Below are 84,553 nucleotides of genomic sequence, written 5' to 3' on the forward strand. Positions count from 1 at the left end.
CGACAGGACAGGCACGGGAACGCCGGTGTCGATCGCCGCCTTCAACGTCCAGCGCCCTTCGCCGGAATCGGAGACGCGGCCGCCATAGGCGGAGAGCTGCGGGTCCTGTTTCAAGGCGTCCGCTGTCAGGTCGAGCAGCCAGGAACTGATGACGCTGCCGTGCCGCCAGACTTCCGAGGCCGCCGCGAGGTCGATGTCGAACTTGTAATATTGCGGGTTCGGCAGGGGGCTGGTTTCCGCGTCCACATCGCGCGGCCTGTTGCCCGCATTCGCGGCCTTGAGAATGCTCATGCCTTCGGCATAGGCCGCCATCATGCCGTATTCGATGCCGTTGTGAACCATCTTGACGAAGTGGCCAGAACCGCTCGGCCCGCAATGGAGATATCCCTGATGCGCCGTGCGCATGCTTTCGCTGAAGGCCGGAGCGGCGGCCGCATTGCCGGGGGCGAGGGTTGCAAAAACCGGGTCGAGATGGCGCACGGCCGTCTCCGGCCCGCCGATCATCAGGCAATAGCCGCGTTCCAGGCCCCGACGCCGCCGCTTGTGCCGACATCGACATAATCGATCCCCTTGGCGCGCAGCTGCTCGGCCTTGTCCACGGCGTCGTGATAGTGGGAATTGCCGCCGTCGATGATGATGTCGCCGGGGGCCATTACGGCGGCGAGCCTGTCGACATTCGCTCCGGTGATCGCGGCCGGGAGCATCAGCCAGGCGCAGGCCGGCTTTTCGAGCCTGGCGACGAATTCCTCCATCGAGGCGGTACCCGTGGCCCCCTCGGCGACCAGGGCCGCGACGCTGGCGGGGTTGATATCGTAGACGACGCATTCATGGCCCCCACGCAACAGGCGCCGCACCATATTCGCGCCCATCCTGCCCAGTCCCATCATTCCGATCTGCATAGCGTGTCCTTTCGAGAAAGCCGGCCTTCTTCAAGGCATGTCCGACGCGCCGACCGCGACGGAGACATCCATATTCGCCCAATGGCCGCTCTCCGGCCAGAAGAAGGTGAAGACTGTACTCTGTCCGGGCTTCAGGTCCGCGGCCGGTAGGTCGAGCCGCAGCAGCTTCCCGTGAGGTCAGCAGAACGAGCGTTGGGACGATGCGTCTTGTAGAGTTGGTTCTTCGGTAGGCGGGATGCGAGGCAGGTGTGCAGCTCGCGCGTCAGGCAGGATGCGAAGCGAAAACGACGGCTGAACGGGTGGCAGGAGGGTAAGGAACACCGCCCGGTGAAAGCCAGGCGGTGTCGTATCGCGGTCTTTGCCTGTTATCCCACCGAGAAGGGCACGGTGACGAATGTCTGTTCGTCCTGGCGCTGGACGAGCAGCAGCACGGCCTTGCGTCCGGCCTTGCCGGCCTCGGCTAAGGCACTCTTCGCCTCGCGCGCCGAGTTTACCGGCTTCTGGTTCACCGAGAGGATGACATCGCCGGGTTGCAGGCCGGCATCGGCGGCCGGCCTGTCCGGATTGACACCTTCGACGACGGCGCCGTTTTCACCCTTCGGCAGGCCGAGCGACTGGCGCATGTCCGCTGTCAGGTCGCCGAGCTGGACGCCGATGGTCGGTATGCGCTGGCCGGCTTCGCCCGACTTGCCGCCGGCATCGGCTAGAACCTGCCCGCTACCATCGTCGTTCGTGCCGATGGTGATCGTCAGGTCCTTGTCGGCGCCGTCGCGCCAGACCGTCAGCGCTTGCTTCTCGCCGGGCGAGAGATCGGCGACCATGCGCGAGAGATCGCGCGGCGAGGTTACCGCTTTGCCGCCGAGCGCCGTGACGACGTCGCCGGAGCGGATGCCGGCCTTGGCGGCGGGCGTGCCGTCATCGACCCGCGCCACCAGCGCGCCTGCGGGCTTGGTCAGGCCGATCGCATCGGCAACATCAGCGGTCACCGGCTGGATCTGCACGCCGATGAAGCCGTGTTCGATCGAGCCGTCCTTCATCAGCTTGGCGACGACGGTCTGCGCCTGATCGGACGGGATGGCGAAGCCGACGCCGACGCTGCCGCCGTTCGGCGAATAGATCGCCGTGTTGATGCCGACCACCTTTCCATCGATCCCGACGAGCGGGCCGCCGGAATTGCCATGGTTGATCGGCGCGTCGATCTGGATGAAATCGTCATACGGGCCGCTGTGCAGGTCGCGACCGCGCGCTGAGACGATGCCGGCGGTCACCGTCGTGCCGATGCCGAACGGATTGCCGATGGCCAGGATCGGATCGCCGGCGCGCAGCTTGTCCGACTGTCCCCAGTCGATGGTGGCAAGCGGCTTGTCCGTCTCGATCTTCACCACGGCGAGATCGGACTTCGGATCGGCCCCGACGAGCTTGGCCGGCAGTTCCGTGCCGTCGTCGAGCGTCACCTTGATGGCGCTCGCCTTGTCGATGACGTGGTTGTTGGTGACGATATAGCCGTCGCGCGTCAAGACGAAGCCGGAGCCGAGCGCCTCGGCCTTGCCGCTCTGGCGCTGGTCGGGCACCGGCATCTGCCGCTCGCCGAAGAAGTCGCGGAACTGCTGGTCGAAGGGGCTGTCGCCGCCGAAGGGCGAGGTGCCGTCGGCGGAGGCGTTCTCGGCCTTCAGCGTGGTCGTGATGGTGACCACGGCAGGCTTGTCGGCCGAGACGATGGCCGCAAACGAGCCGTCCGCAAGGGCCGAACCGAAACTTTGCGGCGCGGCCGCCTGCGCGACCTGCGTGCCGAGAAGGCTGGAGGCGGCCACGGGCACCACCAGCAGGGCAACGCCGAGAAGCGCTGCGACACGATACCTTTGAAGAACTCGGGGCTTTTCAAGAATTCTGGTCATGGTCGTCTTCCTTTGTTCGGCGCCTCGGTGCCTTCCGCCGGCGCCGGAGCGCACGAAACCGGACCGCAGGTGCAGGGCGGCCGATCTCGTTTGTGGTTGATGGAAATCGCGGCGGCCTCCAGGGCGAGGCCCAGCCTTGACGCCGGCCCTAGAGCGGAGGCGGCGGAATTCGTCCGGCGGGCGCGGGGTCGCCCGCCGGTTGGAGGCGTCAGCTCATCCGGGGAACATCCCGATTGAGTTCGCGGATGTCGCCCTTGAGGCGCAGGAAGGTGGCCTTCGGGATTGCGCCCCTGTGCATATCGGCAACCGCCATGGCGTGATTGCGGATGCTGCTGGCCTCCCCTTCGAACCTGCGTGCAGCGCTTGCCGAAAGCTTGTGCATGGCCTCGTCCCGTTCGATCTTCCTGTCGGTCGCGCGGATTTCGGCGAGGATCTGGCTGAGACGCGGCTTGTGGACCTGCGTCGGCGTAACCATGGCGGGCGTCGGCTGGACGAGCGGTTCGGAATCGTGTCCGCCCGTGTTGATGGCGGAGCCCTGGTGCCCGCTGGCGGCAAAGGCGCCGCCGGTGGCAAGCGAGAGCGCGATGGTGGCGAAAGCGATGGTTTTGAATGTCGAGCGCATAATGCGTATCCTCGATGAAATGGGGAATTTTCGTCCCCGGCAGGCTGTCCGGTGTCGTCGCGTCGCGGTTGCTTCCCGCCGGCGGCATCCAGCCTGTCACCATCTATAAGCCCGCCGACTGGCCCCGGTCATGTTACAATTAAATAAAGTTTCGGCCGGCATTTCTGCCAAAGTATTGCCCGGATTGAGGAATTCTCCTGAACTGAAGTCCGAAAAACGGCTTTCCATTCATAGGCTTGCCGAAAAATGCGCCGCGCGTAAACGATCCCCGGCATGACGGATTTGTAATCTTTCGCCCACCGCGCCTTGGCCCATCGACGGTGCGTCGAGCTCTTCGCCGTTCAGGGCCACAACAAAGCGCGAATTCTTGCGGGATTGAAAAGCGCTTTCGGAGCGTCTGTCTGACGAGTAGGGCTTGATGGTCCTGATTCAGATAGCCGCGGCGGGCCGCTATGAAGTTTCTGGCCAATGACACCTGTCTTGCGATGCACTGCACGGAACCGCAGCCACAGCTTGGCGGCCGCGGGCCGATCGTGCCGAAGGGCAGGGTGCTGGGTGGCGGCAGCACGGTCAACGCCATGGTCTATATGCGCGGACAGGCGGCGGATTATGATCGCTGGAATGCCGCCGTCACCGCTCCGGGGGCAAAAAACGACGGTGCTTGGTCGTACCGGGACCTCTTGCCCTATTTCAAGGCGCAGGAGGATAACGATCATCTGACCGGCGAATTCCACGGCGTCGGTGGCGCGCTCAAGATTTCCAATCTCGGCCACACCAGCCCCATGACCTTCCCTATCCGCTTGCCAGGCACGCGCTGCTCGGCATGACCAAGGCGCTCGGCATCGAATATGCGGGGCAGGGCGTGCATGTGAACGCGCTGGCGCCCGGCTATGTACGGACACAAAAGGTTGTCGATTACTGGAACAGTTTCCCCAATTCGGCCGAGGTGGAGGCGGCGACGATGCGGTTGCATCCCGGCGGACGGATCGCGATGCCGGAGGAGATCGCCAGGGCCGCGTTGTTCATGATTTCGGAGGAGTACCCGTTCATGAATGCGACCTGCCTGACGGTTGATGGCGGGATGACGGTGCTCCATCATCCCTGAGCGGGCGGCGAGCGCGGCCAGCGATGGAGAGTTGTGTCACGACATGATCAGGCCACCGTCGACATTGATGGTCTGGCCGGTGATGTAGGCCGCGTCGGCGGAGGCGAGGAAGGCGACGAGGGCGCCGACCTCCGCCGGCGTGCCGGCGCGGCCCATCGGAATGCCCTCGACCCATTCGGCCATCAGTTCGCCGGGGCCGTATTCGCCGAGCATCTGGCCCCAGACGCGGTCGTTATAATCCCACATCTCCGTGTGGATGATGCCGGGGCATATGGCGTTGGCGGTGATGCCTTCACGGGCGAGTTCCTTGGCGAGGCTCTGGGTGAGGCCGACGACGCCGAATTTCGAGGCGGCGTAGTGCGGGGTGTAGATGAACCCCTGGCGGGCCTGTCCGGAAGCTGTGTTGATGAGGCGGCCCTTCGTGCCGCTGGCGCGGAAGCGGCGGATCGCCTCCTGGCAGCACAGGAAGACACCCTTGGTATTGACGTCGAGATTGAGGTCCCATTCGCGTTCGGTCAGGTTCTCGACCTTGGCGATGGTGATGACGCCGGCGTTCTGCACGGAAACGGAAATGGCGCCGAGTTTGGCTTCGGCCTCGCCATAGGCCTCCTGCACGGCTTTGGCGTCGGTCACGTCAAGCGCGAGGCCGAGAATGTCAGCGCCGGTCTCTTTGGCGAGCGCGGCGGCAGCGTCCGCCGTGTCTTTTTCGATCGCGGCAATCGCGACTTTCGCGCCCTCTTCGGCAAAGCGCTTGGCGACACCGCGGCCGATGCCCTTGTTGCCCCCGGTGACGAATACGGTCTGGCCTGCAAAACGTGTCATGGTCTTTTCTCCATAGTGCGCAGCAGGCCATTGTCCGATCCGGGATGGATCAGGCCGTGAGCCGTGCCGCGGTGAACTTGTCGGTGACGAGTACATCGATGACGCCCAGTTTCAGGGCGCCGGCGATGGCTTGGGTTTTCGATTCTCCGCCTGCAAGCGCCATAACGCGGGCGGTTTTGCGCAACTCCTCCAGCGAGAGGCCAATGACGCGGTCGTTCAATGGCGTTTCGACCGGCTTGCCGTCCTGGTCGTAGAAGCGATAGGAAATCTCGCCGACGGCGCCGGCCTCATGCAGCATCGCCATTTCCTGGCGGGAAAAGGTGTTGCCGGATCGGGCAAGAAGCTCCGATGGTTCCACCGCGCCGATGCCGACGATGGCGAGGCTGAGGCGGCCGAAAAGATCCATCGTCTCGCGCACCACCGGGTCCGCCAGCATGACCAGCTTGGCTTCGCGCGAGGAGGTGATGCCCTGCACGAGAAGAAGCCGTGGCTCGCCGCCGGTCAGCCGCGCAAGACGGGCGGTCAGCTGCGTCGCATGCGTCTGGACCGAGGCGTCACCCATGCCGCCCAGGATCTGGACGATGTATTTGGCCTTGGCGTTTTTCAGCGGGTGAATGTTGTCCACCATGCGCAGGATCGTCTGGCTCCAGCTCGAAACGCCGACGATTTCATCCTGCTGCAGGGTGACTTCGAGGAAGTGTGCGGCCGCTTCGCCGATGCGCGCCATGATCGCGCCGTCCCGGTCTTCCGAACAGTCGACGACGATGGCTTCGGTCAGGCTATAGCGCTCGCGCAACGCGGTTTCCAGGTCGGCAAAGGTGCCGGCCGGCGGGATGACCGTCGTGCGCACGATGTCTTCCTGCTCCGCCCGTTTCAGCATGCGTGAAACGGTGGCCTGCGACATATGCATGAGCTCTGCGATCTCAGCCTGCCGCTTGCCCTCGATGTGGTACATCTGGGCAATGCGGGCAATCAGTCGTAACTCGTTGAGCCGTCCCATGAAGCCTCCAAGTGTGAATTTTTATTCACTCATAGAGGAAGGACCCGAGACGGTCGAGCGGTAGATTGCGTCCCGCCAGACGAGCAGGCGATCCGCGGCATCGGAGACGTTTGGAGCGATGGTATTCACGGCGCGCGGCAGCGTGGCGATGGTCGCGAGGTCCGGCCAGATGCCCAGCGTCAGGCCCGCGAGATAGGCGGCGCCCAAGGCCGACGCTTCCGGCGCATCGCACTGGATGATGGGGTGATTGAGCGTATCGGCGACGCATTGCATCAGGAACGTGTTCTTGCTCGGCCCGCCATCGGCATAGAGACGGCCAAGGGGTGTCGGCGATTGCGACGACATGGCCTTGAAGACATCGTGAACCTGGAAGGCGATGCTGTCTGTCACGGCGCGCGCCATCTGGGCGCGGCTCGTATTGAAGGTGATGTCTGAAAACAGCGCCCGGGCATCGGAATGCCAATAGGGTGCGCCGAGGCCGACGAAGGCCGGGACGAAGCCGGGACCGCCGGCGGGGGCGGTTGCTGCAAGTTCGGTCAACGCCTGCACATCGGGAAGGCCGAGCATGTCGGCCATCCAGGGCAGCGACGCGGCGGAGACGAGGATATTGCCCTCGAAGGCATAGGTCGGCTGGCCGCCGATCGACCAGGCGATGGTCGTGGTGACGCCCTGTTGCGGGGCGATGAAGCGCGGCAGGGTCGTCATGATCGACGAGCCGGTGCCGAAGGTCACCTTGCCGTCGCCGGGATTGAAGGCGCCGTGGCCGAAGAGCGCGGCATGACTATCGCCGATGGCGGAGGCAATCGGGATGCCGTCGGCAAGGCCGGGCACGTTCTTCGTGACGCCGAAGCGGGATGCGCTGTCACGGACCTCCGGCAGGGTGGATTTCGTCACACCGAAGAGATCACAGAGCTCGTCGCTCCAGACCTGTTCGTTAAGATCGTAAAGCTGGCTGCGGGCGGCATTGGCGGCGTCGCAGGCGTGCACGGCGCCGTCCGTAAAGCAATGGATCAGCCAGGCGTCGATCGTGCCGAGCCGGACCTTGCTTCCGGCGGGCACGCGGTCCAGCAGCCATTTCATCTTGGGGCCGGGGAACATCGGATCGATCGGCAGGCCGGTAAGTGCCTGGACCCTTGGCGCGTGCCCCGCCGCAATCAACTCGGCGCAAGCGGGTGCGCTGCGGCGGCACTGCCAGCTGACCACGGGACCGAGAGGCTTGCCTGTATCGGCATCCCAGACGGTAACGGATTCGCGCTGGTTGGAGATCGCAATGCCGAGGATTTCGACAGACGGCGCGGCCGCAAGGCAGGCGGCGATGGCTTCCTGCACGGATTGCCAAAGCCGCAACGGGCTCTGCTCGACCCAGCCCGGCTGCGGATGCTCGATGCCAACGGGAGACGAACCGCGCGCCAGAATATTGCCGCTCATGGAAACGAGGACGGCCTTCGAATTCGTGGTGCCCTGGTCGATGGCGAGAATGGCGGTCGTCATGGCGGCTCCGGTCGGCGGAAGAAGAGGAGGGCGCGGCATCGGGAGGTCTTGCCGCGCCCGGCACGAAATCTAGACGCCCACGATCAGGTGCGGGAAGATTTGCGCGCGATCAAGTCCATGGCGGCCTCGGCGATGCCGGCGGGCGACATGCCGAATTCGTCGAGCAGGAATTCCGCCGAACCGGTGGGCGGGAAGATGCCGGGAACACCGAGGATCTTCATCGGCACCGGGCTTTCGGCCACGACGACCTCGGCAATGGCCGAGCCGAGGCCGCCATAGACCGAATGTTCCTCGGCGGTGAGAATAGCGCCGGTGTCGCGCGCGGCGGCCACCACGGCTTCTACGTCGATCGGGCGTACGGTCGCCATGTTGAGGACGCGCGCCTCGATGCCTTGTTCAGCGAGGATGGCAGCTGCCTTCACCATGCGATGCGTGACCGTGCCGTTGGCGATCAGCGTGATGGCGTCGCCGTCGCGCAGCAGGTTGGCCTTGCCCAGCTCGAATTTATGGCCTTCCGGAAGCAGGTCCGGCACGCCGACGCGCGAAAGCCGCAGGAACACCGGGCCGTCATAGGATGCCGCCCATTCGACGGCAGCGGCCGTTTCGATGGAATCGCAGGGCGCGACCACCGGCAGGTTCGGTAGCACGCGCGTCCAGGCAAAGTCTTCGATGGAATGGTGCGTCGGGCCGAGTTCGCCATAGGCCATGCCGGAGGAAATGCCGATCAGCTTCACATTGGCATTGGAATAGGCGATGTCGGCCTTGATCTGCTCCAGCGAGCGGCCGGTCAGGAAGCAGGCGGCGCCGCAGACGAAGGGCAGGAGGCCGCCATTGGCGAGGCCGGCGCCGACGCCGACCAGCGCCTGCTCGGCAATGCCGACATTGACGAGGCGTTCGGGCCACTTCGCCTTGAAGCCATTGAGCTTGGAGGAGCCGACGGAGTCGTTGCAGACGGCGACGATCTTGGGGTTTTCAGCGCCCAGGCGTTCCAGCACGGCGACGAAGGCGTCACGGCAATCGTGAAGTTTGGCGGAAGGCGTTACGGCGTTCATCACAGGGTCTCCGAAAGCTCAGCGACGGCAATCTTATATTGTTCGGCATTGGGCACTTTGTGGTGCCAGTCGACCTTGTCCTGCATGAAGGAAATGCCGTGGCCCTTGTTGGTGTGGGCGACGATGCAGTGCGGGCGGGCGCCGCGCTTCTCGAGCGCGGGGACGATCTCGTCCATGGCGTTGCCGTTGATCTCGGTGACATCCCATCCAAAGGCTTCGAGCTTGGCCGGGAAAGGCGCGAGATTGTTCGTGTCCTTCAGCGATGCACCCTGCTGGAAGCGGTTGTGGTCGATGATGAGTGTCAGGTTGTCGAGGCCGAACTGCGCGGCCGAAGCGATGGCCTCCCAATTGGAGCCTTCCTGCATCTCGCCGTCGCCCGTCAGCACATAGGTACGATAGGCGGCACCGGTCAGCTTGGCGGCTTTCGCGATGCCGACGGCAACCGGCAGGCCATGGCCGAGCGGGCCGGTATTGGTCTCCACACCCGGCACCTTGTTGCAGTTCGGGTGGCCGTTGAGGCGCGAATGCGGCTTCAGGAAGGTTGCGACCTCTTCTTCCGGAATGAAGCCGCGCTTGGCCAGCGTCACATAGAGGGCGAGCGCCACATGGCCCTTCGACAGGATGAAGCGGTCGCGGGCGGGATGCTTCGGCTGATCGGGCCAGATCCTGAGCACGCGGAAATAGAGGGCGGTCAGGATGTCGATTGCCGACATCTCGCCGCCGATATGGCCTGCGCCAGCTTCAAAAACCGCTTGCAGATCGCGAAGGCGGATCTGTCGAGCGATGCGGTCGAGATCGTTCGGCTGCATGAAATCCTCGTTGTGAATAAATATACATTGGTAGATATATTTGCATGAATTGATTTCAAGTCAAGCGCAAATAGCGGTAAAGACGGTCGAAAAATTCCACAGCGTCGCCTTGACAGGCCTCGGTGGGTTGCGTTACGAATTTACACACAGTAATGAATATTTATTCGAAGACAAACGCTGAGCCGCGGACGACCGGGAGGAATGCTCATGGTGGCGGATGTGAAAGAACGACAGGGGTTCGCCGGCGGCATGTTGCCGTCGCTGCGCGGTGCCACCGGGCCGCTGATCGGCCTTATCGTGCTGTGCCTCTTTCTCACCTTTGCGACGGACAAGTTCCTGTCGGTGCGCAATTTCCTGAATGTGCTCGACCAGGTCACGGTGCTCGGCGTCATGGCCGTCGGCATGACGATGGTCATCCTGATCGGCGGTATCGACCTGGCGGTCGGCTCGGTCATGGCGCTGGCCATGATGGTGCTCGGTTATCTCAATGTCACGGCCGGTGTGCCGATGGGCATCGCGATCCCGCTCGCCTTGCTCGTCGCGTCGCTGAACGGTTTGGTCGCCGGGCTTCTGATCACGCGTTTCAACGTGCCGGCCTTCATTGCGACGCTCGCCATGATGTCGATCACGCGCGGCCTGGCGAACATGATCACCGACGGCCAGCAGATCATCGGTTTCCCCGCCTGGTTCAACATGATGGCCATCGTGCGTTTCGGCGGCTTCCTGACGCTGACCGTCGCCGTGATGGTCGTCGTCTTCATCGTCGGCCTGCTTTATCAGCGCTACCGTCACGGCGGCCGCGTGCTCTACGCGATCGGCGGCAATGCCGAGGTTGCGCGTCTTGCCGGCATCAATGTCCAGCGTGCGACCGTGCTCGTCTATGTCGTGTGCAGCTTCCTGGCCGGTCTTTCGGGCATGGTGCTCGCCGCCCGCCTCGACTCCGTTCAGCCGTCTTCCGGCGTTTCCTATGAGCTCGACGCGATCGCCGCGGTCGTCATCGGCGGCACGTCGCTGTCGGGTGGCACGGGCGGTATCGGCGGCACCATCATCGGCGTGCTCATCATCGGCGTGCTGCGCAACGGCCTCAACCTGCTCAGCGTCTCGCCCTTCATGCAGCAGGTCATCATCGGGGCCGTCATCGTGCTTGCCGTCACGGCCGAAACCTATCGCAAGCGCAAATAACGACTTTCACCCCCGCGGCCCAAGCGGCGGGGTAGAGAAAACCGTCCGCAATCCTGCGGATCGGCAAAAGGGAAGGTGGTGTTCTGGGAGACAGGCACCGCCGGGTAACTTGGAGGAGAAACCATGACACTGTCCAAACTGCTGATGGCGGCAACCGCTGCTTCCGTGCTCGCCCTTCCGGCCTCCGCTGCCGAAGTCAAGAAGATCGGCCTCGCTGTGCCGAACCTGCAGGCCGACTTCTTCAACCAGATCAAGCTCGGCGTTGAAAAGCACGCCAAGGAAAAGGGCATCGAAGTCGTCGTCGTCGATGCGAAGAACGACACCAACACCCAGGTCAGCCAGGTGCAGGACCTGATGACGCAGGACATCAACGCCTTCATCTACATCCCGGCTGGTGCCGCTGCTGCCGCCGTCCCGACCCGTCTCGCCCGCGAAGCCGGCATTCCCGTCATCAACGTCGATCGCACGCCCGAGGGCGCGCCGGGTGACACGTTCATCGCCGGCGAAAGCGTCGAGTCCGCCTACGAAGTCTGCAAGTACATCATCGGCAAGGCCGGTGGCGCGGGCAAGATGGCGATCATCCACGGCCAGAAGGGCACGACGCCGGAAGTCGATCGCTTCACCGGCTGCAAGAAGGCCATCGACGAGAACAAGGGCGTCGAGCTGGTCGACCAGCAGTGGAGCAACATGTGGTCGGCCGACGAAGGCTTCACGATCGCGCAGAACATGCTGCAGGCGAACCCCGATATCACGATCATCTTCGGGCAGGCCGATGGTCTCGCGATGGGGGCTGCCAAGGCCGTCGACGTTGCCAACCTCTCGGACAAGGTGATCATCGGCGGCTACGACGGTGACGTCTCCGCACTCGAATACCTCGCCAAGTGCAAGGGTCCGTTCATCGCGACCGCGACGCAGAGCACGCAGAAGATGGGCGTTCTCGCCGTCGAATCCGCGCTCGCCGTCGCAGCCGGCCAGAAGGTGGAAGAGCGCCAGACGCCGAACGCCGTGCTGACGACCTGCGAAAACGCGCCGGAATTCGTCAAGAGCCATCCGTAATCCGGGCTCATAGCAGAAAGGCAGCAGCGCCATGACGAACCGCTCTCCCATCCTGTCGCTCCGTGGAATCCAGAAATCCTACGGCCCGATCAAGGTGCTCCACGGTGTCGATCTCGACATCTATCCGGGAGAGGTCGTGGCGCTGCTCGGTGAAAACGGTGCCGGTAAATCGACCTTGTCGAATATCATTTCCGGCACCGTCCAGCCCTCCGCCGGCGAGATGACCTGGCTCGGCAAGCCCTACGCCCCCGCCAAACCCCGTGCGGCGATGGATGAGGGGGTTGGCATGATCCACCAGGAACTGAAGCTTCTGCCGAAGCTCTCCATTGCGGAGAATGTCTTCGTCGGCCGCTATCCCATGAAATCGGGCCGCCTCGACCGTTACGCCATGGAAGAGCGCGCCCGCGCCGGCCTGCAGCGCCTCGGCCTCGATGTGTCACCGGACCGTCTCGTCGAAGGTCTTTCGACCGGTCGGCAGCAGCTGATCGAAATCGCCAAGGCGCTGACGCTGAATGCACGCCTGCTCATTCTCGACGAACCGACGGCGGCACTCGGCGGCGAGGAGACCCAGCTTCTCTTCCGTCAGATCGAGCGCCTTAAGGCCGAGGGCGTCGGCATCATCTATATTTCCCACCGGCTCGAGGAAATCCGCCAGATCACCGACCGCATCGTCGTGATGCGCGATGGCGCCAAGGTTCAGGAATTTGACCGTGGCGACGTGCCGATCCGCACCATCGTGGAGGCGATGGTCGGGCGCTCGCTGGAGCGCATGTTCCCGGCACTGCCCACCCCGACGAATGAGGTGACGCTCGAAGTGCGCGGCCTGTCCTCGCCATCGAGGGCCTTCCGCGACATCAATTTCTCCGTCCGCAAGGGCGAAGTCTTCGGCATTGCCGGCCTGATGGGCGCCGGCCGTACCGAACTGGTGCGCGCCATCACCGGCGCAGACCCGATCGCGAGCGGCGAAGTGCTGCTGCACGGCAAGGCGGTGACGCCGCGTTCACCGATCGATGCGATCCGAAACGGCATCGTACTCGTGCCGGAGGACCGAAAGTTGCAAGGCGTCGTGCTTGACCATTCGATTGCGGAAAACATCGGTTATGCCAATCTCGGCGAGATTTCCCGCAACGGCTGGATTTCGTCGCGCCGCATCCGTGAATTCGCCGAGGATTACATCAAGCGCTTCGGCGTGAAGGGACGCGGCGGACAGAATGCCGGCGAGCTCTCCGGCGGCAACCAGCAGAAGGTGGTGCTGGCCAAGTGGCTGGCGCGCAAGCCGCAGGTGGTGGTGCTGGACGAGCCGACGCGCGGCATCGACGTCGGCGCACGTTCGTCGATCTACGATCTGATCGTCGGCCTGGCGCGCGAAGGCGTTACCGTCATCGTGGTCAGCTCCGACCTCGAGGAGGTGCTTGGCGTCTCCAGCCGCATCATGGTCATGGCACAGGGCAAACAGGCCGGCATCCTGAACCGCGAGGACGCCAACGACGTCTCGGTCATGGAACTGGCGACACTTTGAACAGGGAATAAGCAGCATGTCGGAAATCAAGCTCAACGCACCGAAATTGTTCGATCTCTCGGGCAATGTCGCCCTCGTTACGGGTGCCGGCAGCGGTATCGGCCAGCGCATCGCGATGGGGCTCGCCCAGTGCGGTGCGGACGTCGCCTTGCTCGACCGCCGGACCGATGACGGCCTCGCCCAGACCGCGGATTTCATCGCGCGTGCCGGCCGCCGCAGCATCCAGATCGCCGCCGACGTCACCAGCGGCGCGGCGCTGACCGACGCCGTCGCACGCAGCGAAGCGGAACTCGGCTCCCTCACGCTCGCCGTCAACGCGGCCGGCATCGCCAATGCCAATCCGGCGGAGGAGATGGAGGAGAGCCAGTTCCAGACGATGATGGACATCAACCTGAAGGGCGTGTTCCTCTCCTGCCAGGCCGAGGCGCGCGCCATGCTGAAGAACGGCCGCGGCGCCATCGTCAACATAGCCTCCATGTCCGGCGTCATCGTCAATCGCGGCCTGAGCCAGTGCCATTACAATGCCTCCGAGGCCGGTGTCATCCACATGACCAAGTCTATGGCCATGGAATGGGTCGGCCGCGGTATTCGCGTCAACACGATCAGCCCGGGCTACACCGCAACGCCGATGAACACTCGGCCGGAAATGGTGCATCAGACGAAGCTGTTCGAAGAGCAGACGCCGATGCGGCGCATGGCAAATGTCGACGAAATGGTCGGCCCCGCCGTCTTCCTTCTGTCGGATGCCGCAAGCTTCGTGACGGGCGTCGACCTCTTGGTCGATGGCGGCTTCTGCTGCTGGTAGTCAGCGAACGGCTCGTCTTGCCGAACGTCACCAATTGCCGTTGATCAGCATTGAAGACCTGATCGCTGACACTCGAAACCCCCGGCTTGCTGAAGACCGAGGCGGGACGCGGAACGTTCGTTTCCGGTGGTCTCGACTAATCAGTGCGGCCAGGGCAGCGCACGACGGCGCGACGGTGGCTAGGTTGGGAGGGCAGCCAGAATGATCTTTCGATCATCGGCAACACCATTGTGGATCGTCTCTACCGAAGGAGACCATCCGTGTCGAACTCGTCCCAGCCGCGCAGTTTCGTTTCTTCTCTTTCAGTCGCTTGCTCATCTGCTTTTCGTTTCGATTTCTTCAATGAGCGTGTCAGTTTTGCCTTATAGGCCGCGCGCCGGCGGTTTTCCGCCTTTGCAGTTGCGTCTTCCTCGCGCCACTCGTCCGGAGCACCTCGATCGAGCAGATCGACAACGACCTTCGGGTCAAAGACATGGAACGTGATTTTCCGGGCTCGCCCTTGCAGTTTGACGGTTCGCGTCCCGGCGCTCGGGAGACGTCCGTCAGCCAACCAACGGTGTCGCTCGCTCGTCTTGATCGTCAGAATATCCTCGATTTCCCGTGGAATGACAGGCAGCGTTTCGATATCCTGGAGGGCGCGCGTGACGACTGCCGAGGCAATTTGAAAGTCGGTCTTCTCGCTGGCGCTCATCGCAAGGACCAGCTCTCCCGCGGCCTCCAGTTCGAGGGATTTCTTGGAAGCCTTGGGCAGCCTGGCGCGTATTTCGAGCAGAATGCCTTTCGCGCGCACGGACGAGCCAAGCGTAGCGTCGGGCGAGAGGGTCCAGGTCTTGAACAGCTCGATCTCGTTTTTCTCTTTTTTCGCCATTACCGTGAGATGGGAAGGACGCCGCGAAGCTTCAACGAGGACGGCCCGCTGAATTTGTCATTCTCGTTGATTTTCAGGGGGTAGACGAATGTTTGCGCGCATCTTTTACCCTGTCCGCGCGTTTTAACTCCGCCACATCGATAGGGAGAATGGGATGAGCAAGCGTGAACGGATCGATATCGGGGCCGACAAACGATATGCCCGTCGTAATGACGACGGCACGTTCAAGAAGAGCGCCGATGTCAGCCGGTCCTTGTCGGCCGACAATGACCCGAACGATCATTGTGCCAAAAATTGATCTCCGTTGAAGCTCGCGACCTACAATATCAACGGCATCAACGGGCGGCTCGACATTCTTCTCCATTGGCTGGAGGAGGCTGCCCCTGATGTCGTGTGTCTTCAGGAACTGAAGGCGCCCAACGAGAAGTTCCCGCGCCGCGCCATCGAGAAGGCGGGGTATGGCGCCGTCTGGCACGGTCAGAAAAGCTGGAACGGCGTCGCTATTCTAGCGCGCGGCACCGATCCGATCGAAACGCGACGCGGGCTTCCGGGGGAGCCGGGCGACGATCACAGTCGCTACATCGAGGCGGCCGTCCACGGTGTCGTCGTCGGGTGTCTCTATCTTCCGAACGGAAACCCAGTACCGGGGCCGAAATTTGACTACAAACTCCGCTGGTTCAAGCGCCTCCAGCAATACGGACAGGAGTTGCTCGATCTCGAGGTGCCTGTTGCTCTGATCGGCGACTTCAACGTCATGCCGACCGATCTCGACGTCTACAAGCCCGAACGCTGGCGCGATGACGCCTTGTTCCGGGTGGAGGTTCGTCGCGCCTATGCCGCTATGCTGAAGCAGGGATGGACCGACGCGGTTCGAACGCTCCATCCTGATGAGAGGATCTACACATTCTGGAAATACTGGCGAAACTCGTTCGAACGGGATGCGGGGCTGCGTATCGACCATTTCCTTCTCAGTCCGGCACTCGCGACCGGATTGAGGGCGGCCGGCGTCGATCGCTGGGTCCGCGCGCTTCCCCGGACAAGCGACCACGCACCCGTTTGGATCGAGGTCGATTGAGATGACCTCGAGGTCCCCGAGCGAAGGGTCCGACAAGATGGCGGAGGGGGCGTATCCCGATACGCCGGACGGACGCTACTTTGTTGTCGATGGTCGACTTTGGCGGAAAAGCGATCCCGAGCTTTCCCCATCGCGCCGCGAGGCTTTGGTGAAAGACCTTATGTCGGCGCGACGGGATGTTCGAAAATTCAAGAACGAACCGTTGCGCCTCGCCGAGGCGCGGTGTCGTGTCGATACGGCCAAAACCGCTCTCGGTGAGCGCGGACCGGTCTGGTGGACTGATGGAACCCCCGATTACAACCGGACCCTGGTCAAGAATAGCCCGTATGCGAGATGGTATCGGGATCTTGCGCGCTCATGAGGCCACCTTGATTATCTCTGAAGAAGGATCAATGGCTGAGCCGGAAGCGGCTGTTTCAAAACCAGTTCCATGCAAATGGCGATGCGAATGCGGGCAAGACCGCCTTGCCTCTTGCAACGGCATATGAAATGCCTAGTTCTCGTTGTTTCGACTGTGGCTCTAGAGCCAAAAGGTAGGGGTGTCTCTGACAGGGATGGTCGACACTGTTTCGTGCGCAACGGTTACCCAGATGATCGAGAACGGGGACTGGGACCATTCATTCCTCGGACCGCAGTCGCAATGGCCGGCCTGTCTGAAGGCGGCTATCGACATGATGCTTCCTTCTCACGCCCAGATCGTCATGTTCTGGGGCGAGCAGTATATTGCTGTCTACAACGATACTTATGCTCCGACGATCGGCCTGAGGCACCCCCGCGCCTTCGGGCGGCCCGCGCGCGAAAACTGGAGCGAACTCTGGGATGACCTCGAACCCCTGCTGGATCGGGTGCTTTATGGCGGGGAAACGGTCTCTGCCAAGGACCGGCCTTTCTATATCGAGCGTTACGGGCATCCTGAGACCGTCTACTTCGACATCTCCTATTCGCCGATCAGGGATGAAGGCGGCATAACGCGCGGCGTCCTCTGCATCGTGAATGAGACGACCGAGCGTGTGCAGTCGCAGAAGGCGCTGAAGGAAAGCGAAGAGCGCCTGCGTGCGCTGTTCTCGCAGTCCGCGGCGGGCATCGGTCAGACCGATCTCACAGGCCGATTGGTGCTGTCGAACCAGCGCTTCTCCGAGATGCTCGGATATGGAGACGGTGAGCTCGTCGGCAGGCAGTTCCAGGACATCACCTTTGCTGAAGATCGCCCGGAGGCGGAGCGGCTCTTCGAGCGGCTCGTCACGCTGGGTGAAAGCTTCGATATGGAAAAAAGATGCATTCGAAAGGACGGCGGCGTCGTCTGGACGGCGATCTCCGTCTCGCCGTTGCGCGATGACACCGGTGCGATACGCCAGATCGGATTTATCGCAATCGATGTCACTGCAGGAAAGTATGCTCAGGAGGCGGAGCGCCAATTAGCTTCGATCATCGCGTCATCGAACGACGCCATTCTTGCCATCGATCTCGACATGACCATCACCAATTGGAACGGTGCCGCCGAGAAGCTCTATGGATACGCCCGCGAGGAGGCCGTCGGCCAATCGGTCCTGATGCTCGTCCCTGAGGAGCGACACCACGAGGAGCCGGAGATCCTGCGCCAGGTCAGTGCCGGGAAGATCGTCGAACCCTATGAGACGCAGCGACGTCGGAAGGACGGCCGCCTGGTTGACGTGCAACTGAGCGTTTCGCCCATTTACGACAGCAAGGGGCGGGCAATCGGTGCATCGAAGATTTCTCAGGACATCACCGTCCGTAAGGAAGCCGAACGCCTGCAACAGGTCTTGTCGGGTGAGCTTAATCACCGCGTGAAGAACGTGTTCGCGACGGTCATTGCGATCGCGAGACAGACCCTCGATCGGGACGGACCCGGCAGGGTCGAAGTCGCGTCGTTCCAGGATCGTCTCACGTCGATGGCTCGGGCACATGACCTCCTCATCCACGGCAACTGGCAGCGCGCGGATCTTAAGGAACTGATCAGGCAGGTCCTGCAACCCTATCCGCCGGAGCGCTTCGAGCTCGCGGGCTGCCCTGTGTTGCTGCCTCAGAAGGCTGTCGTGTCGTTTTCGCTCGCCGTGCATGAGCTCGCCACCAACGCCGCGAAATATGGAGCCTTGTCGACCGCCGACGGACGGGTCGCGATCTCATGGGATTACGACGAACGAACTGCAAAACTCGATTTCCGTTGGGCGGAGCATGATGGCCCCAGGGTCGAACCGCCGGCGCGCAAGGGGTTCGGCTCGCGTCTTGTCGAAAGACTGCTCGCTGCCGAGCTGAACGGTCGCTCGACCATCCGCTTCGAGCCAGATGGCGTTGTTTGTGAAATCGAGGCTGTTCTTACCGAGCAGTCCGGATGAAAAGATGTTGGAAAATTGGCGACGACCGGCACGCCTAGCAGAACGATCTTCGCGCTCCGGTCCGTCGCATCGGCGCATGTCCATGGAACCTGAAGCTCTTCTCGGTATTAATACGAGCTTGTCCAACGACTGGGGCATTATGACGGGAAACGATCAGAAACGAACCAACGCTCAAGACGCCGGCGACCGTCTGGTTGCGCGGCATGAGCGCGAAGACCCTTTTGCTGCCGCGTTCAAGGCGACCCGCATGCCGATGATCGTCACGGACCCGAGCCAACCCGATAACCCGATCATCTTCTGTAACACAGCGTTCGAACGACTGACTGGCTATTCCAGCGAGGAAATCGTCGGCCGTAACTGCCGATTTCTCCAGGGCGCTGACACGAACCGGGAAACCGTCGCCCGTATCCGCGCTGCGGTCGAAGCCGGCTCCGACATTGCAGTCGATATCCTCAACTACAGGAAGGATGGCGAAGCTTTCTGGAACGCGCTCTTCCTGTCCCCCGTGCGTGATGACAACGACAAGATCGTCTACTTTTTCGCTTCGCAGCTCGACTTCACAAATGTCAGATCCCGCGAAGCCGATCTCGCGGCAGCACGACACCGCGCCGAGGAGGAGGTAGCCGCCCATACCGAAAAGCTGCATGCCGCGCTCAAAGCGAGATCGCTTCTGGTCCACGAGGTGGATCACCGCGTCAAGAACAACCTCCTGACGATGGCTTCGATCGTCAAGCTGCAGACCCGCATCACCAAGGACGAGGGACAGAAGCGCGCTTTGAGGTCAGTTCTCAATCGGGTGGAGGCCCTGAGTACGGTCCAGAGGAAACTGTTCACGCTGGATGACGTCTCGCGCTTCGATATTGCGGACTTCGCCAAAGAGATCGTCACCGATCTGGTCGGCGCCGTCGGCCGGGACGACATCCGCCTAACGCTCGATCTGCACCCCGTCTACGTTCCTGCCGTCAAAGCGACGCCGCTGTCTTTGATCGTCAACGAACTCGTCGGCGACGCCGTGCGACGGGGCCTGAGCGACGGCGGCGGAGATATTCATGTCGTCGTCAAGCGACTGAACGGGCATTTCCTGATCCGGGTCGAGGATACGTCGATCCCGGTTGAGGTCGATAGTGAAAGCGCCGAGATGGGCCGCCTCCTGCTCGAGACATCGGCCAGACAGGTCGATGCTCACGTTGAAAAGTCCGTGTCCGGCCACAAGACGATCGTCGAGGTGACTTTGCCCGTCGACGCCGCCCAGGAGAATTCGCATTGAAAGTCATGATCGTTGAAGACGAAATGCTGCTTGCCATGGAACTCGAACACGAGGTTGAAGCGGCCGGTCATGAAGTCACCAGCACAGCCATGAACCGACAGCAGGCGCGCGAGGCGCTGAACCGTCAACGCCCTGATTTCGCTTTCGTCGATATCCATCTCCAGGATGGCCCGACCGGAGTTGATGTCGGGCGCGATCTTGCGGCGTCAGGCATTCCCTATGTGTTCGTCAGTGGCAACCTTAAACGCATTCCCGACGACTTCGCCGGAGCGATCGGAGCAATCGAAAAGCCGTACACGTTGAACGGCATGAAAAATGCCCTCGAGTATATTTCCGGCGTCATCGCAGGAAACCGGGGCGCTGAACCTCCGGCCAGTCTTGTCCTTGCCGCAGATTGCGACATCGTTTCTCCTGGGCGACACGGATAAGAGCCGCCACGCTACTCTTGCTCGCCACGGATAATGGTGAACCCAGTTGGCCTCTTCGTGGCTGTGCGCCCGAAGTTCTGCGTTCCATCACAACGTTCGTCAAAAACGCCCCCGCACGGAGGCGCTGAACATGCGTCCTGGTCCGGGAACGAGTGGCGCGACATCGACGACCTCATCGAAGACATTCGATACTTCGAACGACAGTGAAAGGCGTCGGTCTTCCGATTCCCAGCCCGCGCCGACATCCGTGACAAATGCGTCCTCCATCCAAACGGTCTCTCCCGAGGCTCCGTGCACGTCCCGCGTGAACGAGACCCGCTTGCCGATGTAGCTTTCCGCAGCAAAGAACGTAAAACGCTCGGGACTCATATAACTGAAGCCGATACGGCCCGTATGTTCGGGCACCATCGGCAGCCAGTCATCCCAGCCGGGCGTGGGATTTCCGCTCCAGATGCGGGAATAGTTCGCGAAGAAGGTGACGCCCCCACCTATCCAGACGTTTGCATTCACTGTCAGACGATCAATCTGGGCCTCAGGGAACTGGAGAGAATACGAATAGACAGGCGCACCGACCGAAAGGTTTTCGATATCCTGATGCTGGTACTCGACGGCGGTGAAAAACCGTTCGGACCATTCCGCGTCCCAAAGCAACATTGCCGTCTTGGTCTCCCCGAAGGCCGGGGGATTGTCGGCTCTCAGCCCCACGATGGTGAGCGGTGAGAGCGTGCTTCGCTCGCTGAGCGGGGTGCGCTCCGCATAAGCCGCCCGTATATATTGCCCCTCCGTCAATTCCCACGCTACGCCGAGATGGGGATTGAAGCTCATGTCCTCCGTATCGTTTTGATGGTACCAATCCAGAAACAGGTTGGCTTCCACTTCGATCTCAGGCGTCAGCTCAGCCATACCGCCGATCCAGGCACGAACGTTCTCGCCTTGGACATGGGTGCTGCTCGTTGGAAAACGAACTTTGAAGGCAGGACTGTCGAGATAATATCCCAAATAGGAAGTCGAAGTCTCGAACTCCGATCGCCCACCTTCGATACCCCAACGCAACGTTACGTCATCAGCAACCTCAAAGAGATGAGATAGGCCGAGCTTCAATGAGAACTCGTCTTGCTCCACGTCCAAGTCATAGCCTTCCGCCGGATCGCGATCGAAATAGTAGTCCTGCAGGGCGTTTCGTCCGGATCGGTCAATGATGGAGCTGAACAGCCCGACATTCAGCACATTGTGATATGCGAACGTGTGGCTCCAGCCGAGAAACATATCGAGGCCATCGGCATTCAGCGTATCGCCACGCGTTACGTCCAGGCCATCGCTGATGGCGCCGTCGAAGGAAACGCCCCCTTCCACATGTACCCCATTCAGATATCCGACGATCCGATCGTCGGGTGTAAGCTGGGCACCGAATACCGTCAGCGAATTTATGTTCTGCGCGGTCTGATCGGCGAAGGACGGGTTCATGTAGGAATAGGTGATATCCGTCGTCAGCGCATAGGGCAGCGGATCATAGCCGAGCTTTTGGTAGCTTGCGGTACCCACCATCTGAACGTCGCTCCCCATTGTGGTCATTCCGATACCCACTTCGGTTTCCTCGAAGGGAAATCGGTAGAAGGCGGGGCGCCGGCGTGGACTGACGATTGCCAGCGGATCGAGCAAAGCCCCCTGGATGTAGCCTGAGAATGCCGCATCGTCGCCGGTATTGGGTTCCGTCACCGCGACGAGACCCGGGGCTGTGGCAAAGGGGGACACGCTTCCGGTCAGATTCTGGTCGAAGTAACTCGCGCCCTGGAACGGGTCGAAGGCGCGGTCGCCCCAATAGCGTGCCCAGGCATTGAGCGAGGCCGTTCGATAGATGCCGCCCAGCGTCGAGCCGAAATCGTCGCTGGCCTCGACCGAGCTGTAATCGCCGCCGCGCGCGCGGGCTCTGGCAACGGACTCCTGCCCCAGTTCGATTGCGCGGTCGATATCGTAGTCGTAGAGAGCCAAGAGGGCGCGGTACTGCGCCATGATGGGAGATGTCGGGTCCAGCATGTCAGCCAGCTCGAAGGACTGTGCGGCCGGCTCCATTTCCCCTCGCGCGGCATAGGTTGCCCCGAGTGCGATAAGACCCTGCCCGTAGGTCGGATGGGCGGCGGTGGCCCGAAGCATGTCCTCAAGGCCGCCATCCGGGTCTCCCGACTGGAGTTTGGCACGGCCGCGTTGATACAAGGCGAGTTCGAAAGAGGAATCGCCCGCCAGTGCCTGATCGACCAGGCGGCGCGCTTCATCATTGCGGCCAGTGCCCAGCAAAAGGCCCGCATAGCTCGCCAGGATTTCGGGCGCGTCGGGATCCAGCTCCATTGCTTTCCGATAAGCGGCCTCTGCCTCCTTCGTCGCCAGTCGCCCGATCTGCTCCTGTCCGAGGCTGAGCCAATATTCCCATCGTCCCGGGGCAAGAGCCGTCGCAGCTTCGAGATCTCGGACGGCACCACGGACGTCGCCTTCCACATGGGATCGATATTGCGCCCGGATATGGAGGAGCGCAGGATCGTTCTGATCGATCCGCTCCGCGTTGCGAATGGCACGCAAAGCTGCGTCGAAATCCGCTGCCTGCATGGCCCTTTCTGCGATAACGACCTGCAGCCGGACATCGTTGCTGAAACGCGGCTCTGCTGCCTGCAGCATTTTCAACGCATCTCGCGGAGAGTTCAGCATTGCCACGATCATCTCCTCGCCCATCAGAGATGCGAAGGATGAAGAGACACGTCTCGGCTTTGGATAAACAACGGTCGGCTCTGCGAGCGAGTGCGCGAAATAGGCGAGATATTCAGCGCTGATCCGGTCTTCGCCGGAAAGGCCTTTACGGGCTCTGTCCAGAAGTGTCGCCGCCTCGTCGTAACGCCGCGCGCCTGCGAGAAGTCTGCCTTCGATATAGTCCAGTCGCGCAAGCTGCGGGCCTGACAGCGGACCTGAACGGGCAGCGGCAATCACCCTGATCGTGTCGGCCCTGCTCTGATTTTCGAAGCTGGCCTCGACCGCTTCGACCCTGTCTTCGGCAAGCTCCGAGCTCTTCTGGGGCGCTCTCACCGCTTTGCCGCCCCTCGCACCGTCTGGGCGGGGCTTCACGATGCCGCTACTGCCGAAGGCATCGCGAAGGTTGAGATTGTAGAGCATCTGCTGCCGGATATCGCCGCCCGATACCATGATTTTCGAAGGCTTTGCTCCGAGGGTCGCAACCGCAGCTTCGCCCGTCCCAACGCTCACCAGACCGTCTGCATTGGACAAGTCGACCAAGCCTTCGATAACGCTGAGCGTTGTGCTCGTGGCGGCAACCGTCATCGCCCAGTCCGTTCCGCGGATCGCGGCGGTGGCAGCTGGCGTCTCCACGGTGACGCCAGAACCGCCACGGGCGGCACGGCCATAGAGCTGACCGCTTTGCAACTCCAGCGAAACGCCGCCGTCCGCGCGCACATCCTTCACGACAAGAACGGACTTGCGGCCCACCCGGATTTGGGTGTGGTCTGCAAAGACAAGAGCGATCTGACCGATATCGTTCGTACGCACGACATCGCCCGCCTTCACGTCCTGGCCGATTTCAAGCGGGCGAAGGGCGGCTGTCTCAACGAATTGAATGTCTTCGCCGGTCCGCGTTTGAACAATCTGTCCGCTTACCAGCGGCGTGCGCGGCTGCGGCTCCGCGAAAGCTGTCACCGGCGCAGCAACGCCCGTGAAGAAAAATACCAATCGTCTTGAAACAGGGTTCATGTGCTGTGCCGAGGGCCAAATTCTTGATGATAAAGCTGGCGCGTGAGCGTCAGAGATGATCCGATCCACATCAAGGCACCGGCACAGACGCTGGCGATCACGAAAAGCCGGACACCATAACGAGGGGGGTGTTGGCGCCGCCGCACGATCAAGGCCGCGTGGAGCGCGCCGGTATCCGTGGACGGTCGCCAGGCTTTCCCCTTCTGTCTTCGCGCGTCCCCGGCCAGGAGGCGTGCCCCAAATATATCCAGCCGCTTCAAAACAACCTCAACGCCTTTGCGGCGCGAACAATGAGTCCGCGCCTTCGTCGGCGACCTTATGAAGGGTCTTGAGAACCGTCTTGGGCGGTGCCGAACAACCTGTGCACTGGCCGAACCACGATCGCAATTTTGGCTGCATCCCGGCTCGGATCCGGTGTCGGCGTTGCAGAATTTCATGCGCGAAATCACGGTCTGCACGGAAAGCATCTACCTCTTCAATGCCGTGGCGCGGACATCAGATGGGGTCGCACTGAAGCGCTTGCGAAACGCCCGATTGAATGTCGAGAGATCGGAAAATCCCGCTTCATGGGCAACGGCCGCGATTGTCACGGCAAGCGCGCCTTCGCGCAATAGGCGGAAGGCAAGATCGAGCCGGTTGTCGCGGACAAATTGCGAGAATGTCGTCCCGTCCATTTCAAACAGGCGCTGGACGTAGCGCGCGGTAACCCGGTGACGCTGCGCCACCGCATCCACCTGCAGATGATGGTCGGTGAGCCGCTCGAGGATGTCCTTCTTGATGAGCTTCAATCGCGCCGCGGCAAGACTGGTTCCGTTGCGGTCGGCGCCGCCGCGCACGAAACCATCGAGGACCAAGGCGGCAAGGTCGTAGAGATGACGCGCAGCCATCTCGCCGGCCTTGAGCGATGCCGGCGGATGTGTCCGGACCATATCCGCATAGGCCCTCAGAAGCGGCATGGCAGCCACCGTCGGCGGCAATATGTAGAGCGCTTCCAGTTCGACCCGCGGCGCCAGTCGCGCCAGAACGCGATGGTCGAGCATCAGCACGTCGGCGACCGCGTTGCTGTTGTATTGGTATTCGGAATGAATGGCCTCGCTGGTCATGGTCATTCCACCCGCGGGAACCTTGATCGCGCCCTTGCCTTCGATGGAGACTTCGAAGTCGGCATGGTGCAAGGTCAGCATATAACGGTCGCGCCCATCGCCGAGCAGGTCGCGCGAGCGCCGGCCATGAATGGGGGGAAAGCTGGCACGCCCGACGCTCAATTTGTCGGGTAGCTCCAAAAACGCCAGGTCGACCCGCTCGTCGTCCCTGCTGAGCAGGCGAAAATGTTGTCCGCCGATATGACGGCCGACGAAATCGTGCAGGAACGCCATGCGCTCCCGGTAGGATACGTCCTCGGTGGACAGGCGTTGCATCGTAAAGGGGCCGCTCGTCATCAACTCCTCGTTTTTGGCCGAAACCATAGGAGAGCGATGATGAGGCGTCTTGGGCGCTGGCGAACAACATTTGCGCCCAGCGAACTGGAATCTATTCGAACAGATTGCTGGCCCGGATCTGTGAGGGCGTTGTGCCGAAACGGTTGCGGAACGCCCTATTGAACGAGGCTATGTCGGAAAAGCCGGCGTCGACGGCAATGGAGGCGATCGTATGAGATTTGCGTCCGGGGCTTTCCAGAAGAGCGAGGACGAGATCCAGCCGCCGTTCCCGGACAAAATCTGAAAATGTCGTTCCATCATTCTCAAACAGGCGCTGAACATAGCGCGCCGTAATGCCCTGGCGCCGGGCGACCGCGTCGATATGGAGATATGGACTGGAAAGTCGGTCGAGAATGTCCTTCTTGATCAGTTTCAGCCGTGCCGCCGCGATGCTATTTTCATTGCGCTCCGTCCCGCCTTTTACAATCCCCTCGAAGAGCAACGCAGCGAGATCATAGACATGGCGGGACGCAATCTCACCCGCTTTGAGCGAGGCTGGCGGACTTCGCCGTAGGGCTTGTATGTAAGAGACAAAGAGCGGCAGGGATGCATGCTCTTGAAATCACATAGCTGGCTTCCAGCTCGATACGCGGCACCAGGGCTGCGAGCAGTCGTCGATCGAGCGACACCACCTCGACCGAGGTCTGTTTTCCCAGCCAGAACTGCGAAGCGATCGCTTCGCTCGTCACAATGGCATCGCCTGCGGCGACCTTGATCGGGGCCTTGCCGTCGATCGAGATTTCGTGGTCCTCGGTGTGATAGGTCAGCAAATAGTGGTCACGTCCATCCTGAAGCAAATAGGGCGTGCGTGCGCCATGCATCGGAGTGTAAATACCACGACCGACGGTCAATGCGCCTGGCAGAAGCATGGCCTCAAGATCAATCATGACATGGTCGCTGTCTGCCGGACGAAATTCCATCCCGCCGACATGGCGTGCCACGAAGTCATGGACGAAAGACAACCGATCTGGACGCGGGACATCCTCCGACCGCAGCCGCATTAACGGGAAAGATATTGCTGCCATTCAGCAAACTCTCGTGACAATGTGATCTTATGGAAAGTCCGTCCTATATTTCCTCGCAGACGCAGCTAAATACAAGCACCATACCCGCTGGCATCGCTTCATGATCCCACCTGTTATAACGATTTCAACGGGTTGCCATCACCGAGCCATCCCGTATTCTCCGCTGAAGCTGAAAAGATGCTGGTGAAGCCTGTCGATCACTGCCGCCCGAGGGCTGGCGCGCCGCTCGATCAGGCCAATCTGACGATGGATCTGCGGCTCGCCGAAAGGGACTGCCACGACTTCACCGGCCGTTTCTTTCAAGGCGCTCCAAGGCGCGATGGAGGCGCCGAGACCATGCACGACACAGGCAACGACGGCCGTGATCGTGTCGATCTCCGCAATCACGTTCGTGACGATCCCGCTTCTGGCGACTTCGGTTTCTCACCTGGAGCCCGCTTCGTCTTCGTTGGGCGCCCCGGCATATCGAAGACTATCGAGCCTCTGGTGGCCGAAATCCATCGAGACATGGCGCTGCTCGGCCTATCGAGCGTTGCCGACATCGACGAAGATTGCCTCGTCTCTCGTGGCCGAGTTGATCGTTCGGGTTAGATGGAGACCCGGGCAACGCTGAGCCCCAGCTCAGCCTCTTCAGGCCTGTGTCAGCAACGACGCCGATTGCGTGTCCCTGGATGATCGCAAAGGACCTGTCGATGTATGAACTCGATGCCGCCCTGACCGGATGGATCAACGCGTTGGCCGGCAATGGTTTTGCCGATCGGGTCATGATTCTCGCCTCCGCCTGTGGCGTACCGCTGCTGGTCATCGCCGTTGCTGCCCAATGGTGGATCGGCACGGAGCGCGTGAAGACCCGCCACGCCCTGGTCGCCACCGGCCTTGCATTCCTTCTCGGCCTCGCCATCAACCAGATCATCCTTTTGGTCGTCGACCGCATCCGTCCCTATGACGCCGGCATCACTCGTCTCCTGATCGAGCGCAGCGGCGATCCTTCCTTTCCCTCCGATCATGCGACGGCGGCATTCGCGATCGCGGCCGGCTTTCTGCTGCATGGCATGGCGAAACGCGGCCTCGTCTTTCTCGCGGCCGCCCTTCTCATTTCCCTCTCGCGCGTCTACATCGGAACGCATTATGTGGGCGATGTCATGGGCGGGGCTCTGACGGGCGTGGCGGCGGCGCTTCTCGTCAAAGGTCTCTACAAGCCGGGAACGACCGTGGACCGGTTCATCACCGGCATTCTCTGAGCGAGGAGGAGGGGCTGTCGATGGCGTGGATCGAAGCGATCACGGCTTTTATCGGAGCCTATCCGCATCTTGCCTATGGCCTGGTCGCGATACTGGCGCTTTCGGAGTCCTTGCCGCTGCTCGGCGCCGTTATTCCCGGTACGGCAATCATCGTCGGGCTGTCCGTTCTCGTGCCCTCGGGCGTGCTCAGGCTTTCGCCGCTTCTCGCCGCCGTCACCGCTGGCGCGATCATCGGCGACGGCTTTTCGTTCTGGCTCGGCTATCGTTATCACCGTGGCATCGCTGCCCGCTGGCCATTCAACCGCTATCCGGCGCTGATTGAAAAGAGCGAGGTCTTCTTCCGGCGTCATGGGGGGAAAAGCGTCTTTCTCGCGCGCTTTCTGCCGGGTGTGCGCGCCTTCGTCCCGCTGGTCGCCGGCATGCTGCGTATGCCGGCCGGGCGCTTTTATGTCGTCAACATTCTGTCGGCCGCCATCTGGGCGCCCGCCCACATCCTGCCAGGGGTTTTCGCTGGCGCCTTCGCGGCATCCGCGGGCCCGGCAGGCAGACGGCTGGCCGTACTCGCCCTGCTCGCCGTGTTGTTGACGTGGGTAGCGCTGCGGCTCGTGCAATATGTGCTGCGCCGTGCCGCACCGCTGCTGGAAGTAGCGATCGGCAGGCTTCGCGACTGGGCCGGCCCCCGCGACGATCTCCTCGGCACTTTCGTCCTCATGCTGGTCAGCCCGGCAAAGAGCGAGCCGCCCGTTCTCTTTCTGCTGGTTGTCATTTTCCTTGGTGCTGCCTGGCTGTTCCTCGGCTTGACCGAGGATGTGGTGAACGGCGATCCGCTGGTCGGTTTCGATCAGGCGGTATTCCAGTTTTTTCAAAGCCTGCGCACGGCCTCCGTCGATAATGTGATAATCGGCATCACCGAACTCGGCGATACCGTCGTCGTTGTCGCAGTCTCCGCGGTCGTGCTCGGCTGGCTTCTCCTGCGCAGATCCTGGCGGACAGCGGGCTACCTGCTTGCCGCCGTCGCTGCCGGCTCGCTCTTCAACACGCTGATCAAGGTCGCCATTCACCGTACCAGGCCCAGCCCCGATCTCTATGCCGGCTGGAGCAACTTCTCCTTCCCGAGCGGGCATAGCACCGTGAATGCCGCACTCTACGGTTTCATCGCCTTCCTCGCCTGCCGGCATCTCTCCATGGTCGGCCGAATGGCGGTTGCTGTGCCGACCACTCTGTTCGTCCTGGCGATCGCCGTCTCACGGGTCTATCTCGGCGCGCACTGGTTCTCCGACGTCTCGGCCGGCCTGACCTTCGCGGCTCTCTGGCTTACGGTGTTGATGATCGCCTATCTCAATCATCGCGCTTCGGACGAACCGACCCGCGGCATCCTGATCGTGGCGGGATCGGCCCTGTTTCTTGCCGGCGCGGCCAATATCTGGTGGCATCATGCCGCCGACAGCACGCGCTATGCCTCAAGATCGCAGCTCCAGACGATCACAAAGCAGGATTGGCAAAACGATGCCTGGCGCTCGCTGCCGAAGTGGCGGGTGGATGCGACGGGAGAGCTGGAAGAGCCCTTCATCCTGCAATGGGCGGGGGACCTTGCAGGGCTTGAAACGCGGTTGAACGCCAAAGGTTGGCATCGACCCACGCCCTGGACCCTGGCGAGCGGGCTGGCCTGGATGAGCGCGCCATCCGATCTCCGGTCTCTCCCCTCTCTGCCCAGGCTGGACCGGGGAACGTTGCCCTCGCTTGTCCTGGTCAAGGAGGGGCAGGCGCCGGGACGACTCGTTTTGAGCGCGTGGCGGGCGGACGCGAATATCGTGGACCGCGGCACCCAACCGCTCTGGCTCATCTCGGCGGTCGAGGAGGCCCCTAAACAAATCGCTTTCGGCCTTGGCCATGTGGCGGCGGGTGATGCGTCCGACACGGCGCGGGATCACTTGAAAGGGGATCTCGAAGGCGTGTGGATGGTGGAAAAACAGATGGTTTCACCATTGGAGAATAGGAGTGGATTTATAATTCTGGCTCAAGACGCCAGCTAAGGTTCGGGTTGGTTGCGATATTTTTAGACCATATGGGCAAGGCACAAAACGTGCTAAGCGCCTGCCGACCAGGAACAGGAGTGTCATCGTGAGTGAGCCGACCGTAGCAGAAGCAACGAACCATATTTATCAATCGCTCGAGGCTGATAATGCGGATATTGACCACCGCATCGCGGCTCTCAAGGCGGCGTTGGCACGAGAGGGTTTGAAAGAGGCCGTGTTCGATCCGGCTAGGCTCCCGCACGGCAACCGTTCGGGCAGAAAGCTGATGCAGGCCTACTTCCGCCAGCGCGGCGTAACGGTGAAGTTCTCGGCTTCGTGAAGCGCACCGTGACCGCAAGCAGGAAGGAACAACCATTGTGCGTGTGACGAAACTGCATGCGAGAGCATGGATTGCGCTTGCCTTCCTGTGCCATCCGATAGGGTTTGGGGTTGCCAATGCCGAAGACCCGCCGGCCGAGCAGGATGCATTCCAACTGACGCCACAGATACTGGCCGCGCTTGCCGAATGCCGTGCGCCGCGCGACGTTCTCGGCGAGGCTGGAATGGCGCTCTTCATGGGAGGAGCGACACCAGGATGGCTCACCGCTGTCGAGAATGACGGTCACGACGGAATGATGGGGCTGGAAACCTTCGATCTGAAGGAGCCGATCACGGTGTTCGGCGCACCGACAACCCGGATCTCGTTCCTCCAGGAATGGGTCGTAACGGAGCGAGATTATGATGCCGCCCTCGTCACAATCCGGAACGAGGGCATGAAGCGCGCGCCGATCAAGCTGACGGAGCAATATTACCACTTCGTCGATCCCGAAGCCGGACCGATGATCGGCGCGTTTGCTCCAACCGACGATGCGCTTTCAGTGATGCTGGGCATGCCGGCCGAGACCGGCAAGCCCAAGACGATGTTTATAGGCTGCAACTACACGGTCGCTTCGCAGGACGAATTCCTCGATGCAGCCGGCAAAGCCGACGCCATGGCCGGTGCTGCGGGACAAGACATCGAAAACATGCTGGAAGGGGAGCCGTAAGCACGCCGTCAACGCGTTCCGCGAATTTTCAGCCAACGATCCAGACTTCAAGTGCTCCGTCCGGGATGCTTCCGTCATCTTTCGACAGGAGGCGACGATGGTCGTGGATTTCAATGAAGGGAACGGGAGCGAGCGTGTGAGCCGCGAAGCAACCGTTCGGCTTGCATGGTTGATGCAGAAGGCGCACGCGCGGGAGGCCGCTTTTAGATTGCTGACCACCATTCATGCGAACCTCGCTTGCCTTGACAGCATGTCAAAGGTCAGTCGGCGGAACTCGGTATCCAAAGGGGGGCGTGGCGTCGACGGTGTCGATCATTTGCACGGCTTTTCCCAGAGGTGCTTTGAAGATTATGCGCTTGGCCCAGCCGGCGCAGACGATTGCCTCGCTGTTATGCGGAAGCCGCGCCCATTCTCTCGTCACAATGATATTTCGCTGTCTATTTCGCGAGCGTGTAGTCCGTGCCGAACAGATCCGCCGTGCAGGTAAAACGGCCCGTATCCGTGCTGCCGTTGAAACGCAACCGGAATAGCCTGTCAATCTCGCCTGGCTTGGCGCCGGCGTCTGCCGCCAGCGAGCCATCGAGGAAGAAGGTCGAAAGCAGGCTCGCGTCTACCCCCTGCACCTGACCTGTCGCCGGGTCGAGGCCGGCATAGGTGCGCAATGCTCTCATGACCTGCGCGCAGGCATCGCGAGGTGTCGCGCCGCTCCGGGCGAGGATGTCGAGGAGGCGCTGGTCCAATCCCTCGACGACGCACCCTATGGCGACGATATCCTGCGGCTTCTTTTCATCTGCTGCCATCGCGATCTGCCGGTGACACAGCAGATCGCGCTTGCGCTACGCGTGGTGTCGGGGCTGAGCGTGGGCGAGATCGCCCGCGCCTTCCTCGTCGGCGATGCGGCCATGGAACAGCGCATCACCCGGGCCAAGCGCACGATCGGCCAGGCTGCCGTGCCTTTCGAGACACCATCGGCGATTGTCCGCGGCGAACGGCTGGCGACCGTCTCGGCGATGATCTACCTGACGTTCAACGAGGGCTACGCCGCCTCCGTCCGGGAGATCGGGCGTAGAGAGCCGCTATGCATCGAGGCGATCCGCCTCGGTTGCCTCCTGCTCCGTCTTTTTCCCGAGGAGCCGGAGGTACTGGGCCTGACGGCGCTGATGCTGCTCCAGCATTCCAGGGTAGCGGCGCGCTTCGACGATGCGGGAGCGATCGTTCTCTTGGAAGATCAGGACCGTCGGCTGTGGGACCGCGCGGCAATCGCCGAGGGTGTTGCTCTGACCAACCGCGCCTTTCGCCTCCATCGGCCAGGCCCCTATCAGCTCCAGGCAGCGATCGCAGCGCTTCATGCCAGCGCGGCCAGTTTCGAAGCGACCGACTGGATACAGATCGAGCAGCTGTACGGTGTCCTGTTCCGGCTCCAGCCGACCCCGGTGATCGCCTTGAACCACGCGGTCGCCATTTCGCATGTCCGCGGGCCGGAAGCGGCGTTCGCGCTTGTCGAGACGCTCGCCGATTCGCTCGCAAGCTACTTCTATTTTCATGGCGTGCGCGGCTATTTGCTCGAACGTCTGGGACGCGAGAGGGACGCGCGCGAGGCCTATGGGTTGAGCCTCAGCCTGGCGAACAGCGCCGCGGAAGCTGCCCAGATCCGAACCTATCTCGACCGGCTCAGGTAGGATGGGCGAGCCCTATCGGATTGCAAAAAAAGCACGCCCGTATCCGTTACATAAGCGTTCGTGAGCCGTCGCCGGTTCGATTCTCTTCAAGAGCGAAAACACGCAACTCGGTTTAGTCGTTTCGCTCGGCTTCAAGGTGAACTCGACCAGGACTTGTTCCCTAGACAAAGGCCAGCCCCCATAAGCCCGTTCAATGCCTCATTGATGATCTCGGGCTGGTTCCCACCGCGAAAATGGCCTTGATGGTGCAGGAACATCGATCTTCAGTGGCCAGTTCAATTCCGCCACACGCGATCTCGTCAGAAGCCGCGCTTCGCCAGCGAGGCGTTTCAGGTATTCAAACGATTTTTCTCCGGTAGGCAAAGAAGGTGAAAGAACGTCCTTTGCCGATAGTCGTGCTCTTTGGCGCGACCATTTCCCAAAGCAGCGTTTTGGGCGAAAATTACCGTTCGATACTAGAATCCAACCACCCGCTAACGTTGCAATAGCGCTCCCCATTTACTATCAGTTAACCAAAACCTGATCTCATTCGGCGAGGTTTGTTTTGCGTCCTTTTCAGCCTCTTAATACGGACAAGGACGATGCGCGAATTGCAGAAGGCAACAAGAAGCCCAAAATTAACTCCGGTTGCCCCGATTCGCGGAGTCCATTTTTATCTATCGCCGATCCGGGAGGCCGGCGCATGGGTCTTTTCCTCATCAATGCTTGCGCGACCCGCGTTCAACCCCGCCGCCGCTGCCGGACGGCATAATTTGCTGCTGCCGCGCGTCGCATTGCTTGGCTGCCTAATGGCCGGCACTGCACACCCTGCATTGGCGCAGACTGCCTGGACCGGAGCATCGGGTAACGACGACTGGTTCGATGCCGGAAACTGGGACACTTCGGCCGTGCCGGATGCGTCGACCTCTATAGAGGTGAACCCCGGCAATGCCATCATTTCCGGCAGCGCTGCCGAAGGCGACACGGTCACAATAGGGTCCGGCGGTACTTTGACCGTGACGGGGGCGGGGTCCACATTGACGACCACGGAAACCCGTGCGGATGGCGGGGCGTTCAATATCGAAAATGGCGGTTTGGTCTCCAACAGCTACGGCATTGTCAACGGTGTTGCCACCGTGTCGGGAGATGATGGTGGCGGGAACGCCTCGACCTGGATCAATAACAGCTATTTCTTGGTTGGCGAAAGCGCCACTGGCACGCTGAATATCCTCAATGGCGGCAAGGTTCTCGTAAACGCGGATGCCTATCTTGGGTCATTTTTCCACGGCAGCGCACTGGTTTCCGGGAACGGTTCATCCTGGGAAAATACAGGACGGCTGACCATCGATAATGGAAGTTTGCTGATTGAGGATGGCGGGCGTGTCTCAAATACCCTGGCTATCATCGGCGACTTGAATGTCGCGGATGCGGTTGTCACCGGCGGAGCCTCGACATGGGTCAATTCCGGGCAACTTACCGTCGGCAGTTATGCCGTAGGTACCTTGCTGGTCGAAGACGGCGCCACCGTCACGAGTTCCCAGGGCTATGTGGGAGCCGGTGCCGGCAGCGTCGGAACCGTTACAGTGACGGGAAGCAATTCGAGCTGGGAGATGGCGGACTTCAACCTCGTCCTGGGGAATTTCGGCGTTGGCTCGATGACCATCGAAGATGGGGCGCGCGTTTTTGCGAAGACGGGCGTCCACCTCGGCATTTCAGCGACAGATGCTCGTGGGACGTTAAGTGTCAACGGAACGCCGGGCGCGCGCGGGATTCTGGAAACGCTTGGATTCCGGGGCGGCCTGGGGACCGCTGATCTGACAATTGATGGCGGTGTTGTGCGTGCCATCGACGATAACGCCTCGTTCTTTTCCAACTACGGCAGTCAGCAGGTGACCCTTGGCGCCGGCGGTGGAATCATCGACACGAATGGTCACGACATCCGCATCACGCCTGTAATTGCCGGCGTGGGCGGTTTGACCAAGGACGGCTTGGGTACCCTGACCCTGACCGGTGGGAACACGTTCGGCGGCGGCACCACAATCGTCGAAGGCATCCTGCAGCTTGGCGACGGGGGAACGACAGGTTCGATCCTTGGCGACGTTACCAATAACGGTATTCTCGCGTTCAACCGTGCGGATGTCGTGACATTCGACGGCGTCATCTCGGGCAACGGCGCGGTTGAGAAAGCCGGTTCGGGTACCACGATCCTGACGGCAGACAACAGTTATACCGGCGGCACCACGATCACGGCCGGCACGCTCCAGCTGGGTGATGGCAACACGACCGGCAGCATCCACGGAGATGTCACCAACGACGGCGTGCTGGCGTTCAACCGCTCGGACAATGTGATTTTTTCCGGCCTGATCTCGGGCAACGGCGGGATTGAACAGGCCGGCACCGGCAAGACGACGCTGACCGCCGACAATATCTTTGCAGGCAACACCACGATTGCCGACGGCACGTTACAACTGGGCAATGGCGGCACCACAGGATCCGTGGCCGGGAATGTTACAAACGACGGTATGCTGATCTTTGATCGGTCCAACACCTTGGTGTTCGACGGCGCCATCTCGGGCGGCGGAACGATGGTCAAGAACGGCGCCGGGGTGCTGGAGCTGACCGCGAGCAACAGCTATCTCGGCGCCACCGCCGTGAACACCGGGACGCTGTTGGTCAACGGCGACCAGAGTGCGGCGACCGGACTGACCACGGTGAACAGCGGCGCCACGCTCGGCGGCAGCGGCACGCTGGGTGGCGACGTAACGATCGCCGATGGTGCTGTCCTGGCGCCGGGCAACAGTCCCGGCACCTTGACGATCAACGGCGACCTGTCGCTCGCCAGCGGCGCGACATTGGACTACCAGTTCGGCGAAGCAGGCGTGGTCGGCGGCGCCCTCAACGATCTGGTCAATGTCGGCGGTGACCTGATCCTGGACGGGACGCTCAATGTGTCCGTATCGTCCGGCGGCACCTTCGGCAGCGGCATTTATCGCGTGTTCAACTACGACGGCACGCTGACCGACAACGGACTTGAACTCGGGACGATGCCGTTCGGCAGCGACACCATCGTGCAGACGGCGGTGAACCACCAAGTAAACCTGATCAATACGGCAGGGCTGGACCTGAGTTTCTGGGACGGTGGTGCCGGCCTCAAGAATGACGGGACGATCGATGGTGGCGACGGCGTCTGGCATGTTGGAGGCGCCGACGACAACTGGACCGAGGCGACCGGTACGATCAATGCGCCCTATGAGAACGGCAGCTTCGCCGTCTTTGCCGGCGCGTCCGGCACGGTGACGGTGGACAATAGCGACGGCGCTGTGAAGGTTGCCGGCATGCAGTTTGCCACCGATGGCTATGCGGTCACCGGCGATGCGCTGACGCTCGTCGGGTCGCAGGCGACGGTTCGGGTCGGCGACGGTACGGCGACAGGTGCGGGGTACACCGCCACCATCGACGCGGAACTGACCGGCACCAGCCAACTCGTCAAGACGGATCTCGGCACGCTCGTGCTGCGCGGCACGAACACCTATACCGGCGGCACGGCGATTAACGGCGGCACGGTGCGGATCGCCTCCGACGCCAATCTCGGTGACGCCGCGGGTGGTTTGTCGTTCGATGGCGGTACGCTCAACACCACCGCCGACATCACCTCCGGCCGCAGCGTGGATCTGGCTGGCGCAGGCACATTCCTGACCAAAGCAGGTACGACGGCGACGCTCACCGGCAGTGTGAGCGGCGTCGGTTCCCTGATCAAGGATGGAGCGGGAAACCTCGTCCTCTCCGGCAATGCCACGCAGACCGGCGGCACCACGATCACCGCCGGAACGCTGCAGGTGGGTAACGGTGCCACCTCGGGGAGCCTCGAGGGTAATGTTACGAACAACGGCACCCTGGCGTTCAACCGCTCCGACGACATTACCTTCAATGGCACGATCATTGGTCGCGGTTCTCTCAACAAGCTTGGTTCGGGTACAACAACTCTGACCGGCGACAGCAGCTATAGCGGCGGCACCACGATTGCAGACGGCGCGTTACAACTTGGTGATGGCGGCACGACGGGCTCGATCCGGGGCGACGTCACCAACAATGGCATCCTGGCGTTCAACCGCGCGGATGTCGTGACATTCGACGGCGTCATCTCGGGGGCGGGGGGTGTCCATCAGATCGGCAGCGGGAAGACCGTTCTTACTGCCGACAACACTTATACCGGCGGCACCACGATCGCCGACGGCACCTTGGAACTCGGAGACGGTGGCACGACGGGCTCGCTTGTGGGCGACGTGACCAACAACGGCACTCTGGCCTTCAACCGCAAGGATGTGGTGACATTCGACGGTGCGATTACCGGAATCGGTGGCATCGACCAGATCGGCATGGGAACCACCATTCTCACGGGCGACAGTTCCGCCCTGACGGGCAGTTCCCAGATCCAACAGGGAATTCTCTCGGTCAACGGTGTTCTGGGCGGATCGATGTCAGTCAAAGGCGGGCGACTTCAGGGCATTGGACAGGTAGGTGAAACCACTAACTTTGCCGGAGGCACGATTGCACCCGGAGATTCGATCGGCATGCTCACCGTCGCCGGCGACTATGTCGGCCGCGGGGGCACGCTGGAAATCGAGACCGTACTTGGCGATGACAGTTCCGCCACCGACAAACTGATCGTTACCGGCAACACGTCGGGCAACACGAATGTGCACGTGATCAACCTCGCCGGTGCCGGCGCACAAACCGTCGAAGGCATCAAGATCATCGATGTCGCCGGCGTCTCGGATGGCAGCTTCACGCTTCTCGGGAACTATGTGTTCGAGGGCGACCAGGCGGTGATAGCAGGTGCTTACGCATATCGCCTCTACCAAGGCGGTGAGAGCACACCCACCGACGGCGATTGGTATCTGCGCTCGGTCCTGAATGCCGAAACGCCTCTCTACCAGCCGCTCACTCCGATCTACGAGGTCTATGCAGACGTGCTGCAGAGTTTCAACCAACTTGATACGCTGCAACAGCGCCTTGGCAACCGCTCATGGTCGAGCGGCGCGGCCGTGGCGAACTCGGCGGTCGATGCCGACAATGCGGGACGCGGCATGTGGGGGCGGATCCTCGGTCGACAGGTTAGCATCGACCCAAGGCGGTCGACTGCAGGCGCGAACTATGACGTAGACATCTGGCAATTGCAGGGCGGGGCCGATGGTGAGCTCTATTCTGGAGATTCGGGTGATCTGGTCGTTGGTTTTTCCGCGCGCTACGGCACGATCTCCGCTGATGTGTCTTCGGCTTTCGGCGACGGTTCGATCACAAGTACCGGTTTCGGCCTGGATGGGTCGATGACCTGGTACGGGAAATCCGGCCTTTATCTGGATGCCCAAGCGAGCACCACCTGGTACGACAGCGACCTTTCCTCTTCCGCGCTAGGTACTGGCCGGATTTCGGGTAATGATGGTTTCGGCTTTGCATTCGGACTGGAGGCAGGACAACAGATTGCGCTGGGCGCCAATTGGTCAGTGACCCCGCAGGCGCAGCTGACCTATTCGAGAATCGACTACAACGACTTCACCGATCCCTTCGGCGGTGCGGTTTCGCTGAAGGACGCGCATAAGCTCAGAGGGCGTCTCGGGATTTCTGCCGACTACGAGGACAGCTGGGCCGACAGAAGCGGCCAGACACGCCGTCTCCACGTCTATGGCGTTGCGAACCTCTACTACGACTTACAGTCGAACTCCGATGTCCGGGTTTCCGGTATCAAGTTCGCGACCGAGCAGGAGGCACTCTGGGGCGGGCTCGGTTTAGGGGGCACCTACAGTTGGGGCGATGATAAATATGCCATTTATGGAGAAGCCACGGTCGACACGAGCCTGAATAACTTCGGACATACCCATACCCTGACAGGGAGAATGGGTCTGAATGTCAAATTCTAGGCTGCAAATATGACTCGTCACGGAGACAAAACCTCCTAAGCGGCACATCGATGCGCAAAAGCAGCGATGTCGCCGATACCCATCTTTCTCTGAGGTTTGTCCGCCTCGGAGCGACGCCATTGCTACCTTGAGCTTGATGGCGTGGGAGGCACTGCGACGCGACGGGCTATTGCGGCCGGCGGCGACCGAATGGGGCCATCCCATATCGATCCTGTTCATCATCACCCTCTGGATTTGCTTATGCCCGGCGTCGCACTTGATGTCGTCACCTTTAAGCCTAACCAAAGCCGCGCCGCTGCTGACGGCGGGTCGCAACTGGCCTTCTGGCCGTGACGGCAATTAAAGCCCAGGGTTTGCTAGGCGATGGGACGCGCAAGGAAGGGTGGTCCTTTATGAACGCGCTTCACCTGATATTTACGGAGACAGTGTAATCACAATCTTTGTTGGTAGACGAAAGGCAAGAGTTTATCGCGGCGTAGGGTGAGGTATGAGCTACCAGAGCGTCATCGGACTGCTAAATACGAGCATGTCGGCAATATTTTGCGTGTCGCTGTTCGTTCTGTGGCGCCATCATAGCCACCTTAAATATATCGGAATATTAGTTCTTTCTTATGTGATAAGAGTTCTTTGCTTTAGCATATTCTATTTTGCCTTCGCGTTCGAGAACCCTGTATTGCGGCTGCTGGCTAATGTCTTTCTGATGTTGGCAATGATATTTTTGTCCGTCGGGTTGTCTAACCGGCGCGGGAAAAGGCCTCGATATCGTGTCCTCGTGGCTATAGCTGCAATAGCGTTGGGAGCGCTCTATTACCATCAGTTCGTAACGGTTAGCCTGCTTGCGCGCGTTATTTATCTCAATTGCGGGCTCGCTGCCGTCGGTTTCGTCATGCTGCTTGACGTTGCAAAGCTCTCACAGCGAACTCCGGTCGAACAAGTGCTATTCGGCCTTATAATCATTTCGTGTGCGGGTTTCCTGCTGAGACCCCTGTATTTACTCGCGTCCGGTGTCGAAGTTGGGCAGTTCGAAGGAAGTTATTGGCTGGTCGTCTCGATCTCGGATGCCCTTATCTGCGCAATGACAGCCGTGGGCATATTCGCGGTGATCGCGAGCGATGTCATGGAGGGGATAAAATCGGACGCTCAAGTTGACGCTTTGTCCGGCTTACTCAATCGCAGGGGTTTCGAACCTCGTGCGCGCGATGCGCTGGCGCGACAGACCGTCAGCGCACCGGTCGCAGTGATTCTGAGTGACCTTGATCACTTTAAGTCGATCAACGATCGCTTCGGGCACGTCGGCGGCGACAGGATTATCCAACGTTTTTCAGAAGTCCTCAAAGAAAAAGCCCCGCGTGACGCAATTATAACCCGCCTTGGCGGCGAGGAATTTGCGGTGGTGCTTCCACCCGGCAAGACCACTACCGCGCACCTGTTAGCCGAAGAGGTTCGGAAGGCATTCAAAGAGGTCGCACCGGCAGTCGTTTCGGGGGAGGCACATCCGACGGCCAGTTTCGGAATCGCAATCGCGCAGGAGGGTGAGGGCCTCGAAGCTCTGATGGATCGTGCCGATCGTGCACTTTACCAGGCCAAAGCTGACGGACGTGATTGCGTTCGACCCGTTGGCCAATATTCGAGCGCTGGGATGGCGTTCAGTTGAGAGACCTAACTAAGTCTGCTAGTCGCCAATAAATCCTGATTATCGACGGGGTTTACCCAAATTTCTGACATCACCGCAACCGACGCATTGCCTTGCGAGCTTGGCGGCCTCTGTCCTGGGGGCAGTGAGCCCGGCATTTGCACAGGTTCCGGGAAGCCGATTCTCTTTCGAAATGCCCGCGTATTCGATGGAAGTTGCAGCCCCTTGATATCTGGGCAGGGCGTCCTCATCAAGGATAGCCGGATCAGGGCGCTTGTTCGGCTGCGGATACCGTTTCGAACGCCCGTGTGATAGATTGCAGCGGGCGCACGCTGATGCCGGGGCGTGATCGACGCCCATTGGCATTCGATTCTGGCGGGGATTTGCAGTCGCTGCAATGACCGCCGATATTCCCTATGTGCATCTCGCTGCGGCACAGGAATGTGCGCAGCAGGAACAGATTGAGGAACTGCACGAGGCGCGACAAACGGCACGGTTTGCGCGAAGGGCGATTATGGCGTTGCCGTTATTAGCACCCGCGGCCCGGGTTGCCGCTTGCTATGAGCTATGCCTCCCTAGAGAAGGTCTTTCAACCTAAAGCCCTACTGCTCCGGGACGAAAGGCCGGCGGCAGGAACCACATCGACTGGTCTTCCGTTAAGCCGATGATTCCAAGCAACATTCGCTTCCATTCGGAGCGGCAACGGTGGTTCATATGGGGAGGCTGGCATGAGAGCGATTGCCGCGTTGGCAGCAGGCGTATTGCTGTCGTTGGCGACATTCGTCGCGGGCGTAGTTGGCACTGTGGTCTATTTGTCCGACATGCAGGCGCCGAACGCGCGGAAGAGTTCCGACGTTTCCGACCTCTGGACATCGAAGCCCGTGCTCGTCGCCACGGGCAACCCGCGCCTCATCCGCGTATCTGCACAGTCCCCCCAGAAGGACGACCAGGCAGAACAGCCTTATACCCCTTACGGCGGCGAAACACCCGATGTCGACATGGTCGAGACGGGCTCTACACCCGATATTGAACAGGTGGCGCTTACGGATCTCGCCCCCCACACTCCCCAGCATGTGGAATGGTGCGCGTCACGGTACAATTCGTACCGAGCGCAAGACGATACCTATCAGCCCTATCAGGGCAAGCGTCGGCGTTGCAACTCGCCCTACCAAACCGTGGACGATAATGGGATCACCGCTTTTGCCGCCTCTGCGCAAGATGTTGCGGATTCACACCGCCGTGACGACGGGGTGGGCGATGCACTTACAATGCAGACGGCCTATCTGGCGGATGAGGTGCATGCGCAGAGATGCAGCACGCGTTATCGCTCGTACCGGTTCGAAGACAACACCTATCAGCCGCTGAGCGGTGGCCCCCGACGTCAATGCCGTTAAACCGTAGAGGTCGACATTGCCCAACGATCCTCGTGTCGATTTTTGGATTGCCTCCTGGTCCGGCAACTTTCGTGGCATCATTATACGCCGCGATTGGCGAAACCGTTCACACAGGATCAGCATCGTGCGGCGATTGAGCGTGCCTGCATGCATGCAACCGGGTGATTGAGGCAAAGGATATTAGTCGGTAAAGTACCGCCGATCAGACAAACCCGCGTTGAGCCTAGCGAGAACATAGGTTGGAGATATCGGCCTGCCACGCGAACAGGCGTTCCCGATCAGGGATCGTGCAACGTTCGGCCTCGGTGGGAGCAAGGAGTAGAGCGGTGTCGGCGCCGAGTGACCATCGTTTCTGGAAATCGATCGGGCGTTTGCCGCCGCCGCCATAGGCGAGGTCTTCACTCGACCAAATGACCGACCACTGAGAATCGACCGGGGGTGCCAAGAGCGGGTTCGCAAGGCTCGTCACCGGAAGGTCTTTGCCGAGGTTGACCAAGAGCAGCCGTTCTTCGTGCGGCTCGTTAGCGAAAAAACGCAGCATCAACGCCGACCGGTCCAGTACACTGCCGTCCAGCGACGGACGCGGTGTCCGACCGCCGGCCTCGATCGACTCGATTTGCCGACGGAGTGCCAGCAGGTCTCGATGCAATGCCGTAATATGGGCGTTCGCGTCGCGCTGCGACCAATCGAGCTTCGAGCGCTCGAACGTCGAGCGTTCGGCTGGAACGGGCATCCAGAGCGCGAACGCCTCATCATTGAGACTTGGAAACTGCTTTAGAAAATCGATACGGCCTTTACGGACGATTTCGGTAAGTTCGCACGAATTGTCCGCGAAGTAATAGAAGGGGCTGGATGCGCCGAACTCTTGCCCCTGGAAAAGCATCGGAGTCTGTGGACCGAGCAGCAGCAACGCGGTCAGCGCGCGAACCTTCGCTGGCGAGCCAAGCATTCCCATCCGCACGCCCGTGCCAGAATTTGCGACTTGATCGTGGTTTTGCAGAAAATGAACGAAGTTGGTCGGAACGAGATCCAGACCCGGCCTGCCGCGCGGCGCGTCCTGCCAGTCATAACGTTGTCCCTGGAAGAGATAACCGTACTTTGCCGACGACACGAATTCCTGGGCGTGTCCGAGATGGTCATGGTAGTAAGCCTCGTTTCGCCCCGTCAGCGCGACCATGGCGGAGTGGTGGAAATCATCGTTCCAGAGTGCGTCGAGGTCGTAGCCGCTTTGCTTGAGATCGCGGACGAGGCGGGTGTCCTGCGGCTCGTTTTCTGCCACGAGATAGATCGATTTCGCGCCTGCTGCGGCGCGAGCCTCCCGGGCGATCGTCGCCATGATGTGTTCGTTGCTGCTGTCGTTGAGTGCTTGTGTTGCATCAAGACGCAATCCGTCGAGATGATACTCGTCGATCCAGTAGGCGGCGTTCTTCGCGAAGAATGTCCGGACGCCGGCGCTGTTGTTGCCGTCGAAATTGATGGAGCTTCCCCACTCGTTCCAGTAGGTTTCGGTGAAGTAGTCCGGCGTGAAATCCGCGAAACGGTCGCCAACACCGAAATGGTTGTAGACGACGTCGAGGATGACGCCGATTCCCAGCTGGTGTGCGGTATCGACAAACGATCGCAGATCGTCCGGTTCGCCGTAGAGCCTCGTCGGGGCATAGGGGAGGACGCCGTCGTAGCCCCATCCGAACGTGCCGCAGAACTCGTTGACCGGCATGATCTCGAGACAGGTAATGCCTATTTCCTTCAGGAATTCCAGTTTTTCGATCGCGGCCGCGTAGGTCCCCTCTGGGGTGAACGTGCCGATGTGCATCTCGTACAGAACCTGACCGGATGACGTAATGCCGGTCCAGTCCTTGTCGTGCCACTGGAAACGTGCTGGATCGACCACCATCGAAAACCCGGAAGGACCGTCCGGCTGGAAGCGGGAAGCCGGATCGGCGGCCGGTTCCGGACTGGTTCCGAGCCTAAACCGATAAAGGGCGCCGGAACGGATATCCTCCAGATCCAGCCGAAAATAGCCTGCGTCTTCGGGATTCATCCTCCACTCGCGGCCATCGTCCAGCAAAAGCGACACACAGGATTGCGCAGGCGCCCAGACGCGAAACGATACGCTGTTTGCCAGGATTTCGGCACCAACCGGATAGCGCCTCCTCTGTCTATCCGAAACGGAGGCGATAGACCCGTCGTGTGTCGTGCTCATGGGACATCCTAAGATCAGAGGGCCGCGAGCATCTGGCGCTTGTGCACGGGTCGAGCAGAAACATTTATTCGAACGAGTTGTTCCTTCGTCATTCCGCCACGGCTAAAACAGCGAATGCTTCGTGGGGCTTCAGATCGACCGTGTTATCCAGCCTCCCAATAGGACCGTAATTGCTGATCAGGCAACGTCTGGATACGTCCAGTTCACACGGCAGATCGAGGGAAATTGGCCTTGCAGAAAAGTTCGCAACAACGACGAGAGCTCAGCGAGCCGATATAGCTGAAGACGTTGGCATCCCGACCGAGATGGAATTGATACCGCCCATAGACGATGACCGGATGCGGGGTGAGCTGCAAGGTATCGTGGGCCTCCCGGTGACGCTTCGGGAGAACGCAAGTCCCCTCGCCATGTCGCCGATGTCCATTCCGCGTGGTTTTGCAGTTTGTACCGACGTAGCCTGTGGCAACTTCTGCGTGGTCACTGTCGTTAGGTGTTGAGACCCTGCGGCCGGGCTAGGACTTTTCTCGCACCACATTGGTACCAAAGTCTGATCCGGGAACGCATGGTGATCGTCAGCGTTTTCGATGCTGTGAAAATAACAGGTGGCAGGTTGACGATGCTGAGCGAGTTATGGGACCCCGCAGTTGAAATAATCATCGACAGTGGCGATCATTTCAAGAGTGTGACTAACAGCCGAGACGCGCTTGCGTGCCTCATGACCTGCTGGCCGAGCCGTGGCGGTAAGTTTTTTGCGGCGGCCCGAAAAGCGTGCATAGAAGCTATCGAAGGCCGGGTGGATGTATCGGTCGCGGCCGAGGCCTTTAAGGCGGCAGCGACCGAAGCTGACATACTGCGTCGATAGTGATCCCGCCTCGCCTTGATGCCGCCGGAACGTCATCGAGGTTTGCCGCCACCAAAAGGCGAGCAAGAATACCCGAACCGTTGCTACGTCGAGGACGTTATAGGGGACCTGATAGGAGGGCTCCTCATGAGGATCGACCATGGACATTGCTTCTGCGGCGCCATTGCCGCCACGTTTACGGGCGAACCGTTTTGGGTTTGCTATGATCACGATGACGACTGCCGCAGAGCGATTGGTGGACCTCTGACTATTTGGATCGGCTACCGCCCCGATCAGGTGCTATTTGATCGGGGGCACCCCAAGACATTCACGAAGACCCGAGGCGTGATTCGATCATTCTGCTCAAACTGCGGCACATCGATTGGCTATGTCGATGCGGGCCTTTCTGACGAGGTCTACATCTGCATCGGGTTCATGGATGCCCCAGAGCGGTTTCCGCCGGAAGCACACGGGTATTGGCGCATGCGTTTGCCGTTTATCAAGATTGACGATGGCCTGGCGCGGACAGATACCTACACCCGCAAGCGAGACCCGAAGCTTGGACTACCAAGGGAGCGAGAGTAGCGAGCCCGAGCCTTTCTTCGCGTCGGCGGCCAACCGCCGGGGGCGGGTTTGCTTGGACTTTGCCGAATGCGCGATGCATCCTCACTTTGCGAATTCCAAAGGGTAGTAGGTCATGGCTCGCAAGATTGCTTAGCTGTTCGTCATCGGCGTTGCTGCCTACGCCTGCTTCTGGATGGCGTGGCAATGCTTTTGATTGACTGCAATTGAACCGGAACTGGCTCCAGCGCGACAGCGTTCCCCCTAAAAGGAGAATAAGCATGGCAAAGTCCGACCACAGCAAAACCGTGACCCCGACGCCAGTCGTCGAAGACCCGCATCCGGGCAGTATCTCAGACGGTACGCACCCCTCCGCTATGGAGCGCAAGCAACCCAAACCCAAAAAGGGGCGCGGTGATAGCGATCGCGTTAAAAGTGTCACCGGAGGGCCCGGACTCAAAGAAGGGCAGACTGATATAAATTCAGCAGCGCCGAAGCATCCCAACAAGGGCGCCTACGGCTCCTGAAGAAGAACCCCAATGAACGACGACGGATGCGATCCGAGCGTGTCAAACCGCAACTGATCGGCCATCGGATGCTGCTGGGAAACTCAGACTGTCACGAGTTTTGTCCAGCGCAGTTTTGACAATCGAAGCCCCGCCATCACGGCGAGGCGACAGTTCGCGCCCCGGCTTCTGTTATCAGTTCGACATTGGCGGGTTGAGGCGGGCGAAGCCTTCCTGTTGGTGATAGGGATAATACGGGTAAGGTGCGGCAACCGCGCTTGCCCGGTCCAGCCTCGTGATTTGCTCTTGTGTCAGATTCCAGCCGACGGCGTCCAGGTTTTGACGAAGCTGCTCCTCATTGCGAGCGCCGACGATGACGGAGGAGACGGTCGGACGCTGCAGGAGCCAGTTCAGCGCAACTTGGGGAACGGTCTTGCCGGTTTCCTCCGCGACGGCGTCCAGCGCGTCGACCACACGATAGAGACGCTCGCTGTCGACCGGAGGGGCGAAGCTCTCGGTCCTGTGCAGACGGCTCCCTTCGGGCAACGGGGCACCGCGCCGGATTTTCCCGGTCAGCCGCCCCCAACCAAGCGGGCTCCAGACCAGCGCGCCAAGTCCCTGATCGGCGCCCAGCGGCATCAGATCCCATTCGTAGTCGCGCCCGACCAGCGAGTAATAGACCTGATTGGCCACATAACGCGGCCAGCCATGGCGCTCGGCGGCTGCCAGCGATTTCATGATCTGCCATCCGGAAAAGTTCGAAACGCCAACGTATCGGACCTTGCCGGCGCGAACGAGCATATCGAGCGTCGAAAGCACTTCCTCGACCGGGGTGCCGGCATCGAAGGCATGGAGCTGCAGGATGTCGATGTAGTCGGTCTGGAGACGGTGAAGAGCGGTTTCGACAGCGCGGATCAGCCGAAAGCGCGAGGAGCCGGAATCATTCGGCCCATTGCCGACCGGTAGACTGGTCTTGGTAGAAATCAGCACCGCATCGCGTCGTCCCCTGACGGCGGCGCCAAGCACTTCTTCTGACGCGCCGTCCGAATAGACGTCCGCGGTATCGAACAGGTTCACGCCAGCCTCCAGGCAGATGTCCACGAGCCGGCGCGCTTCCGCGGCGTCGGACGTGCCCCAGTTGCTGAACAGCGGGCCGGAGCCGCCGAAGGTTCCGGCGCCAAAGCTCAGAGCCGGCACCTTGAGACCGGATTTACCAAGCGGTCGATAGTCCATGAGATGATCCTTTTTCTATAACTGTAAAGCGGCCAGAGCGTGCAGGGAATATGTGCGGCGCCCCGGTTCCGGAGGTCGTTCGGAATGACATCTCGTAAGATAGACGCTTGCCCGCGGGTGAAATAGAACGAAAGAAAGAACATCATTTGTGAGGTGAAATCATCATGGGCAGGCTCGATGTCAACCGATCGGGGGAAATGGAGATATTCGTTCGCGTGGTCGAGCTGGGCGGTTTCTCGCCTGCCGCGCGCGCCGCGCGTATGACGCCCTCCGCCATCAGCAAACTGATCTCGCGGCTGGAAGCACGCCTCGGCGCACGGTTGCTCAATCGTTCGACACGGCAGCTTCAGCTAACGCCCGAAGGCTGCGCTTTCTACGAACGGGCGACGCGCATCCTTGCAGACATGGAGGATGCGGAGCGCATTGCAGGCGTCGGCGAGCAAGCGGTCGGTCGCGTGCGCGTCAACACTAGCGCGTCCTATTTCAACCACGTCCTCGCGCCGGCGCTGCCGGAATTTCTCGTGCTGCATCCAGGCGTTACGCTGGATATTGCGCAGACCGATGCGGTGGTGGACCTGCTGGCAGAACGCACCGATATCGCTGTTCGCGCCGGTCCGCTGAAAAGCTCCAGCCTCGTAGCGCGCAAACTCGGCGAAACGGCGCTGACGATTGTGGCCGCGCCATCCTATCTGGAGCGCTACGGCGAGCCGCACAGCATTGCCGACCTTGAGCAGCATAATCGTCTGGGCTTTGGCTATGTGCGAGAGGTAAATGGCTGGCCGCTTCGTGAGGGTGGGGAAACGAGCGTCGTACCTGTCACGAGCCGGGTGCAGATAAGCGATGGCGAGGGGTTACGATACCTTGCGCTCGCCGGTGTCGGCCTTGCCCGCATTGCGGAATTCACGGTTCGCGCCGACATTGCCGCAGGACGGCTCAAGCCTATTCTCGCCCATCTCAATGCGGGCGAGAGAGAAACCTTTCACGCCGTTTATGTCGGTCAGGGCGGTCAGTTGCCTTCGCGCATCCGGGCGCTGCTCGACTTTCTGGCCGAGCGTGGAAGGGTGTCATAACAGGCCTTCAGATAAGCGATGGCCTGGTTGTCAGCGGCGGCGCTCATCGCTTCAAAGGCGGCCTCTGGCGGCCAGCCGGCGGTGACAACGTGATCGTCGATTTCGCGGAGCGCGGCGTCGATGGCGTCTTCACACTCCAGCGCAATATCCGGGGTTTGGCTACGAGGGAAGAAAAACCGTATCATCCAACCTGCTCCACCGAAAGGGAGCCGGCCGGGAGCGGCTTGATCAGAGGCTTGGAGGACACGGAAAGATCGAGCCAATCGGCCCAGCTGTCTTGCTCGAGGATGACGATCCGGCGGTCGTGATAGGGCGCGATGTCCGGCCCGGACTCCATCGTCAGCATAGTGAACACCTCGCCGACATCCGTCTCGCGCCATATACCGGCAATCGCACAGATTGGCTCGCCCACTTTCCGAAACAGCCACATATCCTTGCGTTTCTTCTTGTGCGGTGAACTCTTAAAAGCCATCGGTGACGATGAGGCACCGGTTGAAGGTGAACGCGCGGCCTTCGGAGCGAAAGTTGTAGACCGGCTTCCTGGTCGAGTTTGGCCAGCTCCACCGCCGCTGGACAAGTTCGCCGGCGTCGCGCTCGCCTTCGATAGTCCGGACAATAGGCGCAGTATCGGTGATCTTGATATCTTCGCGCGCCTCGATATTGGGACGCCCATCGGGAAAACGGATCTTGGTCTTCAGGTGGTCGAACTTTCTGGGTGTAGGGAACAAGGGCTCGAGGAGCGATTGCGCGATAGCTTCGAGATCATCCAGCCAACTGATCGGTGTTGACGTCGTCTGCTGCGGGTGATGATCTGAAAGTCGGCATATTTGACTTTCAGCGTCACTGTTCGTCTATGAAACCCCTTGCCTCGCTATGGCTTGCGTACCGGTCGTCACCGTATAGGCGTGGGCTGTCGCGGGCAAGCAGGGCGAGCGCCAGAAGGGCGCCGTGCTTCATTGCTTGAGCTCTAAGGGAACGGTCACGCCCGTCGACAGGTATGACGCCGGGAAAGATCATGGCTATCGAAACTTGCCAGCAGGCGAACCGCCATGGCATCTTCGCTAATCGTAGCTGCCTTCACCTGAACGGGCAGGCTGATGGGGGCCGCTGACCTGGCCATCGGTAATCGTGACGCTGCGTTCCTCGGCACAAGCCATCGTCGGGAATAGAAATGTGGCGACGATCAGAACCTTTTTCAGCAATTCATATCAATGACGCCCCGCAATTCTCTTCATAACCGTCGAACTCCTATGAATTTCAGCGACAATGTATGCTGCGCCGAGCCGGGATGTAGACGGGGCTCTTCCAATAGAGCCCAGAGCAATTAAGGGCGACCTTGCTGAGTGGCGACTACCTCAAACTCGGTGCTCATGACGTTTTCCTCAGGCCCGATGTGAGCGACGGGCGCCATCCTGCCGAGGATTGTCGATTTTGGTTTATGTCGCCGCTATAGCCAGGAGGGCTCGACCATGGCGGCTCATAAATTGCCAGCCTTATTTCAATGAGACGAAAATTGCGCCAAGATCGACGAGATTAGCGGGTGGTGCTTGAGTTGATCTGACAGCGGAAGACAAGGTGGCGTCAGCCATATCGGCAGTGAACTGCTCGCGTCACAGATACCCGATGTCTCCAACTATGCAGATGGCGTTGTCGGTCGATGTGATTCTGCAGGTTTGGCCGTCGAGTTGGCTGATGATCACCGTGTCACCGGTATGGAGCAGCGTTTCGAATGCTTCGCTTGCGACCTTGGCCTCTCCCTCCTGAATGTGAATGAGCAGGCTACCGCTTGCGGTAACGTCGCGCCCCAGAGCGGAAACCTCCCGCCGCGCCAGCGTATGGTGGGCCACTCCTCGTCTGGAAAGAACGTTGAAATCGTGCATTGTCTCGTCACCGATCGCAGTACCGATGATCTCTTCCTCACCGGCAAACACCAACGGCTCGCTATCGCTGGACAGCACGGTTTCGCGATTTTTCGACTTGAGCAAAAGACGTCCGGCGGTGACGAGAAGCGAGCGATCCATGCCAGGATAGGACGAGAAGGGAACTGTCCCGGACATCTCGGCAGTCGCAATCAACACGTCGAAATCATCCGCGGCCTGCCTTGACCACATTGCGATATTCCGCCCGACACCCATGCCATTTTTCCAAGGTGTCGGTGTCGTCTCCGCATGCCTGATGAGCGTTATTTCCACCGCGATTTCCTCTCCGTTCCAGGCGGCAACCTCCGCGCTCCAAGGCGCGCGGTGGTACCTGCGGCTCTCGGCACGCTTCTGCGTGTTGATTTACGGGTGCCGGCTTCTTGGGGGCGGCGGTTTTCATCCCAAACGCGCGACCACTTCGCACAGCACCTCCGCGCCCAGTGCAAGGTCGCTCCTATCGGTATCTTCCGCGAAATCGTGACTGATGCCGCCCTTTGAAGGCACGAACAGCATCGCCATGGGCAGAACGCTGGAAACATTTGCCGCGTCGTGCAGGGCGCCCGAGGGCATTCGGCGCCAAAGTCCCGGAGCCAGCAGTTCGGCGGCCTTCACTATAGCCTCCACCAATGTCGCGTTCGACTGTGTTGGCGAAATCAGATCACAACCGAAATGCTGCCACCCGAGATGAAGACTGTCAGCGGTTTCGCGCGCGGTCGCATAAATAATCTCTGCCATTCGATCGAGCCGTGCATCATCAGCGTCTCGCCATTGAATTGTAAAATCCACTCGGCCCGGGACAATCGAATTGGCGTTTGGATAGAGATCGACATGCCCGACCGTCCACACGGTCGCCGGTGTAGCAACTTCGGCCAAGCGGTCGTTAATCAGGGAAATGAAACGGTTTAAGCCCTGGAAGGCGTCCCGGCGCAAGTGCATCGGCGTCGTGCCAGCATGGTTTTGTTCTCCAACGAAGCTCATCTTCTCAGTTCGTATACCGACAATAGTCTCTACGACGCCAATGCGTTCTCCGGTCGCATCCAGCACGGGCCCCTGTTCGATATGAATCTCCAGGAATGCTGAAAACCGGTCCGTGGAGATTTCCCGCGGCGCCGGTAGGCCCGCGCGGTTCAGCCGGGCCTCCCCGAGACGTAGTCCGCCGCTGTCGCAGCATCCATCGGCTTCTTCCAAAGACATCAGGCCAGCCCAGACCCGGCTGCCTGGAAGGGTCGAAAAACGTCCCTCCTCGTCTTGGAAGGACACGCAGGCGACCGGAGGACCATCCTGCTCGAGACTGGAACGAGCAATCTCAAGCCCGACGATGACCCCATAGGCCCCGTCCAGCCAGCCGCCTTCAGGCTGCGTATCGGAATGCGAGCCGATCAGGATGCACTTTTCATTTCCTGGCGGCAGCCCGAAGACGTTGCCGATCGCGTCGACGGAAACCTCCAGCCCCGCTTGCTCCATGCGCTCGGCCAGCCATATCCGCGCGAGCCGGTCGGTTTCGGAATAGGCGGGCCGAACGACGCCGGTCTTCACCGCCCCGATGCTGCGTAGCGTGTCGAGATCCGCAAGCATGCGCTCGGTGTTTATCTTGAAGCTGGCCATTGTCGAACTCATCCTTCTGAAGGAGGCCGCAGCATCCGAAACGCGCAAGCCTACAGCATTGAGCCTAGCCCCCGGGATGTTGCAGAGAAAGCTGCAAGATGGTTAGTTCACTTGCCGTTTTACGCAAGTGAGAGTTCGATTGGCCCGCTTCCTGACCTCCAGTTACGATGTACGTCACCTGCGTACTTTTCTCGCCGTCGTCGAGCATGGCGGCTTGTCCTCCGCTGCCTATCGTCTCGGCGTGAGCCTTTCGAGCGTCAGCCGTGATCTGACCGCGTTTGAAACGCGGCTCGGCCTTGAACTGTGCCGACGTGGACGGTCTGGTTTTTCACTCACACCGCAGGGCGAGGACGTCTATCAGGCAGCGGTCGGCCTGCGGTCGGCGTTACAATCGTTCGAGGAGACCGTGGAGAACACGCGTCAGTCCCTTGGCGGGACGTTGATGCTGGGCACCATCGACAGCGTGATCACCAATCCGAACGCGGGCATAGTGGCGGCGCTGGCGAGGATGCACCGTATGTTTCCCGACATGCAGGTCAATGTCAGCATGCATACGGTCTCGATCATCGACATGTATGTGCGCGACAGCAAGCTGGACGTCGGGATCACCGGCCAACCTGAAGGGCTGGGGCAACTGGTCTACGAACCGGCTTTTGTGGAGACTCACCAGCTCTACATCGCCCGTCATTCCCCGTACTTCGACCTCGCTCTCGAAATCGACGACAAACCCCACGGCCACGCACAGCCACGCGTACCTTACATCGCGCGGGAATACCGTACGGATATTTTCAAACCATTTGAACGAGAGTATCCACTGCAGGTCGTTGCTCGTGGCAGTACCCTTGAAGCCATTCTGGCCTCGGTCCTCGCCGGCGTCGGTTGCGCGCTATTGCCTTCGCATCTCGTGCAAAGCGCAGGCGACGGTCATATTGTCGAAATAAAGACACGACACACGCCAATCGATGTGCCGTTTCATTTCGCCTATCGACGCGACGCAGCCAAACGCCGCGCAATCCGCGCCATGCTCGACTGCTTCCGCAAACGATAGCGATCTTCTCAACACTCGGCGGACATGTCCCGTCGCTTGCAATTTTCGCAAGTGTGATTGCGCCCTTTGAGCTTTTGCCAGCTTCGATTTCAGACAACGTTCAAAAAACTTGAACGTATGGAGGAATGCATGGCTGTTTCGACCTCGGCGCCAGCGGGTTCATCCCAGGATAGGATCTATGTCGAATCCGAGTGGGCACCGCTTAAGGAATGCGTCTATGGATCGCCTGATACATGGGTTTTGCCTGTCTTCCTCAGCGATGTGAAGCTACGGGCCCAAGGCGAATTCGGCGAGTTCTGGGCAAAGAACCAGGGTCGTGACGTCAAGGAGGCATCACCCGAGCTGTTTGCCGAATTCAACATGCAGATCAATGGCGCGATCGACCTTCTGGAAAGGCACGGCGTCAAGGTCCATGTGGCCGGCGAGATCAGCGCGAACAACCGTAAATATCCGCGCGGGCAGGATCATGGCGTTTCGACGCCGTGGATGCGTGATCCCTTCGTGACCATCGGCAACAATGTCATCGAACTTGCACCGCGCAGCTTCTTCCATCGCCGCCAGCGCTTTGCCATCCGCGAAATCCTCGCCAGCACCATGGATCGCGGTGCACGCTATTTTTCCCAACCTGACAGCGGGGCTGATGACTATAATGAAGGTTCCGGCTGGGGATATCTGGAAGGCGGTGACGTCTTCGTGCTCGGCAAGGACATTCTGGTTGGAAATTCGGGCGGCTGCAGCAATCCCGAAGGGGCGCGTTGGCTGCAGCACATGCTTGGGCCGGAGTATCGGGTCCAGACGGTCAAGATTGATCCGATGTTCCCGCATCTAGATTGCGTGCTGATGACGCCGCGCGAAGGCGTTGCCGTCGCCTGTATGGAGGCGCTTCCCGAGGGGCTGCCGGCCTTCATGAAGGAGTGGGATATCTTTGCCGTTCCGAAGAGCCTCGCCAAGGGCCATATGGGCTGCAACAACCTCGTGCTTGATGACCAAACCGTCGTGGTTCCTTCGGAAGAGGCCTTAAACCCGGTGGCAGAGGCGCTTTCTGCCCGCAAGTTCGACGTCATTCGCATTCCCTATCGCGTGCCTTGCATGGCCGGCGGCTCCTTCCGATGCGCCCATCAGCCGCTCATCCGTGTTTGAACCCGGATGATAGCCGCACCGAATACAGCCGGTGCGGCGCAATCAAAACAAACAAGGGATCGACATCATTCGACCCGCAAAAAAGAGGAGAACATCATGCGTAAAATTGCGTCCATTCTACCCGCCATTGCAGTGCTGTCATGTATGGCATTTGCCTCAAGTAGCTTTGCAGCGCCAAACGAGAGACTTCCTGAAGCGATAAAGGCATCAGGCGTGCTGGTGCTCGGCACGACGTCCAGCATCGGCTTGCCCTGGACCGGCATCAAGGAAGGCACCAGCGACGTCTATGTTGGCGTTGAGCCCGATCTCGCGGCCGAGATCGCCAAGCGGTTGGGCCTGAGGCTTGAAGTAAGCAATCTCGGCTTCGACTCGCTCATCCCCAGCCTCGAAGCCAATCGCATCAACATCATCATGTCCGACATGCTGGATACTCCGGTCCGCCAGAAGAAAGTCGATTTTGTCGACCATATCATGGGCGGCTCCGCGATGATGCAGAAGACCGGCTCTGACAAGAAGATCGCTTCCCTTGACGACGTGTGCGGCCTCAAGGCGTCGGCACTGCGTGGTTCCATGGAATCGCTGTCGATCGCCAAGCAATCGGATAAGTGCGTCGCCGAAGGCAAGCCTGCCATCGAAGCCCAGCTCTTCCCGGATACCGGTGCGCAGATCACGGCCCTAAACAGCAATCGGACCGATGTCGCGATGAGTGACCTCATCTATGTCGGCATGCTTTCGAAGAAACAACCCGAACAGTTCACGATGGTCGGCGAGCCGTTCAACTTCGGCCCATGCGGCATCGCGGTGCCGAAGGATTCGCCCCTTGGTCCGCTGATCGCTGAAACGCTCGACGCGATGATTGCCGATGGGACTTACGCGGAAATCATGGAGCGAAATGGCTTCGTCCCGCAGTCCTATGTCGCGAAGGCCGTCATAAACGGCGGCGAAGACAAATAATGGCCGGGATCGGCAAACAGGCGGGGCTGCCGTCCGTTCTCACGGACGAGCAGCTCGCATCGGCGCAGTTGGTGCCGCGCAAACGACCCTGGACGTGGGTCGCGGCCGTGGCCGTCGCTCTGGTGCTCGCAAATGCGCTCTATTCGATCGTCACCAATCGTGGTTTTGGATGGCCTGTCGTCAGCGAGTATTTCTTCTCGCCGCAGGTGATGGCCGGTCTCTTCACCACGCTGATGCTCACAGCGATCTCGATGACGCTGGCGCTCCTGCTCGGGATCATCGTCGCGGTTGCCGCCGCCAGCCGCAATCCGGTGCTGTCATCGGTCGCGATGGGATATATCTGGATCTTTCGCGCCATTCCGCTGCTGGTCCAGATCATCTTCTGGTACAATCTGGCGGCGCTCTATCCCAAACTCGGTTTCGGCATCCCTTTCCTGCCGCCGATCGTCGAATTCGATACCAACAGCGTGATCACCGCTATCAGCGCGGCAATTATCGCGATGTCCCTCAACGAAGGTGCCTATATGGCCGAGATTGTCCGTTCGGGCCTCAACTCGGTGGATTCAGGACAACGTGAGGCTGCCCGTGCGCTTGGCATGTCCTCTTGGGACTCCTTCAGACGCATCGTAATGCCACAGGCGATGCGCGTCATAATACCTCCCACCGGCAACGAGACGCTGTCCATGTTGAAATATACGTCGTTGGTGAGCGTGATCGCGTTGCCGGACCTGCTTTATTCAACGCAGCTCATCTCCTCGCGCACCTTCGAAGTCATTCCCATGCTTCTTGTCGCTAGCTTGTGGTATCTGCTCGTAAGTACCGTCTTGATGGTTATACAATCCGGCATCGAGCGCCATTTCGGCAAATCGGTGGTGCGCCCATGAGCGGCTCTGTCGTGAATCCAATCCGCGCGCGCGGCATTCGAAAATCATTCGGCACATTGGAGGTCCTGAAAGGCGTCGATCTCGATCTTGCCAAGGGTGAAGTGTTGTGCATCCTCGGGCCTTCTGGCTCTGGAAAGAGTACGCTGCTGCGCTGCATCAACCATCTGGAACGGCCGGACGGCGGCATGATCGAGTTGAACGGCGTTCCGGTGGGCTATCGTCTGTCGGGGACGACGTTCCGCGAGCTGCCCGAGCGCGAAATACAAAAGCAGCGCGCCGCCATGGGCATGGTGTTCCAGCGCTTCAATTTGTTCCCGCACCTCACGGCGCGCCAGAACATCATGGAAGCGCCGCGGCGGGTTCTCGGCCTGTCTGCCGCCGAGGCATCGCAGCGTGCGGAGCGCCTGATGAAACAGGTCGGCCTTGCCGACAAGATCGACACCTATCCTGGCGCGCTTTCCGGCGGTCAGCAACAGCGCGTCGCGATTGCCAGGGCGCTCGCGATGGAGCCTGCGGTCATGCTTTTCGACGAGCCCACATCGGCGCTCGATCCTGAACTCGTCGGCGAGGTTCTCGACGTGATGCGAGCGCTGGCTGACTCGCACGCCATGTCGATGGTCGTGGTGACCCATGAGATCGGCTTTGCCCGCAGCGTCGCCGACCGCGTCATGTTCATGGACGGCGGCGTGGTGGTGGAACAGGGCAAGCCCCAGGCCGTGCTGGCAAATCCTCAACACGAACGCACCCGCGCTTTCCTGCGCAGAATCCTCGAATAATTTATCGGAGTACAACATGCTCGCCCCTTCGTTTCCGACATTCCTCGGCGCTGAAAACAGCACCGATCCTGCCTCGGTCAAAACACCCTACGCCCTACTCGGTATCCCTTACGGCCCCTCCTATGAGGCCTGGGAATTGTCGGCAGCCGCCGGGGGCGCCGACATGGTGCGCGCCGCAGCGGTGGCGCATGCCTATACCCGTTTTCTCACGCACTGGAATTTCGACATCGGCGAACCGCAATTCGAGGATGGCAAGCCGAATGTGACCGACCTCGGCAACATTGTTGGAAACGTGCGGGATCCGGAATGCATCGTGACCGATGCCGCCGCCGTGCTCGGTCCACTCGTCAAGGCCGGCGTGGTTCCTGTCGTAATCGGCGGCATGGATTCAGTGCCCCCGATGCTCGTCGCGCCCTTTGAGGGGCAAGAGGACATCAATGTCCTTCAGATCGATGCGCACATCGACTTTCGCGACGAGATCAACGGTCGTAGGGACGGCTTTTCCAGCCCGATGCGACGTCTCCGCGACTATGCCTGCGTACGCGACCTCGTGCAGGTCGGCGCGCGCGCTATCGGCAGCGCCCGCCGGCAGGAAGTTGAGGCGGCGCTCAAGGCAGGCAATCGGATCGTCACGGCCTGGGACGTGTATGAGAATGGAGCAAAATCGATCGCTGAATCGCTAGACCTATCCAGACGGTGGGTTGTCTCGCTCGATTGCGACGGCATGGACCCGTCCGTGGCACCAGGTGTTGGGGCGATAGAGCCTGGCGGATTGACGTTCATGCAGACCGGTGCCCTTCTGAACCATCTGGCGCGGAATAATCGCCTGGCGGGCATTGTCTTCACGGAATATCAGCCGGCCCGGGACGTGGGCGACGCGACGGCCCACGTCATCGTGCGCTTGATCCTGAACATTCTCGGTCTGCAGCGCAATCCTCAAGCCGTTCCAGTGCAGCGGTAGCCAAGCCGCTCACGTCCGTTGCCGTTTTCGTCGGGATGTTTACGGGGCGGATCCAGAACCGGCCGCACTTTGTTGCAGTCAGGCTTCTTGGAGTGTTCGGCTGTCGGTCGAGTATCTGTTCGTCATCCGTCGAGGCGGTTTTATGGATCATACTGCAAGCGCAGCAGCCTCCCGACGGTAGCCGTCAGGGCGCAGCTGTTCAGGCAACTGATATTCGACAGAAGCGCTGGCGTTGATCTTGGCGCAACCCTCGTTCACCGGACCTGCCGCGACAATGTTACGACGACTGACGTCCAAGAGGCCCGCGGAATGGCGGGCCTTTCATCGTTTCGAGCCTCGGAAGGCCGAACTTTTACCGCGATGCGTAGTGGGGCTCGTGTTGTCCTGTCGTTGGAAGAATTCGGCGGGCAGCCGGAGCCGCCCGCCGTCCGTGGTTGATCAGAAATCGAAGTTGGCGATGTTGTCCTTCGTGAAGACCGTGCGTTCCGGCAGCAGGACGATACCGTTGCCATCGGCTTCGTAGTCGTAGCCCTGGACCTTGTTGGCCGAGACCTCGACGGTTCCCACGCCGGGGATTTCCAGCTTGTCTCCGACCTTCATCGGGCCGTTCTTCAGGACATGATCGGCGACATAGACCGAGATCTTGCCCTGCTGCGTGACGTCCCACAGGCCGAAGCGCTGGATGGTGCCACGTTCGATATAGGGGCGCATGACGTTTGGCGTGGAGAAGCCGACGATGGTGACGCCTTCGGCGCGCTTCAGGTTTTCCGCAGCCTGCGCGGCGGCCGGCAGCGCGTTGGCGTCGGGGGCGATGATCGCATCGAGATCCGGATAGGTCTGCAGGATGCTCTCGGCGGTCTGCAGCGACTTCTGCGCGTCGTTATAGCCGTATTGGGTGGTGACGATCTCCCAGCCCGGATGCTCCTTTGCGATCTTCGCCTTGGCGGCCTCCGCCCAGGCGTTCTGATCGGTCACGGTCGGGCTGGAATAGAAGAAGGCAACCTTGGCCTTTTCCTTCGTCACGCCTTCAGCGGCCATGTCGACCAGGAGGCCGCCCAGCTGCTCGGGCGTGCCTTGGTTGATATAGTAGCTGCGGCAATCCGGGTTGACGTCGCTGTCCCAGGTCATGACGAGGACACCGCGATCCATTGCCCGCTTCAGCGCCGGGCAAAGGCCGTCCGGCGAGACGGAGGAGACAATGAGAGCATTGTAGCCTTGGTTGACGAAGTTGTTGATGAATTGTACCTGCCCGGAAACGCTGGGCTCGGTGGGGCCATCATAGGTAACCTTGACGCCCAGTTCCTCGCCGGCCTTCGTCGCGCCCGCACCGCCTGATGTGAAGAAGCCGACGCCTACCAGCTTGGGGATGAAGGCGATCTGGTTTTCGGCATGAGCCGCGCCCGATGCGAGCACGGTGCCGGCAAGAAGTGCGGCGGCGAGCACACGGGATTTCAATACAGTCTTGATCATTCTCATTCTCCTCCTGACGTGATTGTCACCCGAGTTTGTTTCTTTTGCCGGGCGACGGCGATGAAATCGGCCAGCATCGCGCTTCCTTGACGCAATGCGACCGCGACAACCAGCAACCCTCCCGAAAGTGCGCTGGAAATCTGGCTGGGGACACCGGCCGCCTGCAGGCCCTGCTGCAGATAGCCGATGACGAATGTGGCGATGAGCGTGCCGAGGATGGAGCCCTGGCCGCCATAGATAGAGGCGCCGCCGAGCACGGCCGCGGTGACGGCGGGCAACAGCGTCGCCGAGCCGAGGTCAACGCGGGCGGAGCCGAAATAGGCCGACATGACGAGGCCGGCGATGGCGGCCGAAACGCCGGTGATGACATAGGTGATGGTCTGCACGCGACCGACCGGGATGCCTGCGAAGCGCGCGGCACTTTCCGACTGGCCGGACAGGAAAACAGCGCGACCGAAGCGGGTGAAATGCAGGAGAACGATCAGAACAAGTGCGAGCGCTAGGAACAATGCCAGCGGTGCCGGCAGGCCGAGGACTTGGGCATAGCCGAAGGCATTGAAAACCTCGGGGAAATTGCCGATGCCCTCGTAACCGCCGGCGCCGACGAGACCGGACGCGACCGTCGCCGTGCCCTGGAAGAGATAGAGGCTGCCGAGCGTGACGACCAGCGGCTGGATCTTCGACAGATGGATGACGGTAGCGTTGAGAAGTCCGCAGAGCGCGCCAGAGACAAGCGCAAGCGCGATAGCAACCGGCAGCGGTACGCCGTAGAAGGTGGCGACGCCGAAGACGATGGCGGCAAGCCCGATAACGGAGGCGAAGGACACATCGATGCCGCCGGCGATGATGACGAGGGCGAGCGGCAGCGCGACAATGCCGATCTGCACGAAATCCGACGTGCCGTAGATAAGGTTCGCGAGATTGAGGAAGCGCGGATTAACGATTCCGAAGATGATGAGTTCGGCGACCAGCATAGCAAGGAGCGCAGTCTCCCAGCGGTAGATCAGCTTTTTCATCGGCCCGCCTCCAAGGTCTGCGCCGTTGTCGTTTCATCGGATGGGACGGGGCCGCGTTCGTGTACGGCGTAGCGGCGGGCACGGACACGCCGGTCGATGATCTGGCGGATGCGCCCGTCGAGCAGCAGAACCGAAAGCAGGATCGCGCCGGCGATGAAGTCGTTCCAGTAGGCGGGGATCTTGAGGAAGACCAGCGCGCTATCGATTGAGGTGATGAAGATGACGGCGGCAAAAACGCCCGCGACCGAGCCCGTGCCGCCGAGCAGGCTCACCCCGCCGAGCACGTTGACGGCGATCGCCTTCAGTTCGACACCGTTACCGGCCTGGTTGGGAATGAAGCCAATCTGGGCGGCGAAGACGAGGCCGGCAAGCGCTGCGCAAAGGCCCGTTGCGACGAAGGCGGTAAACTGCACGCGCCGAACCGGCACGCCGAGATGGTGCGCGGCTGCCCTGTTGTCGCCGACGGCGTAGAAATAGCGGCCGAAGCGCGTCTTGCGCAGCACCAGCCAGGCGAGAACGACAAGGACGAGCACGACAACGGTGAGCGCCGAAAAACCGGGGCCGAGATTGCCAGCGAGCGCCTTCAGGCCTTGCGGCAGGTCCTCGATCCAGCGTCCACCGGTCAGCACGAGCATGATACCGCGGTAGAGGCCGAGCGTGCCCAGCGTGGCGACGATGGAGGGAATGCCGAGATAGGCGACCATCAGCCCGTTGAAGGCGCCGGCGGCAGCACCCGTCGCGAGGCATAAGGCGATAGCGAGCGGCAGGCCGAGGCTGGCATTGAGCGAGAGGCCCAGCACGGCGGCGCTGAGGCCCAGCACCGAGCCGCTGGAGACGTCGATATTGCGCGTCAGGATGACGATCATCGTGCCGAGCGATATAAGTATCAGCACGAGGCTGTTGGAGACAACGACCGAGGCCGTGGCTCCGGAGAGATAACCGGGCGCGGCCGCGCCGATGGCGGCATAGGCGACGGCAAGGACGGCAATGAGCGTTGCGACGCGGTTGCGCGCGAAAAGGTTAAGCATGGCGGGCCTCCGACGCGCCGAAGGCGAGGCGGGCGATGGCATCCACCGAAATGTTCTCCGTGAGTTCACCTCCGGACTGGCCGAAAGCCATGACCTCGACGCGGTCGGCAAGCTGTTCGATCTCGTCGAAATCGGACGAGATGAGGATGATGGCGACGCCCTCTGCCGCGAGTTTGCGGATGAGATCGTAGATATCGTTCCGGGCCGCGACGTCGACGCCGCGTGTGGGCTCATCGAGGATCAGCACTTTCGGTCGGGCCGAGAGGCACTTCGCCAGCAACACCTTCTGCTGGTTGCCGCCTGAGAGGCCGCGTGCCTCCTGGCCGGGGCCGGTGCACTTGATGCCCATGCTGGATCGGAAGTCGTCGAAAGCCTTTTGCTCCGCGCCGGGGCGCAGGAAGAAGGGCAGGCGATGTACGAGATAGGACGAGACGTTCCAGAACAGCGGCGCCTCGAGAAAAAGGCCGTGCTGCTGGCGATCTTCCGGCAGGTAGACGAGACCGCGGTCGATGCAGACTCGGGGCGAGCGCTTCTTCATCTCCGCGCCGTCGAAAATGACGCTACCCGCCGCCTGTGGACGCAGCCCGAAAAGCGTTTCAGCCAATTCCGTACGGCCCGCGCCGACGACGCCGGCAAGACCGAGGATCTCGCCGGCTCTGACATCGAGGCTGATATTGCGAAAGCCTTCGCCGCTCAGGCCGCGCACGCTGAGGCGCGGCTGGCCGATCTGTGAAACCTTGCGGCCGGTGCGGTCCTTGCTGGAGGCCTCGGCAATCTGCACCCGGCTCATCGCATCGATGATCTCGGCATCGCTGTAGCTGTCGAGCGGGCCGGATAATACGATGACGCCGTCGCGCAGAACACTGATCGTGCCGCAGATTTCGCGGATTTCACGCAGTTTGTGAGAGATGAAGAAGATGCCGACGCCCTGCGCCTGCAATTTGCGCACGCGCTGGAAGAGCGCGTTCGTCTCGAAAGGGGTGAGCGCTGAGGTCGGCTCGTCGAGGATTAGCACGCGTGCATCACGCACGAGGCCGCGCAGGATCTCGACGATCTGCCGCTCGGCGATTTCGAGCGCTGCGGCCTGTGCATCCAGGTCAAGCGACACCGCAAGCTCGGCGATCAGCTGCGCGACGCGCGGGCGTAGCGCCCCGGGCGAGGCGGCAAGGCCAAGGCAGATGTTCTCCAGAACGCTTTGGTTCGGCAGGATATGCGCTTCCTGTGGTACCAGATACAGGCCGAGCTCCTGCGCATGAGCCGGCGAGGCTTGGGTGAGTGCCCGGCCATTGATTTCGATTGCGCCGGAATTGGCCGGGATGACGCCGGACATGATTTTCATGAGGCTCGACTTGCCGGCACCGTTGCCGCCGAGAAGCGCATGCACTTCCCCTGCCTGCAAGGCGAGCGAAACGCCCTTCAGCACCGGTACAGCACCGTAGGACTTCCAGATATCCGTCAGCTGCGCGACCCTCCCGGTCGCCGCCTGATCCGTCATTCTGCACCTGTTCATATGTAATTCATGTCAATCATGTGATCATAGCGCTAGGCGGTCGTCAATATGCTCATATCGCATGGCACGACTACAAACGCCCTATATTGCACTGCAAAATATGATTTAATGCTGCAAATCAATGCGTTGCCGCTATGAAGAATTTTTCGCTGTCGGGATGCGTTGACGTATCAAAAGTTTTTTTGTTATTCAAATGATCATAAATGACCGAAAGGGCGCTTGATGGCGACGGATAACGGGGAATGGAGCTATGCCGATACGGACGAGGAAATCCTCACCCGCATCGCCTGGTACTATTACAACGACGGACTGACGCAGAACGAGATCGGCGAAAAGCTGAACATGTCGCGCATCAAGGTGTCGCGCCTTCTCGAGAGCGGCCGTCGCTCCGGTATCATCCAGGTGCGCATCAATTCGCGTTATCAGGGCTGCCTTACTCTCGAGCGGCAGATCAAGGAACGCTATGGGCTGCTTGAAGCTTATGTCGTGCCGCAATTGCCCGACCAGGACCCAAGCGACCGGCTTGGCCAGGCAGCCGCGCAGTTCCTCATGCAGCGGCTGCAGACGGATGACCTGCTGGCGGTTGGCTGGGGCGCCACCGTCTCGAATACCATTCAGCGGCTCGGCCATCTCGCCAACGAACGCAATATCGGCCTTGTCAGCCTTACTGGTGGCGTTGGCACCTATGTCGATGGCATGCGCACGGCCAACTGGGGCAGCGGCGTGCATCTGGTGCCCGCACCCCTTGTCGTACGCGACCCGGATGTGGCACGTAATCTCTCCTCCGAGCCTGCAGTCGCCAATCTGCTCGATATGGCGCTCAACGCCACCTACCAGCTCGTCGGCATCGGTGAGCTTTCCGCCGCTTCCACGGTCGTGCGCTCAGGTTATGTCAGTCCTGACGAAGTGGAGCCGCTGCGGCGCAAGGGCGCTGTCGGCGATATCCTTTGCCAATTCTACAACGAGCGCGGCGAACCGCTCGATCTGCCTTTGCACGACCGGGTGATCGGCGTGAAGCTCGCGGCGCTATCGCGTGCTGAAAAGGTTGTTGCGGCGGCCGGTGGCCTTCAGAAAGTGCAGGCCATCCACGCGGCGCTGCGCGGAAAATTCGTCGGTATCCTCATCACCGACGAGACGACAGCCGCCGGTCTCATCGAGATGAAGGACTGAACTCATGACGACTTCCTACCTGCTGGCCATCGATGCCGGCACCGGCAGCGGCCGCGCCGTCATCTTCGACGAGAACGGCAACCAGATTGCCAGCGCCCAGCATGAATGGTGGCACAAGACGGATCCACGCTTTCCCGGCTCCATGGATTTCGACGTGGAAGGCAACTGGTCACTGCTGTCGCGCGCTATCCGGCAAGCGATATCCGAGGCCGGCATCGCGGCGGCGGATATTCGCGCCGTCAGCGCCACCAGCATGCGCGAGGCCTTCGTCGCCTATGATCGTACCGGGCGGGAAATCTGGGCCTGCGCCAATGTCGACAGTCGTGCCGTCAGTGAAGTGCGTGATCTCAAGCGCGAATTCCCGGGCCTGGAACGCGAACTCTATGCCGAGACCGGCCAGACTTTCGCGCTCGGCGCACTGCCGCGCCTTCTTTGGCTGAAGCGCAACCTGCCGGACGTCTATGCACGCATCGACCGGATCAGCATGCTCTCTGACTGGGTTCTGGCGCGCCTTTCCGGCGTCATCGCCAGCGACCCGTCCAATGCCGGCACGACCGGCCTCTACAGCCTCACGAAACGTGCCTGGCTGCCGGAGGCGATGGCGAAAGCCGGCATGCGCGACGACATCTTTCCCGAAAGCGTCGAGTCGGGCACGGTTATCGGCCGTGTCACCGAAAAGGCTGCGGACGAGACCGGCCTTGTCGGCGGTACGCCCGTCGTCATGGGCGGCGGCGACTGCCAGAGCGGGGCTGCGGCCATCGGTGTCGTCAACGAGGGCGACTGCGCGGTGCTTGGCGGCACCTTCTGGCAGCAGGTCGTGAATGTCGGCCCTACCGTCTCCGACCCCTCGATGGACCTGCGTATCAATCCGCATGTCGTGACCGGCCTTAACCAGGCCGAGGCGATCAGCTTTTTCGTCGGCATCGTCATGCGCTGGTTCCGCGACAGTTTTGGCGCGGAAGAAGTGGTTGCCGCAGGTGAGGGCGGCGATGCCTATCGGCTGCTGGAGGAAAAGGCGGCCGGCGTGCCCGTTGGCGCCTACGGTATCATTCCAGTCTTCTCCGACGTCATGCATTATGGCAATTGGTATCACGCCGCGCCGTCGCTGCTGAACCTTTCCATCGATCCCGAGAAATCCGGCAAGGCCGCGATCTTCCGCGCGTTGCAGGAAAATGCAGCCATCGTGGCGGCCCGAAACCTTTCGGCGATCTTCAAGCTATCCGGCAAAACGCCCGACAAGATCGTCTTCGCCGCGGGCGCATCGAAATCCGCCCACTGGTCGCAGATCCTGTCGAACGCCACCGGGCTTCCCGTTGTCACGCCCGTCGTCAAGGAAGCGACCGCCCTTGGCTGCGCGGCGGCGGCGGCGATCGGCATCGGCCTGCGCCGGAATTTCGTCGAGGCGGCGGAAGGCTGGGTGCGCTGGGACAAGAGATTCGAGCCGAACTTCGAACACAAAGCCATCTACGACGACGCGGGCGAACGCTGGGCGCGGGCCTATGCGCTGCAACGCCAGCTCGTCGACGAGGGCATCACCACGGCGATGTGGAAAGCGCCGGGCCTCTAATTTTCATCCGAGATTTAACACAGCAGGGATCAAGACATGCTCATCCAGATGGTCGCCATCAACGTCAAGCCGGGCCACGCCGCAGAATTTCTGGAGGCATTCCGCATCAACTACGAGGGGACGCGGCAGGAGCCGGGCAACCTGCGTTTCGACGTGCTGCGCAACCCGCAAGACGATCACAGCTTTACCATCTACGAAGTCTTCAAGTCGCCGGAAGCGCTCGACGAGCACCGCAAGACGCCGCATTATCAGGAATGCGTGCGCCGGATCGATCCCATCCTCGCCGGCCCGCGCACCAAGACTTTCTACACTGCGGAAATGGCCGATTTCCTCGCGGCGTAAGGCGTGTAGGGCGTATGGTGCGTCCATGGCCTGTTGCCGGTCGAGTGTGGGCGAGACGCTGGCCGCGCGGAAGGCCATGCGCCGTCACGCACTGGTAGCCGCTGAGATCCGGCCATTCCTTGTCGATGTAGGCGTTGCGCCGGACCTCACGGAAAATCGTCGAGCGGTCGCGTCCAAGCTTCTCAGCGATAATGTCGACACTCAAGCCGGCCTGGCGCCAGCGGGCGATCCTGCGGCGTTCGTTCAAGTCTAGATGGGGAGCAGGTGTGTTTCGTGGCCGCATTCTTGTGACTGGTAACAAATTGTTATCATTCGAAATTTCAAACTTGAACCCACCCAATCGTCGGCCCGCTCATCGAGCATTTTCATACCGTCAGATGCCTGCGCGCCTCGGGGTGATCGAGTGTTTCCGCTGCCCCTTCGTGGACGATCGTCCCTCGGTCCATGATGTAGACGTAGTCTGCAAGCTCACGGCAAAAATCGAGATATTGCTCGACAAGCAGGATGGCCATACCGGTGGAATCGCGAAGGTATTTGATCGCCCGGCCGATATCCTTGATGATTGACGGCTGGATGCCCTCTGTCGGCTCGTCGAGCACGAGGATTTTCGGTCGGGTCACCAGCGCGCGGCCGATGGCGAGTTGCTGCTGCTGCCCGCCGGAGAGATCGCCACCTCGCCGGCCCAGCATGGATTGCAGCACGGGAAACAGGCTGAAGATCTCATTCGGTATGAATCGGTCCGCACGCTTCACCGGCGCATAACCGGACTCGAGATTTTCCTTCACCGTCAGCAGAGGAAAGATTTCACGACCCTGCGGCACATAGCCGATGCCGTGCCTCGCGCGGCTGTAGGGCGCCATACCGTCAAGCCTGACGTCATTGAAGCTGACCGTGCCGTCCGAAAGCGGATGCTGACCGGTGATGGCGCGCAAGAGGCTAGACTTGCCCACACCGTTGCGGCCGAGCACACAGGTGATCTTGCCCATTTCCGCATTCAGCGAGATGCCGCGCAGCGCCTGCGCGGCACCGTAATGCAGATTGGCTTTTTCGACGATCAGCATGGTCTCATCTCCCCAGATAGTTCTCGATGACCCTCTGGTCGGCGCTGACGAAATCGATCGAGCCTTCCGCCAGAACAGAACCTTCGGCCAGGCAGGTCACCTTGACGCCAAGGTCGCGGATGAAGCCCATGTCGTGCTCGACGACGACCACCGACCGCGTCTTGGCGATCTCCTTGAGCAGGATCGCCGTTTCCGCGGTCTCCGCATCCGTCATTCCCGCCACGGGCTCGTCGACCAGCAACAGCTCCGGCTCCTGCGCGAGCAGCATGCCGATCTCGAGCCATTGCTTCTGCCCATGGCTGAGATTGGCGGCGAGGACATCCTTTCGGTCGGCGAGCCGCACCGTCGAGAGGATGTCCTCGATGCGTGCACTGTCCTCGGCTGTCAGGCGATAAAACAGCGTCGAGAAAACGCCCCGATTGCGGTTGAGCGCCAGTTCCAGATTGTCCCAGACCGTATGGCTTTCGAAGACCGTCGGCTTCTGGAATTTCCGACCGATGCCGAGCTGGGCGATTTCCGCCTCATCCTTCTGCGTAAGATCGATCGTGCCCTTGAAGAAAACCTCGCCCGCATCCGGCCGGGTCTTGCCGGTGATGATGTCCATCATGGTGGTCTTGCCTGCACCGTTCGGGCCGATGATGGCGCGAAGCTCCCCGGGCTCGATGACGAAGGATAACGAATTCAGCGCCTTGAAGCCATCGAAGGAGACGGAGACGCCGTCCAGATAGAGGATGCTGGTGGGCTTTGCGTTGCTTGCGAGCGTATTCATGCCTCTTACTCCGCCGCCTGGGGTTCTGCCGCGAAGGCGCGTGCCGTTTCGTCCGCTTTCGCCTTGCGATATTCCTTGCGCCGCTCGATGAAATGGCGCGCCGTACCGACGATGCCCTTCGGCAGGAACAGCGTGACGAGAACGAAGAGACCGCCGAGCGCGAAGAGCCAGAATTCAGGAAAGGCCGCGGTGAAGATGCTCTTGCCGCCATTGACGAGGATGGCGCCGACGATCGGTCCGATCAGCGTGCCCCGCCCGCCGACCGCCGTCCAGATGACGACCTCGATGGAGTTCGCCGGATCGAATTCACCGGGATTGATGATGCCGACCTGCGGCACATAAAGCGCGCCGGCGACGCCCGCCATCATGGCGGAAACAACGAAGGCGAAGAGCTTCATGTGCTCGACGCGGTAGCCGAGGAAGCGCGTGCGGCTTTCGGCATCGCGCACCCCGACGAGGATCTTTCCGTATTTCGAGCGCACGATGCCCGATGTGATGACAAGCGAAAGGGCAAGCGCGATGGCCGAGGCGGCAAACAGCGCGGAACGCGTGCCGTTCGACTGGATGTTGAAACCGAGAATATCCTTGAAGTCGGTGAGGCCGTTGTTGCCGCCGAAGCCCATGTCGTTGCGGAAGAAGGCTAGCAGTAGGGCAAAGGTCATTGCCTGGGTGATGATCGACAGATAGACGCCGTTGACGCGCGAGCGAAAGGCGAACCAGCCGAAGACGAAGGCGAGCAGGCCCGGCACGAGCACCGCCATCAGCGCGGCGAACCAGAACATGTCGAAGCCATGCCAGAACCATGGCAGTTCCTTCCAGTTGAGGAACACCATGAAGTCCGGCAGCAGCGGATTGCCATAGGAGCCGCGCGCGCCGATCTGGCGCATCAGATACATGCCCATGGCATAGCCGCCGAGCGCGAAAAAAGCCGCGTGACCGAGCGAAAGGATGCCGCAGAAGCCCCAGACGAGATCGAGCGCCAATGCCAGCAACGCGTAGGTGAGATACTTGCCGAACAGCGAGACGATATACGTCGGCACATGCAGCGGGTGATCCGGCGACGTGAGCAGGTTCAGCGCTGGAACGAGCGCAGCGATCGCAAGCAGGAGGGCTACGACGATGACGATGTTGCGATCGAGCGCCTTGAGGATGAACGAGGTGATCATGCTTCCACCGCCCTGCCTTTGAGTGCGAAGAGCCCGCGCGGCCGCTTCTGGATGAAGAGGATGATGAGGACGAGCACGAGGATTTTTCCAAGCACCGCGCCGGCATAGGGTTCGAGAAACTTGTTGAGAATGCCGAGCGTGAAAGCGCCGACCAGCGTGCCCCAGAGATTGCCGACGCCGCCGAAGACCACGACCATGAAGCTGTCGATGATGTAGCCCTGGCCAAGGTTCGGCGAAACGTTGTCGATCTGGCTGAGCGCGACGCCGGCGATGCCCGCAATGCCCGAGCCGAGCGCGAAGGTCAGCGCATCGACCCAAGGCGTCCGGATGCCCATGGAGGAGGCCATGCGGCGGTTCTGCGTGACGGCACGCATCTGCAGACCCATCGGCGTCTTCTTGAGCAGGAAGAGCAGAAAGGCGAAGACGGCGAGCGAGAAGACGATGATCCACATGCGGTTCCAGGTGATCGTCAGGCCGCCGAGATCGAAGGCGCCGGACATCCATGAGGGGTTGCCGACTTCCTGGTTGGTGGGACCGAAGATGGAACGCACGCCCTGCTGGAGGATCAGCGAGATGCCCCAGGTGGCGAGCAGGGTTTCGAGAGGCCTTCCATAGAGGAAGCGGATGATTCCGCGCTCCATGACGAGGCCGACCGCGCCGGTAACAAGAAAGGCGAGCGGAAGGGCAATGGCGAGCGACCAGTCGAACAGGCCGGGATAGGCGTCACGGATGATCTGCTGCACGACGAAGGTCGTGTAGGCACCGAGCATGACCATTTCGCCATGCGCCATGTTGATGATGCCCATCACGCCGAAGGTGATGGCAAGACCGATGGCTGCGAGCAAGAGCACCGAGCCGAGCGACAGGCCGTACCAGATATTCTGTCCGGCCGCCCAGAGCGCTAGCTGGTCTTCGATCTGCTGGACACCGGCCTCGATATCGGGACGCAGACTTTCATCGGCAGACGACAGCGCGCCGGACAGCAGCGAAAGCGAATCTCGGCCGCCGGTCTGCACGATCGTGGCGACTGCCGCCTTCTTTTCGTCCACGGGCCGATCCGAAACGAGGACGGATGCCGCGCGGGCCTTTTCGAGCACGGCCTTCACTGAACCGTCCGTCTCCGCGGCCAATGCGGCATCGAGACCTTCAAGCGCATCGGCCGACGGCGTGCGCAGGATCGTGTTTGCGGCCTGCAGGCGAACACTAGCGTCCGGGCTCATCAGTGTCAGACCGCCAAGGGCCGCACGAATAACGCGGCGTAGGCCGTTGTTGACCTTGACCTTTTCGAGGGCGGCTTTTGCGTCTTCGCCCACCGCTTCGCCGGTCAGCGCATCGATCAGCTTGAAATTGGAACCGGCAGGCTTGACGATGAAGACGATACCATCGGCCTTGCGCTGGTAGAGATCGCCCTCGGAGAGCGCCTCAAGCGCCGGCACGATCCTCGGATCACCGGTCTTGGCGAGCGCCTCGACCTGCTTCTGGTTTTCCTGGAAACTGCCACCGCCGAGCGCATTGACCATGGCGCGCAGATCGTCGGCGGCCCTGAGATCGGTCGCAAAGAGCGTCACGACAAGGCAGAAGGCGACAAGCAGGCATTGCAGGAAACGATGGATGAGCCGCGCGTGCATGTCACGTCCTCAGGCAGTCGAACGGGAAAGGGGTGCATCCCGGCGGCCCCAACGCCGGGATGCGGGGTCGTGCCGCCGCGAAGGAATGGCGCGGCAACCGTGACCGAGCGCTATCAGGAGCCTTTGCCGCCGCACTTGCCGGTGGCGACGTTGAAGTTGCCGCATTCGAGCGGCTTGCGCCAATCGGCGATCAGGTCCTTGGAGTCCGGCAGGTAATCCGACCATTCGTCACCGACCACGAGGCCGGGCGTTTCCCAGACGGTCTCGAACTGGCCGTCAGCCTGGATTTCGCCGATCAGCACCGGCTTGGTGATGTGGTGGTTCGGCATCATGGTGGAGTAGCCGCCCGAGAGGTTCGGCACGGAGACGCCGATCATCGCGTCGAGCACGGCGTCCGTATCCGTAGTGCCGGCTTTTTCGACCGCCTTCAGCCACATGTTGAAGCCGATATAATGGGCCTCCATCGGGTCGTTGGTAACGCGCTTGTCGTTCTTGGTGAAGGCCTTCCACGTCTTGATGAACTCGGCGTTTGCCGGGTTGTCGACGGACTGGAAGTAGTTCCAGGCAGCGAGATGGCCGACCAGCGGCGTCGTATCGAGGCCGGCAAGCTCTTCTTCACCCACCGAGAAGGCGACGACCGGGATATCCTCGGCCTTGACGCCCTGGTTGCCGAGTTCCTTGTAGAAGGGCACGTTGGCGTCGCCGTTGATGGTCGAGACGACGGCCGTCTTCTTGCCGGCCGAGCCGAACTTCTTGATGTCGGAGACGATCGTCTGCCAGTCGGAATGGCCGAACGGGGTGTAGTTGATCATGATGTCCTCGGGCTTCACACCCTTGGAGATCAGATAGGCTTCGAGGATCTTGTTGGTCGTGCGCGGATAGACATAGTCCGTGCCGGCCAGAACCCAGCGTTCGACGCCCTCGTTCTCGGCGAGATAATCGACGGCGGGGATTGCCTGCTGGTTCGGCGCAGCCCCTGTATAGAAGACGTTGCGCTGGCTTTCCTCGCCCTCGTACTGGACGGGATAGAAGAGGATGGAATTCAACTCTTCGAAGACCGGCAGGACCGACTTGCGCGACACCGAGGTCCAGCAGCCGAAGACGGCCGAAACCTTGTTGACCGAGACAAGCTCACGCGCCTTTTCGGCGAAGAGCGGCCAGTCGGAGGCCGGATCAACGACGACCGCTTCGAGCTTCTTGCCGAGAAGGCCGCCCTTTTTGTTCTGCTCGTCGATGAGCATCAGCATGGCGTCCTTGAGCGTCGTCTCGGAAATCGCCATGGTGCCGGAAAGCGAATGCAGGATGCCGACCTTGATCGTATCGTCGGCTGCGAACGCGCCGTGGAAGGCCGTCGTCGAGAGAATGGCTGCGAGCAATGCGCCGGTGGCGCGCGCCTTGATGGACATGGTCTGAACCCCTCTGTTCTTTTGACCGCAACGGGGCGGATTGGTTTTTTGCCGTTGCTGAAGGGGACTATCGGCCTGTCATGCTGCGCCGCACATACGTCATTCTACGTAGATGCCTGGGTTAAGCAGGAAACATTTGCGGCATCGCAACAATTTCAGTGCCGCCCCATCTGTGTTACGAACCATAGAGACAGCCGGCAAACGGCGATGGGAACAGCAGGACACGATGGCCGCACGCCAGCGCATCATCCCGATCCGGCGCGAATACAATCGCTGGGTCGCCAACCAGACGCTGGAAGACTATGCGCTGCGCTTCACCGCGAAGAGCGCACGGCGTTTCTCGTCCGATCGCATCTCGCAGACCGCCATCGGCGCGATTTCCTTCCTGGCGCTCGAAGCCATCGGCGGCGCGATCACCATGTCCTACGGCACGACGAATGCCATCGTGGCGATCGTCGTCGCGAGCCTGATGATCCTCCTCGTCGGCCTGCCGATCAGTCGCTACGCCATCCGCCACGGCGTCGATATCGATCTTCTCACCCGCGGCGCGAGCTTCGGCTATATCGGTTCGACGCTGACGTCGTTGATCTATGCCAGCTTCACCTACATCCTCTTCGCCATCGAGGCGTCGATCATGTCCGGTGCACTGGAGTTGGCGCTCGGCGTGCCGCTCTGGATCGGCTACATCATCTCGGCCGTCATGGTGATCCCGCTGGTGACGCATGGCGTGCAGCTCATATCGCGCTTCCAGCTCGTCACCCAGCCCTTCTGGATCGTGCTCAACATCCTGCCCTTCGTCTTCATCGCCTTTGCCGACTGGGAACAGGTCGGCACGTGGCTGGCCTATTCCGGTCTGCACCATGCTTCCGGCCCGCCCGGCACCTATGCGCCCTTCAACCTCGTCGAGTTCGGAGCGGCGTCGGCCGTCATCTTCGCGCTGATGGCGCAGATCGGCGAGCAGGTCGACTTCCTCCGCTTCCTGCCGCCGGACGGGCAGCGTAAGCTGCATCACCGCATCGCGGTGTTTCTCGCCGGCTCAGGCTGGGTCATCGTCGGCGCGCCGAAGCTGATTGCGGGGTCCTTCCTCGTCGTGCTGGCACTGTCGTCGGGCGTGCCTTCGACGCGCGCGGCCGACCCGGCGCAGATGTATTATACCGCCTTCGGCTACATGCTGCCCTGGGATAGGGCGGCCTTGCTGCTGATGGTCGCCTTCGTCGTGGTCTCCCAGCTCAAGATCAATGTGATGAACGCCTATGCGGGTTCGCTCGCCTGGTCGAACTTCTTTTCGCGCCTCACCCATAGCCATCCCGGCCGCGTCATCTGGCTCGTCTTCAACGTGGCGATCGCGCTGCTCCTGATGGAGCTCGGCATCTATCGGCTGCTGGAGGAAACCCTCGGCGTCTTCTCCATCATCGCTATGGCCTGGCTCTGCACCATTTCCGCCGACCTCTTCATCAACAAGCCGCTCGGCCTCTCGCCTGAAGGCATCGAGTTCAAGCGCGCCCATCTCTATGACATCAACCCGGTCGGCCTCGGCGCCATGACGCTATCCGCCGTCATCGCGCTCACGGCGCATTTCGGTGCTCTCGGCGAAATCCCCGCCTCTCTCGCCCCCTATATCGCCGCCGCCGTCGCCTTCCTCACCTCACCGGCCATCGCCTGGGCGACGGGCGGCAAATATTACCTTGCCCGCAAACCCCGAAAAAGCTGGGCGCTCCAGCATTCCATCACCTGCTCGATCTGCGAACACGCGTTCGAGCCGGAGGACATGGCCTGGTGCCCGGCCTATGCCGGGCCGATCTGCTCGCTCTGCTGCTCGCTCGATAGCCGCTGCCACGACCTGTGCAAACCGAAAGCACGCTTCAACGCGCAGGTGGCGGGCGTCGCCAGGACGATCCTGCCGGAGCCGGTAACCTCGGCTCTTTCCACCCGCCTTGGCCGCTACGGCATTGCCACCGTTCTCTCCATCGCGGGCATCGGCATCATCCTCGCGATGATCGCCCATCAAGTCGGCACCCATTCTCCAGAGACGGCCTCCGTGGTGGAGCGCACCATCGCCGTGGTGTTCTTCGTCTTCGCCGTGGTGGCGGGCGTCGTCTGCTGGTTCTACGTGCTGGCGCATGACAGCCGTGTCGTCGCAGAGGAGGAGTCCTCCCGCCAGACCACGCTGCTTCTGAAAGAAATCGCTGCCCACAAGAAGACCGACGCCGCCCTCCAGCAGGCAAAGGAAACGGCCGAGGCGGCCAACCGCGCAAAAAGCCGCTATGTCGTCGGCCTCAGCCACGAGCTGCGCACGCCGCTCAACGCCGTGCTCGGCTATGCCCAGGTGCTGGAGCGCGACGAGAGCATCCCGCCGCAACGCCAGGGCGCCATCCGCGTCATCAAGCGCAGCGCCGATCATCTTTCCGGCCTGATCGACGGCCTGCTCGACATTTCCAAGATCGAGGCCGGCAAGCTGCAGGTCTATTCCAACGAGATCCACATTCACGATTTCCTCGACCAGATCGTCGAAATGTTCCGCCCGCAGGCGCAGGCCAAGGGCGTCGCCTTCGAACACGCCCGCCCGGCCAACCTGCCCGCCTATGTGCGCACCGATGAAAAGCGCCTGCGCCAGATCCTCGTCAACCTCATCTCCAACGCCTTGAAATTCACCGATCAGGGCGAAATACGCCTCGATGTCGCCTATCGCAACCAAGTCGCCACCTTCACGGTCACCGACAGTGGACGCGGCATTCTTGAAAAGGACCTGCTACGCATTTTCGAGCCTTTCCAGCGCGGCGATGCCGAACATGGCCGCATGCCGGGCCTCGGGCTTGGCCTCACCATCACGCGCCTGCTGACCCAGACGCTCGGCGGCGAAATCTCCGTGAAGAGCGAGCGTGGCAAGGGCGCGGAATTCCGCGTGCGCCTCATGCTGTCGGCAGTCGACAGGCCCATGGTGCCCAAGGATGCCATACGGCGCATCAAGGGCTACGCCGGCCGCCGACGCATCGTGCTTGTCGTCGACGACAATGCGGATCACCGCAATCTCATGGAGGAGATACTGCGCCCACTCGATTTCACCGTGCTGACCGCGAAAGGCGGTGCGGATTGCCTGATATTGATGGAGAGCCTGAAGCCGGATTTGTTTCTCATCGACATTTCCATGCCCGACATGAACGGTTGGGAGCTTGCCGCACGCCTGCGCGCGCTCGGTCAGACTGGCTCGATCATCATGCTCTCGGCCAATATTGGCGACGGTTCGGCGGGATCGGCGCAAGCCGGCCATAACGATACATTATCCAAACCCTTCGATCTGCGCCAACTGACCGACAAACTCGCCCTGCGGATGGGTTTGGACTGGATTTATCACGACGCGGCAAAGCCTGCCGCGCCGGAGAAAGCCGACATCATCATGCCTGCACAAAACCATGTCCAGGAGCTGATCCGGCTCGGCGAGATCGGCTATGTGCGCGGCATCGAGGCAAAGCTTGCTGAGATTGCCCGCGCGCCCGAACATCAGCCTTTCACCGAAGCGGTGCGCGCCTATGTTCAGGTCTTCGACCTTGCCGGCTACGATGCCTTTCTGAAAACCATGAACCGACAGGAAGGCGCTGCCCATGACTGAGCAAGCCAGCCCGCGCGACATCGTGTTGATTGTCGACGATTCGCCCGATGCCCTCGGTTTCCTGACCGAAGCTCTCGAACAAACCGGCTTCTCCGTGTTGATCGCCACATCCGGCGTCTCGGCGCTCAACATCGTCGATCGCATCACGCCCGACATCATCCTGCTTGATGCCGTCATGCCCGGCCTGGATGGTTTCGAGACCTGCCTGAAGCTCAAGGCGAACGCGGCTATCAGCGCGGTGCCCGTCGTTTTCATGACCGGTCTGACGGAGACGGAACACGTCGTGCGCGCCTTGGAGGCCGGCGGTGTCGATTATCTCACCAAGCCGATCAACGTCGACGAATTGCGCGCCCGCATTCGCGTGCATCTCACCAATGCCCGCTCCGCCCAGAGTGCCCGCGTTGCGCTCGACGCTGCGGGACGCCATCTGCTTGCCGTCAGCGGCGAGGGAAACATCCGCTGGTCGACGCCGCAGGCGACGCGACTCGTGAATGCCGCGATGGGAAACGACGAAGGATTGGACACAATCACCGCGCATCTGTGGGCATGGATGAAGATACGCGACACCGCGCGCGAAAATCCGTTCACCATTCGTCAGGCAGGCCAGGCGAGCCTGCAATTTTCGCTGTTGGGGACCATCGGCACAGACGAATATCTCTTCCGTCTCACAGCCGAAAACCGCACTGCCGACGCAGAAACCTTGCGTCAGCATTTCTCGCTGACCCACCGCGAATCCGAGGTGCTGCTTTGGATCGCCAAGGGTAAATCGAACCGGGACATCGGCGAAATCCTCGGCCTCAGCGCCCGCACGGTGACCAAGCATCTCGAACAGATCTACGTGAAACTCGGCGTCGAGAACCGCGCCTCGGCGGCTGTGAAAGCGGCTCACGTGCTGCACGCGGCTTAGGGGAGAGATACTCTCATCGTAATATGAAAAGGCGTTGAACCTATGTCGATGTCGGGCGATGCCCGAATTCGAGATATTTCTCGGTAGAGGCAACACAGCTTCTTCAGCTTGGCATTCTCATCTTCCAGCGCCTTCAGGATTCCGGGATATTTTCGCGGAAGATGACCTGTAGTCGTGGAGGGTGATGTTCGAATTTCCGGCCGAGGATGGTGTTCTTCAGCACGGATATGGCTTCGCGCGCTTCCACCCGCGGGTTCTGGTCGATGACGGCGTCGATGGTGCCGTCAAGAAGAAAGCGTTTGGTGCTCTCCGTCAGTTCGTGGCCGACGAATATGACGGTGGACGCCATGCCGACTTCCTGCAGCGCCTGGCCGATCCCGGCATTGCCGGCGCCGATATTGTAGATGCCGGAGAGGTCGGGGTGGCGCTTGAAGAGGGCGGCCGCTTCTTCATAGGCGCGCTGCCGGTCGTCACGGACTTCGCGCAACTCGACGATATCGAGGTCGCGAAATTCTTCCGTAATGACGTGGCGAAAACCCATCTCGCGCTCCTCGTGGCCGCGATAAGAAAGCGAGCCGGCGAACAGCGCGATCTTGCGCTTGGTGCCGTTGCCGAGAAACCGGCCGAGCAGATAGCCTGCAAGCCTGCCTGCCGCGCGGTTATCGATGCCAATATAGCCTGCACGGGGGACGTGAAGGATATCGGACGCAAGGGTGACGATGGGCACGCCTGAGAGCGATAGCGCGCGCATCGCTTCGCGCACGGTCGGGTGGTCGAGGGCGATGACGCCGACACCCTGCGTCACGCCCACCAGGGCATGCAGCGTGCGGGCAAGCGTATCGGGGTTGAAGCCTTCGATCGATTGGATGCGGATGTCGAGATCTTCCTGAATGGTGCCCTGGTTGACGATCTGCGTGAGGAGATTGGCGATGAAGGTGTTCGTGCCGGCCGGCAGGACGAAATCGAGCCGGATTTTTCCCGCCGTTTCCATCGTCTCCGAAAACGGCGCGGTGAGATAGCCGAGTTTTCGGGCCGTCTCCAGCACGGCGTGTCGGGTTCTTTCCCGAACGCCCTGGCGGTTGTTGAGGACCCTGTCCACTGTCGCCGGCGAGACCCCGGCTTCGCGGGCGATGTCCATCAATGTCGAGCGCAAGGCCTGTCCTTTCATGAAATGATGGGAAATGATGTATTTCGTTGCTGCGCGAATACAAGGTGAGGCGCGTATTCCAAGCGCCTTTTCCTCAGAAATCCGCGGAAGTGACACCTTGGGATCTCATCATTTCCCGTCAGGTGGTGAAGCCTCCAGTCCTTCATTAGGTAAATAGAGCTGGCAGAAGATGCAATATGATTGATTTTGATGTTGACATACATCATTTAGGTCGCCATTACTCCTCACGCTGACGGGTGAGGAGACCTCTCGGCGCGGAGGAGAACATCAATGAGCGAGATTCTGACAATCTCGCGCCGTGGCCTTCTGGCAGCCGGCGCGAAGACATTTGCAATGACTGCTGCCATCGGCATCGCGCCGCAGTTCATCCGGCCGGGCAGGGCCCTTGCGGCCGATGCGCTCGCGCCCGGCATGATCGGCGGTCCGACCGGGTTCGAAGGCGCCGAGCGCTACCAGTACGGCGCTGATACGCCAGAGGGGCGCGCTGTCGAGGCCGCCAAAGCGCTGAAGGCTGCCGGCAAGGCACCGGAGCGTATCGTTCTCGGGCTGTCCGACGGTTCGATCGGCCAGCTGACGCAGGCCTTCCCCGCCGGGGCGCCGTCCATCAAGGAACTGTGGGAGAAGGAAACCGGCATCACGCTCGATATCGTCGGCGTGCCGAACGGTCAGGAATTCACCAAGACGATGCAGGACATCTCCACCAAGGGTGGGGCGTTCGACATCTATGCGGTGGAATGGAACCGCCTGGGCGACCTCGCCGAAACGGCCGGCATCATCAAGCTCGACGACTATGTCGCCGTCCACAAGCCGGAATGGGACGATCCGGAGCGCGGCTACGTCAACGGCGCCAAGGGCGTATCATTGCTCAACCAGTATCGCGGCTCGACCTATGGCGTGTCGCTCGACGGCGACTTCCAGACCTGGAACTACCGCACCGACCTGTTCAACGACGAGACCGAGAAGAAGGCCTTCTCCGACAAATACGGTTATGCGCTGGCGCCGCCGCGCACCTGGAAGGAACACGCCGACGTTGCGGCCTTCTTCCACCGACCGGACAAGGGCCTGTTCGGCTCGACTGACCTACGCAATCAGGGCTGGGGCTATACCAACTGGTACCAGCGCTTCGTATCGATGGGCTCGCCCAACCAGTTCCTGTTCGGCGACGACGGCAAGGCGCTTATCAATTCCGAGGCCGGGTATCTTGCCACGCAGGAATATGTCGAGTCGCTCAGCCACCATTCGCCGGATGCGATCTCCTGGGGCTGGCCAGAGCAGTACGGCAACTTCGCTTCGGGCGGTGCGGCGATGACCTGCGCCTTCTCGAACCTGCCGAAATTCCTCGACAACAAGGCCAATGAGGGTTCGAAGGTCACCGGCAAGATCGGCTCCATGCTGCCGCCGGGCCGCGATGTCGGCGGGCAGCTCGTCAGCCGCTCGGTGCTGTGGCTCAACCTTTCGGCCTCGATCTCGGCGCAGAGCAAGTATCCGGAAGCCTGCTATCTGCTGCTGCAGTGGCTGGGTTCCAGCCGCATCTATTCATGGATGACGGCCAATCCGGGCGGCTATTTCGACCCGTTCCAGCTGTCGAACTTCGCCGACCCGCTCGTGCGCCAGACCTATCACGACTATCACATGGACGTGGTGCGGGAGACTGTGGCGCGCACGGTGCCGTCGATCAACTATCCGGGTGCGACCGCCTTCCACAACGCGCTCGACGAAAACCTCATGGCGGCGCTGACCAAGGCGAAGACGCCTGAGGAGGCGATGGCTGATACCGAGAAGCAATGGCAGCGCATTGCGCGGCGCACTGGCGAGGACAAGCTGCTCGAAGCCATCAAGTCGAACAAGGAGGCCTGGCCGACGGTGCTCGATCCGGTGGCCGGCTGAGCCGACATGACCCGATCGCCGGGCGGCAGTTCGCCCGGCGCCTTCTGACCGCTTTCGACAAGTGACCTTCGCGATCATGAACCGCTCGCTGCCCTTCGAGATTTTCCGTTATGGCGCCATTCTTCTGGCGCTGGCGGTTACGCTCATCCCGACGCTCTGGATGGCCTCGATGGCCTTCAAGCCGATTGCCGAATGGTCCGCTGCCGGTGCCGACCTGACCTGGTGGCCGAAGAGCCCGACGCTCGACAATTTCCGCTTCATCTTCGGCACCTCGACCTCCGATCTCATCGTTGCGCTCGACCGCACCGCCGGAAAGCCGATCCTGGCGTCGCTGCTCTCGGCCGTCTTCGGCACGTTGATCGCCATGACGGCGGGCACGGCCGGCGCCTACGGCCTGTCGCGCTTCGGCTCGGGCCAGAACCTGCCGCTCGCGCTGATCCAGCTCCGGCTCTTTCCGCCGATGGCGGTGATGATCCCCGTCATGATCATGTGGGCCTTCTTCGGTCTCGTCGATACCTGGTGGGGGCTGGCGCTGATCTATGGCATCGTTACGCTGCCATTCGCCTTCTGGCTGATGAAGACCTTCTTCGACGACATGCCGCGCGAAATCGAGGACGCAGCGCTGGTCGAAGGCTGCTCGCGCCTGCGCGTCTTCATGAAGATCACGCTGCCGATGATGCGCCCGGCGCTCGCCAGCTCCGCGCTCTTCGTCTTCATTCTCAACTGGTCGGACTATCTGATCGCGTTGCTCCTGACGACGCGCGAATGGGTGACGATCCCGGTCTACATGGCCTCGCTGTCATCGTCGATGACCGGCCAGCTCTATGGCGCCAAGGCAGCACTTGGCCTGATCGCCGCCGTGCCGCCCGTCATCATGGGCATCGCCATCCAGAAACATCTGGTCCGGGGCCTCACCTTCGGAGCCCTCAAGCAATGAGCGTGCTCGCAACCGAGGAGAAAGCCTCCGTGACCGGCGACCTTTCGACGCCCGATACCCGCGCCGAAGATGGCGGTCGCCGCCTTGGCTTGATGCTGACGCTGCCGGCCCAGCTGCTGGTGCTCTTCATCGCCGTCTTCCCGCTTCTGATGCAGCTCTATATCAGCCTCACCGACTGGTCACCGCTCGATGGTGTCGGCTGGTGGCAGGCCTATGAGGCCTGGAACAATTTCGCTAACTATACGGACCTTGCCGCCGACAGCCGTTTCTGGAATGCACTGGGGCGCACTGCGTTTGTGATGCTGGTCTGCGTGCCGGCGGAGTTCCTGATTGGCCTCGGCCTTGCCATCCTCTTCATGGATAATTTTGCCGGTAAGCGGGTGTTCTATTCGATCATGCTCATCCCCATGATGGTCGTGCCCGCCGTCGCCGGCTACATGTTCTTCATGCTGTTCCAGTCCGGCGGACCGGTGAACGACATCATCTCGACATTGATCGGCCGGCCCTTTGCGCTCGCCTGGCTGTCGAGCCCCGGCACGGCACTTGTTGCGGTGATGATTGCCGATATCTGGCAGTGGACGCCGCTGATGTTCCTCATTCTGCTCGCCGGTCTCGTTGGCGTCCCGGAGGACCAGATGCGGGCGGCAACGTTGTTGGGCGCAAGCTGGTCGCAGCGCTTCCGCACGATCGTCATGCCGAAGATGAAGACGATTATCATCATCGCCCTGTCGATCCGCGTCATCGAGAACTTCAAGATCTTCGACACGCTCTACATCATGACGGGTGGCGGGCCGGGTGTCGCGACGGAAACCATCTCCGTCTACATCTACAAGGTGACGCAACAGGACCTGATCTGGGGTTATGTCGCGGCCATCGCGCTCGTCATCCTGATCGTGCTTTCCATCGTCGTTTCGCTTGCCATCAGCCGCATGAATGCGGCGAAGGAGGCCTGAGCCATGACCGCCATCCAACTTGAAAACCTCGTCAAGCGCTTCGGGGCCTTTACGGCGCTGAAGACGATGGACCTCGAAATCCGCGACGGCGAGTTCATGGCGCTGCTCGGCCCCTCCGGCTGCGGCAAGTCCACGACGATGAACATGATCGCCGGCATGGAGCAGCCGAGCGAGGGCCGCATCACCTTCGACGGTCGCGACATGAATGGGGTCGCCATGGGCCGGCGCGGTGTCGGCTTCGTGTTCCAGAACTATGCGATCTTCACGCATATGAACGTCTACGACAATCTGGCCTACGGCTTGAAGGTCCGTGGAACGTCGACGTCCGAAATAGACCGCCGCGTCAAGGCGATGGCAGACTTTCTTCAACTGACGCCGATGCTCGGCAAGCCTTCGGCCAAGCTGTCCGTCAATATTCTGCAGCGTTTGGCGATCGGCCGCTCGGCCATCGTCGAGCCGGCGATCTTCCTGCTCGACGAGCCGCTTTCGAATGTGGACGCGGCGTTCCGTGCCGTCATGCGCACCGAGCTCAAGCATCTCCAGCGTCAGTTCCGCCAGACCATGGTCTATGTCACACACGACCAGCTCGAGGCGATGACCATGGCGGACCGTATCGCCGTCATGGACCACGGTGTGTTGCAGCAGGTCGGCACGCCGTTGGAAGTCTATAACGACCCGGTCAATCTGTTCGTCGCCGATTTCATCGGCTCGCCCGGCATGAACCTGCTGAAGGGCGTGTTTGCCGACAGCGACCGCGGGCTGGTTGCCGATCTCGGGGCGCTTGGCATTACCGCGCCGCTCGATCCGGCACTTTCCGCCGTTGCACGGGCCAATGGTGCGCGCGAAATCGTCTATGGCTTCCGCCCGGAGCGCGTCGTGTTGGCCAGGGCGGGGCAGGGGCTTGCCATGCCTGTCACCTTCATCGAGCGCATCGGCGCACGCACCGTCGTTCATTTCGGCGATGGCGACCAGCGGGTGAAGGCCGTTTTCGACAACGACGTCGGCATTCAGACGGGCGAAACAGTCCATGTCGCGGTAGAGCCGGGCTTTGCCCGCCTGTTCGATGCCGCGAGCGGCGTTGCGATCCGGAGGATGTGAAGACATGGCCGGTATTTCCTTCCGCAATGTCACCAAGCGTTTCGGCAAAACCGTCGCCGTCAACAATGCGAGCTTCGATATCCAGCCGGGCGAGTTCTTCTGCTTCTTCGGGCCGCCGCTTTCGGGGAAATCCACCGTCCTGAAGCTGATCCTCGGGCTGGAGACGCCGGACGAGGGCGAAATCCTGATCGGCGGCAAGCCGGTCAACCGCGTCTCGCCGGCAGACCGCAACGTGGCGATGGTGTTCCAGAACCTCGCACTCTTCCCGCATATGACGGCGGGCGACAACGTCCGTTTCCCGCTCGTCGAGCGCAGGGTGCCGGAAGACAAGATCCGCGCGCGGGTTGAGGCCGTCGCCGCGAAGCTTCACATTTCACATCTGCTGCACAAGCCGCCGGCGCAGCTTTCCGGCGGTGAGCGTCAGCGCGTGGCGATCGCCCGGGCACTCGTACGCGATCCGGTCGCCTACCTCATGGACGATCCGATTTCGGCGCTCGATGCGCGGCTGCGCGAGGAAACCCGCGTCGAGCTGAAGCGCATCCAGCGCGATCTCGGCCAGACGCTGCTCTATGTCACGCACGACCAGGAAGAGGCCATGTCGATCGCCGACCGCATGGCAATCATGGAGGAGGGCGAGATCCGACAGATCGGCTCGCCCACCGAGATTTACGACACCCCGGTCAGCCGTTACGTCGCCCGCCTGCTCGGCGCACCCGTGATGAACATCCTGCCGGCGGTGCGCGGCCAAACGCTGGAAGCGGGCGACGGCACGATCAATCTGCCGCTCGAGGCGGTTCCGGATGGTGCCGCGCATGTCGGCGTGCGTCCGGAAGACCTCAAGGTCGAGCCGTGGAGCGATGCGCGTCCGGGGCGGCCCGCCACCGTCTATGAGGTCGAGCCGTTGGGCGGATACACCGTGGTGACGGTCGATACGGGCGCGGAGAAGCTGAAGGCGTTGATGCGCGGCCAGCCGGACATCCGGCTGGACAGTGCGGTGGCACTGAGCTGCAACCCGGCCAGGGCGCATTTCTTCAACCAGGCGGGGGAGGCCGTCAGCCTGTGAACGAGCATATCAAACGGGAGGTTACCATGAGCGAAGCCAGGGGTTTTGCACCCGATCCGCAGGTGCGGGCGCGGGATTACAGGATCGGCTGCATCGGCGCAGGCATGATCATGGCGGAGTGCCATCTGGCGGCCTACAAGGAGGCCGGCTTTCCGGTCGTCGCCATCGCTTCGCGCACGAGGGACAAGGCAGCGGCGGTAGCCGAGCGCTGGGCTATTCCGACCGTACACGACACGCCGGACGCCCTCATTTCCGATCCCGATATCGATATTCTCGACATCGCCTTCCCGCCGGACCAGCAGCCGGAGCTGATCCGCAAGGCGCTCGCCCAGCCGCATATCAAGGGCATCCTCGCGCAGAAGCCGCTGGCGCTGACGCTGGAGGACGCCATCGAACTGCGGGATGCCGCCGCCAAGGCCGGCAAGATCCTCTCGGTCAACCAGAACATGCGTTACGACCAGTCGATGCGGGTGCTGAAGCAGATCCTCGACAAAGGCGAGCTCGGCACACCGGTCATGGCGACGATCGAGATGCGCGCCATCCCGCACTGGCAGACCTTCCTCGAAGAGTATGACCGGCTAACGCTGTCCAATATGAGCGTGCATCATCTCGACGTGCTGCGCTTTCTGTTCGGCGATCCCGAGACGATTACGACGCTGACCCGCACCGACCCGCGCACGACTTTTGCCCACAAGGACGGCATCACCATTTCGACGCTGACCTTCCCAAGCGGTGTCATGGCCGTATCGATGGAGGACGTATGGTCCGGTCCACGCGAAGAGGGTTTCGACAGCGATATCTACATCAAATGGCGCGTTGAGGGCACGGATGGTGTGGCGCAGGGCACGATCGGCTGGCCCGACGGATCGCCCTCAACGCTGACCTATGCCTCCAAGACCACAACCGGCGGCAAGTGGGTCACGCCGACCTGGGACACGATGTGGTTCCCGCATGCCTTCATCGGCGTGATGGAGCAGCTGCAATATGCGGTGAAGACAGGCGAGCCGCCCGCACTCTCCGTCGCCGATAACGTCAAGACCGTGGCGCTGGTCGAGGCCGGCTACAAGTCGATCGACGAGGGCCGCACGGTCAGGCTTTCCGAAATTTCGATCAATTCATGAATAACGAGGGAGGATTCTCACCATGATGCAGACAGGTATTTTCACCGGCTATTTCCCCTATGCGCTGGAAGAGACGGCGAAGAAGATCCGGGCACTCGACTTCAACACCGTGCAGCTCGACATGCACTTCAAGGACATCGACCTTTCGGCCGGCCAAATCACCAAGGACAAGTGCGTGAGAATCCGCGAGACCTTCCGCGATCACCACCTGCCGATCTCCTGCATTTCCGGCTACACGAACATCATCCACCCCGACAAGGCCGAGCGCGAGCGTCGCGTCGGCTACCTCAAGGAAATCATCCGCCACGCCCGCCATCTCGGCACGCCCTATGTCATTTCGGAAACCGGCACCTTCAACACCGAGTCCGACTGGGTGCATCATCCGAAGAACAAGACGGAAGAGGGCTTCGAGGAGTGCCGCAAGGTCATCGCGGATATCGCCCAGCATGCCTATGACCACGGCGCGGTCTTCCTGCTCGAAACCTATGTGAACAACGTCGTCGGATCCGTCGAGGAGACCGTAAAAATGTTCGCGCAGGTCGATCATCCCGGCCTCGGCCTGCTGATGGACCCG

68 protein-coding genes and 5 pseudogenes are annotated in these 84,553 nt (G+C 61.1%); 41 read left to right on the plus strand and 32 right to left on the minus strand.

Annotation, left to right across the window (positions count from 1 at the left end; all coding sequences use genetic code 11):
- The 3 genes and pseudogenes from gnd to ACOZKU_RS00510 all read right to left on the minus strand — a co-directional run.
- Positions 1-899 (minus strand): annotated as a pseudogene (gene gnd, locus ACOZKU_RS00500) (phosphogluconate dehydrogenase (NAD(+)-dependent, decarboxylating)); the annotation flags it as partial.
- A gap of 365 nt (positions 900-1,264) precedes the next feature.
- On the minus strand, positions 1,265-2,794 hold the full coding sequence (locus ACOZKU_RS00505) for a DegQ family serine endoprotease (protein ID WP_421577192.1): 1,530 nt from the start codon (positions 2,792-2,794) through the stop codon (positions 1,265-1,267).
- Positions 2,795-3,002: 208 nt separating this feature from the next.
- Complete coding sequence (locus ACOZKU_RS00510; protein WP_421577194.1) at positions 3,003-3,416, minus strand: hypothetical protein; 414 nt, start codon at positions 3,414-3,416, stop codon at positions 3,003-3,005.
- A 485-nt stretch (positions 3,417-3,901) separates the two neighbouring features.
- Between ACOZKU_RS00510 and ACOZKU_RS00515 the strand changes: the two genes are divergently transcribed.
- Both ACOZKU_RS00515 and ACOZKU_RS00520 read left to right on the plus strand, forming a co-directional pair.
- On the plus strand, positions 3,902-4,243 hold the full coding sequence (locus tag ACOZKU_RS00515) for a GMC family oxidoreductase N-terminal domain-containing protein (protein WP_421577309.1): 342 nt from the start codon (positions 3,902-3,904) through the stop codon (positions 4,241-4,243).
- Positions 4,195-4,521, plus strand: a pseudogene (locus ACOZKU_RS00520) (SDR family oxidoreductase); the annotation flags it as partial. The gene ACOZKU_RS00515 and the pseudogene ACOZKU_RS00520, both read left to right, overlap by 49 nt.
- Before the next feature lie 36 nt (positions 4,522-4,557).
- Here ACOZKU_RS00520 and ACOZKU_RS00525 read toward each other — a convergent pair.
- The 5 genes from ACOZKU_RS00525 to ACOZKU_RS00545 all read right to left on the minus strand — a co-directional run bounded on the left by ACOZKU_RS00525 (position 4,558) and on the right by ACOZKU_RS00545 (position 9,695).
- Positions 4,558-5,343 (minus strand): SDR family oxidoreductase, encoded by a 786-nt coding sequence (locus ACOZKU_RS00525; RefSeq protein WP_421577195.1) that lies wholly within the window; start codon positions 5,341-5,343, stop codon positions 4,558-4,560.
- A gap of 49 nt (positions 5,344-5,392) precedes the next feature.
- The gene (locus ACOZKU_RS00530; protein ID WP_421577196.1) at positions 5,393-6,343 is read right to left on the minus strand and encodes a sugar-binding transcriptional regulator; all 951 of its coding nucleotides are present in this window, start codon (positions 6,341-6,343) and stop codon (positions 5,393-5,395) included.
- Between the two features lie 21 nt (positions 6,344-6,364).
- Positions 6,365-7,834 (minus strand): FGGY family carbohydrate kinase, encoded by a 1,470-nt coding sequence (locus tag ACOZKU_RS00535; protein WP_421577198.1) that lies wholly within the window; start codon positions 7,832-7,834, stop codon positions 6,365-6,367.
- Positions 7,835-7,917: 83 nt separating this feature from the next.
- Positions 7,918-8,886 carry a transketolase family protein gene (locus tag ACOZKU_RS00540; protein WP_421577199.1) on the minus strand — a complete coding sequence of 323 codons (969 nt, stop codon included), beginning with the start codon at positions 8,884-8,886 and terminating at the stop codon, positions 7,918-7,920.
- Positions 8,886-9,695 carry a transketolase gene (locus tag ACOZKU_RS00545; RefSeq protein ID WP_314091746.1) on the minus strand — a complete coding sequence of 270 codons (810 nt, stop codon included), beginning with the start codon at positions 9,693-9,695 and terminating at the stop codon, positions 8,886-8,888. Before ACOZKU_RS00545 ends, ACOZKU_RS00540 begins: the two co-directional genes overlap by 1 nt.
- Positions 9,696-9,902: 207 nt before the next feature.
- Here ACOZKU_RS00545 and ACOZKU_RS00550 point away from each other — a divergent pair, with 207 nt between their 5' ends.
- The 4 genes from ACOZKU_RS00550 (at position 9,903) to ACOZKU_RS00565 (ending at position 14,257) form a co-directional block, all read left to right on the plus strand.
- On the plus strand, positions 9,903-10,877 hold the full coding sequence (locus ACOZKU_RS00550) for an ABC transporter permease (protein WP_421577201.1): 975 nt from the start codon (positions 9,903-9,905) through the stop codon (positions 10,875-10,877).
- A 123-nt stretch (positions 10,878-11,000) separates the two neighbouring features.
- A complete protein-coding gene (locus ACOZKU_RS00555) occupies positions 11,001-11,933 on the plus strand; it encodes a substrate-binding domain-containing protein (RefSeq protein WP_244762290.1) in 933 nt (310 codons plus the stop codon).
- A gap of 31 nt (positions 11,934-11,964) precedes the next feature.
- Complete coding sequence (locus tag ACOZKU_RS00560) at positions 11,965-13,452, plus strand: sugar ABC transporter ATP-binding protein (protein ID WP_421577202.1); 1,488 nt, start codon at positions 11,965-11,967, stop codon at positions 13,450-13,452.
- A gap of 16 nt (positions 13,453-13,468) precedes the next feature.
- Positions 13,469-14,257: an SDR family oxidoreductase gene (locus ACOZKU_RS00565; RefSeq protein WP_421577203.1), complete on the plus strand. Its 789-nt coding sequence runs from the start codon at positions 13,469-13,471 to the stop codon at positions 14,255-14,257.
- 241 nt (positions 14,258-14,498) lie between these two features.
- Here ACOZKU_RS00565 and ACOZKU_RS00570 read toward each other — a convergent pair whose 3' ends face one another.
- On the minus strand, positions 14,499-15,125 hold the full coding sequence (locus ACOZKU_RS00570) for a hypothetical protein (RefSeq protein WP_421577204.1): 627 nt from the start codon (positions 15,123-15,125) through the stop codon (positions 14,499-14,501).
- A 154-nt stretch (positions 15,126-15,279) separates the two neighbouring features.
- Here ACOZKU_RS00570 and ACOZKU_RS00575 point away from each other — a divergent pair, with 154 nt between their 5' ends.
- The 5 genes from ACOZKU_RS00575 (at position 15,280) to ACOZKU_RS00595 (ending at position 20,249) form a co-directional block, all read left to right on the plus strand.
- Positions 15,280-15,423, plus strand: coding sequence for a hypothetical protein (locus tag ACOZKU_RS00575; RefSeq protein ID WP_421577205.1), 144 nt, complete (start codon positions 15,280-15,282; stop codon positions 15,421-15,423).
- Positions 15,424-15,429: 6 nt separating this feature from the next.
- Positions 15,430-16,200, plus strand: a complete 771-nt coding sequence (gene xth, locus ACOZKU_RS00580) for an exodeoxyribonuclease III (protein WP_421577206.1) — start codon at positions 15,430-15,432, stop codon at positions 16,198-16,200.
- 590 nt (positions 16,201-16,790) lie between these two features.
- Positions 16,791-18,554 carry a PAS domain S-box protein gene (locus ACOZKU_RS00585; protein ID WP_421577207.1) on the plus strand — a complete coding sequence of 588 codons (1,764 nt, stop codon included), beginning with the start codon at positions 16,791-16,793 and terminating at the stop codon, positions 18,552-18,554.
- Positions 18,555-18,693: 139 nt separating this feature from the next.
- Positions 18,694-19,821, plus strand: coding sequence for a PAS domain-containing protein (locus tag ACOZKU_RS00590; RefSeq protein WP_421577310.1), 1,128 nt, complete (start codon positions 18,694-18,696; stop codon positions 19,819-19,821).
- Positions 19,818-20,249, plus strand: a complete 432-nt coding sequence (locus ACOZKU_RS00595) for a response regulator (RefSeq protein ID WP_421577208.1) — start codon at positions 19,818-19,820, stop codon at positions 20,247-20,249. Before ACOZKU_RS00590 ends, ACOZKU_RS00595 begins: the two co-directional genes overlap by 4 nt.
- Positions 20,250-20,348: 99 nt before the next feature.
- On the opposite strand, the gene ACOZKU_RS00600 is transcribed toward ACOZKU_RS00595, so the two are convergent.
- From ACOZKU_RS00600 to ACOZKU_RS00620, 5 genes are all read right to left on the minus strand, one after another.
- Positions 20,349-23,996 (minus strand): TonB-dependent receptor domain-containing protein, encoded by a 3,648-nt coding sequence (locus tag ACOZKU_RS00600; RefSeq protein WP_421577209.1) that lies wholly within the window; start codon positions 23,994-23,996, stop codon positions 20,349-20,351.
- Between the two features lie 467 nt (positions 23,997-24,463).
- Positions 24,464-25,435, minus strand: a complete 972-nt coding sequence (locus ACOZKU_RS00605) for a helix-turn-helix transcriptional regulator (RefSeq protein ID WP_421577210.1) — start codon at positions 25,433-25,435, stop codon at positions 24,464-24,466.
- Positions 25,436-25,526: 91 nt separating this feature from the next.
- Positions 25,527-25,916, minus strand: coding sequence for a helix-turn-helix transcriptional regulator (locus ACOZKU_RS00610; protein WP_421577211.1), 390 nt, complete (start codon positions 25,914-25,916; stop codon positions 25,527-25,529).
- Positions 25,917-25,950: 34 nt separating this feature from the next.
- Complete coding sequence (locus ACOZKU_RS00615) at positions 25,951-26,499, minus strand: hypothetical protein (RefSeq protein ID WP_421577212.1); 549 nt, start codon at positions 26,497-26,499, stop codon at positions 25,951-25,953.
- A gap of 138 nt (positions 26,500-26,637) precedes the next feature.
- The gene (locus tag ACOZKU_RS00620) at positions 26,638-26,898 is read right to left on the minus strand and encodes a LysR substrate-binding domain-containing protein (protein WP_421577311.1); all 261 of its coding nucleotides are present in this window, start codon (positions 26,896-26,898) and stop codon (positions 26,638-26,640) included.
- A 293-nt stretch (positions 26,899-27,191) separates the two neighbouring features.
- On the opposite strand from ACOZKU_RS00620, the gene ACOZKU_RS00625 reads away from it, so the two are divergent.
- The 4 genes from ACOZKU_RS00625 (at position 27,192) to ACOZKU_RS00640 (ending at position 30,801) form a co-directional block, all read left to right on the plus strand.
- Complete coding sequence (locus ACOZKU_RS00625) at positions 27,192-27,740, plus strand: phosphatase PAP2 family protein (RefSeq protein WP_421577213.1); 549 nt, start codon at positions 27,192-27,194, stop codon at positions 27,738-27,740.
- Positions 27,741-27,760: 20 nt separating this feature from the next.
- Positions 27,761-29,773, plus strand: a complete 2,013-nt coding sequence (locus ACOZKU_RS00630; protein ID WP_421577214.1) for a VTT domain-containing protein — start codon at positions 27,761-27,763, stop codon at positions 29,771-29,773.
- Between the two features lie 85 nt (positions 29,774-29,858).
- Positions 29,859-30,095, plus strand: coding sequence for a hypothetical protein (locus ACOZKU_RS00635; RefSeq protein ID WP_421577312.1), 237 nt, complete (start codon positions 29,859-29,861; stop codon positions 30,093-30,095).
- A gap of 223 nt (positions 30,096-30,318) precedes the next feature.
- The gene (locus ACOZKU_RS00640) at positions 30,319-30,801 is read left to right on the plus strand and encodes a hypothetical protein (protein ID WP_421577215.1); all 483 of its coding nucleotides are present in this window, start codon (positions 30,319-30,321) and stop codon (positions 30,799-30,801) included.
- Positions 30,802-31,238: 437 nt separating this feature from the next.
- Here the strand turns inward: ACOZKU_RS00640 and ACOZKU_RS00645 are convergent, their stop codons facing one another.
- On the minus strand, positions 31,239-31,601 hold the full coding sequence (locus ACOZKU_RS00645) for a hypothetical protein (RefSeq protein ID WP_421577216.1): 363 nt from the start codon (positions 31,599-31,601) through the stop codon (positions 31,239-31,241).
- On the opposite strand from ACOZKU_RS00645, the pseudogene ACOZKU_RS00650 reads away from it, so the two are divergent.
- From ACOZKU_RS00650 to ACOZKU_RS00665, 4 genes and pseudogenes are all read left to right on the plus strand, one after another.
- Positions 31,515-32,480 (plus strand): annotated as a pseudogene (locus ACOZKU_RS00650) (RNA polymerase sigma factor); the annotation flags it as partial. The gene ACOZKU_RS00645 and the pseudogene ACOZKU_RS00650 sit on opposite strands and share 87 nt — an antisense overlap.
- 581 nt (positions 32,481-33,061) lie before the next feature.
- On the plus strand, positions 33,062-38,377 hold the full coding sequence (locus tag ACOZKU_RS00655) for an autotransporter outer membrane beta-barrel domain-containing protein (protein ID WP_421577217.1): 5,316 nt from the start codon (positions 33,062-33,064) through the stop codon (positions 38,375-38,377).
- A gap of 487 nt (positions 38,378-38,864) precedes the next feature.
- Positions 38,865-40,031, plus strand: a complete 1,167-nt coding sequence (locus ACOZKU_RS00660) for a diguanylate cyclase domain-containing protein (RefSeq protein WP_421577218.1) — start codon at positions 38,865-38,867, stop codon at positions 40,029-40,031.
- A 707-nt stretch (positions 40,032-40,738) separates the two neighbouring features.
- Complete coding sequence (locus ACOZKU_RS00665) at positions 40,739-41,404, plus strand: BA14K family protein (protein WP_421577219.1); 666 nt, start codon at positions 40,739-40,741, stop codon at positions 41,402-41,404.
- Positions 41,405-41,627: 223 nt separating this feature from the next.
- Here ACOZKU_RS00665 and treZ read toward each other — a convergent pair whose 3' ends face one another.
- Positions 41,628-43,607 (minus strand): malto-oligosyltrehalose trehalohydrolase, encoded by a 1,980-nt coding sequence (gene treZ / locus ACOZKU_RS00670; protein WP_421577220.1) that lies wholly within the window; start codon positions 43,605-43,607, stop codon positions 41,628-41,630.
- Positions 43,608-44,223: 616 nt separating this feature from the next.
- On the opposite strand from treZ, the gene ACOZKU_RS00675 reads away from it, so the two are divergent.
- The 3 genes from ACOZKU_RS00675 to ACOZKU_RS00685 all read left to right on the plus strand — a co-directional run bounded on the left by ACOZKU_RS00675 (position 44,224) and on the right by ACOZKU_RS00685 (position 45,536).
- Positions 44,224-44,469 carry a DUF982 domain-containing protein gene (locus tag ACOZKU_RS00675; RefSeq protein WP_421577313.1) on the plus strand — a complete coding sequence of 82 codons (246 nt, stop codon included), beginning with the start codon at positions 44,224-44,226 and terminating at the stop codon, positions 44,467-44,469.
- 126 nt (positions 44,470-44,595) lie between these two features.
- Positions 44,596-45,033, plus strand: coding sequence for a GFA family protein (locus ACOZKU_RS00680; protein ID WP_421577221.1), 438 nt, complete (start codon positions 44,596-44,598; stop codon positions 45,031-45,033).
- Between the two features lie 257 nt (positions 45,034-45,290).
- A complete protein-coding gene (locus ACOZKU_RS00685) occupies positions 45,291-45,536 on the plus strand; it encodes a hypothetical protein (RefSeq protein WP_421577222.1) in 246 nt (81 codons plus the stop codon).
- Positions 45,537-45,710: 174 nt separating this feature from the next.
- On the opposite strand, the gene ACOZKU_RS00690 is transcribed toward ACOZKU_RS00685, so the two are convergent.
- A complete protein-coding gene (locus ACOZKU_RS00690; RefSeq protein ID WP_421577223.1) occupies positions 45,711-46,748 on the minus strand; it encodes an aldo/keto reductase in 1,038 nt (345 codons plus the stop codon).
- Positions 46,749-46,912: 164 nt separating this feature from the next.
- Between ACOZKU_RS00690 and ACOZKU_RS00695 the strand changes: the two genes are divergently transcribed.
- Positions 46,913-47,818: a LysR family transcriptional regulator gene (locus ACOZKU_RS00695; RefSeq protein ID WP_421577224.1), complete on the plus strand. Its 906-nt coding sequence runs from the start codon at positions 46,913-46,915 to the stop codon at positions 47,816-47,818.
- Here the strand turns inward: ACOZKU_RS00695 and ACOZKU_RS00700 are convergent.
- The 4 genes and pseudogenes from ACOZKU_RS00700 to ACOZKU_RS00715 form a co-directional block, all read right to left on the minus strand.
- A complete protein-coding gene (locus ACOZKU_RS00700) occupies positions 47,755-48,003 on the minus strand; it encodes a hypothetical protein (RefSeq protein ID WP_421577225.1) in 249 nt (82 codons plus the stop codon). The two genes, ACOZKU_RS00695 and ACOZKU_RS00700, sit on opposite strands and share 64 nt — an antisense overlap.
- Positions 48,000-48,570 (minus strand): annotated as a pseudogene (locus ACOZKU_RS00705) (SOS response-associated peptidase family protein). The gene ACOZKU_RS00700 and the pseudogene ACOZKU_RS00705 overlap by 4 nt, the downstream one beginning before the upstream one ends.
- An 858-nt stretch (positions 48,571-49,428) precedes the next feature.
- Positions 49,429-50,010, minus strand: coding sequence for a HutD family protein (locus ACOZKU_RS00710; protein WP_421577226.1), 582 nt, complete (start codon positions 50,008-50,010; stop codon positions 49,429-49,431).
- A 123-nt stretch (positions 50,011-50,133) separates the two neighbouring features.
- Positions 50,134-51,342 carry a hydantoinase/carbamoylase family amidase gene (locus ACOZKU_RS00715; protein WP_421577227.1) on the minus strand — a complete coding sequence of 403 codons (1,209 nt, stop codon included), beginning with the start codon at positions 51,340-51,342 and terminating at the stop codon, positions 50,134-50,136.
- 139 nt (positions 51,343-51,481) lie between these two features.
- On the opposite strand from ACOZKU_RS00715, the gene ACOZKU_RS00720 reads away from it, so the two are divergent.
- The 6 genes from ACOZKU_RS00720 to ACOZKU_RS00745 all read left to right on the plus strand — a co-directional run bounded on the left by ACOZKU_RS00720 (position 51,482) and on the right by ACOZKU_RS00745 (position 57,105).
- Positions 51,482-52,390, plus strand: a complete 909-nt coding sequence (locus ACOZKU_RS00720) for a LysR family transcriptional regulator (protein WP_314093199.1) — start codon at positions 51,482-51,484, stop codon at positions 52,388-52,390.
- A gap of 57 nt (positions 52,391-52,447) precedes the next feature.
- Positions 52,448-53,530, plus strand: a complete 1,083-nt coding sequence (locus ACOZKU_RS00725; RefSeq protein ID WP_421577228.1) for a hypothetical protein — start codon at positions 52,448-52,450, stop codon at positions 53,528-53,530.
- A 96-nt stretch (positions 53,531-53,626) separates the two neighbouring features.
- Positions 53,627-54,484, plus strand: coding sequence for an ABC transporter substrate-binding protein (locus ACOZKU_RS00730; protein ID WP_421577229.1), 858 nt, complete (start codon positions 53,627-53,629; stop codon positions 54,482-54,484).
- On the plus strand, positions 54,484-55,368 hold the full coding sequence (locus tag ACOZKU_RS00735; RefSeq protein ID WP_421577230.1) for an amino acid ABC transporter permease: 885 nt from the start codon (positions 54,484-54,486) through the stop codon (positions 55,366-55,368). The genes ACOZKU_RS00730 and ACOZKU_RS00735 overlap by 1 nt, the downstream gene beginning before the upstream one ends.
- Complete coding sequence (locus ACOZKU_RS00740; protein WP_421577231.1) at positions 55,365-56,144, plus strand: amino acid ABC transporter ATP-binding protein; 780 nt, start codon at positions 55,365-55,367, stop codon at positions 56,142-56,144. The genes ACOZKU_RS00735 and ACOZKU_RS00740 overlap by 4 nt, the downstream gene beginning before the upstream one ends.
- A gap of 16 nt (positions 56,145-56,160) precedes the next feature.
- On the plus strand, positions 56,161-57,105 hold the full coding sequence (locus ACOZKU_RS00745; protein ID WP_421577232.1) for an arginase family protein: 945 nt from the start codon (positions 56,161-56,163) through the stop codon (positions 57,103-57,105).
- 438 nt (positions 57,106-57,543) lie between these two features.
- On the opposite strand, the gene lsrB is transcribed toward ACOZKU_RS00745, so the two are convergent.
- From lsrB to lsrA, 4 genes are read right to left on the minus strand one after another with little or no spacing between them, the layout of a single operon-like run.
- A complete protein-coding gene (gene lsrB, locus ACOZKU_RS00750; protein ID WP_314093184.1) occupies positions 57,544-58,575 on the minus strand; it encodes an autoinducer 2 ABC transporter substrate-binding protein LsrB in 1,032 nt (343 codons plus the stop codon).
- Between the two features lie 2 nt (positions 58,576-58,577).
- Positions 58,578-59,591, minus strand: a complete 1,014-nt coding sequence (locus tag ACOZKU_RS00755; RefSeq protein WP_421577233.1) for an ABC transporter permease subunit — start codon at positions 59,589-59,591, stop codon at positions 58,578-58,580.
- Positions 59,588-60,619: an ABC transporter permease subunit gene (locus ACOZKU_RS00760; protein WP_421577234.1), complete on the minus strand. Its 1,032-nt coding sequence runs from the start codon at positions 60,617-60,619 to the stop codon at positions 59,588-59,590. The genes ACOZKU_RS00755 and ACOZKU_RS00760 overlap by 4 nt, the downstream gene beginning before the upstream one ends.
- Positions 60,612-62,114 (minus strand): autoinducer 2 ABC transporter ATP-binding protein LsrA, encoded by a 1,503-nt coding sequence (gene lsrA, locus ACOZKU_RS00765; RefSeq protein WP_421577235.1) that lies wholly within the window; start codon positions 62,112-62,114, stop codon positions 60,612-60,614. Before lsrA ends, ACOZKU_RS00760 begins: the two co-directional genes overlap by 8 nt.
- Before the next feature lie 237 nt (positions 62,115-62,351).
- Between lsrA and ACOZKU_RS00770 the strand changes: the two genes are divergently transcribed.
- From ACOZKU_RS00770 to ACOZKU_RS00780, 3 genes are read left to right on the plus strand one after another with little or no spacing between them, the layout of a single operon-like run.
- The gene (locus tag ACOZKU_RS00770) at positions 62,352-63,299 is read left to right on the plus strand and encodes a sugar-binding transcriptional regulator (protein ID WP_314093176.1); all 948 of its coding nucleotides are present in this window, start codon (positions 62,352-62,354) and stop codon (positions 63,297-63,299) included.
- Positions 63,300-63,303: 4 nt separating this feature from the next.
- Positions 63,304-64,866 (plus strand): autoinducer-2 kinase, encoded by a 1,563-nt coding sequence (gene lsrK, locus ACOZKU_RS00775; RefSeq protein ID WP_421577236.1) that lies wholly within the window; start codon positions 63,304-63,306, stop codon positions 64,864-64,866.
- 36 nt (positions 64,867-64,902) lie between these two features.
- Positions 64,903-65,208: an antibiotic biosynthesis monooxygenase gene (locus ACOZKU_RS00780; protein ID WP_421577237.1), complete on the plus strand. Its 306-nt coding sequence runs from the start codon at positions 64,903-64,905 to the stop codon at positions 65,206-65,208.
- 55 nt (positions 65,209-65,263) lie between these two features.
- Here ACOZKU_RS00780 and ACOZKU_RS00785 read toward each other — a convergent pair.
- The 6 genes and pseudogenes from ACOZKU_RS00785 to urtA all read right to left on the minus strand — a co-directional run.
- Positions 65,264-65,491 (minus strand): annotated as a pseudogene (locus ACOZKU_RS00785) (helix-turn-helix domain-containing protein); the annotation flags it as partial.
- 82 nt (positions 65,492-65,573) lie between these two features.
- Entirely contained in the window at positions 65,574-66,269 is a 696-nt protein-coding gene (gene urtE, locus ACOZKU_RS00790) for an urea ABC transporter ATP-binding subunit UrtE (protein WP_421577238.1), read from the minus strand.
- Positions 66,270-66,273: 4 nt separating this feature from the next.
- On the minus strand, positions 66,274-67,038 hold the full coding sequence (gene urtD, locus ACOZKU_RS00795) for an urea ABC transporter ATP-binding protein UrtD (protein WP_421577239.1): 765 nt from the start codon (positions 67,036-67,038) through the stop codon (positions 66,274-66,276).
- Between the two features lie 5 nt (positions 67,039-67,043).
- Positions 67,044-68,204: an urea ABC transporter permease subunit UrtC gene (gene urtC / locus ACOZKU_RS00800; RefSeq protein WP_421577240.1), complete on the minus strand. Its 1,161-nt coding sequence runs from the start codon at positions 68,202-68,204 to the stop codon at positions 67,044-67,046.
- A complete protein-coding gene (urtB, locus tag ACOZKU_RS00805) occupies positions 68,201-69,832 on the minus strand; it encodes an urea ABC transporter permease subunit UrtB (RefSeq protein ID WP_421577241.1) in 1,632 nt (543 codons plus the stop codon). The genes urtC and urtB overlap by 4 nt, the downstream gene beginning before the upstream one ends.
- 113 nt (positions 69,833-69,945) lie before the next feature.
- On the minus strand, positions 69,946-71,238 hold the full coding sequence (gene urtA / locus ACOZKU_RS00810; RefSeq protein ID WP_314093160.1) for an urea ABC transporter substrate-binding protein: 1,293 nt from the start codon (positions 71,236-71,238) through the stop codon (positions 69,946-69,948).
- A 226-nt stretch (positions 71,239-71,464) separates the two neighbouring features.
- Here urtA and ACOZKU_RS00815 point away from each other — a divergent pair, with 226 nt between their 5' ends.
- Both ACOZKU_RS00815 and ACOZKU_RS00820 read left to right on the plus strand, forming a co-directional pair.
- Positions 71,465-74,845 (plus strand): ATP-binding protein, encoded by a 3,381-nt coding sequence (locus ACOZKU_RS00815; protein ID WP_421577242.1) that lies wholly within the window; start codon positions 71,465-71,467, stop codon positions 74,843-74,845.
- On the plus strand, positions 74,838-75,752 hold the full coding sequence (locus ACOZKU_RS00820) for a response regulator (protein WP_421577243.1): 915 nt from the start codon (positions 74,838-74,840) through the stop codon (positions 75,750-75,752). Before ACOZKU_RS00815 ends, ACOZKU_RS00820 begins: the two co-directional genes overlap by 8 nt.
- A 133-nt stretch (positions 75,753-75,885) precedes the next feature.
- On the opposite strand, the gene ACOZKU_RS00825 is transcribed toward ACOZKU_RS00820, so the two are convergent.
- Entirely contained in the window at positions 75,886-76,905 is a 1,020-nt protein-coding gene (locus tag ACOZKU_RS00825; protein WP_314093153.1) for a LacI family DNA-binding transcriptional regulator, read from the minus strand.
- 285 nt (positions 76,906-77,190) lie between these two features.
- Between ACOZKU_RS00825 and ACOZKU_RS00830 the strand changes: the two genes are divergently transcribed.
- The 7 genes from ACOZKU_RS00830 to ACOZKU_RS00860 form a co-directional block, all read left to right on the plus strand.
- Positions 77,191-78,807 carry an extracellular solute-binding protein gene (locus tag ACOZKU_RS00830; RefSeq protein ID WP_421577244.1) on the plus strand — a complete coding sequence of 539 codons (1,617 nt, stop codon included), beginning with the start codon at positions 77,191-77,193 and terminating at the stop codon, positions 78,805-78,807.
- A 61-nt stretch (positions 78,808-78,868) separates the two neighbouring features.
- The gene (locus ACOZKU_RS00835) at positions 78,869-79,744 is read left to right on the plus strand and encodes a carbohydrate ABC transporter permease (protein WP_421577245.1); all 876 of its coding nucleotides are present in this window, start codon (positions 78,869-78,871) and stop codon (positions 79,742-79,744) included.
- Positions 79,741-80,697 carry a carbohydrate ABC transporter permease gene (locus ACOZKU_RS00840; RefSeq protein ID WP_421577246.1) on the plus strand — a complete coding sequence of 319 codons (957 nt, stop codon included), beginning with the start codon at positions 79,741-79,743 and terminating at the stop codon, positions 80,695-80,697. Before ACOZKU_RS00835 ends, ACOZKU_RS00840 begins: the two co-directional genes overlap by 4 nt.
- A 3-nt stretch (positions 80,698-80,700) precedes the next feature.
- Entirely contained in the window at positions 80,701-81,795 is a 1,095-nt protein-coding gene (locus ACOZKU_RS00845; RefSeq protein WP_421577247.1) for an ABC transporter ATP-binding protein, read from the plus strand.
- A 4-nt stretch (positions 81,796-81,799) separates the two neighbouring features.
- Complete coding sequence (locus tag ACOZKU_RS00850; protein ID WP_421577248.1) at positions 81,800-82,858, plus strand: ABC transporter ATP-binding protein; 1,059 nt, start codon at positions 81,800-81,802, stop codon at positions 82,856-82,858.
- Positions 82,859-82,884: 26 nt separating this feature from the next.
- Positions 82,885-83,979 (plus strand): Gfo/Idh/MocA family protein, encoded by a 1,095-nt coding sequence (locus ACOZKU_RS00855; protein ID WP_421577249.1) that lies wholly within the window; start codon positions 82,885-82,887, stop codon positions 83,977-83,979.
- Positions 83,980-84,001: 22 nt separating this feature from the next.
- A partial coding sequence (locus ACOZKU_RS00860) for a sugar phosphate isomerase/epimerase family protein (protein ID WP_421577250.1) occupies positions 84,002-84,553 on the plus strand: 552 nt, incomplete at its 3' end.

The sequence above is a fragment of the Shinella sp. M31 genome (genome assembly GCF_049199205.1).
GTDB lineage: Bacteria > Pseudomonadota > Alphaproteobacteria > Rhizobiales > Rhizobiaceae > Shinella.

What these genes read in the sequence shown, in the direction of transcription:
- ACOZKU_RS00505 (WP_421577192.1), bottom strand. Translation starts at nt 2,794, where the DNA reads ATGACCAGAATTCTTGAAAAGCCCCGAGTTCTTCAAAGGTATCGTGTC.
- ACOZKU_RS00510 (WP_421577194.1), bottom strand. Translation starts at nt 3,416, where the DNA reads ATGCGCTCGACATTCAAAACCATCGCTTTCGCCACCATCGCGCTCTCG.
- ACOZKU_RS00515 (WP_421577309.1), top strand. Translation starts at nt 3,902, where the DNA reads ATGCACTGCACGGAACCGCAGCCACAGCTTGGCGGCCGCGGGCCGATC.
- ACOZKU_RS00525 (WP_421577195.1), bottom strand. Translation starts at nt 5,343, where the DNA reads ATGACACGTTTTGCAGGCCAGACCGTATTCGTCACCGGGGGCAACAAG.
- ACOZKU_RS00530 (WP_421577196.1), bottom strand. Translation starts at nt 6,343, where the DNA reads ATGGGACGGCTCAACGAGTTACGACTGATTGCCCGCATTGCCCAGATG.
- ACOZKU_RS00535 (WP_421577198.1), bottom strand. Translation starts at nt 7,834, where the DNA reads ATGACGACCGCCATTCTCGCCATCGACCAGGGCACCACGAATTCGAAG.
- ACOZKU_RS00540 (WP_421577199.1), bottom strand. Translation starts at nt 8,886, where the DNA reads ATGAACGCCGTAACGCCTTCCGCCAAACTTCACGATTGCCGTGACGCC.
- ACOZKU_RS00545 (WP_314091746.1), bottom strand. Translation starts at nt 9,695, where the DNA reads ATGCAGCCGAACGATCTCGACCGCATCGCTCGACAGATCCGCCTTCGC.
- ACOZKU_RS00550 (WP_421577201.1), top strand. Translation starts at nt 9,903, where the DNA reads ATGGTGGCGGATGTGAAAGAACGACAGGGGTTCGCCGGCGGCATGTTG.
- ACOZKU_RS00555 (WP_244762290.1), top strand. Translation starts at nt 11,001, where the DNA reads ATGACACTGTCCAAACTGCTGATGGCGGCAACCGCTGCTTCCGTGCTC.
- ACOZKU_RS00560 (WP_421577202.1), top strand. Translation starts at nt 11,965, where the DNA reads ATGACGAACCGCTCTCCCATCCTGTCGCTCCGTGGAATCCAGAAATCC.
- ACOZKU_RS00565 (WP_421577203.1), top strand. Translation starts at nt 13,469, where the DNA reads ATGTCGGAAATCAAGCTCAACGCACCGAAATTGTTCGATCTCTCGGGC.
- ACOZKU_RS00570 (WP_421577204.1), bottom strand. Translation starts at nt 15,125, where the DNA reads ATGGCGAAAAAAGAGAAAAACGAGATCGAGCTGTTCAAGACCTGGACC.
- ACOZKU_RS00575 (WP_421577205.1), top strand. Translation starts at nt 15,280, where the DNA reads ATGAGCAAGCGTGAACGGATCGATATCGGGGCCGACAAACGATATGCC.
- ACOZKU_RS00585 (WP_421577207.1), top strand. Translation starts at nt 16,791, where the DNA reads ATGATCGAGAACGGGGACTGGGACCATTCATTCCTCGGACCGCAGTCG.
- ACOZKU_RS00590 (WP_421577310.1), top strand. Translation starts at nt 18,694, where the DNA reads ATGACGGGAAACGATCAGAAACGAACCAACGCTCAAGACGCCGGCGAC.
- ACOZKU_RS00600 (WP_421577209.1), bottom strand. Translation starts at nt 23,996, where the DNA reads ATGAACCCTGTTTCAAGACGATTGGTATTTTTCTTCACGGGCGTTGCT.
- ACOZKU_RS00605 (WP_421577210.1), bottom strand. Translation starts at nt 25,435, where the DNA reads ATGACGAGCGGCCCCTTTACGATGCAACGCCTGTCCACCGAGGACGTA.
- ACOZKU_RS00615 (WP_421577212.1), bottom strand. Translation starts at nt 26,499, where the DNA reads ATGGCAGCAATATCTTTCCCGTTAATGCGGCTGCGGTCGGAGGATGTC.
- ACOZKU_RS00625 (WP_421577213.1), top strand. Translation starts at nt 27,192, where the DNA reads ATGTATGAACTCGATGCCGCCCTGACCGGATGGATCAACGCGTTGGCC.
- ACOZKU_RS00630 (WP_421577214.1), top strand. Translation starts at nt 27,761, where the DNA reads ATGGCGTGGATCGAAGCGATCACGGCTTTTATCGGAGCCTATCCGCAT.
- ACOZKU_RS00640 (WP_421577215.1), top strand. Translation starts at nt 30,319, where the DNA reads ATGGCGCTCTTCATGGGAGGAGCGACACCAGGATGGCTCACCGCTGTC.
- ACOZKU_RS00645 (WP_421577216.1), bottom strand. Translation starts at nt 31,601, where the DNA reads ATGGCAGCAGATGAAAAGAAGCCGCAGGATATCGTCGCCATAGGGTGC.
- ACOZKU_RS00655 (WP_421577217.1), top strand. Translation starts at nt 33,062, where the DNA reads ATGCGCGAATTGCAGAAGGCAACAAGAAGCCCAAAATTAACTCCGGTT.
- ACOZKU_RS00660 (WP_421577218.1), top strand. Translation starts at nt 38,865, where the DNA reads ATGAGCTACCAGAGCGTCATCGGACTGCTAAATACGAGCATGTCGGCA.
- ACOZKU_RS00665 (WP_421577219.1), top strand. Translation starts at nt 40,739, where the DNA reads ATGAGAGCGATTGCCGCGTTGGCAGCAGGCGTATTGCTGTCGTTGGCG.
- treZ (WP_421577220.1), bottom strand. Translation starts at nt 43,607, where the DNA reads ATGAGCACGACACACGACGGGTCTATCGCCTCCGTTTCGGATAGACAG.
- ACOZKU_RS00675 (WP_421577313.1), top strand. Translation starts at nt 44,224, where the DNA reads ATGCTGAGCGAGTTATGGGACCCCGCAGTTGAAATAATCATCGACAGT.
- ACOZKU_RS00680 (WP_421577221.1), top strand. Translation starts at nt 44,596, where the DNA reads ATGAGGATCGACCATGGACATTGCTTCTGCGGCGCCATTGCCGCCACG.
- ACOZKU_RS00685 (WP_421577222.1), top strand. Translation starts at nt 45,291, where the DNA reads ATGGCAAAGTCCGACCACAGCAAAACCGTGACCCCGACGCCAGTCGTC.
- ACOZKU_RS00690 (WP_421577223.1), bottom strand. Translation starts at nt 46,748, where the DNA reads ATGGACTATCGACCGCTTGGTAAATCCGGTCTCAAGGTGCCGGCTCTG.
- ACOZKU_RS00695 (WP_421577224.1), top strand. Translation starts at nt 46,913, where the DNA reads ATGGGCAGGCTCGATGTCAACCGATCGGGGGAAATGGAGATATTCGTT.
- ACOZKU_RS00700 (WP_421577225.1), bottom strand. Translation starts at nt 48,003, where the DNA reads ATGATACGGTTTTTCTTCCCTCGTAGCCAAACCCCGGATATTGCGCTG.
- ACOZKU_RS00715 (WP_421577227.1), bottom strand. Translation starts at nt 51,342, where the DNA reads ATGGCCAGCTTCAAGATAAACACCGAGCGCATGCTTGCGGATCTCGAC.
- ACOZKU_RS00730 (WP_421577229.1), top strand. Translation starts at nt 53,627, where the DNA reads ATGCGTAAAATTGCGTCCATTCTACCCGCCATTGCAGTGCTGTCATGT.
- ACOZKU_RS00735 (WP_421577230.1), top strand. Translation starts at nt 54,484, where the DNA reads ATGGCCGGGATCGGCAAACAGGCGGGGCTGCCGTCCGTTCTCACGGAC.
- ACOZKU_RS00740 (WP_421577231.1), top strand. Translation starts at nt 55,365, where the DNA reads ATGAGCGGCTCTGTCGTGAATCCAATCCGCGCGCGCGGCATTCGAAAA.
- ACOZKU_RS00745 (WP_421577232.1), top strand. Translation starts at nt 56,161, where the DNA reads ATGCTCGCCCCTTCGTTTCCGACATTCCTCGGCGCTGAAAACAGCACC.
- lsrB (WP_314093184.1), bottom strand. Translation starts at nt 58,575, where the DNA reads ATGATCAAGACTGTATTGAAATCCCGTGTGCTCGCCGCCGCACTTCTT.
- ACOZKU_RS00755 (WP_421577233.1), bottom strand. Translation starts at nt 59,591, where the DNA reads ATGAAAAAGCTGATCTACCGCTGGGAGACTGCGCTCCTTGCTATGCTG.
- ACOZKU_RS00760 (WP_421577234.1), bottom strand. Translation starts at nt 60,619, where the DNA reads ATGCTTAACCTTTTCGCGCGCAACCGCGTCGCAACGCTCATTGCCGTC.
- lsrA (WP_421577235.1), bottom strand. Translation starts at nt 62,114, where the DNA reads ATGACGGATCAGGCGGCGACCGGGAGGGTCGCGCAGCTGACGGATATC.
- ACOZKU_RS00770 (WP_314093176.1), top strand. Translation starts at nt 62,352, where the DNA reads ATGGCGACGGATAACGGGGAATGGAGCTATGCCGATACGGACGAGGAA.
- lsrK (WP_421577236.1), top strand. Translation starts at nt 63,304, where the DNA reads ATGACGACTTCCTACCTGCTGGCCATCGATGCCGGCACCGGCAGCGGC.
- ACOZKU_RS00780 (WP_421577237.1), top strand. Translation starts at nt 64,903, where the DNA reads ATGCTCATCCAGATGGTCGCCATCAACGTCAAGCCGGGCCACGCCGCA.
- urtE (WP_421577238.1), bottom strand. Translation starts at nt 66,269, where the DNA reads ATGCTGATCGTCGAAAAAGCCAATCTGCATTACGGTGCCGCGCAGGCG.
- urtD (WP_421577239.1), bottom strand. Translation starts at nt 67,038, where the DNA reads ATGAATACGCTCGCAAGCAACGCAAAGCCCACCAGCATCCTCTATCTG.
- urtC (WP_421577240.1), bottom strand. Translation starts at nt 68,204, where the DNA reads ATGATCACCTCGTTCATCCTCAAGGCGCTCGATCGCAACATCGTCATC.
- urtB (WP_421577241.1), bottom strand. Translation starts at nt 69,832, where the DNA reads ATGCACGCGCGGCTCATCCATCGTTTCCTGCAATGCCTGCTTGTCGCC.
- urtA (WP_314093160.1), bottom strand. Translation starts at nt 71,238, where the DNA reads ATGTCCATCAAGGCGCGCGCCACCGGCGCATTGCTCGCAGCCATTCTC.
- ACOZKU_RS00815 (WP_421577242.1), top strand. Translation starts at nt 71,465, where the DNA reads ATGGCCGCACGCCAGCGCATCATCCCGATCCGGCGCGAATACAATCGC.
- ACOZKU_RS00820 (WP_421577243.1), top strand. Translation starts at nt 74,838, where the DNA reads ATGACTGAGCAAGCCAGCCCGCGCGACATCGTGTTGATTGTCGACGAT.
- ACOZKU_RS00830 (WP_421577244.1), top strand. Translation starts at nt 77,191, where the DNA reads ATGAGCGAGATTCTGACAATCTCGCGCCGTGGCCTTCTGGCAGCCGGC.
- ACOZKU_RS00840 (WP_421577246.1), top strand. Translation starts at nt 79,741, where the DNA reads ATGAGCGTGCTCGCAACCGAGGAGAAAGCCTCCGTGACCGGCGACCTT.
- ACOZKU_RS00845 (WP_421577247.1), top strand. Translation starts at nt 80,701, where the DNA reads ATGACCGCCATCCAACTTGAAAACCTCGTCAAGCGCTTCGGGGCCTTT.
- ACOZKU_RS00850 (WP_421577248.1), top strand. Translation starts at nt 81,800, where the DNA reads ATGGCCGGTATTTCCTTCCGCAATGTCACCAAGCGTTTCGGCAAAACC.
- ACOZKU_RS00855 (WP_421577249.1), top strand. Translation starts at nt 82,885, where the DNA reads ATGAGCGAAGCCAGGGGTTTTGCACCCGATCCGCAGGTGCGGGCGCGG.